Raw genomic sequence first — 115,343 nt, 5'->3', positions numbered from 1 at the left:
GTGTAACGGTGGCGACGGCTGAAATCGCGATGCTGCTGTTGCTCGGTTCCGCGCGCCGCGCTTCTGAAGGCGAGCATATGATCCGCACGAAGTCGTGGCCGGGCTGGGCGCCGCTGCAACTTGTCGGTCGCCGCCTCGACAACAAGAAACTGGGCATTTTCGGTTTCGGCAAGATCGGTCGCGCACTGGCGCAGCGTGCTCGTGGTTTCGATATGGAAATCCACTATCACGATATCGTTCGCGTCAGCCCCGAGCTTGAGCAAGGTGCGATCTATCATGACACTCTGGACAGCCTGTTGGCCGTGTCGGAGTTCTTCTCGATCAACGCGCCATCGACGCCCGAGACGCGCTATTTCTTCAACAAAGATGCCATCGAAAAGATGCCGCAGGGTGCGATCGTTGTGAATACGGCGCGCGGCGATCTTGTGAAGGACGAAGATGTGATCGCGGCGCTCAAATCGGGCCGTCTCGGCTATGCTGGTCTCGATGTGTTCGCGGGTGAGCCGAAGATCAATGAGGCTTACTACGGACTGGAGAACACGTTCCTTCTTCCGCACCTTGGCTCTGCTGCTATCGAAGCCAGAAATCAGATGGGTTTCGAGGCTCTCGATAATATCGATGCCGCGTTTGCCGGTAAGGAAATGCCGTTCGCGCTTACTTAAGCAGCTGACAGACGTTAGGTGTTTTGAATCCAATTGGCCCGGATCATCTCCGGGCCAATTTGTTTTTGACTGTTTGGTGGGGTAGCTGGCTAGTGGCCTTTGCTACCATTCTTGATTTTACTGAATGCCTCCCGCCAGAAATCGTATGTCACCATCAGGCCGGTGATAATCAGAACGATTTTGATATCCCAGCCCTCGACTGCGTATCCGAGGATCGCAATGAATGCGAGGTAGAGAGCGAGGGAGAATATTGCGAGCAGCTTGTCATACATGAAAGAGCCTCACGCGGTGGCGGGTTGTTGAGCCAGATGCTCGACTAGCCATTTGGCGGTGCGGAGAAGGCGGCCGTCGTCGCGACGCGGTCCTACGAGTTGGACACCGACGGGGAGGCCGTTGACTTCCATAATCGGGACTGAGACGGCGGGCATGCCGAGATAGGTCCACAGGCCATTGAAAATCGGGCTGCCTGTAATGCCTTCGTCGAGATGCGGTGCTGGGCCGGGCGCCGCAGGAGTGAGAATAACGGAGTAGTGCTCGAAGATTTCGGCAATGGCTTCGTACGCCCTTTCCCGTGACGCGATCGCTTCGATATAGGCGCGCACGGGAACTTTGACACCTTCATCAAGCCGAACGTTCAGTTCGTCGGACAACAGGTTGCGTGCTCGGTCTTGCAGCGGTCCGTAATACGAGGCGTTCTCCGCGAGCTGTACCAAGCGCTGCCATTCGATGACGCGAGCGAGGCCGTTGAGTTCGATCTCGTCGCATTGAGCGCCGAGTTCGCTGGCCAGTTCGGTGAACGCCTCTCGCATTTCAGGATCTGCCTGATCCCAGGCTGGCGTTTTCACAAACGCGAAGCTTGGCGTGAGGGGTGGCTTGCTGGCAGCTAGCTCAACGACGTTTGGGCCACTTGCAAAATAACTTGCGGGATCGGTAGCGTCGTACCCGGCCATGCAATCGGTTAAGAGCGCTAGGTCTTCAATCGAACGGCCAAAATAGCCGACCGTATCCAGTGTGTGGGACTGCTGCAGGACGCCTGTGCGCGAGACGAGGCCGGATGTGGGCTTGAACCCGTAGATGCCGACGTAGGATGCGGGCCGCAATACCGAGCCGGCGGTTTGCGTGCCAACTGCTCCGGGCACCATTAGGTCTGCAACGGCGGCTGCCGATCCCGCGGATGATCCCCCCGGTGTATGGGATGTGTTGAGTGGGTTCTTTGTTGTCGAGGGTGTAAGCAGGGCAAGTTCCGTCGTTACCGTTTTTCCGATAATTATGGCGCCTGCTGAGCGTAACGCGGCCACGCAGGTGGCATCGCGCTGGGGTCGGTTGCCCGAAAATATCGGGCAACCGTTCTCATTGGGATAACCGGCGACATCGATGATGTCCTTCACAGCAATTGGGACACCGTGAAGGGGGCCTATGCCGTTTCCGGTGCCGCGGATTTGGTCGGCAACTGTGGCTTGTTTGAGCGCATACTCGTGATCGATGTGCGCGAAGGCGCCAATGGCGTCGTCACGTTCGTCGATCCGTGCGAGGCAGGCTTCTGTGAGTTTTTCGGACGTGACGGTGCCGTCGCGGATCGCTCTTGCCGCTTCGGTCACCGTCAGCTCATTCAGTCCACCGGCGTTTTCCGCCATGTTACCTCATCGATCAATGGCCGTAGAAATATTCGGGCATCCAAAGGGCGATGCCTGGGAACGTATACAACAGCACCATCGCCAACAGAACCATGCCCAGATAGGGCATACACCCCGCGAAGATCTGCGTCAGACGTATGTGCGGCGGCGCTATCCCCTTTAGATAGTAGGCCGCCATGGCCATGGGTGGTGTCAGGAACGATGTCTGCAAGTTCAAGGCGATGAGAATGCCGAAGAACAGCGGATCAATCCCGAAGTGCGTCACCAGTGGTAGGAAGATCGGCACGAAGATGATGATGATTTCCGACCATTCGAGCGGCCAACCGAGCAGGAAGATAATGATCTGCGTCAGGATCAGGAACATGATTGGCGAGAGGTCGAGAGAGATCACGAACTCTTTGACGAGGTTTTCTCCACCCAAGTAGGAGAAGACGGACGCGAAGGTCCAGGAACCGACGAACAGCCAGCACACCATGGCTGAAGTCCTGACGGTCAGATAAACGGATTCTTTGAGCCGTTCCCACGTCAAGGATCCGTAGGCGGCGGCCAAAACAAGTCCTCCGAGCGATCCGACGGCAGCGGCCTCGGAAGGTGTGGCGAGACCGAAGAGAATTGCGCCAAGCACGGATAGGATTAGTAACGCAAGAGGGACGAACGACGTCAGCATCAGCCAGTAGAGGGCCCAGCCCGAGATATCGGCTGTATCATCTTCGGAAGGTGGCGGCGCAATTTTGGGGTTCAGTACGGCGCGGGTGACAACATAGATCATGTAGAGTCCCGCCAGCATGAAACCGGGTAGGAACGCTCCGGCATATAGCTTTACGACTGAGACGTTGGTGGTTGCAGAATAAACGATCAACATGATCGACGGCGGGATCAGGATGCCAAGGCACCCGCCGGCGCAGATCACACCTGATGCGTAGCTGGGCTCGTATTTGGCTTTCAGCATCTGCGGATAGGCGAGAAGCCCCATGAGCGTGACCACGGCACCGACGATGCCCGTCGCGGTCGCAAATAGTGCGCATGTTAGAAGAGATGCGAGTGCCATCGACCCCGGAACGTTTTTGGCGGCGATCCGCAAGCTTGTGAACAATCGGTCGACGATGTTCGCGCGTTCGACGATGTAACCCATGAACAGGAAGAGGGGGACGGCGGTCAGCACGTCGCTGGACATCACCGAGTACGTCTGGTTGACGAACAAATCGAATATTCGGTTGTCGAATATCGACGTCATCCGTTCAGGATCATAGTAGGCGTAGTAGCCAAAGATCACGCCCATCGCCATCAACGTAAAGGCGATGGGAAAGCCGAGCATGACAACGAAGATGAAGAGTGCCAGCATCATGATGGCAACTTGCGGGTCGGTCATTTAGGCGCGTCCTTGTTGCCGGAGAGCTGCTGAGATAATTTTGCGTGGTCTTCGGCCTGATGGAGCAAGGCCGTTTCTGTTTCTTCCACGTCTGCCAGTTTGTCCGGCCAGGAGCCTGTCTGCAGGCATATGATGCAGCGACAGACTTGTGCGAAACCTTGAATGAGAAGCAGTATCCCTGCAGCAGGTATGATGAACTTGAATTGCCAGATGGGGATGTTGGCTGGGCTCATGGAGCTGACTTCGAGCCAACGGAAGGATTTGCTGGCATATTTCCAACCGGCGATGATCAATGCCAAAACGCCTGGAAAGAAGAAGATCACATACAGCACCAACTCGATGGTGGCCTGGACCCTATTCGGCCAGAGGCGATAGAAGACATCACCTCGTACGTGGGCGTCACGGGCGAGCGTATAAGCGCCGCCCATCATGAACAGGGCGCCATACATCATGTAGCTGAGGTCGAAGGCCCATGTGGTCGGGGCTCTTAGTATGTAGCGAACAAAGACTTCGTAGCTGACCCCGAAGGTCATTGCGATGATGCACCACGCAAACGCGTGGCCCACCCAAGTCGACAATTTGTCAACGGCTCGGATAAACGAAAGCACCGTTTAGCGTCCCCAAAAAATTGGACCGATACGTATAGGTCGGAAGCCACATCTGTAGCTTCCGACTTCCGGTTTAAGTCAGTCCGAGACGGGTCAGCCCATCTTCAATTTGTTTGGGAAATAGTGCTCGTAGGCCAAACGATAGTCAGCGGCATTCATCAGGTAGTAGAACGCCACACGTTCCGACCACTTGCGCTGGCTGTCGACAACTTTCTTGAAGAAGGCATCCTGTTCCAGCTTTTCGAGCACTTTGTCCCAGCTCTTAAGCTGTGCTTCCATCACCGCCTTTGGCGTACGCGCGACGGTAACTCCGTCTTCGTTCATCAGGCCCTGCAGGTCGGCAGAATAGCGATCGAGTGCGAGCGCGTAGTTTGCCGTGTTGGCAGCTTCGGCGCCGTATTCGAGGATCGCTTTGATTTCCTGCGGCAAGCCGTCGAACTTCTTCTTCGAGAAAATGATCTCAAAGAATTCAGCGGCCTGGTGATAGGAGCCCAGCATGTAGTGCTTGGAAACGTTCTGGGCACCAAACTGGCGGTCGGACGTCGGATTGTTGAACTCGAACGCGTCGATAACGCCGCGTTCAAGAGCTGGAACAATTTCGCCGCCGGGAAGCTGCGTTACAGCTAGGCCCATGCCTTGCATAATGTCGGTTGCCAAGCCGACGGTACGGTATTTCACACCGTTCATGTCTTCGGCGGTTTTGATTTCCTTCTTGAACCAGCCAAGTGGCTGTGTGGGCATCGGCATAGCGAAGAAGCCGACAACGTCGAGGCCTAGGATATCTTGGGTCAGCTCTCGATACAGTTCGCGGCCATCCTTGGACTGGATCCAGGCCAGCATCTGTGTCGCGTCGCAACCGAGGACCGGGCCGGTCCCGAAGAGCGAAGCAGCTTTGTTTTTACCGTACCAGTATGCGGAAACCGTGTGAGCCGCGTCGATGACGCCATCAGAGCAGGCATCCTGAACCTGGAACGCTTTAACAACGGCGCCGGCGGGCAGAAGGTCAAATTTGAGACGGTTGCCGGACATCGCTTCGCAGCGATCCGTGTACTGTTTTGCCATCTCCTGGAAGATGTCGGATGCACCCCAAGAGGATTGCATCTTCAGCGTGATGGTTTCTGCCCGGGAAACGTTGGGCATTGCTACTGTGCCAACCGCGGCCGTACCAGCAGCAATGGCGCTGCCTTTCAGAAAGCGACGACGGGAGACGGACTTTGTATCGGTCTTGGACGTCATAGGATTTTTTTCCTCCCATAAGGAAAAAGTGACAACAGTGCCCACGCCAAAGGTGGGGTGTTATGCGACCGGCCGTTTTCGGCTCTGGTTGCGGCTCAGCTAACCTGCCGCGCGCTTTGTATGAGTCAATTGCGCACATGTGACAATTCGTAGAGTAGCTATTTGGCAGGCATGGAGCCTTTCGCAGCCTAGCCTTCGTCGCCAAACCCGTAAACGGCTTTTTCACTGCGGGTGCGGGGAGCTTGGTGGGTATCTTACGTGTGCCTGGTTTTTGTGCCGCATGGCGCCAACTTGACTGGCAGTTGCCGGAAATCCTATAGCTCTGGGCCTTAGCATGCATTTTGCCGCATCGGATTTTGCGGCTTGCGCTGTGCCTAGGAGGGACCTGCGCTGCCGTTGCGGCTTGTCATGGGCGCCGCACTATTAAACTTTAGGATGATATCATGTCGAATACGACGCGCCAGCCGGGACGTCACTTCCTTCAGATTCCAGGTCCTACCCCCGTGCCTGAGCGTATTATTCAAGCGATGGCGCGTACGATCATCGATCATCGCAGCCAAGCTTTTGCCGATCTATCGCTGCGCGTCATCAATGGCATAAAGACGATCTTCAAGACGAAGCAGCCCGTGATTCTTTATCCCTCATCCGGGACCGGCGCGTGGGAAGCGGCGCTCGTTAACACATTGTCGCCCGGCGATAAGGTGCTGATGGTCGAGACGGGCCAGTTCGCAACGCTGTGGAAGGACATGGCGGCGAAGATCGGTCTGGTGCCCGAATTCCTGCCGACCGATTGGCGTACCGGCGCTGAAGCCGATGCGATTGAGAGCGCCCTGAAGCGTGATACCGCGCATGAAATTAAAGCCGTTTGCGTCGTGCACAACGAGACGGCAACGGGCTGCCGTTCGTGGATTCAGGATATCCGTAAGGCGTTGGATGCCGCCGGCCATCCTGCGCTCCTCATGGTCGATACGATTTCTTCGCTCGGCTGCTTGGACTATCGCCATGACGAATGGGGCGTCGACGTCTCCATCTCCGGGTCGCAGAAGGGCTTGATGTTGCCGCCGGGTCTTTCGTTCACGGCTGTGAGCGAGAAGGCATTGGAAGCGGCAAAGTCTGCGTCGCTGCAGCGGTCCTACTGGTCCTGGCAGGACATGATTGTTTCTAACGCCAGTGGCTTCTTCCCGTTCACGCCCGCTACCGGTCTGCTTTATGGCCTCGAAACAGCGATCACGATGCTGCACGAGGAAGGGCTCGACAATGTGTTCGCGCGTCATGAACGGCATGGCCGGGCGACCCGGGCTGCGGTTGAGACTTGGGGGCTGGAAGTCCTTTGTCGCGATCCGAAATATTACTCGCCAGCTGTGACGAGTGTGCTCATGCCTGAAGGTCATAACGCCGATACGTTCCGGGCCTTGGTCCTGGAGAATTTCAATATGTCCTTGGGCACGGGATTGAACCGTCTTTCCGGGAAGGTCTTCCGCATTGGTCATCTCGGCGACACTAACGATCTGACGATTATGGGTGCTCTGTCGGGCGTTGAGATGGGTCTTGAACTCGCCGGCGTTCCTCACGCCAAGGGCGGTGTGACGGCTGCTATGGCGGAGATCACGCGCGCGACCAACCAGGTGCGCGCCGCGGCGTAACGAGTGCGGGAAAACGAACTAAAAAAGGACCGCCGGTTCACAACAGTCGGCGGTCTTTTTGTTTTCAGGATACCTCGTGCGTCGAGGATGCTCAGAGTGGCCAGACGAGCAATATCATCGGTACGCCGACGGCCAGGATTATGATTTCCAGAGGTAGTCCCAGGCGCCAGTAGTCACCGAAGCGATAGCCGCCCGGTCCCATGATCAGCGTATTGTTCTTGTGGCCTATGGGGGTCAGGAATGCGCAACTCGCGGAAACCGCGACCGCCATCAAGAACGGATCTGGGTTCACTTCCAATGATCTGGCAACATCGACAGCGATGGGAGCCGCGACGAGGGCAGTAGCCGTATTGTTCAAGACGTCGGACAACGCCATCGTCAGGGCCATGATGATTGTGAGGATCGCCCACGGTGGAAGATCTCTTGCGGCGTTGACGAGGCCACTTGCGAGGACGTTCGTCGCGCCTGAAGTTTCGAGCGCCAATCCGATGGGTATGAGCGAGCCGATCAGGATGACGACAGGCCATTCAATCGTGTCATAGAGCTGCTTGATCGGGACTATGCTTGTAAGTACGTAGAGCGTGCTTACCAGAGCGAGTGCGACAGACAAGTCGACCCAGCCAACGCTCGATGCTGCGATGGCCGTTGCAAATATTCCCGTCGCTAGGGCGGCTTTGCCGGATGCGTTTACCTCAAGGCCGCGTTCAGCGAGGGGCAGAAGGCCCATCGCATCCAGAAAGGCATGGATGCGTTGCTGAGGGCCGAGCAATAGCAGGACATCGCCAGCGGACAGCGGCGTCCGGCGCACGCGCGAGGCAATCCTGCGGCCGTTTCGTTGAATGCCGATGAGCCAGATGCCGTAATTGTCAACGAGACTGAGGTTGGCGCTGGTGCGTCCTTCGATGCGTGCGCCGGGGCGGACAACGGCTTCCACGAGTTCCAGTCCGGTGCCTTCGATTTTTTCGCGTTGGTGGTCGGCTTCGACGTATGAGAGCTTGTGTTCGGACACGAACTTATCGAGCGCTTCAGCAGCCGTTTCGACCAGCAGGACATCGCCATCCTGAATCTGTATCCAGCCGGATGCGCTCGGTAAGCGATTTTTGCCACGGATCACGTTGAGCAATGTCAAGTCTCCGTCCTGACAGGCCTTCTCAAGATCGAGGAGTGGCATTCCTACGATGCTTGAATCCTGATTGACGGTGAGTTCAGCAATGTAGTCATCGAGCTTAAAGGTGCTCAACGACGCGCTGCTATCGTCGGACGGCGTGGGGATGAGACGCCAGCCAACCAGCGCGATGAAGGCAATGCCGACCACGGCAAGGACGATGCCGACCGGTGCGAAGTCGAACATCTGAAACGGTGCATCGACGGTGCGTTCGCGGAATGTCGAAATGATGATGTTGGGTGGTGTTCCGATAAGTGTAACCAACCCACCGAGCAATGTTGCGAACGAGAGCGGCATCAGCGTCAGTCCCGGTGACCGCTTCGCCTTACGAGCAGCTTCGATATCGACGGGCATCAGCAAGGCCAATGCGCCGACGTTGTTCATAATGCTCGAGAGAAGGCCCCCCACACTGGCCATGACAGCTATGTGAGTGGAGATCGAGCGTCCGGCGTTCGTAATGTGGCGTGCTAGCAGCTCGACAGCGCCGGACGCCGCCAAGCCATGGCTAACGACGAGGACAAGCGCGATGATGACGGTGGCCGGATGGCCGAAGCCTTCGAATGCTTTTCCGGCCGGGACGACGTTGAGAAGTACGGCGACGATCAAAGCGCCGAACGCGACGATATCGTAGCGCCAGCGACCCCATACCAAAAGGACGAATACGCCGGCAAGCAGGACCAGGATAGTGATCTGATCCGGTGTGAACTGCATGCTAGCCCCCCGCGTTTTTCTAGGTTTATCTACCCACCTCGACCGTGTGGGGCCGTGTCATTGACACGGCCATGCAACTTCTCGAACGGATTATTTCATGGTCGGAATGGAGAACTCCGAACCGCTGCGGATACCGGAAGGCCAGCGCGATGTGACCGTTTTGGTCTTTGTGTAAAAGCGGATTGAATCGGGACCGTGCTGATTGAGATCGCCAAATCCAGACCGCTTCCAGCCGCCGAAGGTGTGGTAGGCCAGCGGGACAGGGATCGGAACATTGACGCCGACCATGCCTATGTTGACCTTGGAGACAAAATCCCTCGCCGTATCACCATCGCGCGTGAATATAGCTACCCCGTTTCCGTACTCATGTTCTGATGGCAAACGCAGGGCTTCGTCATAGGTTCCTGCACGGACGATTGAGAGGACGGGGCCGAAGATTTCTTCGCGATAGATACGCATCTCCGGCGTGACTCGGTCGAACAGACAACCGCCCATATAGAAGCCGTTCTCGTAACCCTGCATTTTGAAATCGCGGCCATCGACGAGGAGGTCGGCGCCTTCTTTGATACCGAGGTCTACATAGGCTCTGACCTTTGTCAGGTGAGCACTGGAGATAAGCGGACCGAAGTCTGCGTCGGCACTTGTTGATGGGCCGACTTTAAGTGTTTCGACTTTTGGAACGAGGCGTTCGAGCAGAGCGGATGCGGCTTGTTCGCCTACGGGTACGGCGACAGAAACGGCCATGCAGCGTTCCCCGGCCGAACCATAACCGGCGCCGATCAGTGCATCAGCGGCCTGATCCATGTCGGCGTCAGGCATGATGATCATGTGGTTCTTCGCGCCGCCGAATGCTTGTACGCGTTTTCCGGTGCCGGCCGCGCGCGCATAGACATATTGGGCAATGTCAGAGGAGCCGACGAAACCGACTGCAGAGATGTCGGGATCATCAAGGATGGCGTCGACGGCTTCTTTGTCGCCGTTGATGACATTGAGAATACCTGGCGGAAGGCCGGCTTCGATGAACAGTTCCGCTAGCATCATCGGTACGCTTGGATCGCGTTCTGACGGCTTGAGGATAAAGGCATTGCCGCAAGCGATAGCTGGGGCGGCCTTCCAGAGCGGGATCATTGCGGGAAAATTGAATGGTGTGATGCCAGCGACGACGCCGAGCGGTTGGCGCATGGAATACATGTCGATGGCAGGTCCGGCGCCATCGGTATACTCACCCTTCAAGAGATGTGGGATGCCGATAGCGAATTCAGCGACTTCGAGGCCGCGTTGAATGTCGCCCTTAGCGTCGGGAATTGTCTTGCCGTGCTCACGCGCGAGGACGTCAGCGAGCTTGTCCATATCCCGGTTGAGGAGATCAACGAAACGCATCATGACGCGTGCGCGCCTCTGGGGATTAGTTGCGGCCCAACCCTCTTGGGCTTCTTTTGCATTCTCAACGGCTTGGCGAACTTCTTTGGTGGTTGCCAGTGGCACCCGTGCTGCGATTTCGCCGGTCATTGGCCAATAGACATCGCCGAAGCGGCCTGAAGTTCCGGGCACATGGTTGCCGCCGATGAAGTGGCTGAGTTCACGGGTCATGATAAACGCCTGTAGTTTTATGGGCTTGGTGGAGCTTGGACAGGTGGGAGAAAACATTCATTTCTTTCTCTACCACGGTGTCGCAATAGGCGGAAATCTGGATGCCACCGAGATTTGGCTAACGCAAATGATAACAAAAAAGGGCGGCCTATAGGCCGCCCTGATCTGATCCGTAGTCTAAAGGGGACTATTCTCCGGGTGCCTGCTCAGGAGAGCCGCGGCGGAACCGACGCAGCAACATCTGGAACAGAGGCAACAGGAATAGCAGGATCGCAACGATTGCGATTGGCGTTGACACCGGACGCTCCAGGAAGATCCACGGAGACCCGTCGCTCATGATCAGGCTCTGGCGCAAAGCATCTTCGGTTGGCGCACCGAGAACCAAGGCGACGACAAGCGGGGCCAGTGGGTATTCAAGCCGCCGCAGGATGAAGCCGAGGATGCCGAAGATAACGACGAGCCAAACGTCGAGCATTGAGTTTTGGATCGCATAAGCGCCAACCAGGCAAAGCACGACAATGATCGGCGTCATGATGGCGTAAGGGGTGCGCAGCATCATTGCCAGGAGTGGCGTAGCGACGAGGCAGATCACGACCGCAGCTACGTTTGCCAGATAGAGGCTTGCGATAAAGGACCAGACGAACTCTGGCTGATCAGTGAACAGCCGTGGTCCCGGCACGAAGCCCCACATGAAGACGCCGGCCATGAGGATGGCGGCCGTAGGTGAACCTGGGATACCGAGGACAAGCATCGGCAGGATCGAGCCCGTACCGGCAGCATTGTTGGCGGCTTCTGGCGCGAGCACACCTTCAGGAGCGCCGTGGCCGAACTTCTCGGGATGCTTCGAAGTCTTCTGTGCGATGCCATAGGCCATGAACGAGGCTGGGGTGGCACCGGCACCGGGTAGGATCCCTGTGATAAAGCCAAGGAGGGCTGACGAGAGGGCAAGCACCCAGTGCTTCATAATCAGACGGATGGACTCGGTGATATCGTGGAGCCCAAGCTTGGCCGCTTTGGTCAAGTCCTCAATCTGTACTTTGTAGCGCTCAGCAGCGTTGTTCAATACTTCGCCAAGGCCAAACAGACCAATCGTTATCGGTACGAAGTGGAAGCCTTGCAGCATATCAATGCTACCAAAGGTCATCCGTGGCTGGCCGGTGACGACGTCAAGGCCGACAGTCGACAGGAGGAAGCCGGCTGCGATCATGATGAGTGCCTTGGCTGGTGCTCCTCCCATACCGATGAAGGTGCCGAAAGCGATCATCAAAACGGCGAACATTTCTGGCGGGCCGAACTTCAGCGCCATTTCGGCGAAGGGGACCGCGAAGAACGTGAACAAGATCGATGCGATCATTGCACCGACGAATGACACGGTGAACCCGATGGACATGGCAAGCTGTGCTTTGCCTTGTTTTGCCATGGGTCTTCCGTCGAACATCACTGCAACAGACCAAGGGTTCCCTGGCACGGCAAAGAGGATCGAGGTGATCAGACCGCCATACATCGAGCCCCAATAGATGCCTGCCAGCATAACAAGGGCTGAAATTGGCTCCAGGAACACGGTGACAGGTAGAAGGATCGCGACACCGGTCGTGCCACCGACTCCGGGCAGTACGCCCACGAGAAGGCCCAGGATAACGCCCAGCATCATGAACCCAAGGCGTGCGGGATCAGCCAGTGCGCCGAATCCTACGGCGAGTAGTTCGAAGGCTTCCATGACGTATCGTCCCTATAAATCCGTTCTTGTTGCTTGAACGCAGGGTGTTCTTAGCTTTTGAGCTGCGGATCAGGTTTTGTCTGTCAGAAGGGTAGGAGTCCGGTTTCGTAGAAGATGCTGTGAGGCATGGGGATGTTGAAACCCTTGGCAAGGGTCAGCCAAAGAGCAACCGGAAAGATTACCCCGCCCGCAAGTGCCCAATAGCTCTTGAAGCGGCCATACCAAGCCATGAAGAAAGCCATGTAGAGACCAGCCGTGATGTAAAGACCGAGCCATTTCAGCGCGAGTACTGCGAAGAAGATGGGTAACCCGACTTTGAGGAGGTCTACTACCTCTTCGCGTGCTTCAAAGAATGGGCGTAAGTCCGGCTGTCTCACCACACCAATCAACACGACGAAAACGCCGAATAACATTGCTATGGTCAAGACGAAGGGAAAGAACCCGGGCTCAGGGCCGATATCCCCTAGGCCCGGGTTCAGTCGAAGTGACTCGAAAAAGACCAAGATACCCAAGGCAACCAAGATAATTGCAACGCCGATCTCGAATGATCTGTGACTAATCTTTAGAAGGCTGGGCATCATGTTGAGGCCTCTTTCGACTTATTCTAGCTCGTGGTTTGTACGACGTGTGTGTGTCAGTTACTTACCGTTGCGGTCACGCAGATCCGAGCGCAGCGGCCATTTGAAAACGTCACGCATCATCTTCACGTGATTGTTTTCGAACGTCGTAAGCCACTTCTTATATTCGTCAGCACCTTTGAAGATCGGCTGCTGGGCATTGTTCTTCATGAACTCTTGCCACTCAGCGGTCTCGAAGACCTTTTTCCAAAGGTTCTCGTACCATTCGACAGCTTCCTTCGGCATATCGGGCGGGCCGATGATACCGCGCATCTGGTGGAGGCCGTTTTCCAGATCCATCAGCTCGGCATACTCACCGTCGGTTCCGACTTTGAGTTCCCAGTGCGTCGGGGTGTCGGGGAAGGCCGTTGAGCGTTCTTTGCTGAAGCCCAAGATCGGGATGAGGCGATCGGGGTAGTGAGGCATAGCCTCAGCCGGCTGGTTGACGTTGAAGTCCTGGTGGCCACCGGCGACGTTGGATGCCACCTCACCACCGCCTTTGGCCGGAATGTAGCGGAAATCCTTACAACCGGCTGCGTGCTGCAGGAGGCTGATGTGAACCTGATCTTCAGCGCGGGCACCGGTTCCCGTTGAGGAGAGACGATCAGCCTTACATTTTTCTTGGAACTCTGCCCAGGTTTTGATCTTGCTGGGATTTGTCCAGAGATAGAAAGGATCGATCGACATCAGAGCGATCGGCGTTAGATCCTCGGAGGGATACATGACCGGGATTTCCTGCTGCAGCGGCGTGGTCACGACGCTGTTCAGGGTTGGTGTCATGTAGTGTGGATCGCCTGCCTTGCTCTTCAAATGGGTGAGCGCTACGGCACCACCGCCACCGGGCATGTTGACCGGCGTAATGGGCACTGGTGAGAGGTTGTATTTCTGGATGATGCCAATCCACAGACGCGCATATACGTCGGATCCACCACCCGGAGATGTTTGGATGACAAATTCGATTGGGCGCTTGGGTTCCCACGCCTGAGCGGGGCTCATCGCGGAAGTTCCAATGAGTACAGCACCGGCCATGGCGGCACTGTAACCGAGAGTTACAGATAGACTTGGTTTCACTTTAGTTTCCTCCCGTGGGGCCTGAATAAAATAGCCGACTAGGGTATATTGAGCGGCTCTCTTCTTCGGGAGAGCGCGAGGGTCAGTCTATGGTATACCACGGCTCGAACGCAAGTGAGGATGTGGTATACCACATGAAAAATCAGCACGTCGTGTGCTGAAAAATCAATCAGGTGCTCAATGCTGCGGTGCGGAATCTAGCTCTAGAGAATCTGCCGGAGTCGGGGGTTCAGGCCCGCTGACATCGAGGGCCTCTTCGGGCTCGACGCGTGGATCGAGGGCAAAGGCGGCGGGTGTCGTCCGGGCAATGGGAACGAACACTTCCTGATGTTCTTCCGGCAATTCCGGGCGAACTTGAACCCGCAGCAGAATGACAACAGCAGTTAGTGCGTAAACAGCGGCCATAAATGGAAAGAGTGCGTGTGGGCCAAACACGTACATAGCGGCGGAGGCGAACAGGGGCCCGCTGATGGCCGCGATCGAATAGATCAGAAGAAGCCCGCCGGATACGGCAACGGCATCGCTCTTATCCACCAGATCGTTGGCGTGGGCGACGCCAAGCGGATAGCTGGCGAAGGCGAACATGCCGAAGATGGCCGCAGCTGGCCACACCAAGTCCCGGCCGTTGGTCGATAGAGAAAAAACAGCAAAGCAAGTGAGAGCTGCGGCAAACGAGACGGCGACGAGCGTCTGCCGTCGCCCCACGCGATCCGACAGCCAACCGATCGGTAACTGTCCAATGGCGCCCGCGAGCACGACTAGGGTCATGAGCGCACCGCCTTCCACGGGGGTGAAGCCCGTTTCAAGCGCATAGAGCGGGGTCATGGCCCAAAAAGCGCCTCCGGTGACGCCCGTGCAAAAACAGCCCACGACAGATGCCGGGGAAATCTGCATCAACCACCGCAGATGAAGCTTTACGCTCTTGGGCGTTGACGGCGCCATCGACGATGACAGTGCGATGGGGACGGCGGCGAGAGAGAACAGGATTGCGACGAGAATGAGCAGCTGAAAATCCAAGGGGGGCGCCAGGATGATCAATTGCATCCCGATCGTGGTGACGGTCAGGTTTAAAAACGTATAGATCCCGAAAATGCGGCCCCGCGTCGTATCGGTCGAAGCGGCTGCGAGCCAGCTTTCAATCACCATCTGAATGCCGGCAAAGCAGATGCCGTTGACGAGGCGTAGTCCCGACCAGACCATCGGATCAGAGATCAATGACATGACTAAGGGTGTGATCGTGACGGTCGCGGTGAAAGCGACAAATGCGCGAATATGGCCGACGCGGAAGATGGCGAAAGGAGAAATGAAGCATCCCAGAGTCAGGCCGATCCAATAGAACGAGCCGAGGATACCAATCTCAATATTGGAAAAGTTCGCCAAGGTGGCGCGCATGGGCACGAGCACGCCCATGAGGCCTGAACCCATGATGGCGATTGCCGCCGCGCAGAGAAGAGCCGTTATGGGACGTATTAAACCGGTCATTGATGCTAACCCTAGGTGCCATAATTCGCTGCGTTCCACCCTCAAAGTGTCGTTTCTGTGAAATGAGGGGCAGGCCAAAAGCGCGCAGTTATGACGTCAGATTAGTTGGCGTGGCTTTTGTCTATGAGTGATTTGAATTTTTATTGCGCGGGGATGCGATCCAAATTTGCGGACCGTGAGCGATCTCGTAGCTGTTGCCTGAGTTCTTTGGCGCGATGTTCGGCTTTGTCTAAAGCCGCCATTTTGACATGGCCAAAGCCGCGCACAGTTTGCGGCAGACCGGCGAGTTCGATGGCGGCTGCATAATTGCCGTGGTTTAGACGTTGGGCGATAAGATCGAGATCCTCCTCATACTGCGTTATCCAGGCGCGTTCCCGGCGACGGTCGACAGTGTAGGCAAATGGGTCAGCCCATGTGCCTCGCAAACGTTTTGCCTTGGCTAGTCCCTTCAGTATCGGCATTAGCCAGCGGCCAGAAATTGCGAGTTTCCGAGGATGGCCAGTTGCACGATCCCTGCGGGGAAGGAGGGGCGGAGCCATACGGAACGTCATTGCGCGGATATTGTCGAAGTTTTGCCCAATGAGGTTTTGGAAGCTGCCCTGCGTGAATAGGCGCGCGACTTCGTATTCGTCCTTAATGGCGAGGACGTTGAAATAAGCGTGTGCCACAGCTTTTGTAAGTGTCTGGGAGCCTGGAATTCTATGCTGTTCGAGATTGGCGATAGCGTCGACGCGTTCGAGATAGCGCTCGGCGAGGGTGACATTCTGGTAGGCTTCAAGGTGCGCTGCGCGGTGCGCAATGGCTTCGCGAAGCGTTAGCGCTTTGTGTGCGGGATTGGGATCCTCATGTTCCGTTTGAAGTTCATCTCTCGTGGCCGTGGTGCGTCCAAACCGGAACGCGGCAATGTTTGTTTCAGCCTTGGCGCCGTTGAGCCGGATCGCAGCTTCGATGCAGTTTGATGGCACGGGGATGAAGCCATGTTGGTAGGCAATGCCGAGCAGCATCATGTTGGCGTAGATGCTGTCGCCGAAGTTGCGAACGGCGAGGTCGTACACATCAACGCTGATCAGTGGCGCTCCATTCAAGCGGCGGCGAATGCGGTCCATCAAGCGGTGGCTGGGGATGGCCAAATCCGGTCGGCGTGTGAAGGCACCGGTTAGAACTTCATGGCTCGATACAGCGACGGCCGTGTGGTTGGGATAAATACAATCGAGAACCTTGTTTGACGCCGTTACGACGAGGTCTCCACCCAGGATCAGGTCCGCGTCCGCTGTTCCCACCCGGATGGCGTTGATTGCCTCCGGTTCAGCGGCGAACCTCATGTGGCAAACGACGGCGCCACCTTTCTGAGCTAGGCCGGTAGCGTCGATGGCTCCGAAGCCAAGGCCTGCAAGATGCGCAGCTTGGCCAAGAACAGCAGATATCGTGACGACGCCCGTGCCGCCGATTCCAGTCGCGAGAATGGCGTAGGGCTCGGCGAGGCTCGGCCGCTGCGGTTCTGGTAAAGCGACCGGATTTAGTGTCGGCGTCGCGGTTTGTTTTGTTTCTGACGACGACCGGGATTTGGGCTTTGCCCCGTGCAGTGTCACGAAGCTGGGGCAGAAGCCTTCAAGACACGTAAAGTCGTTGTTGCAGGCTGATTGGTCTATGGCCCGCTTTCGTCCAAGTTCGGTCTCGAGAGGAACGATCGCGACGCAGTTTGATTTCACGCCGCAATCCCCGCAGCCTTCGCAGACAAGCGGGTTTATAAAGACGCGCCGGTCTGGGTCTTGCAACGTTCCGCGTTTCCGGCGGCGGCGTTTTTCGGCGGCGCACGTCTGATCATAGATGAGGACTGAGACCCCGCGCGTTTCGGCCAGCGCGCGCTGCGTCGCGTCGAGCTTGCTGCGTTGAAGGAGCTCGACGCCTGGCGGCAAGTTAATGGACCTGTAGCGGGCCGGATCGTCTGTCACGACATCGACGCGTGCTACACCTTCGGCAAGAGCGAGAGCCGCCATCTGGCTGACGGTCATGCCGCCTTCGAGGGGTTGTCCGCCCGTCATCGCGACGGCATCGTTATAGAGCACCTTGAAAGTGATATTTGTGCCTGAGACAACGGCTGCACGGATTGCAAGAGAACCTGAGTGTACGAAGGTGCCGTCGCCTATGTTCTGGAAGACGTGGTCTCTCGCTGAGAAGGGCGCTTCGCCGATCCAGTTGGCTCCTTCGGCACCCATTTGGGTAAAGCCGTCGGTCGCACGGTCCATCCACTGGGCCATGTAGTGGCAGCCGATACCTGCATAAGCGCGCGCGCCGTCAGGGACTTGTGTCGAAGTATTGTGCGGGCAGCCGGCACAGAAGTAGGCCGTGCGCTCAAAAGCTTCGGGTTCTGTCGCGCGGTTGGTGGCAAATCGATGGAGCTCAGCGACGCGGTTCCAGATCTGGCGGTCGCCTGTGCGTTCTGACAAACGTTCGCCGATGGCCAGCGCGATTTGCAGTGTTTCCAGGGCGCCGGATGACTTGAACAGGGGGGCGCCATCTTCATCCCGCTTGCCGATTATGACGGGGCGTGCGTCGCGCCCATAAAGCAACTCCTTTATTTGAGGTTCTATGAGCGCGCGCTTTTCTTCGACGACGATGATGAGATCGAGATCGGCGGCAAATCTCAGCATGGCTTTGGGTTCGAGGGGCCATGTCATGGCGACCTTATATAGAGCCACGCCCAGCTCTTCAGCGCGCGTTTCATCTATATCGAGATCGTGGAGAGCCTGACGGACTTCAGGATAGCTTTTGCCTGCCGTGACGATACCAATTCGTGGAGCTGGTCCCCCTTCAAAAATGATTCGATCTAGTCCGTTCGTTCGGACGAACGCACGCACCGCATCGAGTTTCAATTCGTGAAGACGTGCCTCCTTCGCCAACGGACTATCGCCCAGCCTGATGTTTAAGCCATCAGGCGGCATATCAAATTCGGTTGGAGCTGGATGGCGTATGACAACGCGATTGGGTCGCCCGTCGACGCATGCGGTGCTCTCGGCGTTATCCTTTACGCATTTCAGGCCGACCCAGACGCCTGCGTAGCGAGACAGTGCAAATCCAAACAGGCCGAAATCAAGAATCTCCTGAACGTTTGCCGGTGCCAGGATCGGAATCATCGCGTCGACGAAAGCGAATTCGGACTGGTGCGCCGAGGTGGAACTTTCACACGTATGGTCGTCGCCCATAAGTGCGATCACGCCGCCGTTGGCGGAGGTCCCTGCGTGATTGGCGTGACGGAGTGCGTCCCCAGAGCGGTCGACGCCGGGGCCTTTTCCGTACCATATGGAGAACACGCCATCGAAGAGGCCTTCGCCGCGCAACTCGGCCTGCTGCGAGCCCCAGATTGCCGTCGCGGCAAGATCTTCATTAATGCTCGGCTGAAAGACGATGTCGTTTGCGGGAACGATCTGCCCTGCTGCCGCAAATGCTTGTTCGATTGTTGCGATGGGAGAGCCGCGATAGCCCGTCACATAACCAGCTGTGTTCAGGCCGTTTTCCTGATCTCTAGCCTTTTGCATAAGCGCGAGGCGAACGATGGCCTGAGTACCGGTGAGGAGCACATGCGTCTCGGCCAGATCGAATTTTTCGCTCAGGGTCGGCTTATTCTTTGGCATCTCCGCGTATTCCGATCGGCAGCCAAGGGATAGTATTGCATAAAACAAATTAAGGGGCAGGAAGCTACTCCATACCCCTTACTTCAAAATCGGTCGCGGCAATTAAAACGCAAGGCCTGCGGTCAGCAAAACGCGATCACGCAAGGTATGTGCGCTCAGACAAGAGCATCGAGCTTGTTGTACTTCTCAGCGAGCAGGTAATAGAAGGTCACGCGCTGTTTCTGCGAGTCGCCTTTCATGGTCGTGCAGATCTCATTGATTGCCGCGTCGAGCGCCTTGTCGTCGTCCGTCAATCCGAGCTTCTTTTTCAGCCATCCATCACGAACCCGCGCGAGTTCGTCTTTGCTTGAGCACGACACTAGTGCCGCATCTCTGCCGCGTAGAGCAATGCCTAAATGTTTGACAATGCCGGCAACGGCTTGTTCGTTGACGTTTTTGGCGTAACGCGCCACATCGTTTGTATAGTCGGTGCTCATTTTTCAATGACTCCTTTCGGGCCTTTGATTTGGGTTCGCCATTGGACCGGCAGTTTACGCCCCTTTCCGACAAAAGCGATGAAAAATTCCGGTTTTTGCAGCGCGTTAACTTCAAACAAGAGGGATCTCAGTTGAAGGCGTCGCCAGATCCGATGGGCTTACCATTCGGCGGAAGGCCATGTAGCTCGCATTAACGCGCTGGGCACGCGGAGTCGTAGAAGCGAGAGTTGCGACAACCGCCTCAGTAACCGAGCGTAGGGCGGCACGGGCGTCCGCCGTCAGGCTCGCGGTCGTGACCCCATGCAGATCGGTTAGGGTCTTCATAATAACCTTCTCATGGGCTTCGTTTTCAGAGACCGCCAGCCGGTAAGCTTCTCCGGCGCATGCCGTAAAGATCGTCCGGTCGGATTGGCTCATGCCGTCCCACAAGCGTGTGCTGATGCCCAGTGTAATGGCCGTGCCGGCGCCATTGGAAACGGTTTCCAGAGCAATGTTCCCGGCCGGCGCTACGCCTGCTGCCATTGCCTGCAATGCGCCACCGAATTCGGCTGCATCAATGTCCCGGTCACGAAGGGCGGCCGCGAGCCGGTACGACGGCATCGCGACCGTTTCGGCACCGATGGCACGCATGACGTCGGCCGTTGGACCGTAAGCCGAGATGCGCAGGCCCTTGAAGTCACCCAAGGTCCCAATAGGTCGGTTCGACCAGAGACGTGGTGACTGTCCGGTGTGTCCGGCCAGCAGCGGTTTGAAGCCGTGCTCGGCGGCAAGTTCATCCCAAAGTTCCTGACCACCTCCGATGGCGAGCCAGCTTGCTAGGTCGCCCGGTGCCAAGCCTGCCGAAAACGGCAGTCCGGCGAAATACGAAAAAGCAGCGTCGAGGTCAGCATTGTCATGCTCACTGGCATGGTAAAGGTCGGCCTCGCCCTTTGCGAGAGTGACTGCTGCATTCGAATTTTCGGCAGTGATACGAATGCGGTAACGACGGTCCGTTGCTTCTTCGATGCGACTGGCAAGGCGATGCGCGCAGTCTGCCTGGCCAGATACGGCATCCGGCCACGCCATTGCCATGTGCAGTTCACGGGTGTTCGGGAGGATCGCGGGTGCGGAGACCGGCGCAGACGTCGAGGAGGCCGCAGCAGTTGTTGTTGTCGTGGCAGCTGCCGTAGCGGCGAGACCGGTTGTCTTCAAAAATTCGCGTCGATCCATAGGGTTGCGTCTCCGGAACTACCGCACCGTAACAAAAACTGCCGGCATGAAAGCCGATCGTCTGTGGCTTGGCAACGGATATGGAAGGACAGAAAAGCGAAGTTATGGCGCAGACAGCATATGGGTCACAGCCCGGAGGAACTCGCTTCTGCCGACGTAGCCCGGTAATCGGCCAACTTCCCTGTTGTCTTTTATCATTACAAAAGTCGGGACGATGGTGACAGGTTCATTCAGCGGGAGATCTGCGGCGGTTTGGGTATTGTAGTCAACAAAGCGAATAGGGGCTTCCTTGCTGCGCTGGGACGCCAGATAGCCCGGAAGCACGTCACGGCGGAAGACTTTGCAGTATAAGCACCCTTCGACCTCAATCACGATTAATTCGGCGTCCGCGGATGACGGTGCGCTGATCAGATCTCGGGCCGCATTGGATGTGCTGAGCGCTGTAATCAGCGCAGCGGCGGCAAACAGAACTGGCAGCATCAGGCGCATATAAAACTCAAACTGACCTTTAGGTCGTTGGGAGCTGGGCGGCTCACGTTGCCGACGTGGATCGGTGCTCAGTTCAGAGACTAGCTCGTGCGTGTGCTACTGCGGTGAGTGTCTTTAGATAAGAGTTAACCCGCGCGTCAAAATAGGACGCGGTGACCGCAAAAGTCCGTACGGCTCCTACGGGCAAATGTGCCGAGATCAGATTCGGTTCAGACGGTGCAGTGTTATGTGTTTAGGAACTGGAGCACTTGACCGAGACAGTTTTGGCGAGGCCAATACCGATGTCGCCGCCAAACTGTTGGAAAAAGGCCTCGCCGAGCTTTTCCGCTTCAGCCGTATCTGCTTTTGGAACGCCGATATCGATATGGCATTCTGGTGGTGCCCCTGCGGCGAGTTTGATCGGATCTTTCTCCGCGAGGTCGAACGCGATGAAATAGGTCGGGTCAAATACCTGGAAGGTGAAACCCGGCGTCGCGGCAAGGACTGGTTCAGCCAGCGGCAGGAAGAAATGAAGGGTGAGAATCCCGTCTTTGTGCTCTAGCCAGTAGTCCCGAGGAGCACCGAGAGCCAGAGCTTCGTCGTTGAGTTTGGGGTAAGTGAAGTAGTCAAATTCCTTTAGCCCGTCGATGTTGACTTGAGCGAGCTCGGTCAACTCGTCGCGGGAGTACTTGCCATCGCCGTTGGCGTCTAGCCCCTCGATTGCCATGGAGGTGTAGGCATCGTCGAACGTCCAGCTATTTTGAAACCCGGAGATGCGGCCGTTGTCGTAGACAAGCGTCGTTTCCACGCTTACCCAGACGTGCGGGTGTGCTGCAAGCGGTGTCGAAATCACCAGAGCCAATACCGCGAGGTGCGCAGCAATTATCCGGGATAAGGTCAACAGCATGGATCTCAACCTTGATCTAACGAGCTTCGTGCGTCTGACGGCTTCAACGTTTGCGACTAATATGGGTGCGACTTTGGCATCGCGTGCTAATCGGCGCAAAGTAAGGCGGATTAGAATCGTTACAACTCAAATTGTGCCGAGGCCGGTGAAATGGAAGCGCCGGCGCCTTGGAAGGTGCGCGGGTGTGCGCCATAGCGTGGCCGATCACGTGTTTTGTGCGTTGTTAGCGTGGGTTGCGTACGTCGGCATTATTGTACCGGTTGTTGCCCAGGATGCGTCGAACGTCGTCATCACCAGCAAGCCTATACACTCGATTGCCTCAGCGGTAATGCAGGGCATAGCAACGCCGACACTTTTGATCTCCGGCAACGCTTCGCCTCATGTTTACGCTTTGAAACCCTCGGACGCGCGCGAACTCAATAAGGCGAACGTTTTTGTACGCGTTTCCGAGCAGGTCGAACCGTTTACGGCGCGTATTGTGCGGGCCCTTCCTGAGGCGGTTGAAGTGGTGACGCTCGCTGAAACGAAGGGGATGCACCTTCTGAAGCTACGGTTTGGCGGTCACTTCGATACGCACGGTGACGACCACACGCATGCGCACGAATTGGGGGACAATGCTTCTTTTGTCGCAAACAATGTGGATGGGCACGTCTGGCTCGATCCGGAAAACGCCAAGGTAATGGCTTTTCATTTAGCTGAGGTGTTCTCGCGCCGCTGGCCGCAGCATGCAAAAGCGTTCGCGCTCAATGCGCGCAAGTTTGCCGAGAAGGTGGATCAGACCTCTGCCGTGATCGCGGCTGAACTGGTCCCAGTTCGTAATATCCCTTTTGTCGTATTTCATGATGCCTACCACTATTTTGAAGCGCGGTTCGGCCTGCGGGCGGCCGGCGCGGTGACCGTTAATCCGGAAGTCCCGCCCGGGGCTCGGCGATTGTCTGTGTTGCGTGAGCGGATTGGGAGCTTGGGCGGGGTTTGCATCTTTGCCGAGCCGCAATTCAATTCGCGGGTGCTCCAGGCCGTCAGCGAGGGGACCGGTGCTCGAACTGGAGTTCTCGATCCGATTGGGATCGACGTTGAACCCGGCCCCGAGCTTTACACGACCATGCTTGAAAATCTTGCGCGTGGGTTTGTGGCATGTCTTGGACGGGGCGATAAACGTGCGGGCCCTTAAGGTCTAAGGTCGGAATGCAATGGGTTCTCGTTTCTCAGCAAACAAAAAAGGACGGTGCGATAAAGCACCGTCCTTTTTTCATAACTTTCGACTTCGGCTTTTGGGATTAACGGAAAAAGCCGTCGTAGTAGCCTGTGCGGCCCTGCTGATCGCTGTAGCTCGCGCTGTTGTACTCTTTGTTGGTCTTAAAGCGATCCCAGGTCACTGTGACCTTCGCGCCAATTTTTGTACGCGGGTAGAGGTCAAGCACGTCCTCATTGTACATTCGGATGCAACCTGCGGAGGCTGCTGTACCGATCGTCCAGGGTGCATCCGTGCCGTGGATACGATATGTGCTTGAGCCAAGATAGAGTGCGCGAACGCCTAGCGGGTTCATCGGGTGACCACCGGGAACCCAGCTTGGCAGGCGCGGATTTTTGGCCAGCATGCTTGGCGTGGGGCGCCAATCCGGGTTTTCGCGTTTCATGGAAACACTGGTCGTGCCCTGCCAGCGTGCGTCTTCGCGCGGAATTGCGATTGGGTAACTGATGGCTTGGCCACGTTTCGTGATGAGGTACAGGCGGCGATCGCCAAAGCTGACGATGATCTGGCCTGGCGTATACTGTTCGTTGAACGTTACGGTTTGACGGCCCCCGCCCCATTCATTATCGCCACCCCACAACGTCTGCGCTGAGGCGCTTGGCGCCGCGGCGGCAGTGGCGAGGATGGCGCTCAGTACAACTATACTACGGCTCATGAACTTCAGTGCGGACATCCCAAATTGCTCCGTCCATCTCTCTCAAAAACTGCGGCTTGCGCTTAACGATTTGTCCCGGCGCGCGGTTGCTATCTGTCGTCAGAAAAATTTACGACAGACAATCCTGTCCGGCCGATCTTGGATCGTCCCGAGTAAAGAGAACGTATAGTTGCGTTTGGGTTTCGACGGCAGAGCAGCCAAGCCACACTCTTGCCATGATCGTATTCCGGCGGATCACGAAAGTGTCAGGGGGGAATTTGTCCCTGCATTAAACTTCCAGAAAGGGAATTTTAGGCATGGGTGGTCCGTAAGAGTGCATCAGCTTTTACCCACTGAACCAGAATGAATTGAGCAATGGATACCGTTTTGCTCAGAAGCTGCTTTACCATCGCAATAATCTCTGGGTTTTTCTCCCTGCGGGCACTCGAATTTTGTGTGCGTTTTCCAATTCGAGAGCCACGGTCAACCAAATCAGACCGTTTTGTTTGGATCGCTTAGGTCGCTTCATTCGGCCGTAGCGTCACCTCGATGTTCCAGGGATCACGCAGGGTCAGTCCGCTATTGCTTTCCGCTGTCAGGGCGCCAGCGCTTTGGGCACGCTCTCGGATGGGTGCTATGAGAGATTTGTCAGCAAGGATCTCAAAGGCCACGAGTCCGGCAGCTCCGTCCGGGCGAGGGCCTGCGCCTCGGCTCGCCCACGCGTTGGTGGCTAGCTGATGATGATAGCCGCCTGAGCCGAAGAAGTTGGCGCCGGAATAGCGGCAAGAAATATCGAAACCTAGGATAGTTCCGTAGAAAGACTCAGCAGTATCGAGTGCGCCAATTTGGAGGTGTACGTGACCGATGACGCCGTCATCGGGCAGGCCGCTCCACGTTCCTGAGGCCGATGCCAACAGACGCTCGACGTCAAGTGGTTCGGTAACCATTTTCACTTGGCTCTCGGCATAGCGCCATTCTTCCCGCGGGCGATCGGAGTAAATCTCGATACCATTACCTTCGGGATCGGACAGGTAGATCGCTTCGCTGACGGCGTGGTCGGAGGCGCCTGTAATGAGGAAACGGTTATCGACTGCGTGCTTCGTCCAGAGTGCCAGTTGACCGTGGTTGGGCAGCAAAAACGCTGTGTGAAAGAGGCCTGCGCCGCCAGGAGGCCGCGGTTCCGCGCCTGGATCGCCGATTAGCTTAAGCAGTGTCGAGTCGCGGGTTCCGAGATGGGCCGTGTGGCCATCCGAGCTTAGTATGCGCAACCCAACGAGGTGTTCGTAGTACCGGCTGATGGATTGTAGGTCTCGGACCCGGAGCGTGACCGTGCCGATTCGGAGTGGAGCGGCATACGGGATGCGGTTGGTTGCTTGCGTGGCGAGAGATGTGGACATTGGATGCCTCCTGAGCGCATCGCCTCTTCCGTATCCTAGAGCAGCCAGCAAGATTGATCTGGATACTCTTCTCATCGTTCACGAAAACGTCAGTAAGGGTCCCTTGCCCTTCAGATGCGTGTTTCGCGTTGGCGGCTGGTTTTATTTCTCGTTCCCATTTTGTTCTGTTTTACCTTGACGGCATGGGGGGATCTGGGATAAGAACGTTTGAAGAACAAATGCGACATGCGTCTCAGCTCAAGCTAAGCAAATTCAAAAGGTTGTCGCGAGAGCGTTGCCAGATGCCAACGGGTCTTCCCCAAGCCCCTCACCGTTGGTGTCTTTGGTACTCGCCACCAGGGGCGGTGTCTCCTGCGTACCCCCGCCGGAGTGAAGATCGCGCCTTGTCAGAGCCGGAACGGCATTCTTGCCCTCTCGCCGTTCCGGCTTTTCGCACGTTTTGTGCGAAGCATGACGCATCCAATGCGGTCAGATTTTCATTGAGTCGGAAGGCGCCGCAAGATAGGGCGGACGTCGTGAAAAGCCTCAGTGAGATATGCACTTAAGGATTCGATATAGCTTCTGCGTTGAACGAGCGGGCTCGGGATTGCCGTTCCGGTTTCGCCGGGTTCGTTTATGGAACCTCGTTGCTTCATTGCTGACGGGGCTTGCTGTCTGGGCGCTTGTTTGGTCCGGCAGCGGCGCATTGGCACAAACGCGAAGCGCGCCGGAAGCACATTCCGGCTATGTCGAAAAGCGTTTGGCTACCGCCTCGAAGTATATGGTAGCGGCGGCAAACCCCTACGCAAGTAAGGCAGGTCTGGAGATATTGCGTGCCGGAGGCAGTGCTGCGGATGCAGTTATTGCGACGCAGCTCGTGCTCAATCTTGTGGAGCCTCAGTCCTCGGGAATTGGCGGGGGTGCCTTCGTTCTCCATTGGAACGAAAACGGGCAGAAATTGACGACGTACGACGGGCGTGAAACTGCTCCGGCCGCGGCTCGTCCAGACCGTTTCCTCGTAAACGGATCCCGTATGCCGTTCGGCAAAGCAGTCAATTCCGGTTTGAGTGTCGGCGTTCCCGGAACTGTGGCTGTGATGGCGCTTTTGCACGAACGTCATGGCAAGTTGCCGTGGGCACGTCTTTTTGAGCCGGCGATCCAATTGGCTGAGAACGGCTTCACCGTTTCGCGGCGGCTCAATCTGCTACTCACGTGGTTTGGAGCTGAACGTTTTACACCTCCCGCGCGCCGCTATTTCTTTTCCGAAGATGGGTGGCCGCGACCTGTCGGGTATACGCTGAAAAACCCGGAGTTCGCGGCAACACTCCGTGTGCTCGCAAACGATGGCGCACAGGCCTTTTACGAAGATGGGCCCATTGCGCAGTCGATTGTGGACGCAGTTGCCTCAGCGCCCAATGCAGGGGGTGATATGACCCTGACGGATATTGGGACCTACGCCCCTATTGAGCGCGCGCCTATTTGCTTTACGTACCGGCGTAAGCGGATATGCAGCATGGGGCCGCCATCGTCGGGCGGTTACACTATCGCTCAGACCTTGATGTTGCTTGAGGCGTATGATCTCGGCGGGGATGCTCAAGAGAGGATGCAGCCTCTTGCTATGCATCTCATTGCCGAGGCTGAGAAGCTCGCCTATGCGGATCGCGACCGCTATATTTCTGATCCCGCCTTTGTCCGTATTCCCGATGGTCTTCTCGCCAAAAGTTATATCAGCAAGCGTCGCCGGCTGATTGATCCAGATGAAGCGATGGAGCAGCCTGACGCGGGACGACTCCTGGACTTCGAGCAGCCCCTACCCGGTGTCGACGCAACAGAAGAGCGCTCGGGTACCAGCCATATCTCGATTGTTGATGGGGATGGCAATGCGATTTCGATGACAACGACGATCGAGGGCGGCTTCGGGTCCGGTTTGTGGGCTTCCGGTTTCTTGCTGAACAATGAGCTGACCGATTTTTCATTTCTTCCAGCCGACGAGTCGGGGCGCTTGATCGCTAATCGTGTACAAGGGGGCAAGCGTCCGCGGAGCTCCATGTCGCCCACGATGGTCTTCGATGAGACGGGGCGCTTAGAGTCGGTACTCGGATCTGTCGGTGGATCGCGGATAATCCTTTACGTATTGAAAACGCTGGTGGCGCTGATCGATTGGAAGATGAACGCGCAGGACGCGGCTGATCTCATCAACTTTGGAAGCCGTGGCGGGTCATTTGAAATCGAGTTGGCACCAAGTGCCGTCTGGGAAGGTCTCAAGGTCAAACCGTTTGGTCATGAGGTCGTGCCCGATCTGATGACGTCAGGCACCCAGATCGTCAGGGTGTTGGAGAAGGGCAAGCTGGAGGGCGCTGCGGACCCGCGGCGTGAGGGTATTGCAATCGGGGATTGAGGGCCGAGAGGTCACCGTTCTAGGTGCTGGTGTGTTGGGGCTATGGCAAGCATTGCTGTTGGCTCGAGCAGGTGCGCGCGTACGGCTTTTTGATCGCAATGCCGATCCGCTATCGGAGTCGGCGAGTTCTTACGCGGGGGCCATGCTTGCGCCGGATTGTGAATCGGAAGCAGCGCCGCCCATTGTTCGAGATCTGGGTCGGCAGGGCTTCGAGTTGTGGCGCGACGTTTATCCCGGTGTAAAGTTTTCAGGTAGCTTGGTCGTTGCGAGTCCTAGAGACACTTCGGAGCTGATGCGTTTCGCGCGTATGACGGAGCGCTATGAGAAGCTCGATGAAGCGCAAGTTGGTGAACTTGAGCCGGATTTGGCCGGACGCTTTTCGTCTGCACTTTATTTCGCTGAGGAAGGACACGTCGAAACGCCAGCAGCGCTTGCTTTCCTGCTCGATGAGGTTCGACGGCTGGACGTTGAGATCGTGTTCGGGGCGGCAGGTGCGGCGCGGCCAGAAGATATTACTGCTGATCAAACGATTGTCGACTGCCGAGGTCTCGCTGCGCGGGATGCACTTCCTACTCTGCGCGGTGTTCGTGGAGAGCGTCTCATAATCCGTTGCACCGACGTCCGTCTGAGCCGGCCGGTCCGGTTGCTTCACCCCCGGCATCCTCTTTACGTTGTGCCGTGGTCGGATCATCGCTTCATGGTTGGGGCGACGGTGCTTGAAAGCGAAGATAGTGGTCCGGTTACAGTTCGCTCCACTCTTGAGTTACTCGGAGCGGCTTATAGCCTCAGCCCTTCGTTTGGGGAGGCGGAGATTCTCGATATCGGAGCCGGCGTGCGTCCTGCGTTTCCAGACAATGTTCCGGGGATTAATGTGTCGCCGGATCTGCGTGTCGTGCACGTTAACGGCGCTTATCGGCACGGTTTCCTGCTGGCTCCGGTGCTGGCGGAGGCCGTCCTATCGCTTCTTTCGGAAAGCGGTTGTGTTCACCCTCTGGTGCACAGGAATGAAAGAGCCTGAGCCACATGGCTTTGCGCAATCCCTGGCAAGTGGTATAGCGCTGGCGATCAAGTGTTCGCTCGGCGCTCAGATTTGCCGAGCGCGCAGCTATCATGATCAACCCCGGAGGTCCCTATGGCCTTGAGCCCGATCAATTCAGATTCAGGGCTAGCGCTCACCTTTGACGATGTTCTCCTGGTCCCGGCAGGGTCGGAAATCATGCCTGGCGCGGTTAACGTGTCGTCGAAGGTCACGAAGTCGATTTCACTCAATATCCCCATCCTGTCGTCGGCGATGGACACGGTCACCGAAGCGCGTCTCGCAATTGCAGTGGCGCAAGCCGGTGGTATCGGCGTGATTCATCGCAACTTGGAGCCTGAGGATCAGGCGCGGCAGGTGGCGATGGTCAAAAAATACGAGTCCGGCATCGTGCTGAACCCGGTGACGATTACGCCGGACGCAACATTGGCCGATGCACTTAAGATGATGGCTGAACGACAGATCTCCGGTATTCCTGTCGTCTCTCCGTCACCAGGCCGGTCAGCCGGAAAATTGGTCGGCATTTTGACGAACCGTGACGTGCGGTTCGCGAGCAATCCGGGGCAGCCCGTTTCGGAGCTGATGACCAAGGACAAGCTCATTACGGTTAAGCGTTCTGTGACGCAGGATGAAGCCAAGACGCTTCTGCATCAGCACCGTATCGAAAAACTCATTGTCGTTGATGATGATTACAATTGCATCGGGCTCATCACGGTCAAAGATATCGAGAAGGCCCAGAAACATCCGAACGCGTGCAAGGATGGCGAAGGCCGTCTGCGGGTCGCTGCTGCAACCACGGTTGGCGAAGACGGTTTCCGGCGGACCGAGCTGCTGGTTGATGCTGGCTGCGATTTGATCGTCGTCGATACGGCTCACGGTCATTCGAGCCGGGTGATTGAAGCGGTGGCGCGGATCAAGAAGCAATCCAATGCTGTTCAAGTGATTGCCGGTAACGTGGCGACGGCTGAAGCGACGGCTGCGCTCATTGATGCTGGTGCCGACGCCATCAAGGTCGGCATCGGCCCGGGTTCAATCTGCACAACGCGGATCGTGGCCGGTGTCGGGGTGCCACAGCTCACTGCGATTTCGAATTGCGCGAGCGAAGCCAGTAAGCATGGTGTGCCGATCATTGCTGATGGTGGCATCAAGTTTTCCGGCGACGTCGCCAAGGCGATCGCGGCTGGCGCCCAATGCGTCATGCTTGGCTCTCTGCTTGCGGGCACGGACGAGGCACCCGGCGAGACCTATCTCTATCAAGGACGAACCTACAAGTCGTATCGTGGTATGGGATCGGTCGGTGCGATGGCGCGCGGTTCCGCCGATCGTTATTTCCAGGCCGAGGTTCGCGATACGCTGAAGCTGGTGCCCGAGGGGATCGAGGGGCAGGTTCCCTACAAGGGGCCGGTGGATGGCGTGCTGCATCAGATCGTTGGTGGTTTGCGTGCGGCAATGGGATACGTCGGTGCGGCAACGGTGGCTGAACTTCAGCAAAAGGCGAAGTTCGTTCGGATTTCGCCTGCTGCTATGTCCGAGAGCCATACCCATGGCGTCACCATAACGCGGGAAAGTCCTAACTATCCCGGCGTTAGCTGAGGTTTCGAAACGTGAATTTGGTATGGCCGATCCTGGCGCAAGTTACCCTGACACTTGTGCTTGGCCTTGTGACCGGCTGGGTGCGGTATCAGTCCGTTAAGCGCGGTGAGGTGCGTGTCCGAGAGGTTGCGTTGGACAACCATGCGTGGCCGGACTCTGTGCGTCAGTTCGGCAACAACTTCTCCAATCAGTTCGAAACGCCCGTCCTGTTCTATGTGCTGAGTGGTTTGGCCATTTATCTGGGGCAGGTGCATTTTGCGATGGTTGTCGCGGCGTGGGGGTTTGTTATTTCGCGTTTGATACATGCGACCATACATGTTGGTCGCAATGACTTGAGCCAGCGATTCTGGGCGTTTGGGCTGGGGGTTGTTTTCCTGGTTGCGATGTTCGTGATGATTGTCGCGGCGTTGCTCACGGCTCCGCTGTGAGACCGGGCGCGCGGATACAAGCCGCTATTGAAGTCATGACCGATGTCATTGAGCGTCACAGGCCGGCGTCGGTAGCGCTTGCCGATTGGGGCCGCTCGCATCGTTTCGCCGGTTCTGGGGACAGGGCTGCGATCGGCAATCTCGTATACGATGCCTTGCGACGCCGAAATTCCATCGCCTGGAAGATGGGGAGCGATAGTGCGCGTGCGCTGATCGTGGGAGCCGCGCCTGAGGCGATGGGCGTAACGGCGGCCGATGTGATTGCGTTGGCTGACGGCTCGACTCACAGCATCTCGCCTCTAAGTGAGCTGGAACAAGCAGGTCTTGATCGGCCTCTTTCGGACGATTTACCAGCTCATATAAAGGGTGATTTTCCCGAATGGCTGAGCGGGGAATTCGATAGGGCATTTGGGGCTTGCGCCGTAGCGGAAGGCGAAGCCTTAGCCCGACGGGCGCCTCTTGACCTTAGGGTCAACACGCTTAAAGCAACGCGGGAGAAGGTCCTCAAGGCTTTAGAAAAATACGGCGCGGAGGCAACATTGCTTTCCCCCGTTGGGATTCGTATCCCGGCGCCGCAAGGCGGTAAGCGGGCGCCGAATGTGGAAGCCGAAACGGCTCATGGCAAAGGATGGTTTGAGGTTCAGGACGAAGGCAGTCAATTGGCTGCGCTTCTGGCCGGAGCGCGACCGCGTTTGCAGGTGTTGGATTTGTGTGCCGGTGCGGGTGGTAAATCGCTCGCGTTTGCAGCCTCGATGCAGAACACGGGGCAGGTCTATGCTTACGATAGTGAGAAGACGCAGCTTCGACCAATTTTCGAGCGGTTGAAACGTGCGGGCGCGCGCAATGTTCAGGTTATGGACGCGGGCGATGCGGCCGGGTTGGATGCTCTCAGTGACCGCTTCGACCTTGTTTTTGTCGATGCACCATGCAGTGGTTCGGGAACATGGCGGCGGCGTCCGGATGCGAAGTGGCGGCTTTCCCCCGAAAACGTAGCAGCGCGTCTCGAAGATCAGAAAAGCGTTCTCCAAATGGCTGCCAAAATGGTCAAACCGGGCGGTCGCATGGTCTATGTGACCTGTTCAATCCTGCCGCAAGAGAATAGCGAGCAAGTACGCTGGTTTTGCGCTGAGCATGAAGGCTTTACGCCAATCAACTACCTAGACGAATGGCAACAACAACTCGGGTCTGATGCGCCGGTGTCCTCGACGGGGGATAACGTTGGACTGCAACTCACTCCGGCGCGACATGGCACGGACGGTTTTTACATATCTATATTGTCGAGAAATACTTAGTGTAATCTTCGTGTTTCGTAACAATGTCTGTTTTCACAAATATATTCCGTTCGCGACAAAGAAGTGACTTGATTGATTTCAATATTCCCCTATGTGTCGGCTGCCTTTAGGTTCGCGGGGTCGCGACTCCTTAGGTCGTAGCCGGCGTGATGCCGGTCATCGAGAGGCATGGAACAGCTTTTTAGCCAAATCTTTCAGGAGGTTCGGCAGTATACGATGGCGCCTACAGCGAAACCCAAAAAGGTAAAACGGCCCACTCCCCGCACCAGTTTCGGTCCAGTAGCAGATCTCGAACAGCACTTGCCGTCCGAGTGGTGGCGTAAACTGTTCAACGCTTTGTACGTGAAGACAGACGGGGACGTCGTCGAGAACAGTGAAAACACATCGCGCGACATCGACTTCCTTATTGCGGCGTCCGGCCTAGAGAAAGCCGAGGACGTGCTCGACCTTTGCTGCGGCCAAGGTCGACATAGCCTTGAACTGGCGCGGCGCGGATATCGGAAGGTCACCGGTGTTGATCGCTCACGGTATTTGATCCGGCTTGCCAAGAAGCGTGCGCAGGCCGAGGGGCTGAGCGTGCTGTTTAAGGAAGGCGATGCGCGGAACCCGCGGTTGCCGGAGAACAGTTTTGATCTCGTCTGCATCATGGGTAACTCGTTCGGCTATTTCTCGAACCAGACCGATGATGAGAAAGTGCTCGCTGCCGTCGCCAAAATGCTGCGGCCATCGGGGCAGATCTTCCTCGACATCACCGACGGCGGGTATATGGCGGAGCACTTCGAGCGTCGCTCCTGGGAATGGATTGATGCGCATCAGTTCGTGTGCCGTGAGCGTTCTCTCTCCTCAGATCGGGATCGGCTAATTTCTCGTGAGGTGATCGTACACGACGAGCTTGGTGTCATCGCGGATCAGTTCTATGCGGAACGGCTCTACACCCGCGAGAGCATCGCGGCGCTTCTCGAGAAGGTCGGCTTCCGCAATTTCCGAGATCACGGCTCCGCCGAGAGTGTGTCGGACCGGGAGCAGGATTTGGGGATGATGGCGCGGCGCATTCTGCTGACTGCGGATGCGCCGGTTAAGGCTGCCCGCAAGGCAAAAGGTGTGACGCACCGCCTCGACGTGACGGTGCTCCTCGGCGATCCCCGCCTGCCGGATCAAGTCAAGCGTGATGGCGTCTTCAACGCCGAAGATCTGGATACGGTACGGCGACTTAAAGAAGGTCTTTCTGAATTGCCGGGATACGAGTTCCGTTTTCTCGACAACCATAAAACCTTGGCGCGCGATCTCAGTGAGCTATCGACCGATCTCGTGTTCAATCTCTGCGATGAGGGTTTCAATAACGACCCCTTCAAAGAGCTACACGTGCCAGCAATGCTTGAGATGCTGGATTTGCCTTACACGGGCGGTGCACCAGCTGCGTTAGCGGCTTGCTACGACAAGGGGCTCGTACGCGCGGCAGCGATGACGCTCGATGTGCCGGTGCCGCTTGAAACGTATGTGCGTCCCGGGGATCAAGGCGCGACGCTACCGTCGGTTTTTCCTGCGATTTTGAAGCCGAACGTGGGGGATAGTTCGGAGGGTATTACAAAAGATGCCGTCGTTACCGACGAAACGGCGCTTATGGATTACCTGGAAAAGCTGCGGACGTCGTTTCCGAAGCGCTCCGTCCTCGTGCAGGAGTATTTGACGGGATCGGAATATTCTGTCGGCATGATCGGCAATCCAGGACAGGGGCTCAGAGCGTTCCCGATCCTGGAAGTTGATTACTCCAGGCTCGATCCGTCATTGCCGAAAATTCTGGGCTACGAATCAAAATGGGAACCAGAGAGCCCATATTGGACGCAGATCCGCTATGTCGAAGCCAATCTCAATGACCTTGCTCAACAGCAGCTGATTGAGCATTCCTCGCGCTTGTTCGAGCGGCTAGGCTGCCGAGACTATGCCCGGTTTGATTTTCGGGCGGATGCTCGCGGCGAAATCAAGCTTCTGGAAGTGAACCCCAACCCCGGCTGGTGCTGGGATGGCAAGTTCAACTTGATGGCGGGCTTCGCGGGCGTTCGCTACAGCGAAATGCTGGGGCAGGTACTTGGCGCGGCTGTTGAACGGCTCGGTATTGTCGAGCGTCCGGTTGTCCGGGCTGCCAAGTCGTCCAAGACGACGAATAAGACGACACAGAAAAAAGCGACGCAACGAGCCAAGCAAGTAGCTTGATCATAAGTCGGCGGTGGATACGGCATAGGTTTGTGTCCGCCGCCGCTGCGCATTATCCATATCCCTTGTGGTTTGGCCCTGGGGCCAATGCCGTCATTTGTATTTGGGCGGAGGGGTTGTGGAGCGGTTACGTGAGCCAGAGGATCTCAATCCGCAGCGGCTGCAATTGGATGACGGGCGCGTTTTTGGACTGACGCGCTATGGCGATCCTTCCGGGATCCCTGTGCTTGCGATCCACGGCGCACCTGCTTCGCGTTTGATGTTCGAGGTTGCTGGCCCGGCTGCCCGCGCGCGGGGGCTTCAACTTATTTGCCCCGATCGGCCGGGATACGGCCTCTCGCCGGTAGATCATCGGCCGACGCTGGCGCAGCGGGCCGAGCAGCTTGAAGCGATCGCTCATCACCTAGGGCTTGATCGAATGGCCGTTTGCGCGGTTTCGGGGGGGGCGCCTTATGCGGTGGCTCTCGCTGCCCGTTTGGCGCATCGGATAACAGCATTGGCTCTTGTCAGTCCGATGGGGCCGATTGCTGATATGTACGCGGCGCTGGGTGAGGAGGAGGGCGACGCCGGTGTGCATGCCTCCCGCGCTAAGCGTAGGTTTTTCATGGAGCTGCCGAAACGGCGGAGAGCGCTTCGCGCCGTTGCGGCTGTCGCTGCGCGTGGTTTCAATATTTCGCCCAAGCTTTCCGCACGTCTCTTCGCCCGTCTGCTCAACCCAACGGATACGGCGACGTTGAGCCAACCCCATGTCGAGGCGAGTCTTATCAAGATGACGCGCGAAGCCTTGCGGCAAGGCGTTGCCGGCGGATTGGCAGACTTAGATATTTTTGCGCGGCCCTGGGGTGTGGATTTCGGCGCGATTCATGCACCCACCTTCATCTGGCAGGGCACGGATGATCGGATCGTGCCGGTGGAAGCTGCATTATGGCTCGGTGCACAACTCCCCGATTGCTCGGTTGAGCGGATTGAAGGGGCCGGTCATTTCTGGATATACGACCATATCGATACGGTCTTGACCCAGCTGGCGCGTACCGCCGGGAAAACGGGTAAATGCTCGGAGTGAGCTCGCGCGAGATGGCTGGGATTTCGCTTGGGGGGAACAGCAGTGCGACGCCGGAGTTCATTGTTCGTTTTTCTCGCCATCACTGCGGTTGTCGCGCTTGGCTTTAATACGACGTTTGTAACCGGACTATATTCCGGAACCTGGCCGACGGATTGGTATGGTCAACTCGTGAAGCCGGATTGGGCACCTTCTCTCGATGTCTTGGCGGCAATCTGGCTCGTCTGGTATGTGGTCATCGCGGTGGCTGGGTGGATCGTGTGGCGCGCGCAGGGGCTTGGCCTTGCGCTGCTTCTCTGGCTCGTGCAGTTGGGCCTCAATGTGGCGTGGCCTTACGTTCTTTTTGAGCGACACCGCATCGATAGCGCCATGGATGTCATCTTTGCGCTTTTGTTCGCCGTTGCGGCCTTCATCTTTGTGTCCTGGGGGTTGCGGAAGTCTGCTTCCGTCCTGTTTGGACTGTATGCTGGATGGATTGTCTACGTGGCTGCGTTCAATCTCGCGCTTCTGCAGTCCAATACCTGAGCTGTGGCGGGATCGCGCAGGTTGCGAAAGCATTGCTTGACGCTTCTTGAGTGCAATGGTCTATCGAGCGCTAAAGCAGGCGGTTTCGCCGTTTTGCGCCTCCGTTTTTCCCGACACTTCTTGCTTACATAGTGCTCCATGACAAATACCGTTCTCATCATCGATTTCGGCAGCCAGGTCACTCAGCTTATCGCACGACGTGTGCGTGAAGCGGGTGTTTATTCGGAGATCGTACCGTTCAATCGGGCGGAGGACGCTCTGGAGCGGCTTACGCCGAAGGCGATCATTCTTTCAGGCGGACCTTCGAGTGTCACGGAAACCGGAACGCCTCGGGCGCCAGATTGGGTTTGGACGTGCGGTCTTCCTGTGCTCGGCATCTGCTATGGTGAGCAGACGATGGTGGCGCAACTCGGTGGCGGCGTTGAAGGGGGACACACCCGCGAGTTCGGTCGTGCCGAGATCGAGGTCACTGACGCGTGCGCGTTGTTCGAGGGCGTCTGGGCGAAGGGTGACACAGATCAAGTTTGGATGAGCCACGGTGATCGCGTCACACGTTTGCCTGATGGCTTCAAGGTAACCGCTGTATCTCATGGAGCGCCGTTTGCGGCGATCGCGGACGAAGCGCGCAAGTTCTACGCGGTGCAATTTCACCCCGAAGTGGTGCACACGCCGCGTGGTGCCGAACTGATCTCCAATTTCGTGCACAGGATTGCCGGTTTAGCCGGTGACTGGACGATGGCGCACTTCAGGTCGAGCGAGATCGAAAAGATCCGCGCGCAGGTCGGTTCCGCGCGAGTGATCTCGGGACTTTCAGGCGGTGTCGACTCCGCCGTGGCTTCTGTGTTGATCCATGAGGCGATCGGCGACCAGCTCACCTGCATTTTCGTCGATCACGGGCTTTTGCGGTCCGGAGAGGCGGACGAAGTCGTGAGCCTGTTCCGAGGCACGTACAATATCCCACTCGTTCACGTGGACGCGCGCGAGACGTTCCTTTCCGCACTCGATGGTGTTTCAGATCCGGAACAAAAGCGCAAAACCATCGGCCGTTTGTTCATCGATGTATTCGAAGAGGAAGCCCGCAAGCTCGGCGGTGCGGATTTTCTGGCGCAGGGTACGCTTTATCCCGACGTTATCGAAAGCGTGTCGTTCACCGGCGGGCCATCGGTAACAATCAAGTCTCACCACAACGTGGGTGGGCTTCCAGAGCGAATGAATTTGAAACTGGTCGAGCCGCTCCGCGAACTCTTCAAGGATGAGGTGCGCGTGCTTGGGCGCGAGCTGGGGTTGCCGGAAGCGTTCATTGGCCGACATCCGTTCCCCGGTCCGGGCTTGGCGATCCGAATTCCAGGTGAGGTGACGTCGGAGAAGCTCGACATTCTACGTCATGCCGACAGCATCTATTTGGAAGAGATTCGCAAGGCTGGTTTGTATGACCGCATCTGGCAGGCGTTTGCTGTTCTGCTGCCCGTGCGAACGGTGGGTGTTATGGGGGATGCGCGCACCTACGATCACGTCTGTGCGTTGCGTGCCGTCACATCAACGGATGGCATGACGGCTGATTATTTCGATTTCAGCCATGATTTTCTTGGACGTACAGCGACCCGCATCATCAACGAGGTCAACGGCATCAACCGCGTCGTCTACGACATCACCTCAAAGCCACCGGGCACGATTGAGTGGGAGTGATCTGCCAGCGGATATGGTCAGGCTGGAGTGAGTGACGGCGTCGAGGTAATGGGGCATTGATTTCCGACCCGCAGGAACGATTGGAACGTAAGCGGATTTCCCGACCGGGAGTCGATGAAACCAGGAGGCGTTGATGATCCGGGGCTTTTTGAATGAGGGCGGCCGCTTGAGAGCGGTTGAGGAGGTGTCAACGCTTCCGAGAAATTTGGTCTGGGTTGATCTCATTAGTCCTACGCATGAGGAGGAAAAAGAACTCGAAAAGAGCCTTGGCATCGATCTGCCCACCAAGGAAGAGATGGAGGAGATCGAAATTTCTTCGCGCCTCTATCATGAGAATGGCGCGGCGTTCATGACAGCAATTCTCCCTGCACGCGCGGATGGCGATGATCCGGATATGCAGCCTGTGACGTTCGTTCTGACGGAGACCCGGCTGGTGACCATTCGGTATCACGAGCCGCGAGCCTTTACGACATTCCCCATGCGCGCCGAAAAGGTTCCGATGGGATGTGAAACGGGCGAGGGCGTACTGATCGCTCTTCTCGAAGCAATCGTCGATCGCCTCGCTGACATTTTAGAGCGGGATGGTCGCGATATCGATGCCATTTCGCGTGATATCTTCCAGCGCAAAGGCGCCAGGCCGACCAAGAGCAAAGATTTTCAGAAGACGCTTGAGACCATCGGTCAAAAGGGGGACTTAACCTCGAAGATACGTGACAGTCTTGTTACGCTTGAACGCCTGTTCGGCTTTCTCGGGCACTGCACGATTCAGCGAAAAAGCGGCAAGGAGACACGCGAGCGGGTGAAGACCCTCGCGCGTGATTTACGTTCGCTCGCAGACCATGCGAGTTTTCTTTCGCAGAAGATCACGTTCCTGCTCGATGCCACGCTCGGCATGATCAACATCGAGCAGAATGCCATCATCAAGATTTTCTCGGTCGCTGCGGTCGTGTTTCTGCCGCCAACGCTCATCGCTTCTATTTATGGTATGAATTTCAAATTCATGCCCGAGCTTGATGAGGCTTACGGATATCCGACGGCACTCGCATTGATGGTGTTCTCAGCGATCCTGCCCTACGTCTATTTCAAGTATCGTCGCTGGCTTTAGGCCAAGACCTGATCGCTCAGGTCTGGCCACAAGAAACGTGGAAATTTACGATGTCGGTCTGCGGAATATCGAGAGCTGGTTCATAGCTGAGGACTGCAAGTTCTCGTGAGTTGGTTTCAGGGCTGAGGGAAAACCAGACACGATGACAACGGATAAACAGCGAACCCCTTACCATGCAATTTCCGTCGCCGATGCTCTGGCCGCTATGGGGGTGTCGGCTGAAGGCCTGAGTGCACAAGAGGCTGAGCGCCGCCTGGAGCAATACGGGTACAACCGCTTGCCGGAGCCGCCGAAGCGTAGCGCCTTGGTGCGCTTCCTAAGCCAGTTCAACAACATTCTGATTTATGTGTTGGTTGCGTCGGCTGTCGTTACCGCGGCCTTGCAGCATTGGGTGGATACAGGCGTCATCCTGGCGGTGGTGCTGGTGAATGCGGTGATCGGCTTCATTCAGGAGGGACGCGCCGAGCAGGCAATGGAGGCGATCCGGGGAATGCTGGCGCCGCGATCGGCCGTGTTGAGGGACGGTCGGCGATGCAGTGAGGACGCCGATCAACTGGTGCCAGGCGACATTGTTCTGGTCGAAGCGGGCGATCGCGTGCCGGCGGATCTACGGCTGATCGAAGCCCGTGGGCTTAATGTGGACGAGGCTATTCTTACCGGTGAATCTGTTCCCGTAGAAAAGACAACGGAGCCGGTTTTGCCTGAGGCCGCGTTGGGTGACCGCAGTTCAATGCTTTTTAGCGGTACGCTCGTGACCGCTGGTACTGCGCGCGGGCTTGTCGTTGCGACAGGGGGATCAACGCAGATCGGTCGGATAAGTGGGATGCTCTCTACCGTGGAGATGCTGACCACACCGCTCGTGCATCAGATGGATATTTTCGCCCGCTGGCTCACGATCTTCATCCTGCTGATTGCTTCCACCCTTTTGGTTTATGGCTATTTTGTCGGCCACCTCCCATTTTCAGAGCTTTTCATGGCTGTGGTGGGATTATCGGTTGCGGCAATTCCCGAAGGGCTGCCTGCTGTGCTGACCGTCACCCTATCGGTTGGTGTGCAGGCTATGGCGCGCCGGAACGCGATTGTTCGCCGCTTGCCAGCCATCGAGACGTTGGGGTCGGTATCGGTGATTTGCTCGGACAAGACCGGTACGCTCACCCGCAACGAAATGATGGTTGCCGCGCTTGCTGCGTCCGGACACGTCTATTCGGTTGCCGGCGAGGGATACGCGCCTAAGGGCGCGGTGCGCTTGCGTGAGGCCGAGGTCCATCCTCCGGAACATGTGGTCTTGATGGAATTCGCGCGCGCCGCCGCGCTGTGCAACGACGCGATGCTCCACAATGTGCAGGACGGATGGCGGGTCGAGGGTGATCCGATGGAAGGTGCCCTGTTGGTGCTCGCGGGGAAGATTACCGGTGATGGTGCCGAACCCTTTCGCGGCTGGATACGTACGGATGCTATTCCCTTCGATGCGGCGCATCGCTACATGGCCGTGCTCCATCACGATCACGAAGGCCATGCCAGCATTTACGTTAAGGGAGCCCCTGAGGCTGTGTTGGCGATGTGTACGAACCAACGGGCTCTTGATAACGGTATCGCCCCGCTTACCCCGGGCTACTGGCATGACATGGTGGAAAGGCTCGCCGCAGAAGGTCAGCGCGTGATCGCGGTCGCTGTGCGCGAGGTGGCTCAGGACCACACGGTTCTCAACACATCGGATCTCGACGGTCAGATGACGTTGATCGGTCTGATCGGGCTGATTGATCCGCCCCGTGCCGAGGCCGTCGAGGCTGTGGCCGCGTGCCATGGCGCAGGTATTCGCGTGAAAATGATCACAGGCGACCATGCCGCCACCGCGCGTGCGATCGCAGCCCAGATCGGGCTCAAGAACGCCGAGAACGTCTTGACCGGTTCGGACATTGAGACAATGGACGATGCCGTTCTTGCTGAAGTGGCTGTCTCAACCGATGTCTTTGCCCGCACATCTCCGAGGCACAAGCTGCGACTGGTGACCGCGCTGCAATCGCGTGGGCTGACAGTCGCCATGACCGGTGATGGGGTGAACGATGCTCCGGCGCTCAAGCGCGCGGATGCGGGCATCGCGATGGGGCGCAAGGGTAGCGAAGCCGCAAAAGAGGCCGCCGAACTGGTTTTGGCTGACGACAATTTTGCTTCAATCGTAGCGGCGGTGCGTGAAGGCCGGACGGTCTACGACAACATTAAAAAGGTCATCAGCTGGACGCTCCCCACCAGTGGGGGTGAGGCGATGACGATCATCGTGGCGTTATTTGCCGGGTTGGCGCTTCCCATTACGGCGGTGCAGATACTCTGGATCAACCTTATCACGGCCGTCACTTTGGGATTGGCGCTTGCCTTCGAGCCGAGTGAGTCCGGTACCATGCGCCGTCCACCTCGACCGCGCGATGAGCCGCTTCTCACGGGCGGGCTGATTTGGCATATCATATTGATTTCGATGCTTTTCCTGGTCGCGGTCTTCGGTATCTATGCTTACGCGACCAGTCGGTCCTATCCTCCGGCGCTGGCGCAGACGATGGCGATGAATACGCTTGTCGTGCTGGAGATTTTCCATCTGTTCTTTATCAGGAATATCTATAGCACGTCACTTACGTGGGCCGCCGTACGCGGCACGCCGATTGTCTGGGGTTGCGTCATTACCGTAACGGTCGCGCAGTTTGCGATCACCTACTTACCTGTGTTCCAAGCGGCTTTCGGTACGCAGTCGGTATCATTGCAAGATGGCATGCTGACCGTCGCTGTCGGCGTTGTGTTCTTCATGCTCATCGAAACCGAAAAGCAGATGCGGCTCGCCTTCCGGAGGCCAGCGCCAGATGAGGGATCGCAGGCGAGGGACTGATAGCGAGATGATCCCTCTAGGGCCGGTGGGCCTGCAATAGAGGTTACAGCGAGATTTTTTCCAGGCGATGACGAAGCTGCCGTCCGGCGAAATCAAGAAAGCTGCGCATTTTAACGGGCAGGGCACCTTGGCCTTGATGGAGTAGGTAGACGGGCAGAGGTTCGGATTCGAACGCGGCCAAGGCTACGCGTAATTTGCCTTCCTTCACCGCATGTTCAGCCTGATATGACAGGACGCGAGTGACGCCAACGCCGGCGATGGCAGCGTCTAGCGCTGCCTCCGCCGTATTGACCGAAAGACGAGACTGAACACGAATACTACGCTGGCGGCCCTTTGCGCGACCGCCGAACGTCCATGCATCTGAGGCTCTGAGCGTATCGAAGGTGACGCAGGGTATGTCGGTGAGATCGGCGGGGGTTCTTGGCCGCCCATATGTCTCGAAATAGGCGGGGCTGCCGCAAACGACATAGCGGACAGCTCCAACGCGTTTGGCGATCATCGAACTGTCAGCAAGCGTGCCGATGCGCACAGCCAAGTCGATATCGTTCTCAAGCAAATGAACGTTTCGATCTGACAGCCACATGCGGATGTTGATGTCGGGATAGGTTGCGAGAAACGCATTCACTACCGGCAAGACATGAAGGCGACCGAATACGATTGGTGCGGTGAGGACGAGTTCCCCCCGCGGTGCAGTTTGTTCGCCTGATGCTTTCCTTTCCGCATCGTTGACCTCGTCCAGGATTTGTTTGCAGGACTGGTAGTAGTCGGTACCGGAGTCCGTCAGCGTCAGTTTGCGTGTCGTGCGGGTCAGGAGACGAACCCCAAGGTGATCTTCCAACTCGGCGAGCTTCCGGCTGACGGTCGGCAGCGGCATATTCAATTTGCGGCCGGTGCCCGTGAGGCTTCCAGTTTCGACAGTCGTCACGAAGATAGACATCGCTTCGAAGCGATCCATTTTTTCTCTCAATATTTGAAATAGTATATCTCAAATATAACGTATTCTCTCATATTTGAGAAGCTCTCATCATGTCGTTGCCGGTCTTCAGAGCCCAGTCACGAGCAAGAGAGGCAGCCGCTATGGTCTACGGATTTCTCGACATTGCTATTACGCCGAGCGTTCGTGCTGCCCAGGCTGAGATGGGAAGCGACCACCTTTGGCAGGATTTTCGCGGGCACCGTACATTCGACCGGTTCACTCCGAACGAAGTTGCTTTCATCGCGCAGCGCGACAGCTTCTACATGGCTACGGTATCGGAAACCGGCTGGCCCTACGTCCAGCATCGTGGCGGGGCGGCGGGGTTCCTGAAGGTCATCGACGAAAAGACGCTGGCGTTCGCGGATTACCGGGGGAACCGGCAGTACATCAGTCTCGGCAACCTCAAGGCGGATGATCGCGCTGCGCTGATCCTTGTGGACTATGCGCGCCGGGCGCGTCTCAAAATTTACGCACGCACTGAGGTGCTCGGTCTCGCAGACGATCTCGCCCTTACCGAAGAGGTTCTCGATCCGGCTTATCGGGCGAAGCCTGAACGACTCTTTCGACTTCACCTTGAAGCTTTCGACTGGAACTGCGCGCAGCACATCACCCCACGTTTCACCGAAGCCGAGATCACGACGGCGATCGAGCCTCTGCGTGAGCGTCTCATGATGCTCGAAACGGAGAACGCCGAACTGAAGGCGCGGCTTGGTGAGTGAATTATGCCCGTGAGGGGCAGTGACCTAGGAGAACGACAAATGAGCAGTATTCATTATCGCAGCACCGACGTTGACGGTGTGAAGGTTTTTTATCGGGAAGCTGGCTCGGCTGGAGCGGAGAAACTCTTGCTGTTGCACGGCTTTCCGAGCTCAAGCCACATGTTCCGAGACCTGATCCCGCTGCTGGCCGACCGCTATCACATCATTGCTCCGGATCTGCCCGGCTTTGGGCAGTCAGACAATCCAAAGGTGAATAGCTTTGATTCCATCGCGGATACGATCGAGCGCTTCACTGAAATCGTCGGGTTCGATCGCTTCGCTGTCTACGTGTTCGATTACGGCGCTCCCACTGGTTTCCGCCTTGCGGTTCGCCATCCCGAACGGATCACTGCCATCATCTCCCAGAATGGCAATGCGTATGTCGAGGGACTGAGTGAGGGATGGAATCCCATACGCGCCTATTGGGAGGATGCGTCGCAGGCTAATCGCGACGCGCTTCGGGCACTGCTGACGCTGGAAACGACGCGCTGGCAATATGTTCACGGGGTCCCGGATGAGACGGAGGTTTCCCCGGATGGCTACACGCTCGACGACTATTATATCAGCCGCCCCGGAGCCGGTACGGTACAGCTTGACCTGTTCGGTGATTACAAGAACAACGTCGCGCTTTACCCGATGTTTCAGGAGTATTTTCGTACCCACAAGCCGCGCTTTCTCGCGGTGTGGGGGCGAAAGGATCCTTTCTTCCTTCCGCCTGGGGCTGAAGCTTTTAAGCGGGATATCCCAGATGCGCGGGTGACCTTTTTCGAGACCGGTCACTTCGCATTGGAAACGCATGCAATAGAAATCGCGGCGGAAATCGGTGAGTTTCTTGGGTGAGTGCGGGGTGCGGAGGGGCCATCCAAAGGGATGGCCCGCTCTTTATTCGTCTCGCAGCTTGACGATGTCGTTCATCAAACCGCCGGTGCCGTTGTGGATCGTCAGGCGTTCGACCCTGTCGGCAATTGCCTCCAGAGCCTCCAGCTCCTTCAAGCGCAGCATGACCGGGTTTTCGGCCATGACCTTTGCGGTGTTCAGAAGCGAGCGGGTTGCGTTCGTTTCTTCACGCCGACGGATCACGTTGGCTTCGGCCTGCTTTTCAGCCGCGACGACCTGGTTCAGGATCTCGCGCATTTCGCCCGGCAATACGACGTCCTTCAGCGCGATATCCAAGACCTCAACGCCGATTGCAGCCATGTCTGCCTTCACCTTGCCGGCGGCCTCCTCGTCGATGGTTACCTTCTTCTCAAGGATTTGGTCGAGGCTCAGTGCGCCAAGGGTCTTGCGGAAGGCGAACTGCAAGGCGCGGTAGAGGCTGTCCGAAAAGTCCTTTACCGCTGAGACAGCGAGAACCGGATCGGTCACACGGTATTCCGCCGCGAGGTTGATGCGGATCGTCACGCGATCCTTCGTCAGTACCTCTTGGCCGGTGACGTCGACCGACTGCCGCTTCAGGTCGATTTGCTTCACCGTTGCTGTCCGTCCTGCCTTCCAGAAGCCGTAGACGCCAGGTTCCAACGTCTCGACGTAGACGCCGTCGATGAAGAGCAATCCGGCATGACCTTCGGCCACCGTGGCGCCGGTGATGATGTTCATCTTGCCGGCAAGCACTAGTCGCCGCAGGAGGTCGGGATCGATGCGCAAGTCCGTGGAGATGTCGATGTGCGTCGCGCTCCACGGACCGGCGTCGGCCCATACGGTCAATTTGCTATCTGGCGGAAGAACGTCGAAGGGACGACCGTCGCGTTCGATGACAGCAACTTCGGTACAGCCCGTGCGAAAGACGCTCAGGTGCTTAGCTGCCACGTCCGGGAGCTTGTCGAACAAGGGCTTCTCGTACGGAGATTTGAACACCGCACCAGTGATGATGTCGTAAGGTACGACCTCCAGGCTCTTGCGCCAGTTCGGTAGGACATGCTCGCCCGGTCCGGCAATGCTCAACAGCTTGCCGTTCTGGAAGACGATGGCACGTTGGTTTTCCTGCACCCGAAAGCGCATGCGGCCCATAAGTTCGTCGAGAATCTTCATCAGCATGTTCGTTACTCCTGTCGGGCATGGCATGGCTATGGCATGCGTCGATCGTCCTTTCGTTGTTTGAGCCTTTGTCCCGCATGGCGCGGGACAGGTATTTTCGATGCCGGTCATGAAGCCGGGGACCGCTGGCATCTACGCGCAGCGGATCGCAGGGAGCGGGCATCGCGGCGGTTGCACGGACCTACGGACCAAAGCCCGCGTGCTGGCGCAAACGCGTCTTAGCCGTCACCTGAAATCAGGCGGCGCATAAACGGCATGGGACCTTCCGCTTCGTTCGTGCCCGAAGGTACGAGCGTTGTTTTCAGTCCTTCCGCATTCCGGTCCCCGGCCCCGTTTGGACAACACCTTGGAAGGGTGGAGCTGGTTTTTGAGGCCAGCAGTGGAGAAGGATTCGAACCTTCGACGGTCAGATTATCAGTCTGATGCTCTACCCATCTGAGCTATCCAGTGGTGAAGTTTGCGGGAGTCGAACCCACGACCTCCGGACAAATGTCCGGTGCTCTACCGCTGAGCTAAAACCCCAACCGATCTCCCCGTCGTGGCTCCGTACACAGGGCTGGCAAGGCCGCCTGCGCGGGCGGAGTTCAGGAACTCCAACCGTTGTGCTCACGCCGGTTTTGTTGACCGGGGAGCGCGCGTATAGGTCTCGAATACGCCTTTCACAAGGCAGAATGTCAGATAGCTGCGTAAGCCGCGCGAGACTTGGAAAGTTAGAGCTGTTTCGGTTCCGATTACACTCCACCGCCAACGCGGAGGACGGTTGCCGTCACATACGAGGCTTCGTCTGAGAGAAGCCAGAGCACGGTTTTTGCGATTTCTTCGGGTTGGGCGATGCGCCCGATAGGGACGCGCGTAACAATGCGCTTTGGACGATCAGGGTCGCCGCCTGCGCCATGAATATCCGTGTAAGCTGTCCCTGGTGCAACCGCATTCACGCGGATGCCTGATGCGGCGACTTCCTTGCCGAGGCCGATGGTCAGCGTGTCCACGGCGCCCTTCGTGGCTGCGTAGTGGACGTACTCTCCGGGAGAACCGAGGGTTGCCGCGACCGAAGATATGTTTACGAGGCGTCCGGGAATGGATGCAGCTTGCCATCTGCGGATGGCTTCTTGGGCCATGAACATCGTCCCAAGCAGGTTCACGTCTATCGTGCGACGCAGGATGTCGACAGGGACCTCGCTAAAGGCCCCAATCCGCCCGGTCATTCCGGCGTTGTTTACAACGGCGGTCACAGGGCCGAATTGGGCTGACGCTTCATCGAAAAAAGAAGAGGTAAAGCTCGCGTCGGCGACATCGCCCTGAATGGCTTGGAGGCGCCCGCCTTCGGCGGCAAGTTCGCCGACCAACGATCGCGCTGATGCTATATCCGACTGGTAGCTGAAGCCTACAGCGTAGCCCCGCGCGACTGCTTCACGCACGATCGCGGCGCCGATGCCACGGCTTCCGCCCGTAACCAACAGAACATCGCTGTCGTGAGTTTGAGCACTTTGCACCGCCGGCAAATGTTTTCTCCCTCATTTTTTGGGGAGTTTGCCAATATTATTGTGCCGCTCCAACATATTTATTGTGTGGGTTGACCAGAGAGCTATTCGCCTGATGTTTCATTTGGATCGACATCAGGTGTCGTTTCTCCGGTGGCAATAACCTTTCGGGAAGGTGACGCTGTCTCGACGGAGAATTTTCCAGCTGCGGCTGCCGCTTGTTGATATGCGGCCCCGGGTAACGTGGACATCCCGCTCCCAACTTTTACTTGCTCGTTTGTCTCAGTATTTCTGCTTGTCATCCGCTCAGGCTGAGTGGATTTAAAAAGCGACAACGCTGCGTTGTTAAGTGAAGAGATTGTCGTCATTTTTCCCGGCTCCTGGAACGACGAGTTATTTTTGGCTCGTGCGAATCAGATCAATCTTTTGCCGGGCGTGATTAGATCAGTTCCCTGATAGAACGCATACATCTCCGCGCATATGCCTGTGGAAGAATCACTCGGTGTGCGGTGGCGTTTTGTACGAGACGCGATGAGCTATTTGGTGGTCTTTGCCAATCGCATTGCGATGCGCCGCTAATTTCTCAAGCGTTTTCATAAACGACCGCAAGACGTGCGCATCGTTTGCTGAGCTTATTTCCGCACACAGGTTCGGAAGAGGCGGGATATCTCAAAAAAATCGCCGGCTCATGTCACACCGAGGTCTCCGACCTCGTCTTTGAGGTTGAAGCGCAGCGATTTACCCATCGGTGAGTGAGAGAAGTAGCTATGAATCGATTTTTGTTTGCTTTGGTTCTTGCGGTGGTTTTCGTGGCTCCGGCCAAAGCTCACGGCGAAAAAGCCAACGTTACGGTTGTCTACGAGCACGTTCTGCCCAATGTTCCAGGCAAGAGCATCAAGGCGGTTCTTGTCGAATATGGCCCGGGTGGTTCCAGCCCTGGTCATACGCATGCAAGTTCGGCCTTTATTTATGCAACCGTCCTTGAAGGCGCAATCAACAGTGCCGTCAATGGCGGGCCTGTTGTGACCTATCGTGCTGGCGAGAGCTTCTCGGAGAATCCCGGAGATCGGCACGATGTTAGCTCCAATGCCAGCGCCACTGAACCTGCAAAGCTGTTGGCCGTCTTCATCGTGGACACCGATGAAAAAGAGCTCACGACACCTTATCGCGACTGACTCTTTCAAAAAAGGCGATGCATCATGTCACTTCCGTTGGTGCTGCGTCGTCAACTGGGCAGAACCCTCGTCCAAGATTGGAGATGATCATGACACCGCGTTTGAACGACCCACATAAAGCCGCTCCCGCTGTAATCAAGGCGATGGTGGGCGTCGAGACTGCACTGAGAGAGTGTGGGCTTGAACACAGTCTGCTTGAACTTGTGAAATTGCGCGCTTCGCAGATCAATGGCTGTGCTTTTTGTATCCACATGCACACCACCGATATGCGTAAGCATGGCGAACCGGAGATGCGCCTGTATATGCTTGATGCGTGGCGTGAGTCTTCTCTTTACACGCCGCGCGAGCGGGCGGCGCTTGCCTGGACTGAAGCACTCACGCGGTTGTCGGATACACATGCACCCGATGCTGACTATGAGCTGGTGAAGGCGGCATTTACCGAAGCTGAACAAGTGAACCTGACTCTTGCCATTGGTGCCATTAATGTCTGGAACCGGCTTCAAGTTGGATTCCGAGTCGCTCACCCCGTGGATAATGCGCGTGACGCAGCCTGATAAGAGTACAGATCTTTTTGAAGCGCAGCGGCCGCGGCTGCTGCGCATCGCTTATCGCATGCTTGGGTCGATGACAGAGGCCGAAGACATCGTGCAAGAAGCTTGGCTTCGTTGGGCGGGTGTGGATGGAACGAATGTGCGCGAACCTGCGGCCTATCTCAACCGGACGGTTACGCGGCTTTGTCTCGATGTCATGAAATCAGCTCGGGCTCGGCGGGAAACTTATTTCGGTTCATGGCTTCCTGACCCTATCGTCGAGCCGGAGAATGACGATATGCGGTTTGACGAGTTGACGTTGACGCTCATGTTGGCGTTGGAGCGGCTGTCTCCGCTGGAGCGCGCGGCGTTTCTATTGCACGACGTGTTTGGGGTTCCGCTTGACGAGATCGCGGAGACCCTGAACCGCGAGCCTTCCGCAATACGCCAGCTTGCGGTACGGGCGCGGCGTCACGTTCAGGAGGACCGGCCACGCTTTAAAGTGGCGCGGGAGGATGGCGACCGTATTGCACGGGCCTTCTTTCATGCTTCAACGAACGGCGACCTTGAGGGACTTCGTGCCTTACTGACACACGATGTCGTCATCAGGTCCGATGGTGGGGGTAAGGTGTTGGCATTCCGCAATCCAATCGTTGGGATCGACCGTGTTCTGCGCATGTTTGCTGGGCTATATCGGAAACATGTATCGCAGTCGGCGATTTTGATCCGGCCTGTCTGGATTGACGGATTACCCGGTTACATTAGTCGGGAGCATGGTAAGTTTCTGCAGACCACAGCATTCGAGATCGCGGATGGACGGATCGCTGCGATCTATATCACTCGCAATCCCGACAAGTTGGCTCATATCGCTGAATTGACGTGAAAAGATTCTGGAGTTTGAGATTCGAGCTCCGGTTCTTGAAAGCGCAGCCAGCTTTGGGGGCTTAGCCTTCAGTTGGAATGCCGAAAATTGCAGCGGCGAGTGAGATAGCCGCAAGAATTCCGAACCAAACCAAGCGTGCTGGGCGACGCGTTACATCTGGCGCCGCAAAGGTCACGAATCCCGCAACGACGCACTGCAGAAAGTAATAAAACGCGAAAGCGCGCGAGGCGTGCGCAATTATTTCGAAAACGCTTCCGCTCCAGACAAGGGCAATCGCCACGGTTGCGATCGCGGGATAGTAATAACTGAGCGGGAAACGTTCGGGGAGAGTTGCGTGAAGGAGACCGGCAGCTCCGATCGCGTCGGCGATGGATGCCGAAAACTGCGATGCGACCGCGGCCCCTGTCAGCATGATCGGTAGCACGAACGCCAGTTTGCCGACAATGTCGATGATGGCTGCAACCTCGCCCTTCGCAAAGTGGTTTTGAAACATGACGGTCGCAAGCGCGAAGAATGCGAGATAGATCGCGCCGGAAATCAATTGCGCGTTTCGCATCGTGCGAACACGGAGGGCCGGGGGGTACTGGCCCGCTAAAAATCGGGATGTTTCAAATCCCTGCACGACGATGACAAAGCCGCAGAGTATGCGGATCGCTTCACTATCCAGGTGCGTTGTCAGATCTCGGAGGTGCCAGGTGCCCGTCGTGCTAAGGTGAATGTTGTGAAGGGCGAGGGCGGCGAGGATGGCTGCGATGACCGCGAGCTTGAACCCCACCGCATATTCTTCCAGACCTTCAAGTCCCCGGAGGCCGCGGATAAATCCAAAGCCGCCAATGAAGGCGAGGAAGAGTGTCGTCATGCTGCGCGCCATCAACGGGTCGTCGATCCCCACACCTTTCAATAGGAAAATCGAGAGGAGGGAGAGGTAGTAGGCGACGGAGACAAAGTAGGCTCCTGCGAGCACGACGTGGGAGATACGTTCGGAGAGATAGGCAAGTGATCCGGCTCCGTTGCGTGGACCTGTCCTGAAAAGTGGTTCACCGTGGAGAATATTGAAGCGGATTGCGCCTCCTACGCAGTATGCGAAAACGATCAGCGCGGTCATGCCGAACAGCGCATAGTTGCCCAACACGCTGGCCAGCAGAGGAACGGAGACGAGAAATCCCGAGCCAATAATGGAAGCAAGCGGGGTGACGGTGGCCCGGTAGGTGGGACTGTCTACCAATCGCTTGGAAAAGAGGATGGTGATTGCTACGGCGGTCGTCAGGATCAATGCCACGTTGAGGGCGATCGTCAAAAGTCAAATCCTTTCGTCAAGCGTAGCGGTTGCTGGCTGCCGCGATGTCCTTGGTAATCACCGATACGTGGCCGCGTGTCAAAGGTCGGACACGTTGTTGGGGTAGGGCGGAAATGGATGTGGAATGAACGCGTGATGTGTATCGGGACGAGGGTTTCTGCGGCATCACTGACGTGATGAATTTGGTGCAATCGCGCGAGGAGGGCGTTGATGGCGAAGTCTGTCACGATATACGGGATCAAGAACTGCGACACGATGAAGAAAGCGCGGGCCTGGCTTGATGCGCATGACGTTGCATTCTCTTTTCATGACTACAAGACGCAGGGCATTGAAAAGAGCATGCTGGAAAAATGGGTCGGCAAAGTTGGGTGGGAAATCCTCTTAAACCGGTCTGGGACGACATTTCGTAAGCTGCCGGAGGCCGACAAAACCAGTCTCGATGAAGCGAAGGCTGTCGCGTTGATGCTTGCTCAGCCGTCGATGATAAAACGACCCGTTCTGGATGTGGGCGGAGGCGCCTTGATCGTTGGGTTCAAGCCGGAGACGTACGCAGCGCAGTTTCGCTAAGTCTCATCCAATTTTTTGAGCCTTTCGATCATGGCCATTGCCGCTGCTGGGTTTCGTTCTTTGTAGCCGCTGATGAAGTAGACGAAGACGTCGTGAGCTTTCGTTCGGCCAGTCTTTCCGGATTGGGATGTGACCGTGCTCAGGCCGTCAGGCACTTGGCCTGTGGCCCAGGTGCGTGCCCGTTCCGTCCAGGCATTAATGGCCTTCTTGGAATAGCCGGTCGCTTCCTTTTCGCTCGATCCCATGAGCCGCGCGTAGACAAACGGTGCGGTGTTGTCGGCGATCTGAGGGTACTTGGAATCGGCTGCAGTGATGATGGCGACGGCATATTTCTTGGCGAGGGCTACGAACTCTGGTGTTTTGAAGCTATCGTGGCGCACTTCGACGGCGTGACGGATCGGATGCCCGCCGATGTCTTTCGGCAAAAGCTGCAGGAAGGCTTCGAAGTCATCCGGGTCGAATTTCTTCGTGCCCATGAATTGCCAGTTGATGGGACCGAGCTTCTCCTTCAATTCCATGACACCGCTGGTGAAGAACCGCTCAATGGATTCGCCAGCTTCGGCTAGCACGCGCCTATTGGTGGTGAAGCGCGGGCCTTTCAGCGCGAAGACGAAGTCATCCGGTGTTTCGTCATACCATTTGGCGAAGGTCGGCGGTTTCAGCGAGCCATAGTAGGTGCCGTTGACCTCGATCGACGTCAGGTGACGGCTCGCATATTCGAGTTCGCGCTTCTGTGCCAGGCCGTCGGGATAGAAAACACCACGCCAAGGTTCATACGTCCAACCACCGATACCGACGCGGATGTCTGACTTTGCTCTTTTTGCCATGTGCCGTTTCCGTTGGTTAGGTTCTCGATCGCGTTTCGGAGAATGTGAGTCTTTTTTCAGATGCCAGATGTCGCTGTGTCTGCCCTGTGAGATTTCAGATTTTTGGGACCTTTCCGCGGAGATCAGACGATCGTGGCTGAATTGCATCTTGTTCCCAGTTGTGGCGTTTGGACCCGTTATTTGCCCCCTGCTCGTGGTGAACCAACCCGATGTGTGGCCGAGGCTCAACTGCAACATATCCACATCTGACGTGTTGCACGGCTCTATGATGCAGCTTGCTATGTGATCAAGGGTTCTGGCATGTTCGCGCGTATCTGTATGGGCACAATTTTTCCGCTCTCGAGGGAACTGTAATGTTAAAAATGGCAGGAAGATTTATTGCGTGCGGCGGGCTTTTGGCAGCGGTTACCTTGGGTGCGCAAGCCGCCCATGCAGCGCCCGACCTTGTAATTCAGAAGTCGGATTCAGAGGTTAAATTTGTAGGTTGTGAAGAAGGCCAACCGCTCGCGACGGGGCGTTTGGTAATCCGCAACGAAGGCGACAGTGACGCCAACCTGCGTGGTGCAAACGAACTCTTCCGCAGTTTTGTAGCGGTCTATGTTCCTGAAAACATCGACCTCATCGAGAAGGACACCAAGCGCACGAAGATGGAGCCGCGAGAGCAGCGGGCTATCGAGTTCACGCTTGGTGCTGGGAAGGTCAAGAAGGGGCGTAATTACAACGCCTTGCCGAACGGTGACAGCAGTTCGGCGGCCGATCCGGCAAAGGATGCAAAGCTCGCACGAGACATTCAGGCGTTCCTCAAGTCACGCGGCTATGTTGTTTCGGTGGACGGCGATTGGGGTGCCGGGTCAAAGCGTGCGCTGAAATCATTCCAAGAAAACCAGAAGCTTAAGGCCACGGGTGAGTGGAACGCTGAAACGCAGGCGGCGATCGAGAAACTCACCGGCGTTGCTGCCGGCATGACGGTTGATAACGTGAAGGACGCCCAAGGGCGTACTCGAATCACCATTTTCGCTGTTGTTGATCCCTACAACCTCATTGATGAGAGCAACGAGCGCAATAACATCGTTACCTATACGGGTTATCTCGCCTGCGACTGACGCTCAGCCAGTAGCTCCCGATTGTGGTGACCAGATTGGTAAGGCCGGAGTCCTCGTGAGGGACTTCGGCCTTAGCGTTTGCTTGCTTAGCGCCGCCAGTTCGTGAGCCGTTTTACGGCTTCTTCCATGTCGCTGGTTGCGCCTGCGTAGGAGAAGCGCAGATATTGCGCACCCCTTTCGGTATCAAAATCCAGTCCGGGCGTGGCCGCTACTCCGATATCGTTCAACATTCGGGCTGCGAAGGAAGGGCTATCGTCCGTCAGATGACTGACGTCACAGTACAGGTAGAACGCGCCGTCAGCCGGAACGATGCGATCAAAACCAACTTTGGGAAGGCCGGCCAGCAAAAGTTCGCGGTTCTCCGCATAGACGCGTTTGTTGGCTTCGAGTTCCTCCATACCGTCGAAGGCGCCTAAAGCGGCGATTTGGGAGGCGGCAGGGGCGGAGATGTAAAGGTTCTGCGCTAAGCGTTCGATTGTGCGGACAAGGCGGTCCGGGACGACCATCCATCCCACGCGCCAGCCGGTCATTGAGAAGTATTTTGAGAAGCTATTGATGACGATGGCATCGTCATTGTGTGCCAGGGCCGTTGCGGCGGGCGCTTCATAGGTGAGCCCATGGTAGATCTCGTCGGAGATGAACCAGAGGCCGAGGCGTTGGCAGGTCGCGCAGATCTCAGAGAGGCGCTCCGGCTCAAGCATCGTGCCGGTGGGATTGGCTGGTGAAGCGATAAGCAGACCGCGTATCCCTTTTTCGGAATGTGCGGCTTCAACGGCTTCGGGCGTCGGCATCCAACGCGTATTCGGCCCGGTTTCGATCATGACCGGCTGTTGACCCAAGGCCCGCAGGATCTGGCGGTAGCAGGGGTAGCCTGGTGACGGCAACGCGACCGTGTCGCCATGATCGAAAAGGGCTAGGAAGGCTAAGATAAAGCCGGCCGAGGAGCCTGTTGTCACGATGATCCGTTCTGCGGGGACGTCGACGCCGTATGTGTCCTGATAGTGCTGCGCAATGCGTGCGCGCAAGGGCTCCATTCCGAGTGCCAGCGTATAGCCGAGACTGTTGTCATCGAGGGCCTGACGCAACGCTTCACGCGCTGCTTTGGGGGCTGGGGTTGCGGGCTGCCCGACCTCCATGTGAATGACGCGCTCGCCGGCGGCCTCTTTTGCAGCCGCAGCGCGCATAACGTCCATGACGATGAAACTATCGATCTCACTACGCCTCGCAGCCGCCAGCCGTCCAGGGATGGCGTCGCGAACGGTACTCGCGGGCATGGGCCGCACGTTAGAGGCCGATTTCAGGTCGTCACCGCTCATTGGTCTTTCCAGAAAAACTTGCAGGAAGGCTTATGCTCACTACCTTGTTGATTGATTGCCGTGCCTTGATCATGCCCCATTATCGCGTGCTGATCGGTCTATGTGGTTTGGGTCCTCGGGGAATAACCATTCAACCTCGTCTATCGAACGATCATAATCCTCTCGAAGCTGGTGAATTCGGTCAGTGTCGCCAGCAGGGACCGGGCGCAGCTATAATCGGTGTGACGAACGCATGCCAGCCCAATCTATCATGGTATAAGCCGTCGCAACGACGTTCGAATCCGGGTCAAGGGGGACGAGTTTATGGGCCTTAGAGCAGCTTCGGACCTTGCTTTCAAAACGTTGGCAGGGACGGTCTTGGGGCGCGGAGCAGCGGGTAGGATTGCGCGCGTTGTGAGCTTGGCTGCAGTCGTGCTTGGCGCCAACGTTGCGCCGACGATGGCGCAGGGCTTGCCGCTCATTCGCGATACCGAAATTGAAGATCTTCTCAATGACTACGCACGCCCAATCTTCAAGGCTGCAGGCCTGGGAACCGGGCGGGTGCAAATGCGCATCGTCAAAAGCGATTCGTTCAACGCGTTTGTTATCGATGGCCGTAACGTGTTCATCCATACTGGCACGCTTATGCAGGCGGATACGCCCAACCAGGTTATCGGTGTTATCGCACACGAAGCGGGTCATATTGCTGGTGGCCATATGGCGGCTCTCCGCGCTCGTATCGCTAAGGATCAGACGCGGGCTTTGCTTATGCAGATCCTTGGCATCGGCATCATGGTGGCCGGCGGTGTTTCCGGAGACAGTAACGTAACCGGTGCTGGTACGGGGGTTCTCTACGGCGGCAGTGATATGGTCATGCGCTCGCTCTTGTCAGAGCGCCGATCGCAGGAGTCGGCTGCAGACCAAGCCGGGTTGTCGTACCTCAATGCTACGCAGCAATCCGGTCGCGGCATGTTGGAGACGTTCGAGCGCTTTGCTCAGCAGGAATACATTTCCGACACGCACAAGGACCCCTTCGTTCGGAGCCACCCCGTGGCGACGGATCGTCTCAATCAGCTGCGGCGTTTGGTAACTGGTAGCAAGTATTACAGCCAGTCGGATACGGCGGAGCTCCAACTTCGCCACGACCTCATGCGCGCCAAGTTGGCGGGCTATCTCGATCCTCCAGCCGCAGTGTTTAACCGCTATCCGGTGACGGACAAAAGTCTGCCGGCGCGCTATGCGCGGGGCTTGGCCCGCTTTTTCCGCGGCGGTCCAGGAGGTCTCGAGGGCGCTCTTACGGAAATCGATGGACTTGTTCGCGAGCGGCCAAACAATCCCTATTTCCACGAGGTAAAGGGCGATCTGCTGATGCGGTCGGGTAAGTCTCGCGAGGCGATCCCGCACCTGCGTAAAGCGCTGCAGTTGACGAATGGTTCAAGTCTTATCCGGGTCCAGTTAGCGGCGGCAATCCAGAATGCCGGAGACAAGAGTGGCCTCGCGGAATCTGTGAGCCTGCTGCGCAAATCCCTCGTAGAGGACAAGAATCCCCGCGCCTATCGCTTGCTTGCGACGGCGTATTACAATCAAGGTAGGCGGCCGCAGGCGGATGCGATGACGGCGCAGGCATATTTCCTTGAAGGAAACCTGCAGCAAGCTCAAATCTTCGCGAAGCGGGCGCAAAGCCAGTTGAAGCCGGGCTCGCCAGAATGGATACAGAACGACGACATTCTGACGTACAAGCCGCCAGCTTAAACCCAGACCGCTGCGGTGCCGTTGGTCTAGATCCACTTCACCCCTGTGCCGTGACATTATCGGTCCTCGATCAAGGAACTCACATGACCACCAACTTCGTGGATAAAGCGCTGAACGGATTGCTCAGCATTAAAAGCCTGACCTTAGCGCTTCCCCTTGCTGCTGCAGGCGGCTTGGCGTTAGCCGTGATGACGGGTGAGCCGGCAGCGACTGCCCAGACAAAAGATGCGGGCGCGGCTGAAGCTAAGGCTGGCGCTCAGTCTGAGGCGGCGAAGGTCTTTTCTTCGGAGCAGCGCGCTGGCATCGAGGCTATCGTCAAAGAATATCTGCTTGCTCATCCGGAGTTGTTCCTGGAAATCCAGTCGGCTCTTGAGACGAAGCTTGAAGCCATGCAGGCGGAGCAGTTTACGGCTGCGATCGCGGACAATGCTGAGGCTCTCTTCCGGCGGGCAAATGCGCCGGCTATCGGTGATCCAAAGGCTGACGTTACTGTGGTCGAATTCTTCGACTACAACTGCGGCTTTTGCAAACGGGGTTTTCCGCAGCTGGCGAAGCTGATCGAGAACGACAAGAACGTTCGGGTTGTTTTCAAGGAGCTTCCAATCCTGTCTGAGGGATCTCTGGAAGCCTCACGGGTTGCCCTGGCGGCAAAAGCCCAAGGCAAGTATTGGGAAATGCATCGCGCTCTTATGGCCGCGAAGGGTACCATGAACGGCGAACATGCGCTGAAGATCGCTGAGAAGCATGGTCTTGATGTTGCGAAACTGAAAGAAGACATGAAGTCTCCTGAAGTGACCAAAGAAATCGAGAATGTTCGCGATCTTGCTCAGAAGATGGGCATAAATGGAACGCCTCACTATCTCGTTGCCGACAAGTCAATCGCAGGTGCGCCAGAGAATCTGTATGAACAACTTGTTGAATTGGTAAAGGAAACGCGTGACAACGGCGGCTGCAAAGTTTGCTGATCTGCGTTTTTGTGACGGTATGCTTGTGTTCCCCCTAAGATGGCCTTTCTTCTAGGGGGGACGATTCACAGTTGGAGCCGCGGCAATAACTCCATCGGGAGCGTTGCTGCGGTTCTTTCTTTGGGCTTTTCCCCGACGCAGTCTTGCCGTTGCAGGGCCAGACTTTCGTTTGCCGGTGAAAACTGTTAGACCCCTTCGCAGTATTCATAGAAAGGACCTTCCGGGGGCAGGTGCACTACCGATCCGGAGCCATCGGTCTTATCTTCTCGCGCACATAGGATATGGCCAAGCCAATCTACGTCCTTAATGGACCTAACCTCAATTTGCTCGGGCGGCGTGAGCCCTCCGTTTATGGCACCGATACGTTGGATGACGTGCGGGACTTAGCGTCTGCACGCGCCAAACAGTTGGGCGCAGAAATTGTTTTCCGCCAGTCCAACCACGAAGGCGAACTGATTGACTGGATTCAAGAAGCACGTGAGGCCGCTCGCGGGATTATTCTCAATGCAGGCGCTTTCACACATACCTCGATTGGCATTCTCGATGCGCTTCAGGCTGCTGAACTGCCGGTCATCGAGGTTCATCTTTCTAACATCTTCAAACGTGAAACCTATCGCCATCATTCGTATGTATCGCTCGGTTCAACCGGTGTGATCTGCGGCTTGGGCGCCAAAGGTTACGAATTGGCGCTTGAGGCGATGGTTCAGCTCACAAGCAAACCACAAAAGCGATGAAACGAAAGGGACGGCCCGAAAAGCGGCCGCAGAGCAAGGGACAGATTGGCATGAGCGCCAAGGACGCAAAGGGTACGACGAGCGCGGAGAGCCAGCTCATTCGCGAGCTCGCTGAATTGCTCAACGAAACGGGCCTTAGCGAGATCGAGATCGAAAAGAGCGGCCTGCGTGTGCGCGTGGCGCGGCAGATTAACGTAACGTCGGGTCTCGTAGCTGCTGCGGCCCCTGCAATGGCAAGCGTTCCGACAGCTGCTCCAGCTGAAGCTGCAGATAGCCCGGGGCTTGATGCCAGCAAGCATCCTGGCGCGGTTAAGTCACCGATGGTGGGCACGGCTTATCGTGCATCTGAGCCCGGTGCGCCGTCATTCATCGAAGTGGGTACGCGTGTTGCCCAGGGTGATACGTTGCTCATTATCGAGGCGATGAAGACGATGAACCAGATTCCGGCACCGAAAGCTGGAACCGTTGCTGCAATCCTCTTTGAAAACGGTCAGCCCGTCGAATTCGGCGAGCCACTCGTCATCATCGAATAGCTGCCGGAGCAGCCTTCAGCGAGTGCATAGCCATGTTCGATAAAGTATTAATCGCCAATCGCGGTGAGATCGCCCTGCGGATCCAGAGAGCCTGCAAGGAACTCGGGATCGCGACTGTCGCCGTCCATTCGACTGCCGATGCTGACGCCATGCACGTGAAGCTGGCGGACGAAAGTGTGTGTATTGGACCGCCTCCGGCATCCGATAGCTATTTGAATATACCCCGCCTGCTCGCCGCGTGTGAGATTACCGGGGCAGATGCTGTGCATCCCGGCTATGGGTTCTTGTCCGAGAACGCGCGTTTCGCTGAAATTCTCGAAGAACACAACATCACATTCATCGGACCCACGTCTGAGCATATCAGGATCATGGGCGATAAGATCGCTGCCAAGGAGACCGCGAAGCGGCTTGGAATTCCGGTGGTTCCGGGGTCGGATGGCGGTGTCTCCAGTGAAGCGGAAGCCATGAAGGTCGCTGAGGCGATGGGTTTCCCGGTGCTGGTGAAGGCTGCCGCCGGCGGTGGTGGACGCGGTATGAAGGTTGCGATGACCGCGGCTGAGCTTCCGCTGTCCCTGTCAACAGCTCGGACAGAGGCTAAGGCGGCCTTTGGCGATGATGCTGTCTACATCGAGAAGTATCTGACAAAGCCCCGTCATATCGAGATCCAGGTCTTCGGTGACGGACAAGGCAACGCTATCCACTTGGGTGAGCGCGATTGCTCGCTTCAACGGCGCCACCAGAAAGTCTGGGAGGAGGCGCCTTCTCCCGCGCTCAACGAAGCGGCGCGCGCGCGGATCGGCGATGTCGTGGCGAATGCCATGCGGGAGCTTAAATATCGTGGCGCCGGGACCGTAGAATTCCTCTACGAGGATGGTGAGTTCTATTTTATCGAGATGAATACGCGGCTTCAGGTCGAGCATCCGGTTACCGAAGCGATCACCGGGATTGATCTCGTTCTGGAGCAGATCCGCGTGGCCTCCGGGTCTCAGCTCAGCCTGACGCAGGATGACATCACATTCGCCGGGCATGCCATCGAATGCCGGATCAACGCGGAAAATCCGCGTACTTTCCGGCCCTCGCCAGGTCAGATCACCTACTGGCATCCGCCAGGAGGTCTGGGCGTGCGCGTCGATTCCGGTGTTTATCAAGGCTACCGAATTCCACCCTACTACGACAGCTTGATTGGGAAGCTGATCGTGCATGGTAAGACGCGTAACGAGTGCCTGATGCGCCTCAAACGCGCCTTGTCGGAATTCGTGATTGATGGCATCGAAACCACGATCCCGCTATTTAACGAGTTGATTCGACAGCCAGATATCGCAAATGGGCTTTATGACATTCACTGGCTCGAAAAATTCCTCGGAAAGCCCTAATCTTTTGGTTTGATTGAAAGCGATGACGTTGTTCTGTTGTCGCTGAGAACCAAAGGAGGTCGCCCAACGGTGACTTCACACGACGACATAATGATTGAGATTACGCCGCAGGTTTTGCTGAAGGCCTACAGCTGCGGCATCTTTCCGATGGCCGAAAGTGCGGCCGATCCGGCGTTGTATTGGATTGAGCCCCAACAGCGTGGGATTTTGCCCCTGGATGAGGTGCATGTTCCGAAGCGGTTGGCCCGGACGGTGCGGGGCACGCCGTTTGTCGTTAGAATCGACGACAATTTCGAAGCCATTATTTCGGGGTGTGCAGCGTCCAAGCCTGGGCGGCGCTCTACGTGGATCAATGCGCGTATCCGCACGCTTTATCGCGAACTCTTTGAACTGGGGTACTGCCACACAGTCGGTGTTTGGCGCGATGATGAGCTGGTTGGCGGGCTATACGGTTTGGCGCTGGGGAGTGCCTTCTTCGGCGAAAGCATGTTTTCGACGGAGCGCGACGCCTCGAAGATTGCGCTCATACATCTTGTCGCGCGATTGATTGCGGGTGATTTCACGTTGCTGGACACGCAGTTTGTGACGGATCATTTGCGCCAGTTCGGTACCATCGAGGTTGACCGGGGCACATTCCAGGAAACGTTGGAAGAGGCGCTCAGTAAGCAAGGCAATTTCAATGCCTTGCCGCGTCAGGTTGACGGGGCGACGGCGCTTTCAATTATCAACGACGCGACGGCCCGCGGATGAACATTGCCGAGCTGTTTCCTAGGTAACAGCGCTGGTGTCGCGTTCGCGCGAGTTTCGGCCGAGCGGAGTTCGGCGGGTCCCTGGTCGTTTTCCTGCGAAGCTAAGGTGCCTCCCCCCGTGCGGGCCAATCCCCAGTCCCTTAGGCCTCCGGTCCTGAGGCTATTGGCTCGTGGCACCCGCGAAGCGGCCCTTTGGCATTTCCCACCGATGCCAAGGGTCGTTTTGCCTTGCGTCTTTAATGGTGGGTCAAACAAAATCGGGCTGATCTGAGATCAGCCCGATTGCTCTCGCGATTTAGAGGCGGGACAGCTTAGCTGTCGCTTCCCAGAAGTTTACGTTGCCACCAGCCTTTGCGCGCGGGCTTATCTTCGGATGGCTCCAAGGTCGCATCGAGGCCTGTTTCTACGGAACGGTCTGGCCCCATAATTACACGCTGCAGACGCAGCCCTCCATTCGGAGCCGGTGTTGATTCAGGGGCTCTAGGTTCTTCAGCAGCGACGACGGGAACCGGTTTATCCTTCGTGGCAACCGGAGCTTCGGCCTCGACTGGCGGCGTGGTTTCGGGGGCCTGGACTGACGCGGCAGGTTCGTTTTGCGTTTCGGTGGTGACTTCTTCCGTAACGGATTGCTGTAGTTCAGCCGGTGGTATTACGGCTTCAACAGTTTCCGATGCGGGCTCCGTCACCCTCATGACGGTTTCTGATGATGGCTCGGCCTTCTCACGCACCGGTGTGGGTTCAGCCTCTGCACGCGGTTCGGTCGAGATTTCGATAATCGAGGGTTGGGGGCCGAGGCCGGGAATTTCGCTGGCGGCATCTTGTGTACCGTCTGCGTGTTCGCCTTCGCCTTCTGCCGTTGTCCGGTTGCGTTCACGGTTGCGGCGGCCACCGCGGCGCCCGCGACGACGACGACGTGAGGGGCGTTCCGAGGACCCGTCAGCAGACTCTATTGTGGTGTCATCGCTGGCTTCGCCATCGTCTGATGTGGACGTATCCTGCTCGTCTTCATCCATATCGTCTGATGCTTCGACGAGGTTCTCGCTGGCGCTTGTGTCGGCTGCGTTGGCCAAACGTTCGCTGCCACCGCGGCGCGTCCGGCGCCGACGCCGCCGTTTGCGCCGGCCGTTGTCCTCTTCGCCCGAACCGGTCGCTTCGTCGTTCCCATCTTCATTGTCGAAATTGTCAGAAGCTTCCGTGACGACCTCGGCCTCGTCGAAGTTCCAATCCATCTTGACCGCGCTGCGATCCGCGCGCCGTGGGGTCGGGGCCTGCGCGGGGGCGGAGCCTTTCTCGACCGTGAAGTTGGCGCCGGCCATTTTTTCCGAAGCCTGAACGAGGATTGGGAAGCCGTGGCGCGCTTCCATGTCGATGATGAAGTCGCGCTTGTTGTTGAGAATGTACAAGGCGACTTCGGCCGTGGTGTTCGCGATCAACGATCCGCGTGATTTGTTCATCACAGCGTCTTCGAGGGCGCGCAGAACAGCGAGTGCAATCGATTCAGTCGAGCGGATGATGCCGGTGCCTTGGCAGTGCGGGCATTGCGACGTGGAACCTTCGAGAACACCTGTGCGCAGGCGCTGACGGGACATTTCCAGCAAGCCGAACGGGCTGATACGGCCGACCTGAATGCGGGCGCGGTCCAGCCTCAACGCCTCTTTGAGCCGACGTTCCACGGCCCGGTTGTTGCGCTTCTCCTCCATGTCGATGAAGTCGATAACGATCAATCCGGCCAAGTCCCGCAGCTTAAGGTGGCGGGCGATTTCATCGGCTGCTTCCAAGTTGGTATGGAGCGCCGTTTCTTCAATCGAGAACTCGCGGGTGGAGCGGCCCGAGTTCACGTCGACAGCAACCAACGCTTCGGTCTGGTTGATGACGAGATAACCGCCGGAACGCAATGTGACGAACGGGCTGAACATGGCGTTCAACTGACGTTCGATAGCATAGCGTGTGAAGAGAGGCTCGGCGTCCTTATAGAGCGTAACGTTCTTGGCGTGGCTCGGCATCAGCATGCGCATGAAGCTTTTCGCTTCACGGTGCGCATCTTCACCTGCCACGACGACCTCGTCGATCTCCTTATTGTAGAGATCGCGGATCGAACGTTTGATCAGGTCGCCTTCTTCGTAAACGAGGCTTGGAGCTGTTGATTGCAGTGTGAGTTCGCGCACGCTTTCCCACAGACGCAGCAGGTATTCGAAGTCACGCCGGATTTCCTGCTTCGTACGTGCGGCACCGGCCGTGCGGATGATCAGGCCCATTCCTTCCGGAACTTCGAGCTCCGTAGCGATGGCCTTCAGCCGCTTGCGGTCCTGGGGATTGGTGATCTTGCGTGAGATACCGCCGCCCCGTGCGGTATTCGGCATCAACACGGTGTAGCGGCCGGCAAGTGACAAGTAGGTCGTCAGGGCGGCGCCCTTGTTGCCGCGTTCTTCCTTCACAACCTGGATCAGCAGGACCTGACGACGCTTAATAACTTCCTGGATTTTGTAGCTACGGCGCGAGCGCCGCGGCCTGGAGGGCAGTTCCTCCAAGGCATCTTCGCTGTCGCCGACGTTTTCGATTGCGTCCGTGTCTGCGGATGCGGTTGTCGTATCTCCGTCGGTGTCGTCGTCCGCAGGTGCCGTTTCTTCGGCTTCTTCCGGAGCAGCAGGGCTTGCGTCTACCTCTGTGTTCGGACGCGCCTCTGAGACGGTGGCGGTGAGAGCCTCTGCAACATCAGTGTCCACCAGAACTTCCGTTCTGTCGGAGCTTTCGCTGTCGCCTTCTGTGGACAACTCTTCCGAGAGGCTTTCGTCGCGCGCCATGTTAATGGCGATCGTTTTCGGACCATTTTGTTGCCCGGAGTCTTCGTCCGAAGGCGGGTCTACCGGGTCGTCTTTGCTTCCGACACTCTCTGCTTGGACGGCCTCTTCCGAGGTTTCATCCGCAGTGACAGCGTCAGCATCATCGGCGACGGAAGCTTCGTTGTCGCCGTCCTCGCCGTCGTTGTCCCAATCATGGTCGTCCGACGACGCGGCATGGACGTCTTCCGCTTCGTCGGACTCGTCGTTCGTATTGTTGTCGTCGTCGTTATCCGAGTCCTTTGAGGGCGTCGCATTCTGGCGGCGGGCGCGGCGTGCTGCCATGCGTTCGGCGCGCGCGTCTGCTTCAGCTTCTTCTTCCGCTTCTATTGCTGCTTCCTCTTCCAGGAGAGCAATGCGGTCAGCAATCGGAATTTGATAGTAGTCCGGATGGATTTCGTTAAAGGCAAGGAAGCCGTGGCGATTGCCGCCATAGTCAACGAATGCAGCCTGCAGCGCCGGCTCAACGCGCGTTACCTTGGCGAGGTAAATGTTGCCGCGCAGTTGTTTGCGAGCCGCTGATTCGTAGTCGAATTCCTCTACGCGACCTCCGCGAAGAACCACGACCCGGGTCTCTTCCGGGTGCGCGGCATCAATAAGCATCTTGTTTTCTGACATTGAAGATTTTCCTGGGCTTGCCCGCTTGGCGGATCGGCCGTCATGGATGAATGGCCAGCGCGGTTCGATCGCACGGGGGCGATGCGCGCTGTGGCGATTAAGTGGTTGGGGTTAGAGGTGGAACGATTGTCGCGCGTCCGACCCGGGCCGAAATCATTCCGGCAGCAGCTGCTGAGCGCCGAGCGGCGCTCTTGAGCATTCAGGTTGGTCGTGCGTGCATTAGGCATTGCGTAGCTTACTTAGCTTTATGAACCGGCTGCCGCGCCACGAATTGCGACGCCGGGCTGAAACGAGTCCCCTTTTGAAAAAGGGGGAGGAAAGGGCGGTAATGCTCGGGCATGCCCACCAGAAGACAGGATCTGCGAAGCCAATGGTCCTGGCACGCGGCAGACCTTCGCAAAAAAAGCACCATCTTCGCCTGGGGCGCTGAGCGATCGTCCCTGAGAAACGTTGCAGGCCTAAATAACGGCGCAAAAACGGCACCGGCCCAAATTAAACGGTCACACGGGTCGATACGGGAGCGCACCACGGAGGATGCCACCACCGGTTGTTGGAAATGCGCGGCTACTCGCTAAGGTCAGCGCCAATCCGCTATAAAGGGTGGGCTGCAAGCGCCGTAATTGCCGTAGTTGCGACCCGAGTCACATCCCGTCTGTCGCATTCCGAACGACCATTACAATTCTTTATGACGAACAGGCGAATCGCGCAAGGCCTTCAACTTGACCTTGGGCCCGCCTGAGCCATGAAGTTATAGGCTCTAGCTTGTAGTCTGCGGGCAAATAATCCGTTAATGCATGTCGTGTTGTTACATATGGGAAGATACTGCGGTGGCTTGCACGAATCACCGCAGGCGGTGATTCGATCGCGGATTTGCGAAAGACAGTGGGCTCGGGGGAGCCGATTGTTTTTTAAGGTTAAAGGTCAGCCGGGGGGCTAACTATTGCGCATCGCGAGGCGCAGCGGACTTAGTATGATGTGGGCGCTGGTGGCCATTGTGCTGGCGATAGTTGTCAGCGCGTTGCCAGCGGCGGCGAGTGTTGTTGCGACCGACGCTAAAGTCGAGGGTGATCGCGACGAGACCGTTTTCAGCCTGACACTGTCAGCTGGGGTTCCTGCCGAAGTGTTCACTTTGGCCAATCCTTATCGGGTCATCATCGATATGCCGGACGTTTCGTTTCGGCTGACCGCTGATGCAGGCCATTCCGGGGTAGGGCTGGTAAAGGCCTTTCGGTATGGGCTCTTCGCACCGCGTAAATCCCGCATCGTGATGGACACCGAACTCCCGGTTGTTATCGCCCGGGCCGAGATGATCAATGTTCCGGAAGGTGAGGGGGTACAGCTCAATTTGCTTTTGCGCGCAACGGACGCAGCGACGTTTGGCACTGGTACCGGCGGAGCGCGCAAACGGGAGATGAGCCGTTCTAGGCCTGTGGATGACGCCGAAGCGGTTCACCCGCGCAACGCCCAGCCGGTCATCGTTATCGATCCTGGGCATGGTGGTGTCGATCCTGGCGCTCTCGGGGGAAGCGAGATCTACGAGAAATCCGTCGTTCTTGAAGTTGCCAAGCAGCTGCATCGAGAGTTGACGAAGCGCGGCGGCTATCAAACTTTTATGACGCGAACTGACGATGTTTTTGTATCCCTCGATGATCGTTTGATGTTTTCGTCAGAGAAAAAGGCGGACCTGTTTATTTCTCTGCATGCTGATGCTCTCGCCGATACCGATTCAGCCAAGTACGTAAGAGGGGCGACCGTCTACACTCTTTCAGAGCGAGCTTCGGATGCTATGGCGCGGCGAATGGCGGAGAAGGAAAACAGCGCTGATGCGGTTGCGGGCCTGAACCCGGACGAGTCGGAGGGCGCCTTCGAGGTTCGCAGTATTCTGGCGGATTTGCTGAAACGCGAGACGGCCAATTTTTCAGCGGATTTTTCTTCGACGCTTGTAGGAGAGATGCGACAGAAACTGCGGTTGGCGCGGTCTCCGCAAAGGTCGGCTGCGTTCAAGGTGCTCAAGCAGACCCGCACGCCTTCTGTTCTTATCGAGCTTGGATACCTCAGCAATACAGAAGACAAGAAAATGATGCAGTCTCAAAAATGGCGTGAATCTGTTTCGGTATCCATTGCTGACGCGGTTGACGCTTTCTTTGAGCGCCGTTCCCACTGAAGCTTGTACCCAGCATTTACCAATCCGTGATCTATACTGCATGGGACATGGCGCGGGCTTGCGATCAGGCAGGTTTTTTGTCACACGACAATGATTGATAACGTGGCGTTCATTGCGTGTACGTATCTCAAATTCTAAGGCGGCGACGACGTGATGCCACAATGCATGTTAAATTCGTCTCCAGCCAATGAAATGTCGGCGGTTGCGTTGAGCAGGGCCGACGCGAGCAATTTATGCAGGTCTAGGAGCTGATGAGAGCGCCGACCATACCCCCACCCGCGCCGCGCCGAAAGACCAAGAAGCGCCGCGGGCGGAGCCTTTTATTGAGCGTGCTGGGCTTTGGCTTCGCGGCGTTTGTGGTCGTTTTTCTCGTTGCTTCGGCGGGTGCGGGGTACGTCTTGATGCGTATCTCGGATGATCTGCCCAACTACCAAAAGCTTGCTGAGTACGAGCCGCCCGTGATGACGCGGATTCATGCGCATGACGGCTCTCTAATCGCGGAGTATGCGCGAGAGCGGCGGATCTTTGTGCCAATCAACACAATACCGAAGCTCGTGATTGCCGCGTTTTTGTCCGCGGAAGACAGCCGATTCTACGAACACGGCGGCATTGACTTCCAGGGTGTGGCCCGTGCTGTCTTCAAGGTGGTGGAGGCTAAAGCACTCGGTAAGTCGGTCCGCGTGCAGGGTGCTTCGACGATTACCCAGCAGGTCGCCAAGAACTTCCTGTTGACGAGCGATCGTACGATGGAGCGCAAGCTCAAAGAGGCCATTCTGGCCATACGTATCGAGCGCACGTTTTCGAAAGACAAGATTCTCGAACTCTATCTTAATGAGATCTATCTCGGCATCGGCTCCTATGGTGTTGCGGCTGCAGGCCTCAATTACTTCTCTAAGGAGCTCAAGGATCTGACCATTGAGGAAGCGGCTTATCTGGCTGCGCTGCCAAAGGCACCGAACAACTACCATCCGTTCCGTCATACCGAGCGCGCTGTTGAGCGGCGGAACTGGATTATCGGTCAGATGCTGGAGAATGGTTATATCTCTCAAGAACAGGCGGATGAGGCCAAAGCGAAATCGCTAAAGGTCAATATTCGCTCGTTTGGCGCTCACATCTTCGCCGCCGATTTCTTCGCCGAGGAAGTTCGTCGCGCGCTTCTCTCGCAATACGGAGAGGACAAGCTTTACGGTGGGGGGCTATCGGTGCGCACGACGCTCGACCCCGTGCTTCAGAAATACGCGCGCCGGTCTCTCATGAGCGGCCTTGTTACTGTAGATCGACGCAAGGGTTGGCGCGGTCCGCACGCTAAAATTGATGTCGCGGGTGATTGGGGTGCGGCGCTTAATAAGGTCGATGCACCTGGGGATCTTGCGCCCTGGCGGATCGGCGTTGTGCTCGATACGCAGTCCTCAAAGGCGATCGTGGGCTTGAAGCCAGAGAAGCACCAGGATGGGTCGCTTGTCGATAAACGTGAGGCGGTTGAACTCAAGTTCGATGAAGTCAAATGGGCGAAATCGAATGGTTCGGCGCCGAAGTCGGTAACCGACGTCTTATCTGTTGGCGATGTCGTTTTTGTCGCTCCCAAGGACCCGGATGACATCACCGGCGTATGGTCGCTGATGCAGATTCCGGAGGTGGGTGGTGGCATTGTCGCGATGGATCCACACACTGGTCGTGTGCTCGCAGTTGTTGGTGGATTTTCGTTTGATATCAGTCAGTTTGACCGGGCGATACAAGCTAAGCGGCAGCCGGGTTCCGCCTTCAAGCCGTTTGTTTATGCGGCCGCGATTGACAACGGTTACAAGCCGACAAGCATCGTCCTGGACGCTCCAATCGAAATCGAGCAGGGGCCTGGGCAGGATATCTGGCGGCCTGAAAACTACGACAAGGACAAGTCCTACGGACCGTCGACGCTGCGTATCGGTATTGAGAAGTCGCGAAACCAGATGACCGTGCGGCTGGCTCAGGACATGGGCATGCCGTTGATCACGGAGTATGCGCAGCGTTTCGGCATTTACGACTCTCTGCTGCCGGTACTCTCGATGTCCCTTGGTGCGGGTGAGACGACGCTTCTGCGTATGGCGACGGCCTACAGCATCCTGGCTAACGGCGGCAAGAAAGTTTATCCCACGCTTATCGACCGCATTCAGGATCGTTGGGGTAAGACCGTATGGCGGCATGATGCGCGCCAGTGCCCGGATTGCACGGCGCGGGCTTGGATGGGGCAAGAAGAGCCGGAAATCCCTGATGATCGGCGTCAAATCATAGATCCGCATACGGCGTATCAGATGACGTCAATTCTTGAAGGTGTCGTTCAGCGCGGTACGGCAACGCGGTTGAAGAAGCTCAATCGTCCTCTCGCGGGCAAGACCGGTACCACGAACGAGGAGAAGGATGCCTGGTTCGTAGGTTATTCGCCGGACCTCGTCGTGGGTGTGTTTATTGGCTACGACACGCCACGGCCGATGGGTAAAGGCATGACTGGCGGCCAAGTGGCGGCCCCTGTGTTCAGTGACTTCATGGAGTATGCGTTGCAAGATAAGCCGGCGACGCCGTTCCGTATTCCGCCCGGCATCAAGCTTGTGCTCGTTAACAGAACTACGGGACTTCGGGCAGAACCGGGTGACGATCAAGCCATTATGGAGGCTTTCAAGCCGAACGAAGAGCCTGACGACGCCTATTCCATTATTGGATTTTCCGATCCCGATGGTGGGGGCGCCTATATGGGCGACAGCCAGAGCAGCGGCTATAGTAGCCGTCCTGCACCGAGCAGTTTCGGCTCCGGACGCGGCGGGTTCTGGTAACCCGGGCAATATTCCCGTGAATGGGTCGCGTTTACAGGCACGGTGGGCGTGACTATATCCACCGCCAGATTCAGAACAATTCAACTCACTTGAGGCCGCAATGCGCGCTGAACCGCAAAAGCACGTTGATTCCATCCAAGAGGCGCTTTCCCTCCTACGGAGGCATCTTTGACTGGGATACAGCCAAAGACCGTCTCGATGAAATGAATCGCCGGGCTGAGGATCCCAACCTCTGGGAAGATCCGAAGCGTGCGCAAAAAGTGATGCGCGAGCGTCAGACGCTGGAGCGGGCGATCAATTCGTACGAGAGCCTGGAGCGCGATCTCGACGACTGCGTGACGCTGATCGAACTTGGCGAGATGGAAGACGACGCGGGGACCGTTGCCGAGGGAGAGGCGGCGCTCAAGAAGCTTGATGAGGAAGCGCAGCGGCGCAGCGTTTCCGCGCTGCTTTCGGGCGAAGCCGATGGCAACGATACCTTTGTCGAGATCCATGCCGGTGCTGGCGGCACGGAAAGCCAGGATTGGGCAGAGATGCTCACGCGCATGTACATGCGTTGGGCGGAGCGCGCCGGCTATCGCGTTTCGTTGATCGAGGAGAGCCCGGGCGAAGAAGCAGGCATCAAGTCGGCGACCTTAGAGATCAAGGGCGAGGATGCTTACGGCTGGCTCAAGACGGAGTCAGGCGTGCACCGGCTCGTGCGCATTTCACCGTATGACTCCAACGCGCGCCGGCACACCAGTTTTGCGTCCGTGTGGGTTTATCCGGTGGTCGATGACGATATCGATATCGATATCAACGAGAGTGATTGCCGGATCGATACCTATCGCTCGTCGGGCGCGGGCGGGCAGCACGTCAACACAACCGACTCGGCTGTGCGCATCACGCACATCCCAACCGGCATCGCCGTGGCCAGCCAGCAAGAGCGTTCGCAGATCAAAAACCGTGCGATTGCCTGGGCTATGTTGAAATCGCGATTGTATGAGCTTGAACTCAAGAAACGCGAGGAAAAGGCCAACGCGGAAGCTGCTTCCAAAACGGAGATCGGTTGGGGGCATCAGATCCGCTCGTACGTTTTGCAGCCCTATCAGATGGTCAAAGATCTGCGGACGGGTGTGCAGAGCGGCAATCCGAGTGCGGTTTTGGACGGGGAGATCGACCTCTTCCTTGAAGCGGCTCTCGCGCAGCGGATCAAGGGTGGCGGGCCTGTAGAGGTCGAAGACGTCGAATAATCTGTGAACCATCCGGATTGGCCCGCGGCGTCAACCAACTGGCCAGTTCCGCGGGCTATCTCGCTTGTCGATCCTACGACTGAGGGATAGGCTTCGCACTCGAACCTGTGATGTCGAGGCGGAAGATGAGCGAGCCGATGATTGATATCGGTGTTCTTGAGCGGGTGGGCGCAGCGGCTGCGCAGTTTGCGCCTGGTGAGCGGATTTTCGTGCAGGACGACGGTGGCGACTGCATGTATGTCGTCCGTTCAGGCCGCGTCAGCATCAAAGCCGGTGGCATGGTGTTGGAAAACATCGAAGCTAACGGCGTGTTCGGTGAAATGAGTTTGATCGATGGCTCTCCGCGTAGCGCAACTGCCGTTGCAGAGGAGCCAACCGAGGTTCTCCCAATTGACCGCGCCGCGTTTCATGAACTCGTGCGGCATGATCCGGAATTCGCTTTGAGGCTTATGCGTCTATTAGCGGGCCGTATCCGTCGCACGAACGAGAGTTTGTAGCGGTGCTACAACCGCTAAACTGAAAGAGCGTGTGTTCGGACGGATTTGGCGGGAGGCGCCAACTTGGCGTATCCATCGGTCTGTCTTTGGAAGAGACGTCTTTTCGTTTTGTGTCATCCCGCAGCTTACCCACGTTCTTTATGGCAACTTCTCCTGACCGCAATTCGCTCGAACTGATCGTCACACCGGGGTGCGAAGGCTATGAGCTTTTGGACTCCGGCGGTGGGCGTAAGCTTGAGCGGTTTGGAAGCGTGATCGTTGATCGCCCCGAGCGGCAGGCGCTGTGGAAGCCCGCGCTTGGGGCGGACCGTTGGGGGCGCGCTCATGCGGTCTTTTCCGCGTCGGATGAGGATGAGGAAAAGGGACGATGGCGCATCGACAAAGCTGTGCCGGATGGTTGGCCCGTCGATGTGCTTCAAGCGCGCATGATCTGCCGCCTGCAGGGCTTGTGGCACATCGGTTTGTTCCCCGAGCAGTTACCGCATTGGCAATGGATGGGCGAACGAATCGCGCGTGTCACCGCGCGCGGTAAAGAGCGACCGCGTGTCCTCAATCTATTTGGTTACACCGGCGCGGCATCGCTGATTGCGGCTGCGCAGGGAGCTGAGGTTACTCACGTCGATGCCTCGAAAAAGGCGATCGGGTGGGCGAAGGAAAATCAGTCGGCTTCCAAGCTTGAAAATGCGCCTATTCGTTGGATGCTCGATGACGCGGCCAAGTTCGTTGCGCGTGAGGTCCGGCGCGGCAACACCTATCATGTCATTCTTATCGATCCACCCAAGTTCGGGCGTGGCCCGAAGAACGAGACGTGGGATTTGTTTCAGAGCCTTCCGGGCTTTCTTGAAGACTGCAGCCGCTTGTTGGCACCAGAGAATTCCGCATTCATATTGACGGTGTATGCCATCCGCGCGTCTGCGTTGGCGTTCGGTCAACTTGCAGAACAGGTCGTGGAAGGATCTGAGGGGCGGTTTTCCATCGGTGAGTTGGCTATCTCTCCCGTACATGGAGGTAACGCCGTGCCGACTTCGCTCTTTGTGAGATGGTGGCGGGATGACTGATCGCGCGTACGGCCGTGAGGCCTCTCGTCCCCGACCAATCACCAGCCTACAGAACGACCGCATCAAGGCTGTGCGAGCTCTCGATATGCGCAAAGCGCGGCGCGAGACGGGACTGTTCGTTGCGGAGGGTGCGTCGATCCTTGTGACCGCCCGACAGGCGGGTTTCAAAGTGCGGACCTTGATCTACGAACCGCAGGAGGCGAGCGGTTCGGTTGCGCGCGATCTCATTAAGTCGGCCCTGGCGGATCATGCCGAGGTTCTGGAAGTTTCCTCAGCGGTGCTTGCGAAGGTTTCGTCGAAGGACAATCCTCAGGCCATGCTCGGCGTTTTCGACCAGCGCTGGGGTGTCGCGCCTGACGCCAACACACAAAATGCGGATGATCTTTGGCTTGTGCTCGAGGAGGTTCGTGATCCTGGAAATCTCGGGACCATGATCCGGACCGTGGATGCTGTTGGTGGGCGCGGCATTATCCTGGTCGGCAATTGTTGTGATCCTTATTCGCGAGAATGCGTACGCGCCACGATGGGCTCCATTTTCTCCACGCCGCTTGTGAAGATGCAGCGCGAGGAATTTTTGGCGTGGCGCGTGCAGTGGCCAGGAGACGTTGTCGGCCTGCATCTGCGTGCGAGCGATGATTTCCGCAACGTTGCTTATCGCGGGCCGGTCATGGTTGTCATGGGAAGCGAGGGGCCAGGGCTCTCAGCAGAACTGACGGAAGCCTGTTCCCGGCGCGTGAAAATTCCGATGGCGGGGAAGCTCGATTCACTCAACCTGGCTATTGCTACGGCGCTGACCCTTTATCAGATCCGTGGCCCTCATCTGAGCATTTGACCTGATGCGCATCGAATATCACCGTACATTGATCGCCGATACCGTTCGCAACGTCGCCTTTCATCGCGCGTTGAAAGCTCTGATCGAACCGGGGGAAACGGTTGTTGCCGACATAGGAGCGGGGACCGGGTTGTTAGGTGTGATGGCGGCGCAGCTTGGTGCGAAGGAGATCTTTCTCTATGAAGTCGGCGAGGTGGCCAGCGTCGCCGAGCGAACGATTGCGCGTAGCGGTTTTGACAACTGTCACTTGATGCCGTGCCATTCGACAGAGATGTACGATCCGCCCAAGGTAGATCTGATCGTCAGCGAAACGCTCGGCAACTACGCCTTTGAAGAAGACATTATCGCGACCTTGAATGATGCGCGGCGGCGGTTCCTCAAGAAGGGGGGCAAGATCATACCGCGCGCGATCTCGCAATTTGTGCAGCCCGTGATTGGTGCTCGTTTGCATCGGGAGCTGACGGTTTGGGGCGAAACGGGAAAACGCTTTGGGCTGGATTTGACGGACGCTCAGCTAATGAGCCTCAACAATGTCTATGTGCGGCGATTGCGCGAGAGCGAGTTGCTTGAGGGCGGACAGCGGCAATGGGATCACGTTGATCTCAGCAAGCACAATTCGGCAAACCGCAGCGGTGAAGCTTCTTGGAGCGTGAGTAAGGAGAGTACTGTTTACGGGTTTGCTGTCTGGTGGCAGGCAGAATTGATTGAGGGTGTGAGCATCTCAACGGGACCAGGGGCTGCAAAGACCCATTGGGAGCAGCTTTATTTTCCACTGGAGCGGCCACTTGAGGTGCCCGCGAAAGCACAGCTGAAGTTTGCTATCGGTTCGAAGACTTCGCCGCAAGCCGGGACTCACTTGAAATGGCAGGCCGACGTTTTGTCCGGTACTGGCTCACGCCTTGATCGCGTCACGATGGATCTCGACAGGGGCTATCTGCCCTAACCGGTTTCAGTCTAGTCGCCACCGTGGTTTGGTCAGCGCAGTTCGGGTGGGTTCGCTAACGGCCGGAGCTTCCAAAGCGGCGTTTTTCCGGAAGGCAAATTTTTCGTTGCCTGGAATTCCAAACAGGATCGCGGCTGCGATCGAGATAATAAAACCGCCTACGATGATTGTGATAAGCCAGGACGCGATACGGCGAAGGCCACGATTGCGCCGCGCGCGTCGCGCGGTGAGCAGCCAGTTCGTATTCTCAAGATCCGATGATCTAGCGCCCGCATTTTTTGTGTTGGGCCAAACCTCTTCCTCTGCGTACTTGTCTACGAAAAAGAGGCTGTCTGTCTCTCCCGTTTCCTCGATCGTCTGATTCAAGGTTGAAGGATGCGGCCCGACGAAGGGCAATGTACGCGCTGGAGGTTCGGGGGCTTCGATGTCTGCGTAGGCGTGCGAACGTTCTGTCTGATCGTCGAAGTGACGATGTCTCATCGGTCGACGGGACAAAACAGCAGATAATTCCTGCTCAAGGCGCCATTCGACGTCAGAAGGTACTGTTGGCGTCGGGGGGTGTTCGGCCTGTCGCTGTAATGGATTGAGGCGGCGACGCATGCGAGGCGGGGCGGTCGCCCGTGCCTTGGTTTCCTCGTCGGATCGGGCTGAGCCGCGGAACAGGGACATCATAGCCCCTCCTCCGACCGGCGATCGGTGAGGAGTCGGCAGACCACGGCGCATCCCGTGGCTTCGGGTGAGCGAGTACGCACGAACACCGTTCCCGGCCCATCGCCGCCGCAGCCCGGGCCCTAGCTTACTGCCACATAAACCACGATTGGGTCCCTCAACCCTCCCGTGAGGTGAAATTATACTGCATGTCGCATTTCGGCAATACGTGTAGATTTCCACAGCTTATCCGATTGCCGTGAAGAAAAGGTGGAGGCAGCTTTTGCGGCAGAATTCAGGTATTCAGCCAAGGAATTACCTGGAGCTTAATGACGGTGGACATGCATCGCCGCGTCTGATGTGCGTTTCTACACCGTGTCTCGATCGAGGGGAGAACACTGACGATGATGCTGCTCATAGCCGGGCTTGCGCTTTTTTTTGCGATCCATCTGGTGCCAACGAACCGCCCATTGCGCGATGGTCTCGCAGTGAGATTTGGCGAGATGGGCTACAAGGGAGTGTTCTCCATTGTGGCCCTTATCGGTTTTGTGATGATCGTTCTCGGCTTCGCAAAAATGCAGGCCATGTTGGGATCAAAGAACCCGATACTCTGGTATCCGCCCACATGGACGCGGCACGTGGCATTCACCCTCATGCTGCCAGCGATGATCCTCCTCGTGGCCGCCTATATTCCCTCACGCATTCGGGCGGCGGTGAAGCATCCCATGCTGGTGGCGATCAAGATTTGGGCTCTGGCGCACCTGTTGGCCAATGGGGATGTCGCTTCGATCGTCCTATTCGGCAGCTTCCTGGCGTATGCCGTTTACGACCGGATTAGCCTCAAACACCGTGGAAACATGGGGGCAGGTGGCGCTAATGCGCCGGTGATCAACGATGTTCTCGTGGTTGTGTTGGGCCTTGGGCTTTATGCGGCGATGCTGTTTTGGGGACATGCGTGGCTAATCGGCGTGCCGCTGGTTGGTGGGGCAGGCGGAACCTGAGCGGAAGCGGGTTCTGGGTGGCCGCTCACGTGGCGGCCACTGAGCTCTTAACGGAACTCTACGATCAAGTCCGTGTACTTGCCGGTTTCGTAACTTCTGCCTTCATCAGTAATGATGATGGAGGAGCCGGGCTTTAAATGTTCGGCGAGTTGATCACGGATTTCCTGGGGAATGTTGACCCGTTCGATTGCGTTCCCTGGTGTCTGCTTTGGAAGGTTGGCCGTCTGGATTACTTCGCCTTTCGTCTTTGACGATTTCCTAGAGACGCTGCGTGTCGTTGCCGTCACCGCATGCCACTCCAAATCCGCACCGTCTTCCGTATAAGTCAGCGCCGTAAAGACGTGCGTGCCGACCGGCGCATCCGGATGCTGAAATTCAATGGCAGCTTCGAAAATGTCGTCGTAGCCCTGACGCACATACATCTTGCTGGCTTTCCGGCTCAGTAGGATTGAGATCGGCTTATCACGACGCGCATCAGCTTTCTTGGCCTTGTCCAGCGCGGCTGATGCTGCGACTGCCGCTTTGCGGGCAGCGATGTGCCGTCTCAGAATGCCGTCACGATGATCTTTGGCTTGACCGGCAGCCAACCGCCGGTCACCGATCAGGCGTCGCAAGCTTTTTTCATCACTTAGAGCAAGCTCGTAAGTGGCAATCTGTTCCAACATTTTTGTTTCGAGGGTGTCTTCCTCAGCCATCGCTTTTGCGATGGCCTCCTCACCTTCGACCTGAGCGTTCTTTGTCATGAACGCGAGCATTTCATCGGCCGTTTTGCTTTTTGCTGATGCGGTCGCATCGATGAGACCATGGACGTTGCCCAGTTCCACTTCCGCGGTTTTTACAGCCTCGATGGCGGAGCGCAATGCGAGATTGGCTGACGTCAATTCGGCTCCGATCTCCTGTTCTTCGTTGCGGCACCGGGTGAGAGTTGCTTCAAGATCAATCAACTCCTGTGCACGGGCTGCGGCGACGGATGCGCGGGTGCGTTTTTCACTGCCAAGCGTTTCGGCTGCATTTGCCGCCGTTACACCAAGGAGAAGATCTGTGCTGTGGGGCGTCGCGCCAGGGCTAGCAGTTTGAACCAAGCTAGCTGTTTGTACGGTGGCTGGCGGGTTGCCTGGCGGTAAGGGTTTCAAAAGCGCTGGATGGGCGATCCGGACCGGGGCCACCGGCTCATCCGTCACGATAACGCGACCACCGAGATTCGTTAGGCTGAAGAGATATCTGGAGAAACTGCTCGGAAGTCGAATGCAGCCGTGTGACGCTGGGTATCCGGGTAACGGGCCGGCGTGTAGAGCGATGCCCGACCACGTCAGACGCTGCATGTTGGGCATGGGCGCGCCACCATACAGGTTCGAATAGTGACGGCGACGCTTTTGCAGGATCGTGAAGATGCCTTTTGGGGTGCGGTAGCCTGCGCGGCCTGAAGAGATAGGCGCAGAGGAAACGAGTCCGTTTGCGTCGAAGATGTGTAGCCGTTGTCGGCGTAACGAGACCACGATCGTTAATGGCCCGGAGACTTCTTCAGCCGAACTTTGCGGCGTGTTCGAGCGCTTTTTCGCAGTAGCATCAGTTATCGGAGCAATGCCAGCTAGGAGTGCCAGCGTTAACCCTAACAGGAGCCCACGAGGCTTCCAGTTGCGCCGTGTCGGCGACCCCATCCCCGTCATAAGCAAATCAACCCATCTCAAAAAAAGCGAACGCAAAATATTACTGGCAGTATAGGAATCCGATGGCTAACCGTCGGTTACTGCTCGCACCTTTTTTGGTTATCAGGCGGCTTGGCGATCATGCAACTTGATCCTCATTCTGAATGTCAGGTCGCTGGCAACATGTTGCCGAAGTTCAACGTGCCGGCTCCGGACTGCTCAATTTTCAGGCGTACGCGTCAAAGTCTGGTATACCAGGGGGCGACCTGATTGACGGTAAGGCGTATGTAACGTCTCGCCTCGACGGGTTAGAGTGAATGGGGTTTGAAGAGGAATGCGTTAGCGGCGACCGTGATCGCCATGCTTTCCAGAGCCCAGTCACCATCAAAGCGCAATCACGATGATCCGACACCGGAGTAGCTAATTTATGTCTTCGCAATCTTTTCCCGGGCAGGGCTCGGTTAAACGGCTGATGGCGCCAGATATCGCGAACCTGAAGGGACAACGGCCGATCGTATCGCTGACGTCCTATCATGCGCACACGGCCGCAATTGCCGACAAATATTGCGAGTTCCTTCTGGTGGGGGACAGCCTTGGCATGGTTATGCACGGCTTCGAGACAACGGTACCGGTGACGCTGGATCTGATGATCATGCACGGTAAGGCGGTGGTGCGCGGATCTAAGCGGGCGCTGGTTGTCGTAGATATGCCTTTCGGTAGTTATGAAGAAAGTCCGCAGATCGCATTCCGGAACGCGGCGCGGGTGATGAAGGAAACAAACTGCGGAGCAGTGAAGCTGGAAGGCGGGCGCCGGATGGCGGAGACGATCCGTTATCTGGTTGACCGCGGTGTGCCGGTGCTCGCGCACATCGGCCTCACGCCCCAATCAATCAATGTTATCGGCGGCTTCAAGGCGCAGGGGTGCCAGCGGGAGCAGTGGGAGGTCCTGGAAGACGACGCCCGCGCGGTTGCTGAGGCCGGGGCTTTCGCCGTGGTCCTAGAAGCCCTTGCGGAGCCGCTGGCCCGGCGGATTACGGATGCCATTCCCATACCGACCATTGGTATCGGCGCTTCCGCCGATTGCGACGGTCAAATTCTCGTTATGGAGGATATGTTGGGGCTGTCGCCGCGTGTTCCTAAATTCGTTAAGGAATTCGGCAGGGTCGGGGAAGCGATCGAAGGAGCGATTGCGGCTTATGCCGATGAGGTCCGGGCCCGCAGTTTCCCGTCTACAAAACACACCTACGAGATGAAGTCCGGTGCGACGGGCGGTTCTCCGGAGGTTGTTGGGGGAGAAGGCTCGAACAATGCCAAGCGGGGCTAACCCAAAGAGCCACGAAAAAGCCCAAAAACCCAACCACCTAATGGTGAATGTGCTCGGGCTGACTTAGGATTGCGGTATGCCTGAGCCTTGTGGTCCTTGAGTGGGATCAAACGGATCTTTGGTGCGACAAACCCCAGCGTTGTCACGACGGTTGGTTGTGTTGTTGCCACGGTGCGGTATTTATGCCCAAGTCGGGTGTATGTATCGGATGCGCAAAGTTTGATCGCGCGTTCGGCAGAAGCAGTGATCTCAACCCCAAGGGCATAAGCGATAATGGTCGACAGTAACGACTCCTTTTTGCGCGAAATCAAACAGGAGCTCGAGCGAGAAAAGTTCGAGCGGATCTGGCAACGCTACGGCATCTTTATAATTGCCGGTGTGGTTTTGGTTCTGGCCTCTGTCGGTGGGTACCAGTGGTGGCGCGCTCATACGCTGTCGATCGCCCAGGAGGCCGGGGCACAGTACGAGGTCGCATTGGAACAGGCGACTTCCAATAAGCTTGATGAAGCTGCGAAAGACTTCGAAAAGGTCGTCGAGACTGCGCCCAAGGGCTATGCCACGCTCGCTGAATTGCAGCTCGCTGCAACGCATCTAGAAGCGGGTAAAGAGACGGAAGCTCTCGCGACTTTTGAGAAAGTGGCTAACGACGCCGGCGCTGATACGCTCCTTCGGGATTTCGCTCGTTTGCAGGTTGCCGCAATTCAATTGGGGAAAGCGGACTGGACCGAGATGGAGAATCGGCTCACCGACTTGACCGGTGCTGGCAACGCTTGGCGCCATAGCGCACGCGAATTGCTTGGTCTGGCCGCGCTCGGTGCCGGGAAGTCAAAGGAAGCGCGCGAATATTTTGAGTCTGTCCTCGGGGATCCCGAGGCGCCGCCTAGCATTCAGGAGCGCGCCCGTATCCGTATGGAGAGTATCGTTGCTGAGGACATGAAAGCGTCAAAGCAATCGGATCCTGTTACGGAGGGTCAGGGTAAGGCAGCTGGCGACGACAAAAAGGCCGAGGAGGCCAAGTCGGTTTCTGACGGCCAGGCGAAAAGCCAGCCGGAGGAAGCAGGCAAGTAGGGGACTACGGAATGATCGGTCGTGCACTTGCGCTCATTATTGCAGGCGGCTTCGGGCTTGGCTTGGCCGGGTGCGCGGATAGTATGCCGAGCTTACCGAAAATCTCGGAACTCAATCCCTTCTCTGAGAAGCAGCAGCCTCTGCCCGGTCGACGTTTGCCTGTCTTGAACGCTCAGGAGAAGGTTGTCGGTGAGCTTGCGTCCGCTGATACCCCTGTCGCCTTGCCGCCGCCGCGCGTCAATGAGGACTGGGGACAACCTGGCGGAGACCCTAATAACTCGCCTGGCCATCTTGTTCTTAATACCAGCGTCAAGCAGATCTGGACGGCGGATACGGGTGACGGATCGAGCTCCAAGGGGCGCGTCACGGCGAGCCCTGTCGTTTATCAGGGGCGCGTCTATGCGTTAGACGCTAGTGGGAACGTCAGCGCGTTTGCTGCGACGGGTGGCTCTGCGATCTGGCGCTATTCCCTGGTTCCAGAAGCCGAAGCCAATGCAGGCAGCGGTTTCATGTCGGCGTTTGCGATGTCTTCAAGTGCGCAGGGCGGCTACGGTGGCGGTATCGCGGCTGAGAATGGCCGCCTATATGCCGTCAGCGGTTTTGGAAAGATCGCCGCACTCGATCCGGCATCAGGTAAAGTGATCTGGGAAAAAACGCTCGGTACGCCGGTTCGTGCGGCGCCTACGGCATCCGGGGATCGGCTGTTCATCATCAGTATGGATGGTCGCTTTTATTGCCTGTCGGGTGCCGATGGCAGTGAATTTTGGGCTGTTCGTGGTTTGCCGCAACAGGCAAGTCTCGTCATGAACGTTAGTCCGGCGGTAGATGGCGAGATTGTTTCCGTTCCCTATCCATCCGGTGACTTGATGACGTTGAAGATTGCCGATGGGTCGTTGTTGTGGACCGAGAACTTGGCGCGTACCCGCGGGACATCGCAACTCGCATCGTTGAGCGATACCGCGACACCGGCAATTGATACGGGGACAGTATATGCCATCGGGCATGCCGGGCGTATGGTTGCCACCAGTGCGACGACGGGGGAGCGGTTTTGGTCGCTTAACATCCCGGGCACGCAACGTCCCTGGGTCGCGGGTGACAGTGTTTTCGTTGTGAACACGTCGGGACAGCTCATGGCCATCACGCGGACCGATGGCAGTGTGCGTTGGACTACGAAGCTACCTGGTGCCAAAACGTGGTCTGGCCCGACACTTGCCGGCGGCCAGCTGTGGCTAGCATCCGATAAGGGATTGCTTGTTAGCGTTGATGCCAAGACCGGCAAGGTCAATACTCAGCAGAGCGTTGGTGGCCCCGTATTCATTGCGCCGGTCGTGGCTCAGGGACGCATGTTTATTCTCCGCGACGATGCGCATCTGGTGGCGCTGAATTGATTTCTCGTAGTGATCGAAGTTTTTTGGTATTTGAGCATTACTCGACCGTGTCCGGGGTGTTAATCCATCGGTGCGGCCTTAATCTTGTGGCGTGTGTACCAAAAGCCGGGTCCGTACATAGTAGGCCGGTGCAGGAACGTTGATGGCGGACCAAATATCTACCAATGCGCCGGCTATCGCTATCGTTGGCCGTCCGAACGTCGGTAAGTCGACATTGTTCAATCGGCTTACGGGGCGAAGAACTGCGCTTGTTTCAGACATGCCTGGCCTGACGCGGGACCGCCGAGATGGTGTTGCGGACTTTGGCTCCCATACCGTCCGGATAATCGATACCGCGGGATTGGAAGAGGCCGGCGCCGGTTCCATTGAATCACGCATGCGCGAGCAGTCCCAGCGTGCGATTGAACTGGCGGATGTCGTGCTGTTTGTGATCGACGCACGCGATGGTGTGACGGAAGCGGATAAGGCATTCGCGCAGATTGTTCGCCGGTCTGGGCGCCCCACGATTTTGGTTGCCAACAAATGCGAGGGACGTGCGGGGCAAGATGGCTTCTTCGAGGGCTTCGAACTTGGCTTGGGTGCGCCGGTACCGATTTCGGCCGAGCATGGCGAAGGGATCGCTGACCTTGTCGATGACGTGATGTCGGCGCTCGGCCTCGAAGCGAATTTTAAGACCCGAAAGGGTGAGCGTGGTTCTGAGCCGGAGGTGGCAGACCTGGAGCGACCGCTAAGGGTTGCTATTGTCGGCCGGCCAAACGCTGGAAAATCGACTCTGGTCAATGCGCTGCTCGGTGAAGACCGCATGATCACGGGCCCTGAACCGGGGCTTACACGAGATACCATCTCAAGCGATGTCACCATTAATGGCCGGAGCATTCGCCTATTCGATACGGCGGGTTTGCGACGCAAAGCAAAGATCAATGAGTTGGCCGAAAAGCTGTCGGCCAGTGATACGATTCGGGCGATACGTTTTGCAGAAGTCGTTGTTTTGATGATCGATGCGGAGCGTCCGTTCGAGCATCAAGATCTGACGATTGGGGATATGGTCACGCAGGAAGGCCGGGCGCTCGTCATCGCGGTCAATAAGTGGGATCTCGTTACGGACAAACAGGCCCAGCTCAAAGCGCTACGTGAAACGGTCAATGAACGTCTGTCGCAGGTTCCAGGCGTTAAATTGGTCATGATATCAGCGTTGGCGGAACGCGGGCTCGACAAGCTGACACATGCGATTTTTGAGACTTATGCGACCTGGAACCGGCGAATTGGTACGCCCGATTTGAACCGTTGGCTGCAAGAAGCGTTAGCTCGTCATGCGCCGCCGGCAGCCGCCGGACGTCGCATCAAAATTCGATTCATAACGCAACCGTCGGCGCGACCACCGACGTTTATTGCATTTTGTTCACGGCCAGATGAGTTGCCGCGCAGTTATCTGCGTTACCTAACCAACAGTCTACGTAGTGCGTTCGACTTGCCCGGAGTACCTATCCGCCTCAATCTCAGAAAAGGTGAGAATCCGTATGCGCCGTCCAAGAAGCGTTAGAGGCGCGGGAGTTGTTTACTGTGGGCGTTGCGTCGAAGAGCTGAGTTTGTGAGTTCTACGCCAGGGGAAGATCAATCACGTGATCTTCGCATTGTGCCGGCGATGCGAAGTCAGAACAGGTGCAGGTAAAGGATCGACACCATATGAAGATATTTGCAGTTCTATCGAAGATGCAGTTTGCCCGATCGGCGGGTTTGGCGATTGCTGGACTAGCCGTTGCAAGTGCGGTCTTCGTAGGCAGTGCGGAGGCGCGAAAAGTTTCGGACGCCGTGAAAGTGGCGTGCAGCGGTGATTACAGTCGCTTGTGCAATGGCTACGAAGTCGGATCGCAGAAGCTGGACAGCTGCATGCGTACGAATGGCAAGCGTTTATCGCGGGTGTGTGCAGATGCATTGCACCGTGAAGGTCATATGACGCGCGGCGAATATTCGAAGTGGCGGAAGTCCAACAATCAGTGAGTTGATGCCGGCGGATCAAATCGTCGGATTCTAGTTGGAACGAGGGTTTAGCGGAACGCAGTGGGCGGGAGCCCCGGGAGCGCAAGCGCTTCTCCGAAGGCTCGCCGCCCACACGGACGTCAGCCGAGTGTCTGGCGCCGTTCCGGACATGGTTAAATAGTTTATACTCCGGTCCCGTTCAAGAGCTGTCTAGCCAGCTCCACGGCGTCGTTCGTTGTTTTCAGTGGCTGTTTGAATGGCGTCGCGTAAGACCGGGTGGAGCTCATTTTGATCGGTAAACGGCGGGGCGGGCGCGGCTAAAATCGGAACTGAAGTTCTATTTTATCATCTGGAGCGTCAGCCTCTTGAGCGGGTGTTGCCGAGCTTGCTTGAGAAGACGATCGAGCGTGGCTGGCGCGCTGTGGTCCAATCGGGTTCAGAAGAACGGCTCGAAGCCTTGGATCTGGCGCTTTGGACTTATCGCGATGACAGTTTTCTGCCGCATGGGCGCAGGGCAGATGGGCACAGCGAATTACAGCCGATATATCTGACGACGGATGATGATACGCCAAACGGCGCTGGGGTTCGTTTTCTTGTCGATGGGGCGAGCGCGAGCACATTTGATGGTTTTGTTCGCATCGTCTTTATGTTCGATGGTCGGGACCCCGAAGCCTTGGACCACGCGCGCGGACAGTGGAAAGCTGCAAAATCAGCGGGGTGTACAGTGACCTACTGGCAGCAGAACGGCGATGGCCGTTGGGAAAAGAAAGCCTGATACTTGGCCATGGTCGTATGGTTTGGGGAGCTTCTGTTGCGGAAGAATGCGGCGGGTTGGTTGTCGTCCTCCCATGAGATTCTTGCCGGTATAGAACGATGAATTACCGTCACGTTTATCATGCGGGGAATTTCGCCGACGTCATCAAGCACGTGACGCTCAGTCTCGTCATTGAATACCTGAAACGAAAGGCTTCTCCGTTTCGCGTTATTGATACCCATGCGGGGATTGGGCAATACGATCTCAATTCTGAGGCTGCCGGCAAAACCGGTGAATGGCGCGAGGGTATCGGACGGTTATGGGGGCAAGATCTTCCCGACGGCATCAAAGAACTTCTTGCGCCCTATTTCACAAGCATACGGTCCGTGAATGGAGACGGAGAGTTGCGTTGTTATCCCGGCAGTCCATTGGTGGCGCGGGGGTTGATGCGCGCGCAGGACTCTCTGGTCGTCAACGAGTTGCATCCTGAGGATTACGCGGCACTCGTTAGAATTCTGCGTGGCGACGTGCGCGTGAAAATCTTGAACATTGATGGTTGGATTGCGCTGCGATCCCTGTTGCCGCCGAAGGAGCGACGGGGCGTCATCCTGATCGATCCACCGTTCGAAGTGGCGGGAGAGCTTGATCGGCTCGTGAGCGGGTTGAAGGATGGACTCAGGCGCTTTGCGACAGGCACTTATCTGCTGTGGTATCCTATCAAAGGGCTGCCGGCCGTTGAAACTATGAAGCAGCGGGTTGCTCAGCTGGGTATCGACAAGCTTTTGTGCGCGGAGCTTTTCGTGCATCGGCCCGGTGACGAGCAGCGCTTAAATGGTAGTGGACTGCTCATCATCAATCCTCCCTATTTTCTTGATGCACATCTCGGGAAGATATTGCCTTTTCTGGCCGAGAGGCTTGCGCAGTCTCGTGAAGCGCGTTCTCACCTCACTTGGCTGGCTGGCTCTAGCAATTAAATAGCCCCCATTTGCGCTAAAGTAATTAATCTAAATAATCCATTTTTGATTATTATTTAATCTTGCGTCCCTTGTGGCGAGGGCGGATACTCAAAAAGTTTTGGACTAACCCCAAGAAACACACGAATTGAGCGTCGGGAGGGTCTTGTGCCTGCTGCCCAATTTTCAGTTTCTTATTCTGTAATTGTTTGGGATCCATCCGCTCCGTTGTTCTGTAGTAATGCGATGGGCCAATTAGAGTTGATTTGTTTCCCGCGTGTTTTGGTCGGGAATTTCATTCGGGCTCACCTGCTACATGCGACGATAATCGCGTTCGGTTCCGAATAGGTGGTTCGATATGCGGCAGACTGGGACAGTGAAGTTCTTCAACGGCCGAAAAGGGTTCGGTTTCATTATTCCGGATGAGGGGCAGGCTGACGTGTTTGTTCACGTTACCGCGGTGGAGCGCTCTGGTATTGGCCAACTCGGCGAAGGCATGAGGGTGTCGTTCGAGGTGGAGCCGGACCGTCGCGGCAAAGGCCCCAAAGCGATTAATCTGCAAATGGCTCAGTGAGCCGGGTCCACTCGATGTGGTCCCTGGTTCGACGTTGTCTCAGACGCTCCAGACGGCGCCTGAAAGAGCGGCTCTTGTTACTCTTGCGAGCCTAATGGGGCGCGGCAGCGCTTGTCGCATGTGCGCAACGCGCGTGATGAAAAGAGTACTCCAACCACCGAAACGTGTGGGCATGCGATGTGCAACCGACCGCACTTCATGCAATGTGACTGGTTGTGCGGACGTGTTTCGCAAACATCAGGAGAGACGAGTTATGACAAAGCTCAGGCAGTTCGCGATGGCGTTCTCTGCCGGCGTCGGATTGATGGTGGGGATGAGCCTATTGTCGGCTGACGTGGAAGCGCGTGAGTGCTTCAAGAAGGCCGGACAAGGTACCGCCGGATCCCTAGATGGCGCCAAGTTCCAAGTTGATGAAGTGCTGCTTCAGGCAACGGATTGGGGCGCGTGGGCCGAGTGGATGGCAACCGGCAAGACGAGTGGCTATGATTTTGGCCCCCGTAAATACAAATGCAAGCAAGGCGGTCTTGGGTACGAGTGTTACGGCACCTCGACCATTTGTAAAAAGTAAGATCTCTAAAACGATACGATCAATACATCCCATATGAGGTGGGCTATGCGGATTCACATTCTGACAGCTGCATTCGTTTCAATAGTTTGCTGTGTGAGCACCGGTGCTCAGGCGGGAAATTGCGTCCGCGCCGGTGGTGAGGCGACCATGATCACAGAGGATCTGGCGAAGTTCATGGCCAACGCCGCGCTAAAAAACCAGATCAGCGCCAATAGCTGGAAACCGGCGGGGCAGGTGAACATGACTTGCACAGGGGCTACGTTCGGTACGCATTGTGTTGCGCACCAAAAAGCCTGCAAATAGTCGGTGAAATTGATTTCACAAGAGAGCGGGCGTTTCTCTTTCCGAGAAGCGCCCGCTCTCTTTTTTCTGCCTATGCGCTACGTGATGTTGCGTTGCGGATCGCCGCGATAATTCCCGAAATGATGGCGCCGCTACCGGCACCCATGCCCAATTGGCTCAAGATCTGCTGCCAGTCAACGGAGCCGGCAAGATCAATGGCCTGTGCGGGAATGCCAAGTTTGGGGAGGACATAAGCGCCAATCGCGCCGCCGATAGCTCCCAGAACGGTGTTGCCGAGCGTGCCTGTTGAGAGCGCGCGTGAGAGCTGACCGACGATGTTTCCACCGATAGCCCCACCTAGTGCTTGAACGAGCAGAGAAACGATATCCATAATTCATGCAACTCCCGAAAGAGCTTGAGGGTGACGATGTTGGTTCGGATGAAGATTCGTCTGAACCAGCAATCGTCGAGTAAACGCATTATGCGACAGACAGATAACGCATTAATGAATTATAATTCCTATGGCAAATATGCTCGATTCGGGCCAGCCCCATATATGCATGGAGACTGTACAACCTGGAACCGTAGACATTGTTTCCGGTTCTTTACAGAGTGCTGACGAGTTCCGGTTTAGTGTGGCGGCTAAACGTCAATGTGAGTGAGGTCGAGTTATGATGCGTTTGTGTGTGTTGGCGGCATTGCTGTGTAGTTTTGCCGTTTTCTCAGTGTCCGCAGAGGCCGGTTCGCGGTCTCGCTGGTCTAGCGCTGAAGGCGCTCACCCAAAATCGAGCTACTATCGTGGCGGTGGTGTAAAGGTTAAGGGGTATGTGAAGCGCCGTGGCGGCTACTCATACAACTATAGCGACACTGTAAATACCTACGGCAATGCCCGTTCGATTTTCGGTAGCGTTAACAGCTATCGTGATCCTTCCGTTGATCAGCAGAGCGTGATGGGGCCGTTCGATCACGGGTTTTTCTTTGATAGCCCGGCTGCCTTTCATGGTGGCGACTCGCCGTATATGAACTGATCTGCCGGTTTCAGACCTACAAAGCGCCGCTATCCTGGTATTGGGGAGCGGCGCTTTTGCTTTCCCGCTAGGATTGAGCTGTTGTCCTGCTGCAATTGCCATGGGGAAACCCGTTTGGGCCTCTAGGCACGCCAAACGCTGGCGTCTATAGGAGATGAACAGGGTTAATTTTTCCAGGGTACAGCCATGTCCACGCGTGCATCGATGTTGTCGGCCGTCCTGGCGACGATCGCACTTTCCTTCATTGTCGTCGCTCCCGCGCAGGCCAAGTGCACGCGCCTTGCGTTCTCGGTCAATGATTATGGCAAAGACGGGCCGACCAAAGACGCTAAGGATCTCCTCGACAAGTACATCAAGGAATGGACGAGTGAACGGGGCATCTCAAAATATCGCACGGGCAAAAAGGACGTGTCGTGCGAGCTGTTCCTGGACTTGATTATCTTTGATGAATACACGTGCCGTGCCGAAGCCGACGTTTGCTGGGACGGCTGATCTGCGGGCTTAGGCTTCTTTCTCAAGACGGTCGAGGCGCAAACGGTGTCGATTGTCTGAGAGGAGAAGCGCGGCTGCATAACCGGCTATGACAACGCCGAGGGCCGTCGCGCCGGCAATAATGAACATGATCATGATTTGATACTTCGCCGCCTCGATGGGGTCGAGGCCGGCGAGGATTTGTCCCGTCATCATGCCTGGTAGGCTGACGACGCCAGATGCCGCCATTGCATTGAGGATTGGCATCGTTCCGGTTCGCAGGGCCTGTCGTAGCGTTTCGCTCAGAGCTGTGAAGCGGCTGTGACCCAAGGACAATCTGGCTTCTATTGCTGCGCGGTCGCGGGCGGCCGATTCTGTCAGCGTGTTTAGTGTCAGGGCAATGCCGGTCATGGTGTTGCCAAGCACCATTCCCAAGATTGGTAGAATGTAGCGCGGGTCGTACCATGGATTTGGACCAATAATGGCCGCGACCGCGTAGATCGTGGTGAGTGTGCCAACGAATAAGAGCGTGCCCGAGCCGAGCAGGTAGCTCGTAAACCCCGTAAAGCGCCGGGACTGGCGTGCACGGATTTCGTATCCAGCGACAGCGATCATGATCGCGGCGATGAGTGCAGTCCACAGCGGGTTGGATTGGGCGAAAATCCAGCCAAGCACGTAGCCGATCAACGCGAGCTGCAGCACCATTCGCAAAGTGTTGAAGGCCAGCGTGCGCCCCAGTCCCAAATGGAAGCCCCATGAGATGGCGGCGTTCAGCAATATAAGCGCGGCGGCGAGTGCTAGGTCCCAGACGCTAAGATCGATGTAGGTCATTGCGGACCCCTCAAGGCTCGTGCCTTCGTATTGTTCGTAGGTCCGAGTTGAAGGCGCGCATCGGCGAGACGTGCGATCTGAGCGTCGTCATGGCTTACGATGATCACCGCACGATTGCTGATGAGCTGGTAGCGTATCAGTTCCTCAACGAGTGCTGCATGTCTGGCATCAAGAGCCGATGTCGGTTCGTCCAGGAGCAGAACTCTCGGTTCATCGACGAGTGCGCGCAACAAGGCCAAACGCTGCCGTTCGCCTGTTGAGAGTTGAGAGATGGGGCGGTCGATGAGTTCCGGGCCCAGGCCCAGGCTGGTCATCGCGCGTTCAACTTTTTCCAATGCGCCTTCGTCAGCGGGGAAGGCCTGACGCGGCGTTGGTGTCCACCAGGCCGGTTCTGCCGCGACGTAGCGCACCATCGAACGCCACCTTGGTGCCGGCATCTCACCGCGTTCGGCTCCGTCCAGGAAGATCTGCCCAGGCGTCGGGTCAAGATCGGCTATGGCGCGCAGCAGTCGTGTTTTGCCTGAACCGGACGGGCCTTCAACCGCGAGGCAATGCCCCTCCGCGACGATGAACGTCAGGGGCGGCAAATCCGGGATCTTTAAGTGCTCGACGCGTAGCACGGCCAGGCAAACCTCGGGTGAAATGCTGAGGTCGTGAATTAGCAGTCGTGGAACGACAGGGCTAGGCCGATTTCCTCTACGGATAGGGATAGCGACGAGGATTTGTCCCTGGTCGGAGTGTCGTACTTCAAGTGGATGCAAGTCTGGCTTGGGCAAACTGATCGAGCTTTGCGGTCAGTGTCTGCCGATCAAAGGGCTTGAGCAGGAAATCTGTGATGCCGGCGGCATGGGCGCGTGTCAGATCTTTGATGTCGAATTCGGTCATCATGTAGAGGATCTGCGGGCCGCCTGCAGGGCAGAGCCCACGCAGCCCTTCAAGGAATTCATGCGCGCTCATTCCTGGAAGCTGCCAGTCCAAGAGGATAAGGTCAGGCATCCGAGCGGTGCAGGTCTGAAGAGCTTGTTGAGCGTCTTCAGCTTCGATCACCATATAACCCGCACGCTCGAGGAACTGACTCGCGACTCTGCGAACGAGTTCGGCGTCATCGATGACCAGACAGCACTGCATGGATGAAATCTCAGCATCAAGGGGAACGCCACGCCTAGCGGCAGTATCGAAGGCGCGGCAATGCTCTCGGCAAATGGTTAAGTTTAGGTTTTGTTACGAACAACCTGCGCCCTGGTTCGCCTATGCCTACGGTACCGCCGAAATGATGATGTCGTCGCCGTCCTTGATAATCTCTAGTCGCATCATGGTGGCTTCAGACAAGCGCCACGTGTAGTACGCCTGGATATTGAGAGCGTTGAATTCGGTGGGCTCTTCTCCGGCGACGAACTCGGTCAGGTATTGCGGCGGGCGTGCGCCGGTACCTGTGCAGCGCAGTGCGAATGCTGGTTGCTCCAACTCTCCTTCGATCGAAACGCGGATCTCTCCACCGCGCGGCAGAACGGTGATTGCCGAGGAGATCATATTAAGGAGCAGTTTGACTTTGTCCTTGGCCATATGGCCGGGCGGTCCGACCCAATTCAGGACGTGCTTGCGTTGACCGACATAGGCGCGTGAAATCTGCTCGGCCGTCCGCAGATCAATCTGTGCTCCGGCTGACCCCGCAGCACCAAATGCGAAACGTGCAAATTGCAGGCGCGCAGAAGCCTGTTCGGTCACATTGCGAATGACATCGAGCGCGTAGGACTGGGCTTCGGCATCATCGTCTTCGTCGAGTATTTCGAGGCCGTTATAGATTGCGCCAACCGGACCGATGATGTCATGACAGATCTTGCTGGAGATCAAGGCGGCAAGCTCAAGATCGGTTGGTGTCTGAATTTCACCCATTCGGTGCCCCCTCGTCGGCCCGTTTACCGCGGGCATCGGTGATCAGTTCTGGAGTAAAGCGGCGGCTCGCCAGCGTATCAGAAGCGTGGCGACGCGAGCCAAACGGGGGCCGCTCGTAAATCCTATAGAACCGCAGAAATACACGGCGTTGCGCGCCGATGCAAAGGCTCCGCAGGGTGCGAATTGTCCGTTCCTGCGGTTTCAGGGTAGCTCGGGGGCGAAACCCAGGCTGGTGTGGCCCCCCGGCATCGCGCTCGGCCACACTTTGGTAACAACTTCCGAGCAAAGATTCATTAACGCTATTGGCTGCGTCGTTCACTATAAGTCGGCGCGCGTTCAATTGCTCATTGACCCAGATCTATCGGATTAAAAAGATGCTTGGATATTGGACGGCGCGGTTCGCGACGTTAGCATTGGGTTTCGCGCTTGCGTTCGCTTATGCGGGCGCCGCCGATGCGCAGGATAGTTATTCGGGTTCCCAGTACGACGTCTATCGAGAGGCACCCGATCCTGATGCCGTCGCGGCTGATTCGCGGTATGGCACGCCGACTCAGGGACCGTCGAACCGAAGTTATTCAAACGGGGGCGGGTATTCCGGAGATGGCGGCGGCCAGTCGTATGGATCCGGCGAGGCGTACCGCCCTAACAACACATACGGCTCGAACGATACTTACCGATCGAACGATGCATATCAGTCTCCACAATCGGGTGGCGGGTATGGTTCGGGGAGTGCGTATAACAATGGTCCGGACTATGGCAGCCGGACAAGCCGTTACGATAGCGGCGGCCGTGATTATCGCGACAATGGTCGCTACGATAGCGGGCCTGGCCAGTATGCCGACGAGCCTTATGATGACCGTGCTCCCCGTAACTATCCACAAGACGACGGTGGTGGAACCTACAGCCAGAATGAAATTCTTGGTGCGGGGCATCAGTTTTTTGGTTCTGTGAGCAAGGGGCTGGCCAACGTCATAGAATATGCATTCAAGCAATCGGGCCGCCCTAACGGCTATATTCTTGGGGAAGACGCAGGCGGCGCATTCGTTGCTGGTTTGCGCTACGGCGAGGGGCGTCTACACACGCGACGTTGGGGAACTCACAAAGTCTACTGGCAAGGGCCATCCGTCGGTTACGATTTCGGTGGTGACGGTTCCAAGACAATGGTGCTCGTATACAACATGAGAGACCCGTCGGATATTTATCATCGTTTCGGTGGCGTACAGGGGTCGGCTTATGTGGTTGGCGGCGTCGGTATTCAGTTCCAGACTTATGAGCATGTCACGATGGCGCCTATTCGCGCGGGAGTGGGGCTTCGGCTGGGTGCGAATATTGGGTATCTGAAGTACACTCGGTCGCCGACTTGGAATCCATTCTAAGGGTGTGACCGTCGCGATTTCCTCTTTCCACATGAGGCTGTATGGTCGTACTGGAACACGGTCCCATTTGGACCAGTAGCCGGTGGGTTGCGGGGAAACACGTGGAGTGCCTTCGCTCATGATGCCGAGGCGTTACGAAGTTGATGTTGAGAAAAAGCCGAGGATGAGCGGGTGATATCGATCCAGTCGTTCATGCTGATCGCGCTCGGCTTTCTGATCGCTGCCCTTATCGGATTGCTGATCGTGCCGGCTTATCGGCGCCGTACCGAGCGGCTGGCGGTTGATCGTCTCAAGCGCGCTATGCCGCTAACCGAAGCAGAAATTCGCGCCGATAAGGACCGGTTGCGTGCGGACTATGCCCTGACCATTCATGAGCTCGAGTACAAGCTTGAAAAGGCGACGCTGGCCTCGGCACGGCAGCGTGTTGAGATCAACCGTAGGGATGCCGTTATTAGCGGGCTTGAGGGCGAAGTTGAACGCTTCCATACTTCGCAGGAAGAGTACGAGAATGCACGGCGTGTACTTGAGCAGACAATCATGGATCGCTTGCCCAAGGTCGAGCAGCGTCTCGCAGAGGCGCGTAAGCTACTGATGCAACGTGATCGAGAGATTGGCGCGCTTGCGCAGACAACCCAGAAGCAAGCTCGCTCACTTGAGGACGCAACGCATCTCAATTCGCAAACACGAGATGAGGTGCATCGGCTGACAGCAGCGTTGAACGTGCGCTCTCTGCGTGGTCGCATGGGCCTGGGGATGCGCAAGTCGTCGGATGTCGAGGACGAGGTTGCACTGCGGACCGAGCTAGAGGCGCTTAAGGCCAAGACGCGTGATCAGGCCGCTCAGATCACACGTCTTGAAGGACTGCTTGCGCGCGCAGGTAATGCGATGGGTGCAGGATCGGACGAAGGTGCCGATATGACCCCGGTCAAGGTCCGCCGCGCGGAGGAGGAGATCAGCCGTCTTCGCAACGAGCTGGAGGAAGCGGAGACGGCGCTGCGGTCGTCGAAAAGTTCTGCCGAGGCCGGGAAACAGGAGCGTGCACGGTTTGAAGATGAGATCCGTGCGCTGAAGGCTAAATCAGAAGATCAAGCTGCTGAGGTTGGCCGTTTAAGGGCCGGGCTGGCCGTCTATCAGGAAGCGGAGAGGGAACACAAGTCTCTGGCTCAAAGTAAGGTTGCTATGCAGGCGCGCATTGCCACGCTTGAAGCGCAAACGGTGGATCAAGAACAGAAGATCCAGGGACTCAAGTCGGAGATTGCGGCGGCCAATGAACGCACAGCGTTGCAGGCTGCGCACTATACGGAGGAGATGCGGCGTCTCGGCGCCGCGCGTGGTGCATCGGCGGGCGGAGAAACGCGTCGTGCGGCTAGTTCTTCTTCACCCTCGACGTCTGAGGCTGCTGCTCGTCGGTCGTTGAGTGACCGTATAGGCAGCCTGAGTGTCAGTCCTGATCGTAGTAGCGAGGCAAGCGGCGAAGGGTCATCCAGGAGCTCTGGTGACATGTCGCGCGCTTCGGGATTTTTGAAAGCATTGGGTGGTAACATACCTCGTCAACCGGCTGAGGTTTCGATTACGAGGAACAATGGTTCGGCGGAGGATCATCATCAGGGTGACGAGGGCGCGAAGACAAATGCTGCCTCTGCCGGAGCGTCCGATATCTCAACGCAGGATGAAGGTACAGAAGGAGACCGTCCAAGGGGCGGTCTTTTGGAGCGTATTACCCGACTCGACCGCGCAGACTGACCGAGCAAACAGCTTCACTCATGCCGCAATTTAAGGAAGCCCACCTTGGAACAAGGTGGGCTTTATTCATCAACGTTTATGCCTTCAGTGGTAGCCTTCTCCAGGCCGGACCTTTCCGCGAAATGTCCAGTAATTGAAGATCGTGTAGCCGAGGATCAACGGCAGCATGATCATAACACCGACCAAAGTGAAGATTTGTGACTCAGGTGGTGCAGCCGCCTGCCAGAAGGTTATTGACGGTGGTACTAGGTAAGGGATGTTGGAGATCCCCAACCCGATAAGCCCGAGCATGAACAGGGCAATCGTCGCTATAAACGGCGTGAGCTCGTCGCCCGTTACGAGGCTACGCCAGCAGATCCATGCTGCGAATGCTGTCAGGATGGGAACAGGCGATAAGTAGAGGATGTTGGGCCAGGAGAACCATACCTCGGCAACGTGTTCGGTTGCCAAAGGAGTCCACAAGCTCACGATCCCCATCGCTACGAGTACGATCGGTAGCAGAGCCTTGGCTTGCTCGCGTGCGCGGCTCGCGACTTCCCCCTCGGTGCGCATTAAGAGCCAGGTGGCTCCCAGCAACGCGTATCCTGCTATCAGGGCAAGGCCGATAAAGATCGGGAAGGGACGCAGCCAGTCTAAAGCGCCGCCCGCAAAAGCATTGTTCTCGACGGTGATGCCCTGGAGGATCCCGCCCAAGACAACGCCCTGAGCAAAGGTGGCGACGATCGAGCCGCCGGCGAAAGCGACGTCCCATACAGAATGATGATCGGGTTTGGCGACCCAGCGGAATTCAAACGCGACGCCCCGGAAGATCAGGGCGAGCAGCATGATGATGATCGGCAAGTATACCGCAGGCATAATAATGGCGTAGGCCATCGGGAATGCGACGAGCACTCCTACACCGCCGAGAACCAGCCATGTTTCGTTTCCATCCCAGAAGGGTGCGACGGTGTTCATCATCACGTCGCGATGCTCTTCTGTCTTATAAAATGGAAAGAGGATTCCGAGGCCGAGGTCAAAACCGTCGAGGATGACGTAGGCCGCGACGGCAACGACGAGAATGGCGGCCCACACCACGGGTAGCCAATATGTCATGTCACCCATAGCTATTGCCCCGATTCAGTTGTTGCTTCGCGCGCTGCGCCCGTGGCGCCTGAGAGTGGCCGCGAGGGAACGCCGGGAGCAGTTTCATCTCCCGAGATAATGGAAGGTTGCGGACCTTTCGCGATCAGGCGGTTGATGTAGTAGATGCCTACGGAGAATACGCTCGAATAAACCAGCACGAACAGGATAAGGCTCGTCAGGACCGTTGTTAGTCCGATGGGCGAGACGCCGTCCGCGGTGCGCAGAATGCCTTGTACGAGCCAGGGTTGACGGCCGGTTTCGGTGACCCACCAGCCAGCCAAAATGGCGATGAAGCCCAGGGGCCAGCAATGTTGTACGAAGCCGAGATACCAGCGCGATTCAAACAATCGGCCCCTGTACCAGAGCCAAGCACCTACAAATCCAATTGCGATCATCAGCAAGCCGATGCCCACCATGGCGCGGAATGCGAAAAAGACGGGTGTGACGGGGGGGCGATCCTCAGGTTTGAAATCCTTCAGACCCGGAAACAAGCCATCCGGGTCGTGGCGAAGAACCCAGCTTGCGCCTCGTGGGATCGAAATTTCGTAATCGTTGCGCTCCTCGGCCTGATTTGGCAACGCGAACAGGACCAAGGCGCCGGGTTTCGAACCATCCCAGTGAGCTTCCATGGCGGCGATTTTTGCCGGCTGATGTTCCAGCGTGTTCAGGCCGTGCATGTCGCCGATAATGAGCTGTAGCGGAGCAAGGATCGCGACCATGCCAAGCCCCATGCGGATCATGGTCTTTGCTTCTTCTATGTAGACGCGTGCCATCAGGTAGCGCGCGCCGACCGCGAGCACGACGAGCGATGTGGTGAGGAAGGCCGCGGTGAACATATGTGAGAAGCGATAGGGAAAGCTTGGATTGAATATGATCGCCCACCAGTCGACGGGTGAGGCGATCCCGTCCTTCATGACGTGGCCGGTGGGCGTATGCATCCAGCTGTTGGCTGCCAGAATCCAGAAGGCAGAGAGTGATGTCCCCACTGCGACCAATATTGCAGCTGTGATGTGAAGTTTCGGCGGAAAGCGATTCCAGCCAAACAGCAAGATTCCGAGGAAGGTTGCTTCAAGGAAAAATGCTGTCAGGACTTCGTAGCCGAGCAGGGGGCCAATAATATTGCCGGCCCGGTGCGAGAATTCGCTCCAGTTTGTACCGAATTGGTAGGATAGCACGATGCCGGAGACGACGCCCATCGCGAAGGACACGGCGAAGATTTTCGTCCAGAAGCGCGCGAGTTGGTAAAGATAGTCGCGCTTCGTCCAATGCCAACGGATCATCAGCGTCGCGATAAATGCCGCGAGCCCGATCGTGAAGGTGGGAAAGATGATGTGGAAGGCTACGGTGAACGCGAACTGGAGCCTTGCGAGGAAAAGAGCGTCGAGTTCCATGAGAGCTTCCCATCTGTCTGCCGCAGACGAATTCTCTGTCCTAGGCTACGCCAAATTCGTCACGGATCAATGACTAATAGTGAGGTGGTTAGGATGGGCGGGTTTCATTGTTAATCCTGTGTTTGAAATTCTTTATGGCGTCCCGATTGGATTGGAAATCGGATGCAACTAGAGGGAGACCGGATGTCGATCATCGTGAGAGAAATGGCATTGGCAGAAGTCGATTTGGTCATTGAGTATTTTCACGGATCGACGCCGGAATATCTGGATCTTCTTGGTGTCGATCCGACGCGCCTCCCCAGTCCGGACGTGTGGCGCGAGCGATTTCAAACCGATCTCCTGCTGCCCTTGGATGAGCGTGCCCGGTACTTTTTGATATGGTTGCAGAATGGTAGGCCGATTGGCTTTTCAAGTTGCGACAAAATCGTTTTTGGGCAGCGTGCGAACATGCATCTGCATATCACGGAGGCGGACCTCAGGCAGCGGGGTGTGGGCTCAGGGTGCGTTCGTCTTAGCGTCGATACCTATTTCGAGAAGCTCAAGCTCAAGAGCCTCTTCTGCGAGCCAAACGCGTTTAATGTTGGTCCGAACCGAACGTTGCAGAACGCTGGATTCAAGTATCTCAAGACGCATAAGACAGTACCGGGAATGCTGAACTATCATCAGGCGGTTACTCAATGGGTTATCGAGCGCTAATCTCGCAAAGTGTTTGGCCGTGTGAGGTGTAACACTCACGTGCGTTTTGTTCGAAACGCGCGTCATGATGCTTCGTCAGATAGGTATGGCTTCATGTCATTGGGCGTGAGGTGTCAGCTTGTCTAACATCCAACTTCCTGCCTTTCCGCCGTCCGAGGCACGCCAGTTTGACAAGTGATCGTTCCAGGCAAGACCGAACGTAGTCGGTTTTGTCGGTTGGACATTTCTCTAGCGGCAACCCAGGGCGTGCTCACAACGGGGAAAGCTTCATCAGCATGTCAGAAAATTCCGCGAGTTCTCCGCAAGAGGTTGCGAGGACTACTCTTAGCCGTTCGGATTGGTTTGCGACGATTGCCGGTTTGTCGGCGAATTTCGTTTCAATCGGTCTTGCCCGGTTTGGATATACGCCACTTATTCCTGCACTCATCGATGCTAACTGGTTTTCCTCTGCTACAACCGTTGCGCTTGGCGCTGCGAATTTGGCCGGGTACCTGATCGGAGCTTTCGCCGGCAAAGGTATGGGCACGATGCTGTCCAACCGGCTCGCGCTGCGGGCGTCCATGATATTGGCTACGGCCGCATTTTTTGGGTGTGCCTATCCGCTCTCGGTGTCATGGTTTTTCGCATGGCGCTTTCTTTCAGGTTTTGCCGGTGGCGCCATCATGGTGCTGGTGGCGACGACGGTGCTGCCGCACATTCCAGTGCTCAGACGCGGTTTTGCCGGTGGCATGATCTTTTTGGGCATAGGTCTTGGCATCGCGTCGTCCGGCACTCTCATCCCCGCACTGCTTCAGTTTGGAGTCCGCGAGACCTGGATCGGATTGGGCATTTTATCGATCATTCTGACCGCGATCAGTTGGTTTGGGTGGCCTGCATTTACTCCCCCTTCCACCACGGAGGTCGCAACGGGGGCTGAGAAGGCGAAGGAGCGCATCGCCCTGCGTGTTCTTTATGCGCAATATGCGTTGAATGCCCTCGGCATTGTGCCGGCGATGATCCTGCTCGTTGACTATGTTGCGCGCGGACTTGGCCGTGGAGCGGAAATCGGATCGGTATATTGGGTCGCTTATGGGCTGGCCGCGACAGCAGGACCAATAGTCTGTGGCTACCTCGCGGATGAAATCGGATTTCGGCAAGCTTACCGTGTGGTCTTAGCACTACAGGCCATAGCTGCGGCGTTCCTTGCCTTTAGCCAGCATTGGCTGGTGATCGGTGTAACGGCTGTCATTCTGGGTGCCTTCACGCCTGGCATTGTGCCGATCGTGTTCGGTCGGGTCTGTGAGATCTTCCCCCATAATTATGCTGCGCAACGCACCGCATGGGGGCGTACGGCTATGGCATACGCTTTGTTTCAGGCTCTTGGTGCTTACGGATACGCATTTCTGTTCAGTCATACCGATGAGAACTACAGCCTGATCTTTCTCTGTGGCGCCGTCGCACTTGTCATGGCGTTGCTGGCTGACTTTGCTTTGAACGTTCTAATGAAACGATTTCGTTAAAACGGTTGTGGCTGCATTGGGCAGCTTAATGTCTGCTTTTCCATAAAAAGGGTATGTAAGCTTCACAAAATGGGGTTCGTGATAAACCGCTTCCCACGTTGTGATGCCAAGTCCGACGAGGCTTTAGAAAACTCCAGCTGTCGTTAGCGTGTGACCACGCTTTTAAGGGAAACCCCTATGGTTCGATTGTTCACGATTTTTATGTTGTCTGCTTTGTCGATGATGACGGCTTTTTCTGCGATGGCTGACGAAGGCCATGGCCCCTCTGTAGGCGCCAAGGGTATGGCGGGTGCCTTGGGTGTTTTCAGTTTCAAGCCTGATGATTGGAAGCAGGGCGAGATGACTTACTGGTCCGATACTGACGGAGTAAATCCTGGTGCCGCAGGCTGTCACGTTGGAACGGATAAGGACGGGAAGCCAAACGGCAGGATGTTCGGCGAAGCTTGCCTCTCGGATACCCTGCTTGTTGAATCCAATCCTGGGGTTGATGTCGTTCATGCGCACAGCGATGATGTTGGCCACCCCGACAAGTTCGACTGTGATGTTTGGTGTAAGGGACAGGGCTCGGCTAAAGGCATCTGTGTTGCCGCTCCGGCCCCTCCATGCGCAGCTTCAGCAAAGTGCTCTTGTGAGTGAACGGCTCGTATTTTTGGAATAGCATCTCGCTTATCCAAGGGCTGGAAACGAGGCTTAGAGTATTGCATTGTGGAAGCGGTGTGAGACGGGGCTGAGAGCGCTAACGAACTCGATTGAAGGGTGGCGCCTAGCATCGCCGCCCTTTTTCCGTGTGAGGCAGTCTGGGCTGCAGATCGCGCTGGCTGTTTCTCAGGTTGCGAATTCAAAGTTGAGACGTTGGTCAGCAGCGCGCATTCGCTGAGACAGAATTCTCGGGTAGCATGCAGATTCCAGCATTTCCGGCCGTAACGTGCGGTATAATCGTCTTTTTTGTCGGTGCGTTCTTGACGCGTCGCGTCCCTTTTCTGCGCGACTACAACATTCCCGAACCCGTGGCGGGCGGCTTGATGGCTGCCCTTGTCACGTGGGTGTACTTCTTGGTCTCCGGCACGCAGATTACGTTCGATCTCATCGTGCGTGACCAGTTGCTCGTGATTTTCTTCGCTACTCTCGGTCTCAATGCGCGTTTCTCGGATCTGCTGGCCGGCGGTCGCCTTCTCGGGATTTTGCTCGCGCTTACCGTGATATTCATCCTGATCCAGAATGCAGTTGGTCTCCTGGGCACGAACCTTTTTGGTCTGCCCGCGAGCGTCAGCGTGCTTGTCGGTTCGGCTTCGCTTATCGGGGGACACGGCACCGCTATCGCGTGGGGGCCAACAATCACCTCTGTGTCTGGTTTCGCTGCGGCCGAGGAAATCGGTATCGCTGCGGCTACGCTCGGACTTGTGGCTGCGGCGCTTATCGGAGGACCGCTTGCAAAGCACTTGATTGAGCGGGACAAGCTTGAGGCGAGTGACAACGATACTCTTATTGTTGGGCTTCCTGACGAAGATCCGGGGCCAGGGGAGCCGGATATCGACCACATCGAGCTTATGCGCGCTATCCTGGCTGCGCACGTTGCCGTGCTGCTCGGCTACCTAGCAAATCAGTGGATCTCTGACCTTGGTTTGACGCTTCCTCTCTTTGTGCCGTGCATGCTTGTCGCCATCGTAATGGCCAACACTATTCCGTATCTCTTTCCGACGTTGCCATGGCCAGGAGGCACACGTGCGCTTGCAGTCGTCTCTGACTACTGTCTTTCCGTATTCCTGGCGATGTCGCTTATGAGCATGCAGCTTTGGACGCTCGCAGGTCTGGGTGGGCCTTTGGTCGGGATTTTGATCCTACAGGTCGTGGCCGCGATGGTGTTTATTTTGTTCGTCGTGTACCGGTTCACCGGAGCCGATTATACCGCTGCGGTTTTGAGTGCGGGCTTCGCCGGGTTTTCCCTTGGCGCAACGCCCACTGCGATCGCAAACATGTCGTCGGTGACGAAGCATCATGGACCGGCGCCGCTCGCGCTCATCATCTTACCGCTGGTGTCGGCCTTCTTCGTGGATCTGGTCAACGCGATGGTGATTCAGTTTTTTGCAGGTCTCTAGCGCTTCATGGACCTCGTCGCGACGTGCTAAAGACGTTTACGTCAGGCGCGTCAGTTCCTCGGCCAGGATGTCATAGACGACCCGGATCCGCCGGCTTGTGCGCAGCTCGCGGTGGGTTACTAGCCAGACGGGAACCTTTGCGGCTTCGGTTTCGGGAAATAGTTCGACGATGCCCGTGGTGCGTTCGGCGATCTCGCGCATCATGGCGCTAATTCCCAATCCGCGTTTGACCATTTCCCAGACGACGACCGAGTTTTCCGATACGAGCCGAAATCCGTCTTCCGTCGCAGGAATGCCGATGCCGCGCATGAATTGGGCGAAGCGTTCGGTATCTTCGAACCCGATGAGGTACTGAGCTATGTCCGCCATGGATTTGGGGCGTTCATTGCGTGAAAGCCAAGATTGAGATGCGTAAAAGTTCGCTGTGCTCTCGCGAACAAGTTTGCCGACAAGACCGTCTTCGTCGGGCCGTACGTGGCGGATGGCTATATCCGCTTCGCGCCGGCGCAAGTCGCTCAATGAGTTGCGGGATATGATGACGAGCGTGATCTGCGGGGCTTCCTCGCGAATACGTTCTGCGATGTCTGGAAGGATATAAGCGGCGTACGCGTCACTGGCGGAAATGCTGACGCGGCCTTCGATCGCTTGAGTGTGCCCGGAGGCAGCGAGGGTCAAGGCGTTTGCGGCTTCACCCATGGTGCGTGCATGCTCCAGAAGGCTCATGCCGGTTTCGGTCAGAACGAGTTTCTTGCCGACCCTTTCGAACAACGTTGCATCGAGTTCAGCTTCGAGGGCGGCAACCTGGCGGGACAGGGTCGGCTGGGTCAGTCCGAGCTGTCGTGCGGCAGCCGAGAGCGATCCAGCTTCTGCGGTCGCGAGGAAAGCCTGAGCTCGGTTCCAATCCATCGTCTTCATGCATTTTTGTATATGTGACTTGCAATTTTCCGCAATTTCAAAATTTCACGCATATGCTAGTGAGCGGCGGCTCACAGGAGGCTGCTCATGTTCCGTACCCTTAACAATGCCCGCTTCTGGGATCGTGCTGCGCGCAAATATGCCGCCGGTTCGATTTCCGATATGGCAGGCTACGACCGGACGCTCGAGCGTACCCGCGACTACCTGAAAGATACCGATGTCGCTTTTGAATTCGGATGCGGAACCGGGACGACGGCGCTCAGGCTTGCTCCTTCCGTGGCGCAGATCGCCGCGACCGATATCTCGAGTGAAATGATCGCGATTGCGCGCGAGAAAGTTGCGGTCGAGGGCGTCTCGAATGTGTCATTCGATGTGGCGACACCTGATGATCTGCCGTGGCCGGATGAGACCTACAACGCGGCTTTGGGCTTCAATGTTTTGCACCTTCTCGATGAGCGCGAAGCCGCGTTGAAGAGCGTGCATCGTATTCTGAAGCCAGGAGGGCTCTTTATCTCGAAGACGCCGTGCCTCAATGAAATGAGTTCGATTGTTCGTTTCGGAGTCCCTGTCATGCAGCTCTTCGGGAAAGCACCCTACGTCGCGTTTTTCTCAGCGGAGGAGTTGGAGCGCGAGGTTGCTGCGGCGGGATTTGAAATCATCGAGCGTGGCCGTCACGGATCGGGGCGGAAGGATCCTCGATTGTTTCTCGTGGCGCGGAAGCGTTAGCGTGTGGTCTGAGTCTGCCAGCGCTTAATGATTTGATCGGCGAGGTCGCTCAGATCTGGCGCAATCAGATCAGGGATCGGCACTCGTGCCGCCGGCAGAACGGCATTGTGAGGGCGTGTAATGAGGGCGCCACGACAGCCAGCAGCCTGCGCACCAATCGTATCCCAGACATGGCACGCGATGAGGCAAATGTCAGATAGCTCGACGTGCAATTTTTCAGCGACCAGTCGGTAGACTTCGGGGGCTGGTTTGAATTTTTGAACCGCGTCGACGCTGAAGGAGCGTTCAAAGAATTCGGCGATACCTGCACATTCAAGTGGTGTTGGCGAAGCTGCGCTCGCTGAATTTGTCAGTGTCACAAGCCGAAATCCTGCATCGCGTAGCCGTGCTAGCGCCGGCACGACATCGGCATGCGCCGGCATCGCGTTCATCCGCTCCTTCAGTTCATCGATGTCGCTGTCGACGAGCGTCTTTCCGTGAATTGACGCGAGCATGCGGAGCGCTCCCGCGCCCAATTCGCCAAATGGCGTGTACAGGCCCGACAGGGTCATGGTCTGGGAGTAGAGGACAAGCTGCGCGAACCATTCTCTCAAAATCGCCGGGTCGTCGAAGACGCGATCAAACAGAGGTTCGAGCGTCGTGATATCGAGCAGGGTTTCATTCACGTCAAATACGAGAATGGAGGAAGGTCCATTGTGGGACATGGGCTATCTTTCGCAGCCGGACGACAAGCAGGAGAAGGTCTCCGATTAGAATGTCTTGTGAATTTCCGAATTGCTCTCAGGGCTATAGATCCTGCACTGGCGCATCGGTGACATCAAATCCAACTGTGGTGAGAAAAGCCAGCACGGGAACTTACCCAGTTCTTCCATGTCTCCCGCTCACAATCGAAGCGCGATGGCTTTCTCGGCTCAGTAAATCGTAGAGCCGAGTCGGGTATGGACTAGGTTCTTCTGGCTCAGATCGGCGGAAAATAAATAAAAACAAATATAGTGGCGCCCCGTACGGGACTCGAACCCGTGTTTCCAACGTGAGAGGCTGGCGTCCTAGGCCACTAGACGAACGGGACGTGTGCACTGTTGGCAGACGGCTCGTATAGTTTAGGCTGCTTCGCTGATCAAGGAAATAGAATCGACACGTCGCGTTCTGTTTTGGCGCATGATTGAAAAAACGTCCGGCTCACGTGGCGTGCGCGTTACGTGTATCCGCAGGTGAAAGAGAAATTCGTGAAGGTGGATGAAGACAAGACGGCGGAGAGCGACGCGCGCGAGTTTTTCGCTTCAGCCGAAGACGTCGGTGAGCGGATCGATAAGTGGCTTGTGGGGAAGCTTCCAAACTTCAGCCGCTCGCGTATCCAGGCGCTCGTGCGGGAGGGAGCGGTTTGGTCCGGTGGACGGATTCTCAGCAATCCCGGTGAGCGTATCAAAGCCGACGAGGCATATAGAATTATAGTGCCTGACGCTGTGCCGGAACCCCCGCGTGCTCAGCCCATTGCGCTGAATATCGTCTATGAAGACGCGCATCTCATTGTCGTAGACAAACCGGCCGGACTCGTTGTGCATCCTGGAGCCGGGCATTCCTCCGGGACGCTGGTTAATGCGCTTATCGCGCATTGCGGCGAGAGTCTCTCTGCTGTTGGCGGGCCAGAACGGCAAGGGATCGTGCATCGGCTCGACAAAGATACTTCAGGGCTTTTAGTGGTCGCAAAAGACGATGCAACTCACCAAGGTCTGGCTGAGCAGTTCGTGTCTCATGGACTTGATGGGCGGTTACGCCGTTCCTATATCGCGTTGTCCTGGGGAGAGCCCGATCGCAATCGGGGGCAAATCGAGGCGAATCTGGGCCGCAGTCCGCAAAACCGCACAAAAATGGCTGTTGTCGCACCTGAGGAAGGTCGGCACGCGGTGACCCATTATGAGGTTCTGCGGACGTTCGATGCTCCTTCTGCGCCGAAACTCGTTTCGCTGATGCGTTTGGTGCTCGAAACAGGCCGCACACATCAAATTCGCGTGCATTTGGCGCATATCAGGCATCCAGTTCTGGGGGATCCGGTTTATGGTAGTGGCTTCAAAGCGAGCGCGCGTCGGCTAGGGCCAGCAGCGCGAACGGCACTCGAGAGGTTGGGGCGACAAGCTCTACACGCCGCAGAATTGGCGTTTGAACACCCGGTTACCGGCGAACAGCTCTCATTTGAGAGCCCTTTGCCCGACGATATGGTCCGGCTTGTTGAATGCCTGGAAGCCGGAAACTGAACCTGGAACATGGCTTAAAACAATATTGGGGCTAAGCGACCGTGCGTGCACGGACGCTGAAGTTCGTGCTAGAATGAATTCCGCTGAAATGGGATTTGGCGAATAGCCATTCCCGGCCGCTACTCGACCGGCAAATGGCAATTCTCGCAGATGTCGTCAGCTACAGATTAGCTTATCGGTCCGATCACTTCTTGAGAGGGAACCGAATGCGAAGAACTGCGTATCACTTCAAGGAGTTGTGACGGCTTGTTACGTCAATAACACGGCAATGTTCATTGCTGGGCGCGCGTTGTTTGGATAAGCACTTAAATACATTCCAGGCCATTGCAACGGACTGGGCGCCTTCGAAACGTTTGCTAGAGCCGACAATGGTGGTCGGCGGGCATTGGAAAGTGGGGTTACGCGATGGCCAGTAAAACTCTTCCGACAGTCAGCGGCGGATCGGTTGGACTGTCCCGGTACATGGAAGAAATCCGCAAATTCCCGATGCTCGAGCCGGACGAGGAGTTCATGCTCGCCAAGCGGTGGCAGGAACATGAAGATTCCGAAGCGGCTCACAAGCTCGTCACGTCGCACCTTCGCTTAGTTGCCCGGATTGCGATGGGCTATCGCGGCTACGGTTTGCCGATCGGTGAGGTGATCTCCGAGGGCAACGTCGGCTTGATGCAAGCGGTGAAGCGTTTCGATCCGGATCGCGGGTTCCGCCTCGCGACCTACGCGATGTGGTGGATCCGTGCTTCGATCCAGGAGTACATCCTGCGTTCGTGGAGCCTTGTGAAGATGGGCACCACAGCGGCGCAGAAGAAGCTCTTCTTCAACCTGCGCCGGGCCAAGAGCCAGTTGCAGGCTCTGGAGGACGGGGACCTGCGCCCTGACCAGGTGAAGGCGATCGCAACGAAGCTCGGCGTTACCGAAGAAGACGTGATTTCGATGAATCGGCGTCTGGGTGGTGATGCTTCGCTCAATGCTCCGCTCCGTGCTGAACCGGATTCGGGTGAATGGCAGGATTGGCTCGTTGATGATGCTCCGGATCAGGAAGAGCAGCTTGCGGAACAGGAAGAGCTCGGCATGCGCCGCAGCTATCTGTCCGAGGCGCTTTCGACTCTCAATGAGCGGGAGCGGAGGATTTTCGAGGCCCGGAGATTGGCTGAAGATCCTTCGACGCTTGAAGATCTGTCTGGTGAGTTTGGCGTGAGCCGCGAGCGTATTCGACAGATCGAGGTGCGTGCCTTCGAGAAGGTTCAGAAGGCGGTTCAGAAAGCAGCCCTAGAGGCTGAGCGCGAAGAGGCTTAAATGCCTGCCGCGGCCCTATAAAAAAGGGCTGCGGCCTTTACGCGCCTGCGGTGTTGATCAGCGTGCGCCGCACAATGCCCATGAAAATACGGGGCGAATCATTTAAGTTGTTGACTCGTGAGGAGTTAGTCCTTGCCACCGCTGTGTGGTGGCGCCTGCGAGAGTGCGCGTTAAGGACAAAAGGGGGGCAATTGCCCTTGTTGTTGCCGTTAACAGGCCGGCACAAGTCCGGCTGGCACTTGCCGAGCGCGTGGTGGGTACGGATGACCCCACCCGAGGGAGCGTTCGGCAGCCTTACAGGCACTGCCTTCTCACAATCGCATCCTGGATCGCCTCGACAGCCGAATTTCAGACATTGTAGTCGTCTCCATGCCAGCCGTCCCCGGCTGAGCGGGGTGGAGCGTGCGCTGCGATGCTGCCGTTTGGTCGCCCTTGGTTGGGCCTCGGTCGCGGCACCTTCACGAAGATGGAGTGGCCCATGCTGACGCGCCTTCATCCACGTCTGGTTCCGCTGAGATTTGTTTCACGAGTTTTCCAGATCCACCCGCGTCATCTCGAATTCGACTGGTTGTTACTCCTCTGGCGTCTCAAACCGCATTACCCTCCAAGTCCCGCCTAACTGAGCCTTGCCGGTAAGCCAGTGCGAGGGTAGGCCGGCCAGATAAATTCAAAGGGCTGATCGATGGACGATCAGCCCTTTTGTTTGTTCGGTATGTCTGTAAATCGACTGCGCGTTACATCGGGATCTTTGCGATGCTCAAGGCGAAGTAGTTGTCGACGGCCTCAGCGATGGAGTCAGATACCTTCCGGCGCCAGCTTTCAGACATGAGCAGCTTTGCGTCACTCTTGTTGGTGACGTAGGCCAGCTCGATCAGAACTGAAGGTACAAGCGCAGATTTCAGAACCTTGAAGGCAGCTGTCTTGTGAGGGTTGCTGCGCAGGTTGGTCGAGTCCCCCATATATTCGACGACGGAGCGCGAGAAGAGGTCTGTACGGTGGTGCGTGACCTCGACGGCGGCGGTTGCACGGTCGGCAAGCATGCGTTTGACGATGTCAGAATCCCGCGCGTCGATTGCTGCGAATTTGCTTTCGGGGATGTCGATGTCGGAGGCTCGCGCACGTGCGCTCGATTTCAGCCGCTCGGCGACAGACGGACGAAGCGAGTAGATCGTTGCCCCGCGCGCCGATGAACGCGCGTAATCCGCGTGAACCGCGATAAAGAGGCTCGCATTGTGCTGTTCGGCAAAGGCTGTGCGGTCTCCGAGCGGGATAAACTCATCGGTTTCGCGAGTCATCAGTACGCGGTAGCGGCCCGATTCTTCGAGCTTCTTGCGTAGGGTATGGCTGAACGCGAGGACCACATCTTTCTCAACGACACCGTTTTTCTGGGCGCCGGAGTCATGTCCACCGTGTCCCGGATCTATGACGATGAGCTGCTTTGCGGTGCGCTTTTCGATGGCATCCGGTCGCTGTGCAGGTTGCGGCGGGCGCGGCAAGAGGTCGGAGGCGCCCAATCCGAATGGTTTATCAAAATCGGGTTCGGGTTTTGGAGCCGGAGCTGCGCTCGCGGTGTGCACTGGTGTGACGGGCGCCGAGGCGAGCGAGACGATATCGAGAACGAGCTGGGGCTCCTTGCCGTCTTTCATCTCCAGCTTCGCCGTTTCGACGAAGACCGGCTCTGTGACGCGGATGATAACCTTTGACTTCTTGGGGCCGGAGCGGCCTCCCCGAAAGCCGCTTACCAGACCTACCGGACCGTTTTTCGGAAGCGGTGGTAGGCGAAGGCCGACGGCGGGCAGCTCCACGACCACGCGATTAGGATTGGCCAGCGAGAACACCTGATAGGTGCTGCGGCGTTCCAGCGCGATGATGAAGCGCGTGCGTTTTTGGTCGGGGTGTGGAGCGGATTGCGCAGGCGCAGCCTGGTTTGCAGGCGCGGCTTGTGGCGCCGCTGAAGCCGCCGCGCTTAAGAATATTGAAGCTACACCAAGAACGAGCGCACCCGCAATGGAGCGCTCAAACCGTAAACCCATTTCGGCTGGACCCCCGTCTAACGCGATACGGTTCATTTGGAATCGAGACCGGTAATATTCCCGCTGAAGATGGCTATTTCCGGGTCTTCATCGGGTTTTTACTTGTCTTAACGTATGCGGGTTAACGAAGGCTTAACGTTAATGGCTGTGCCAAAGCCAAACGGATTCGCTGACTCCTTAAGCCACTGATTTCGTTCTTGTTTTTAGTTAATGTTAGGTAATTACTTTGCTGGGTGTCTGCCAGCGAGCTGCAGCCTTGTCATCGGATTCGCGCGCATCAACCCATTCACCGCGCCCCTCATCATCGGTCTCTTTTTTCCAGAAAGGTGCGCGGGACTTCAGGTAGTCCATCAGGAATTCGGCGGCCTGGAAGGCTGCCTGCCGGTGGGCGGACGCGGTGATGACGAGTACGATGTTGTCGCCCGGCTTCAACGTGCCGTAGCGGTGAATGATAAGACTGGCAGCTAGTGGCCAACGGGCTGCCGCTTCCGCTTCAACACGCTCGAGTTCGGTTTCCGTCATGCCGGGGTAATGTTCCAACGTCATCGACGAAATCGGGGTATCGGGTGTGTTTCCGCGCACTGTACCCGTGAATGTCACGACGGCGCCGATGTCGGTGCGCCCTTTGGTCAACACCTTCGTTTCGGCACCGACGTCGAAATCGTCAGTCTGGACGCGGACGGCCATTAGGTCAGCCCCCTGTCACGGGCGGAAAAAACGCGATTTCGCGGGCACTGGCGATGGGCGCGTCGGAGCGGGCGTGCGTGTGGTCGATTGCCGCGCGGATTACATCGGCGCGTTCGAAAGCGGCGGCATACTCGGGACCGCGGCCCTTGAGCCAGCCCATGAGATCGCCGACCGTTGCGATATCTTCGGGTGGTTCGATGTGTTCTTCGGCGCGGCCCACCTTTTCGCGCACCCAGGCGAAATACATGAGTTTGATGGGTTTTGAATTTTCAGTCATTTCGTTCACTCGTTGCATGCCGGATTGCGGCACTTAGGTAATCACTGCCTGTCCAGAGGGTAAGTATAGCCGCCAGCCATAGCAAGACGAGCCCCGCCTGCATGGTGAGCGACGTCGGGCCGCCCATGGCCGGACCGGCAAGCAACAAGGCCAATGCCACCATCTGCAGGACCGTCTTAAGCTTGGCTAATTGCGTTACGAGTACCCTTACCTGAAGACCGGCGAGAAACTCGCGAAGCCCGGAAACAAGTATTTCACGGCACAAGATGATCACGGCGGCGAATACGGCCGTTCCGGAAAGCGTGCCATCCGCGATGAGCATCATGAGGGTGGCGCCCACCAGCAACTTATCCGCGATCGGATCGAACATTGCGCCGATGAGCGATTGTTGGCTCCAGATGCGGGCCAGATATCCATCCAGCCAGTCCGTAATTGAGGCCAGCACGAAAATTGCGAATGCCGTCCAATGAGCTGTAACTGGATCAAGATAGTAGAGGGCCAGCACCAGCGCAGGCACCGCAAGGATGCGGGCGAAAGTCAGACAGTTGGGAATGTTCAGCACAGTGGCGCGCGACGCAGAGTGAAGCATGAAGCTGGAAAGAGCATCACCTGAAGGCGACGTCAATGGTGAGGCGCTCTCTTCGTCAGTTCTCTCCAGCTGGGAGGTCGTTCTGAGCGGCCTGAATATCTGTAGGTGCGTCTGAGATAGTGGTGCATAATTTGGAACGGGGAGGTGGCGAAACGGCTTTAGAACCTGAGCAGTTGCAAGCGAGGTTTGGCTATGAGCTCTTTCATGTCCCGAATTCATTCATTGTATGTTGCCGCGATCTACGCCGTGGTTGCGTTATTTGCAATTACCGCGGCGGCGCCAGCGCAAAGCCGCAAGTCTGATCTGGGTGGATCCTGGAACGGTGTGGGGACGGTCATGCTGCCCTCGGGGGACTCCCAACAGGTCCGGTGCCGCGTACGTTTCAACCGCTATTCCAGTGAGAGCTATAATATGCATGCCGTGTGTGCGACGCCGTCAGGGCGTGCTGTGCAGACGGCCGTTATCCGGCGGGTCGGATCGAACAAGTATTCCGGTAGCTTCCACAATGCCGAATACAACTATTCGGGTTCCATCTTCATTACCTTGCGCGGCAGCCGGCTGAGTGCGTCGCTGGATGGTGGCGGGGCGTCCGGCTATATGCGCCTTAGCCGCTAGCAGAGCGCGAAGACCCTACCTAGAAAGTCGGTCAGCTGCGGCGCTCGTGAAAGAAGTCATAGATCTTTTGGGCCATCTCAGCTGAGATGCCTTGAACCTCTTTGAGGTCTTCGACACCCGCGCGGCTGACAGCTTTGGCCGATCCGAAGTGCGTTAGCAGGGCGCGTCGCCGCGTTGGTCCGATGCCGTCGATTTCATCGAGCGGGTTGGCGCTGAGGGCCTTCGCGCGTTTGGCGCGGTGGGTGCCGATGGCGAAGCGGTGGGCCTCGTCACGCAGTCGCTGAACGAAGTAAAGTACAGGGTCCCGCGGTTCGAGCATGACCGGTGGGCCTCCCGCAGGCTTATGGAAGTGCTCGCGGCCGGCATCGCGGTCTGGACCTTTGGCCACGCCGAGCAGTGCTATGTCGTGGAGGCCCAATTCCGCCAAGACTTCGCGGGCGACGGCGAGCTGGCCTGCCCCGCCGTCGATGAGAACGAGGTCGGGTATCTTTTTTTCGGCGGCGGTCCGTTCGTCATTCTCCTCTAACGTGGCTTGAGGTTCTTCGGCGTGCTCTGGCTCTCCGTTTTGCGTGCGCAAGGCGGCGAATGCCAGAGAGTTGGAACCGCGTTCTGCAAGCGGCATGGGATCGGGCGCGCGTATGCGTGTACCGGGCTCTTCGACAACGGAATCTTTTGTTAGCTCTGTGGTTTTCTCGGCTTCAGCGGTTGTCCCAGCCGGGTCAACGAGCCTTTTGAAGCGTCGGGTCAGCACCTCGCGCATCATGGCGTAGTCGTCACCAGGTGTGAGCGTGTCCGACTTGATGTTGAACTTCCGGTACTGGGATTTCGAGAATCCCTCAGGTCCCGCGACGATCATGGCGCCGACGGCGTTGGTGCCGGCGATGTGGGAGTTGTCAAAAACTTCAATTCTGGTCGGCATGGAATCGAGATCAAAACGTTCGGCTAGTCCCTTCAGTAACTCGCGCTGGGATGCCGTTTCGGCGACTTTGCGGCCGAGAGCTTCCTTCGCGTTCGCCTGGGCGTGGGCCACGAGTTCAACCTTGGGGCCGCGCTTCGGCGTCAGGATCTCGATTTTCCGTTCGGCCTTGGTCGAGAGGGCTTCTGTGAGCAGGTCGCGTTCGGGCAGATCGTGCGAAACCAGAATCATGCGGGGGATCGGCTTGTCATCGTAAAACTGAGCGATGAAGGCACCTAGCACCTCATCGGCCTCGAGCGATCGGTCTGCTTTGGGATAGTAAGCGCGGTTTCCCCAGTTCTGACCAGCACGGAAGAAGAAGACCTGAATGCAGGTCTGTCCTCCCTCCTGATGCGCGGCGAAAATGTCGGCTTCTTCGATCCCGGCAGCGTTGATGGACTGATCAGCAGTTACGTGTGCCAAAGCCCATAGTCTGTTGCGGTAGGTCGCTGCGCGCTCAAACTCGAGCTTGTCGGATGCTTCCTGCATCAACGCCTGATACATCTGACGGACGGTTTGGCTTTCACCGCGCAAGAAGCGCACCGCCTCATCAACCAGCTTTTCGTAGTCTTCGAGGCTGATTTCTCCGGTGCACGGCGCGGAGCAGCGTTTGATCTGCCAGAGCAGGCATGGCCGTGTGCGACTCTCGTAGACGCTGTCGGTACATGAGCGCAGCAGGAACGCGCGTTGGAGCATGTTGATGGTGCGGTTGACCGCGCCAGCGGAAGCGAAGGGGCCAAAGTAGTCGCCCTTACGATTTCGCGCTCCGCGATGTTTGAGAATTTGAGGAGCTCGGTGGTCGCGGGCGAGCAGGATGAACGGAAATGATTTGTCATCGCGCATAAGCACGTTGAAGCGGGGCCGGAAGCGTTTAATCAGGTTGGCTTCCAGGAGCAGAGCTTCTGCTTCCGTGCGTACCGTGACGAATTCCATCGCAGCTGTGGCGGCGATCATGCGCGCGATGCGATTCGTGTGGCCGCCGAGACGCGTATAATTGGAAACGCGTGACTTTAGAGAACGCGCCTTGCCGACATAAATAACCTCCCCGTGTCGGTCCAGCATGCGGTAGACGCCAGGTGCCGCGGGGAGCGTTTTAAGATATTCAGCGATGACTTCCGGGCCGGAGCGGTGCGTCGGCTCGCTGCCGGCCGCTCCGCCTCCGCCCTGGGATGCGTTCTGATTGGGCATGCAGGCAACATTGGCTGTCGCGACGCCGGCGTCAAGCGCGTGTGATGATCGATAAATTCGTCGGTATTCTCTGCCGGGTGGCGAGCAAATTTCATTATTTGAATTACATCAGCAACACTAAGTCTCTTGTGTCCCTTTTTGATTCTGAAGTTCGCCTATTAGGCTCGCCTTAAACTCCGGTGAACTTCGGACCTGGGCCAGTAAGCCAGAAGTCTGATGATGCCGGTGGGTGCAAGTCTTGCCGATCCGCGAGATACCTGCGATTGGGAGGGATGCGTCGGCCTAACAGAAACGCGGAGATGGCACGGATATGAGCGACAATTCCAATAACAATGACGGCCAAGTTACGTTGGAGGTTCGTGATGGCATTGGTTGGGTGACGCTGTCGCGGCCGCAGGCGCGCAACGCCATGACTTTCACGATGTATGCTCAGCTCCAAGCCATTTTCGAAGGGATTGTCCCAGGCGGCGACGTCCGGGCGCTGGTTGTGACCGGCGCGGGGGAAAAGGCGTTTGCAGCTGGAACCGATATTTCCAAGTTTCGCGATTTTACGACGCCGCAGCATGCGCTCGATTACGAACGGACGATGGATGTCGTGTTGGGGTCGATCGAGCGCTGCCCGGTTCCAACGGTTGCGGCTATTGCCGGGGCTTGCACCGGGGGCGGTGCCGCTATTGCTGCCTGTTGCGATCTGCGCATTGCCTCGCGGGATATCCGGTTCGGCTTTCCGATTTCGCGGACGCTCGGCAACTGCCTTTCCGTGGCCAATCTTGCGCGCCTCTCAGATCTCATCGGGGTAGCCCGGACCAAAGAGATTATTTTTACTTCGCGTTTGATTGAGGCTGATGAGGCTTTGGCGTCCGGGCTCGTTTCTGAGCTATTGGATGATCACGCGAGCCTGATGTCGCGCGCGGCTGCGCTAGCGAATGTTGTCGCAAGTCACGCCCCCTTGACGCTTCGTGCAACCAAAGAAGGTTTGCGGAGGTTACGGACGGCCTCCCAGGTTCAGGACGATGATCTCATCGTGAGCTGCTATATGTCCGAGGACTTCCGCGAGGGTTTGGAGGCGTTTCTCGGTAAACGTCCGGCCAATTTCAAAGGCCGCTAACGTGATCTCGCGGCAAAGAGCCACAAAACCGCCATTGGTGCATGTGCAGTGAAAGGCCTTGCCGATATCGGCAAATCCTGCTGTCCATAATCGCCGGGGGCTTTCGTTGCAGGTTCTCAACGCGGTTCGCGCAGTGCGTTTATCTGCGATCAGGCCGTCAGAAAAACAGAATCCAGTGTCGCGCCGATTGCTGCGACCCGTAAGGGGTATACGGCAATCGTGGGTGCGCAGAGCGGTCCTATTGCTATTTGCGGGGCTTGCCGGATTGTCAGCTGCTGCTGGACCTGTGTCGAGCGAGGGCATGCGCGGCACGCAACGTTCGCTCGCGTCCGATCCCTTTGCGACGTCTGAAGGCGTTCTCAAATTCATCAATGACTATCGCGAGAACAAGCAGCCATCGAAGGTTCCAGCCGCGGTCCATGCGATGGTCCGGCACGGGCTTTTACGCGATCCGGAAAAGGCGGGAATCTATACGGGGTTTATTGCAGGCGTTATCGGCAGCAACCGGGTAAAGGCGACCGACCTGATCGCCGAGATGTTCCCCATGCCGCCGGTGGAACAGGTCGTTCTGGTTAAGGCCATCGCCTATTCGGGCTTACCGGACTGGCAAGCCTTTCTCGTCCAGTTCATAGAGCGTATGCCGGCTCGGAAGGTGCTCATCAAGAAGTACCTCTATGGAGGTGGCAAGACTCTCGACAAGCTGGAGCTAGATGATCCCTATGTGATTGATGTTTTATGGGGTTTTTACTTCGCCACGGGAGAGTGGGACCCTGTGATCCGCATTGTGTCGGTTCTTAAATGGGCGGAAGAGAAGAATGACGTTGAAAAGCTGACCATCGGCGCGATGGCCAAGTGGACGTTCGCCAGCAATGCGGCACGCGATAAGAACTTGCTCGATCTGGCCAAATCCCAGATGGACCATGAAGACGAAGCTGTGCGCCGGCAACTTCAGGAAGTGATCGAGGCAGCAGAGCTTTATGAATTGAGCAGTCTGCGCGAAGCCGCTTTGAAGCAAATTGATGAGATTAAGACGAAGGGCCCCAAGTGGAACCGGGATTGGGGGACGTGGGGCCAAGCTGGAACAACCGCCTTGGCGCTGGGCTGTGTCGCGGCAAGCGTACTTGGCCAACTCCAGTTCGGAATCCCTTGCGTGCTTGGCGGCGCACTCTCAACTGCCGCGGTCAATTATATGTCCAAACCGGCGCAATAATTCAGGCGCAAAAGCGCGAGCTGCTACTTTTCCGTCTGGGGTTCGCTCGCCTCTTTCGCGGCGCCTGCTCGACGTCCACGCGCTTGCGTCAGCTTGGAGTAGCTTAGGGGCGTCTTGAAGAGAATGAACGTCAGATCGCCGATCTTTGAGCCCCACAGGTTCGTAAAGAATTCTTTATGTATCCGTTTGGCTGCTGTGATGCGGTGACCGCCGTCGATGACCACCCAGTTTCCGAGGGCTCCGACCCGGCAGATGATGGGATCGAGGCTGCTGTAGCCCTCACGGCGAATGGCTTGAAGAACCGCGTTAAGGCGTGGGCTGTCGAGGCGTTCATAGTTCTTAATGGGCATCTGATCGAGCAATTCGATAGGCACTTCGACCTCGGCGACACCATCGACGAATTCAATGCCGTCAATGTCGCGCGGAGATTTGATCCGCGTGAGCTTGGGAATGCGTCCGACTGTATAGCCGCTGTAGTCCATTCGCTCAGTTTCCTAGAACCAGAATTGCGGGTCTCCCTTGCAGGGCCCCGTGCATCAGGAACTTGTTACGCACCGACGTGTCAGAAAGATCTAAAGAGCCTGCGCGGGGTGTGATTGCCCTGCTTCGCGGCTCAGTTTGACTATGAAAGTGACATGCGAAGGCGCAATGTCAACACGCTGCCGGTGACCCTGGCGATCACGGTACTCGGGGTAGGGAAAGACCCTGCCGGTCTATCCTTTAGCCTTCAGGGCAAAGTTGGAAGGCCTTATCGAGAGCGGCGGAAGCGCTGGAGAACTCTTCGAGGGTTTCGCCTCCCTTGGCGTAGGCCGCGATGTAAGCCTCGGCTTCGCGTTTCTCTTTGCCGGCATTGACGTCCAGAACCGTGTAGTTGACGACGTCGTTATTGACGGCCTTGATGATGATGGCCTTCGCACCACCGTAGCTCGCAGTCCATACGCGGCATTTGTCTGGCTCGGACTTTGCGGGCGCTGCTTTCTTTGCTTCGTTCGCGACCATTGCGGTCTTGGTCGGGGCGTTCTCTTTCGCGCCCGGAGAATTGAGCACTGTTACAGATTTCGCGTCCGCTGCGGGTGCGTCGGGACTTAGAGTTGCTGCTGGTGCGGGCTTGTTTGATGATCCGCCAGCGGGAGGTGCGCCCAGTCCTGAGGGGTCAGCAGCTTGAGCGCGGTTACGGTTGATAACAGATGCTACTAAGTCGGCGCTGCTGGCCGTCGCGGGCTTCTGAGTGGCAGGCGGTGTTTTGGCTGCGGCCGTGGTCATCTTGCCACCACGCGCAAGGGCGACGAGCTGAGGTTCGGGATCCGGTCTATTGCACTCTCCCTGATAGAACAGGTCGGCAATTGATTTGATGTCGTCGGAATAGCCGCGATCGCTCGGCGCCCACTTGGTGGTCAGGTGAGAGAACGTCATGGGGCCGCGAATGCTGCGCTGCCAGGATGTCAGGACATTCCATTCCTGAACCTTCCGAGTGCGCTCCGCGA

Annotated in this window: 102 protein-coding genes and 3 tRNA genes (2 of these 105 cut by a window edge); 58 read left to right on the top strand and 47 right to left on the bottom strand. The window is 57.0% G+C overall.

Annotation, left to right across the window (positions count from 1 at the left end; all coding sequences use genetic code 11):
* Positions 1-662 carry the 3' portion of a 2-hydroxyacid dehydrogenase gene (locus tag BLS30_RS08120; RefSeq protein WP_046479637.1) on the top strand. Its footprint begins 298 nt before the window's first position, so 662 of the gene's 960 nt are visible here — the last part of the coding sequence; its start codon lies off the left edge, out of view; it ends in the stop codon at positions 660-662.
* A gap of 89 nt (positions 663-751) precedes the next feature.
* Here the strand turns inward: BLS30_RS08120 and BLS30_RS08115 are convergent, their stop codons facing one another.
* The 5 genes from BLS30_RS08115 to BLS30_RS08095 all read right to left on the bottom strand — a co-directional run bounded on the left by BLS30_RS08115 (position 752) and on the right by BLS30_RS08095 (position 5,509).
* Positions 752-934: a hypothetical protein gene (locus tag BLS30_RS08115; RefSeq protein ID WP_046479640.1), complete on the bottom strand. Its 183-nt coding sequence runs from the start codon at positions 932-934 to the stop codon at positions 752-754.
* A gap of 9 nt (positions 935-943) precedes the next feature.
* Positions 944-2,296, bottom strand: coding sequence for an amidase (locus tag BLS30_RS08110; RefSeq protein WP_090227962.1), 1,353 nt, complete (start codon positions 2,294-2,296; stop codon positions 944-946).
* Positions 2,297-2,309: 13 nt separating this feature from the next.
* Complete coding sequence (locus BLS30_RS08105; protein WP_046479645.1) at positions 2,310-3,665, bottom strand: TRAP transporter large permease; 1,356 nt, start codon at positions 3,663-3,665, stop codon at positions 2,310-2,312.
* On the bottom strand, positions 3,662-4,198 hold the full coding sequence (locus BLS30_RS08100; protein WP_425284155.1) for a TRAP transporter small permease subunit: 537 nt from the start codon (positions 4,196-4,198) through the stop codon (positions 3,662-3,664). Before BLS30_RS08100 ends, BLS30_RS08105 begins: the two co-directional genes overlap by 4 nt.
* Before the next feature lie 168 nt (positions 4,199-4,366).
* Positions 4,367-5,509 (bottom strand): TRAP transporter substrate-binding protein, encoded by a 1,143-nt coding sequence (locus tag BLS30_RS08095; protein WP_046479651.1) that lies wholly within the window; start codon positions 5,507-5,509, stop codon positions 4,367-4,369.
* Between the two features lie 443 nt (positions 5,510-5,952).
* Between BLS30_RS08095 and BLS30_RS08090 the strand changes: the two genes are divergently transcribed.
* On the top strand, positions 5,953-7,152 hold the full coding sequence (locus tag BLS30_RS08090; protein ID WP_090227959.1) for a pyridoxal-phosphate-dependent aminotransferase family protein: 1,200 nt from the start codon (positions 5,953-5,955) through the stop codon (positions 7,150-7,152).
* Positions 7,153-7,243: 91 nt separating this feature from the next.
* Here BLS30_RS08090 and BLS30_RS08085 read toward each other — a convergent pair whose 3' ends face one another.
* The 11 genes from BLS30_RS08085 to BLS30_RS08035 all read right to left on the bottom strand — a co-directional run bounded on the left by BLS30_RS08085 (position 7,244) and on the right by BLS30_RS08035 (position 22,197).
* The gene (locus BLS30_RS08085; RefSeq protein ID WP_090227957.1) at positions 7,244-9,028 is read right to left on the bottom strand and encodes an SLC13 family permease; all 1,785 of its coding nucleotides are present in this window, start codon (positions 9,026-9,028) and stop codon (positions 7,244-7,246) included.
* A gap of 90 nt (positions 9,029-9,118) precedes the next feature.
* Positions 9,119-10,618 carry a CoA-acylating methylmalonate-semialdehyde dehydrogenase gene (locus tag BLS30_RS08080; protein ID WP_046479660.1) on the bottom strand — a complete coding sequence of 500 codons (1,500 nt, stop codon included), beginning with the start codon at positions 10,616-10,618 and terminating at the stop codon, positions 9,119-9,121.
* Between the two features lie 187 nt (positions 10,619-10,805).
* Positions 10,806-12,335 (bottom strand): tripartite tricarboxylate transporter permease, encoded by a 1,530-nt coding sequence (locus BLS30_RS08075; RefSeq protein ID WP_046479663.1) that lies wholly within the window; start codon positions 12,333-12,335, stop codon positions 10,806-10,808.
* An 83-nt stretch (positions 12,336-12,418) separates the two neighbouring features.
* Positions 12,419-12,916 carry a tripartite tricarboxylate transporter TctB family protein gene (locus BLS30_RS08070; RefSeq protein ID WP_046479666.1) on the bottom strand — a complete coding sequence of 166 codons (498 nt, stop codon included), beginning with the start codon at positions 12,914-12,916 and terminating at the stop codon, positions 12,419-12,421.
* 57 nt (positions 12,917-12,973) lie between these two features.
* Positions 12,974-14,023: a Bug family tripartite tricarboxylate transporter substrate binding protein gene (locus BLS30_RS08065; protein ID WP_139165307.1), complete on the bottom strand. Its 1,050-nt coding sequence runs from the start codon at positions 14,021-14,023 to the stop codon at positions 12,974-12,976.
* 177 nt (positions 14,024-14,200) lie between these two features.
* A complete protein-coding gene (locus BLS30_RS08060; RefSeq protein ID WP_090227952.1) occupies positions 14,201-15,505 on the bottom strand; it encodes an MFS transporter in 1,305 nt (434 codons plus the stop codon).
* Between the two features lie 140 nt (positions 15,506-15,645).
* Complete coding sequence (locus BLS30_RS08055) at positions 15,646-19,137, bottom strand: indolepyruvate ferredoxin oxidoreductase family protein (RefSeq protein ID WP_090227950.1); 3,492 nt, start codon at positions 19,135-19,137, stop codon at positions 15,646-15,648.
* Between the two features lie 155 nt (positions 19,138-19,292).
* The gene (locus BLS30_RS08050) at positions 19,293-19,613 is read right to left on the bottom strand and encodes a DUF2853 family protein (RefSeq protein WP_046479672.1); all 321 of its coding nucleotides are present in this window, start codon (positions 19,611-19,613) and stop codon (positions 19,293-19,295) included.
* A gap of 111 nt (positions 19,614-19,724) precedes the next feature.
* Positions 19,725-20,822: a twin-arginine translocation signal domain-containing protein gene (locus BLS30_RS08045; protein ID WP_090227948.1), complete on the bottom strand. Its 1,098-nt coding sequence runs from the start codon at positions 20,820-20,822 to the stop codon at positions 19,725-19,727.
* A gap of 102 nt (positions 20,823-20,924) precedes the next feature.
* Positions 20,925-21,311, bottom strand: a complete 387-nt coding sequence (locus BLS30_RS08040; protein WP_090227945.1) for a thioredoxin domain-containing protein — start codon at positions 21,309-21,311, stop codon at positions 20,925-20,927.
* A 232-nt stretch (positions 21,312-21,543) separates the two neighbouring features.
* Entirely contained in the window at positions 21,544-22,197 is a 654-nt protein-coding gene (locus tag BLS30_RS08035) for a DUF1007 family protein (RefSeq protein WP_090227943.1), read from the bottom strand.
* Positions 22,198-22,381: 184 nt separating this feature from the next.
* Here BLS30_RS08035 and BLS30_RS08030 point away from each other — a divergent pair, with 184 nt between their 5' ends.
* The gene (locus BLS30_RS08030) at positions 22,382-23,368 is read left to right on the top strand and encodes a zinc ABC transporter substrate-binding protein (RefSeq protein ID WP_210184020.1); all 987 of its coding nucleotides are present in this window, start codon (positions 22,382-22,384) and stop codon (positions 23,366-23,368) included.
* A 106-nt stretch (positions 23,369-23,474) separates the two neighbouring features.
* Here BLS30_RS08030 and BLS30_RS08025 read toward each other — a convergent pair whose 3' ends face one another.
* Positions 23,475-24,122, bottom strand: coding sequence for a L,D-transpeptidase (locus tag BLS30_RS08025; RefSeq protein ID WP_076605361.1), 648 nt, complete (start codon positions 24,120-24,122; stop codon positions 23,475-23,477).
* Positions 24,123-24,598: 476 nt separating this feature from the next.
* Entirely contained in the window at positions 24,599-25,480 is an 882-nt protein-coding gene (locus BLS30_RS08020) for a VOC family protein (RefSeq protein ID WP_090227935.1), read from the bottom strand.
* A gap of 586 nt (positions 25,481-26,066) precedes the next feature.
* On the opposite strand from BLS30_RS08020, the gene ggt reads away from it, so the two are divergent.
* From ggt to BLS30_RS07960, 11 genes are all read left to right on the top strand, one after another.
* The gene (ggt, locus tag BLS30_RS08010) at positions 26,067-27,857 is read left to right on the top strand and encodes a gamma-glutamyltransferase (RefSeq protein ID WP_046479691.1); all 1,791 of its coding nucleotides are present in this window, start codon (positions 26,067-26,069) and stop codon (positions 27,855-27,857) included.
* Entirely contained in the window at positions 27,832-28,875 is a 1,044-nt protein-coding gene (locus BLS30_RS08005; RefSeq protein ID WP_244512392.1) for an FAD-dependent oxidoreductase, read from the top strand. Before ggt ends, BLS30_RS08005 begins: the two co-directional genes overlap by 26 nt.
* A 114-nt stretch (positions 28,876-28,989) precedes the next feature.
* On the top strand, positions 28,990-30,486 hold the full coding sequence (gene guaB / locus BLS30_RS08000; RefSeq protein ID WP_090227931.1) for an IMP dehydrogenase: 1,497 nt from the start codon (positions 28,990-28,992) through the stop codon (positions 30,484-30,486).
* A gap of 11 nt (positions 30,487-30,497) precedes the next feature.
* A complete protein-coding gene (locus BLS30_RS07995; RefSeq protein WP_170832435.1) occupies positions 30,498-30,914 on the top strand; it encodes an MAPEG family protein in 417 nt (138 codons plus the stop codon).
* Positions 30,911-32,206 carry an RsmB/NOP family class I SAM-dependent RNA methyltransferase gene (locus BLS30_RS07990; RefSeq protein WP_090227924.1) on the top strand — a complete coding sequence of 432 codons (1,296 nt, stop codon included), beginning with the start codon at positions 30,911-30,913 and terminating at the stop codon, positions 32,204-32,206. Before BLS30_RS07995 ends, BLS30_RS07990 begins: the two co-directional genes overlap by 4 nt.
* A gap of 216 nt (positions 32,207-32,422) precedes the next feature.
* The gene (locus BLS30_RS07985; RefSeq protein ID WP_046480877.1) at positions 32,423-34,417 is read left to right on the top strand and encodes a methyltransferase domain-containing protein; all 1,995 of its coding nucleotides are present in this window, start codon (positions 32,423-32,425) and stop codon (positions 34,415-34,417) included.
* A 118-nt stretch (positions 34,418-34,535) separates the two neighbouring features.
* Complete coding sequence (locus tag BLS30_RS07980; RefSeq protein WP_090227921.1) at positions 34,536-35,480, top strand: alpha/beta fold hydrolase; 945 nt, start codon at positions 34,536-34,538, stop codon at positions 35,478-35,480.
* A 42-nt stretch (positions 35,481-35,522) separates the two neighbouring features.
* Positions 35,523-36,002 (top strand): TspO/MBR family protein, encoded by a 480-nt coding sequence (locus BLS30_RS07975; protein ID WP_170832434.1) that lies wholly within the window; start codon positions 35,523-35,525, stop codon positions 36,000-36,002.
* A gap of 138 nt (positions 36,003-36,140) precedes the next feature.
* Positions 36,141-37,688, top strand: a complete 1,548-nt coding sequence (gene guaA, locus BLS30_RS07970; RefSeq protein ID WP_046479706.1) for a glutamine-hydrolyzing GMP synthase — start codon at positions 36,141-36,143, stop codon at positions 37,686-37,688.
* A 133-nt stretch (positions 37,689-37,821) separates the two neighbouring features.
* Entirely contained in the window at positions 37,822-38,793 is a 972-nt protein-coding gene (corA, locus tag BLS30_RS07965; protein ID WP_090227916.1) for a magnesium/cobalt transporter CorA, read from the top strand.
* Between the two features lie 142 nt (positions 38,794-38,935).
* Positions 38,936-41,665: a cation-transporting P-type ATPase gene (locus BLS30_RS07960; protein WP_090227914.1), complete on the top strand. Its 2,730-nt coding sequence runs from the start codon at positions 38,936-38,938 to the stop codon at positions 41,663-41,665.
* Positions 41,666-41,708: 43 nt separating this feature from the next.
* Here BLS30_RS07960 and BLS30_RS07955 read toward each other — a convergent pair whose 3' ends face one another.
* On the bottom strand, positions 41,709-42,620 hold the full coding sequence (locus BLS30_RS07955; RefSeq protein WP_090227911.1) for a LysR family transcriptional regulator: 912 nt from the start codon (positions 42,618-42,620) through the stop codon (positions 41,709-41,711).
* Between the two features lie 122 nt (positions 42,621-42,742).
* Here BLS30_RS07955 and BLS30_RS07950 point away from each other — a divergent pair, with 122 nt between their 5' ends.
* On the top strand, positions 42,743-43,360 hold the full coding sequence (locus BLS30_RS07950) for a pyridoxamine 5'-phosphate oxidase family protein (RefSeq protein ID WP_090227908.1): 618 nt from the start codon (positions 42,743-42,745) through the stop codon (positions 43,358-43,360).
* 39 nt (positions 43,361-43,399) lie between these two features.
* Positions 43,400-44,239 (top strand): alpha/beta fold hydrolase, encoded by an 840-nt coding sequence (locus BLS30_RS07945; protein ID WP_090227904.1) that lies wholly within the window; start codon positions 43,400-43,402, stop codon positions 44,237-44,239.
* A 42-nt stretch (positions 44,240-44,281) separates the two neighbouring features.
* Here the strand turns inward: BLS30_RS07945 and BLS30_RS07940 are convergent, their stop codons facing one another.
* The 5 genes from BLS30_RS07940 to BLS30_RS17975 all read right to left on the bottom strand — a co-directional run bounded on the left by BLS30_RS07940 (position 44,282) and on the right by BLS30_RS17975 (position 47,282).
* Positions 44,282-45,427: a slipin family protein gene (locus BLS30_RS07940; RefSeq protein ID WP_090227901.1), complete on the bottom strand. Its 1,146-nt coding sequence runs from the start codon at positions 45,425-45,427 to the stop codon at positions 44,282-44,284.
* Positions 45,428-45,808: 381 nt separating this feature from the next.
* Positions 45,809-45,883: transfer RNA gene (locus tag BLS30_RS07935), tRNA-Ile, on the bottom strand.
* Positions 45,882-45,955: transfer RNA gene (locus BLS30_RS07930), tRNA-OTHER, on the bottom strand. Before BLS30_RS07930 ends, BLS30_RS07935 begins: the two co-directional genes overlap by 2 nt.
* A gap of 209 nt (positions 45,956-46,164) precedes the next feature.
* Complete coding sequence (locus tag BLS30_RS07925; RefSeq protein WP_090228545.1) at positions 46,165-46,926, bottom strand: SDR family oxidoreductase; 762 nt, start codon at positions 46,924-46,926, stop codon at positions 46,165-46,167.
* A gap of 92 nt (positions 46,927-47,018) precedes the next feature.
* A complete protein-coding gene (locus BLS30_RS17975) occupies positions 47,019-47,282 on the bottom strand; it encodes a hypothetical protein (protein WP_139165306.1) in 264 nt (87 codons plus the stop codon).
* A 399-nt stretch (positions 47,283-47,681) separates the two neighbouring features.
* Between BLS30_RS17975 and BLS30_RS07920 the strand changes: the two genes are divergently transcribed.
* The 3 genes from BLS30_RS07920 (at position 47,682) to BLS30_RS07910 (ending at position 49,502) form a co-directional block, all read left to right on the top strand.
* Positions 47,682-48,089: a cupin domain-containing protein gene (locus tag BLS30_RS07920; protein WP_046475169.1), complete on the top strand. Its 408-nt coding sequence runs from the start codon at positions 47,682-47,684 to the stop codon at positions 48,087-48,089.
* Between the two features lie 89 nt (positions 48,090-48,178).
* On the top strand, positions 48,179-48,643 hold the full coding sequence (locus tag BLS30_RS07915; RefSeq protein WP_090227898.1) for a carboxymuconolactone decarboxylase family protein: 465 nt from the start codon (positions 48,179-48,181) through the stop codon (positions 48,641-48,643).
* Entirely contained in the window at positions 48,624-49,502 is an 879-nt protein-coding gene (locus BLS30_RS07910) for a sigma-70 family RNA polymerase sigma factor (RefSeq protein WP_046475174.1), read from the top strand. The genes BLS30_RS07915 and BLS30_RS07910 overlap by 20 nt, the downstream gene beginning before the upstream one ends.
* Before the next feature lie 61 nt (positions 49,503-49,563).
* On the opposite strand, the gene BLS30_RS07905 is transcribed toward BLS30_RS07910, so the two are convergent.
* On the bottom strand, positions 49,564-50,799 hold the full coding sequence (locus BLS30_RS07905; protein WP_090227895.1) for a hypothetical protein: 1,236 nt from the start codon (positions 50,797-50,799) through the stop codon (positions 49,564-49,566).
* A 210-nt stretch (positions 50,800-51,009) separates the two neighbouring features.
* Here BLS30_RS07905 and BLS30_RS07900 point away from each other — a divergent pair, with 210 nt between their 5' ends.
* On the top strand, positions 51,010-51,366 hold the full coding sequence (locus BLS30_RS07900) for an ArsC family reductase (RefSeq protein WP_090227892.1): 357 nt from the start codon (positions 51,010-51,012) through the stop codon (positions 51,364-51,366).
* On the opposite strand, the gene BLS30_RS07895 is transcribed toward BLS30_RS07900, so the two are convergent.
* Positions 51,363-52,193, bottom strand: a complete 831-nt coding sequence (locus tag BLS30_RS07895) for a DUF72 domain-containing protein (protein WP_090227889.1) — start codon at positions 52,191-52,193, stop codon at positions 51,363-51,365. The two genes, BLS30_RS07900 and BLS30_RS07895, sit on opposite strands and share 4 nt — an antisense overlap.
* Before the next feature lie 362 nt (positions 52,194-52,555).
* Between BLS30_RS07895 and BLS30_RS07890 the strand changes: the two genes are divergently transcribed.
* On the top strand, positions 52,556-53,296 hold the full coding sequence (locus BLS30_RS07890) for a peptidoglycan-binding domain-containing protein (RefSeq protein WP_160298671.1): 741 nt from the start codon (positions 52,556-52,558) through the stop codon (positions 53,294-53,296).
* Between the two features lie 86 nt (positions 53,297-53,382).
* On the opposite strand, the gene BLS30_RS07885 is transcribed toward BLS30_RS07890, so the two are convergent.
* Positions 53,383-54,570, bottom strand: coding sequence for a pyridoxal phosphate-dependent aminotransferase (locus tag BLS30_RS07885; RefSeq protein ID WP_046479719.1), 1,188 nt, complete (start codon positions 54,568-54,570; stop codon positions 53,383-53,385).
* Positions 54,571-54,915: 345 nt separating this feature from the next.
* On the opposite strand from BLS30_RS07885, the gene BLS30_RS07880 reads away from it, so the two are divergent.
* The 6 genes from BLS30_RS07880 to aat all read left to right on the top strand — a co-directional run bounded on the left by BLS30_RS07880 (position 54,916) and on the right by aat (position 60,698).
* Positions 54,916-56,343 carry a M48 family metalloprotease gene (locus BLS30_RS07880; RefSeq protein ID WP_082100896.1) on the top strand — a complete coding sequence of 476 codons (1,428 nt, stop codon included), beginning with the start codon at positions 54,916-54,918 and terminating at the stop codon, positions 56,341-56,343.
* Between the two features lie 83 nt (positions 56,344-56,426).
* Positions 56,427-57,308 (top strand): DsbA family protein, encoded by an 882-nt coding sequence (locus BLS30_RS07875; RefSeq protein ID WP_170832433.1) that lies wholly within the window; start codon positions 56,427-56,429, stop codon positions 57,306-57,308.
* A gap of 281 nt (positions 57,309-57,589) precedes the next feature.
* Positions 57,590-58,042 (top strand): type II 3-dehydroquinate dehydratase, encoded by a 453-nt coding sequence (gene aroQ, locus BLS30_RS07870; protein WP_046475182.1) that lies wholly within the window; start codon positions 57,590-57,592, stop codon positions 58,040-58,042.
* A 50-nt stretch (positions 58,043-58,092) separates the two neighbouring features.
* Positions 58,093-58,575: an acetyl-CoA carboxylase biotin carboxyl carrier protein gene (gene accB / locus BLS30_RS07865; protein WP_046479726.1), complete on the top strand. Its 483-nt coding sequence runs from the start codon at positions 58,093-58,095 to the stop codon at positions 58,573-58,575.
* Positions 58,576-58,607: 32 nt separating this feature from the next.
* The gene (gene accC, locus BLS30_RS07860) at positions 58,608-59,948 is read left to right on the top strand and encodes an acetyl-CoA carboxylase biotin carboxylase subunit (protein ID WP_046475184.1); all 1,341 of its coding nucleotides are present in this window, start codon (positions 58,608-58,610) and stop codon (positions 59,946-59,948) included.
* A 69-nt stretch (positions 59,949-60,017) separates the two neighbouring features.
* Positions 60,018-60,698, top strand: a complete 681-nt coding sequence (aat, locus tag BLS30_RS07855) for a leucyl/phenylalanyl-tRNA--protein transferase (RefSeq protein ID WP_046479727.1) — start codon at positions 60,018-60,020, stop codon at positions 60,696-60,698.
* 310 nt (positions 60,699-61,008) lie between these two features.
* On the opposite strand, the gene BLS30_RS07850 is transcribed toward aat, so the two are convergent.
* Entirely contained in the window at positions 61,009-64,152 is a 3,144-nt protein-coding gene (locus tag BLS30_RS07850; RefSeq protein ID WP_090227883.1) for an Rne/Rng family ribonuclease, read from the bottom strand.
* Positions 64,153-65,122: 970 nt separating this feature from the next.
* Here BLS30_RS07850 and BLS30_RS07845 point away from each other — a divergent pair.
* The 7 genes from BLS30_RS07845 (at position 65,123) to BLS30_RS07815 (ending at position 73,682) form a co-directional block, all read left to right on the top strand.
* Positions 65,123-66,316 carry an N-acetylmuramoyl-L-alanine amidase gene (locus BLS30_RS07845; protein WP_244512391.1) on the top strand — a complete coding sequence of 398 codons (1,194 nt, stop codon included), beginning with the start codon at positions 65,123-65,125 and terminating at the stop codon, positions 66,314-66,316.
* 251 nt (positions 66,317-66,567) lie between these two features.
* A complete protein-coding gene (locus BLS30_RS07840) occupies positions 66,568-69,120 on the top strand; it encodes a penicillin-binding protein 1A (protein ID WP_082100901.1) in 2,553 nt (850 codons plus the stop codon).
* Between the two features lie 100 nt (positions 69,121-69,220).
* Positions 69,221-70,352, top strand: a protein-coding gene (gene prfB / locus BLS30_RS07835) for a peptide chain release factor 2 (protein WP_139165305.1) whose coding sequence is annotated in 2 segments (ribosomal slippage) — positions 69,221-69,289 and positions 69,291-70,352 — 1,131 coding nt in all. Because the reading frame shifts where the segments join, the coding sequence is not laid out codon by codon here.
* A 125-nt stretch (positions 70,353-70,477) separates the two neighbouring features.
* A complete protein-coding gene (locus BLS30_RS07830; protein ID WP_090227881.1) occupies positions 70,478-70,849 on the top strand; it encodes a Crp/Fnr family transcriptional regulator in 372 nt (123 codons plus the stop codon).
* Between the two features lie 140 nt (positions 70,850-70,989).
* Positions 70,990-71,907, top strand: a complete 918-nt coding sequence (locus BLS30_RS07825) for an RsmD family RNA methyltransferase (RefSeq protein WP_046475191.1) — start codon at positions 70,990-70,992, stop codon at positions 71,905-71,907.
* The gene (locus BLS30_RS07820) at positions 71,900-72,739 is read left to right on the top strand and encodes a TrmH family RNA methyltransferase (RefSeq protein ID WP_046475193.1); all 840 of its coding nucleotides are present in this window, start codon (positions 71,900-71,902) and stop codon (positions 72,737-72,739) included. The genes BLS30_RS07825 and BLS30_RS07820 overlap by 8 nt, the downstream gene beginning before the upstream one ends.
* A gap of 4 nt (positions 72,740-72,743) precedes the next feature.
* Positions 72,744-73,682: a class I SAM-dependent methyltransferase gene (locus tag BLS30_RS07815; protein WP_046475195.1), complete on the top strand. Its 939-nt coding sequence runs from the start codon at positions 72,744-72,746 to the stop codon at positions 73,680-73,682.
* Positions 73,683-73,688: 6 nt separating this feature from the next.
* Here BLS30_RS07815 and BLS30_RS07810 read toward each other — a convergent pair whose 3' ends face one another.
* Positions 73,689-74,354 (bottom strand): hypothetical protein, encoded by a 666-nt coding sequence (locus tag BLS30_RS07810; RefSeq protein WP_090227878.1) that lies wholly within the window; start codon positions 74,352-74,354, stop codon positions 73,689-73,691.
* A 380-nt stretch (positions 74,355-74,734) separates the two neighbouring features.
* Here BLS30_RS07810 and BLS30_RS07805 point away from each other — a divergent pair, with 380 nt between their 5' ends.
* Entirely contained in the window at positions 74,735-75,331 is a 597-nt protein-coding gene (locus BLS30_RS07805; protein WP_046475199.1) for an NnrU family protein, read from the top strand.
* Positions 75,332-75,378: 47 nt separating this feature from the next.
* Here BLS30_RS07805 and BLS30_RS07800 read toward each other — a convergent pair whose 3' ends face one another.
* Positions 75,379-76,998, bottom strand: a complete 1,620-nt coding sequence (locus BLS30_RS07800; RefSeq protein WP_090227875.1) for a L,D-transpeptidase family protein — start codon at positions 76,996-76,998, stop codon at positions 75,379-75,381.
* Positions 76,999-77,404: 406 nt separating this feature from the next.
* On the opposite strand from BLS30_RS07800, the gene panB reads away from it, so the two are divergent.
* From panB to BLS30_RS07755, 9 genes are all read left to right on the top strand, one after another.
* Positions 77,405-78,301 carry a 3-methyl-2-oxobutanoate hydroxymethyltransferase gene (gene panB / locus BLS30_RS07795; protein WP_090227873.1) on the top strand — a complete coding sequence of 299 codons (897 nt, stop codon included), beginning with the start codon at positions 77,405-77,407 and terminating at the stop codon, positions 78,299-78,301.
* 273 nt (positions 78,302-78,574) lie between these two features.
* The gene (locus BLS30_RS07790; protein ID WP_090227870.1) at positions 78,575-79,369 is read left to right on the top strand and encodes a tetratricopeptide repeat protein; all 795 of its coding nucleotides are present in this window, start codon (positions 78,575-78,577) and stop codon (positions 79,367-79,369) included.
* An 11-nt stretch (positions 79,370-79,380) separates the two neighbouring features.
* Positions 79,381-80,757, top strand: a complete 1,377-nt coding sequence (locus BLS30_RS07785; RefSeq protein ID WP_046475207.1) for an outer membrane protein assembly factor BamB family protein — start codon at positions 79,381-79,383, stop codon at positions 80,755-80,757.
* A gap of 142 nt (positions 80,758-80,899) precedes the next feature.
* The gene (gene der, locus BLS30_RS07780; protein WP_046475211.1) at positions 80,900-82,297 is read left to right on the top strand and encodes a ribosome biogenesis GTPase Der; all 1,398 of its coding nucleotides are present in this window, start codon (positions 80,900-80,902) and stop codon (positions 82,295-82,297) included.
* Between the two features lie 143 nt (positions 82,298-82,440).
* Entirely contained in the window at positions 82,441-82,755 is a 315-nt protein-coding gene (locus tag BLS30_RS07775; RefSeq protein ID WP_052743571.1) for a hypothetical protein, read from the top strand.
* 301 nt (positions 82,756-83,056) lie between these two features.
* Entirely contained in the window at positions 83,057-83,509 is a 453-nt protein-coding gene (locus BLS30_RS07770; protein ID WP_046475217.1) for a DNA polymerase III subunit chi, read from the top strand.
* 98 nt (positions 83,510-83,607) lie between these two features.
* Positions 83,608-84,462, top strand: a complete 855-nt coding sequence (locus tag BLS30_RS07765) for a 23S rRNA (adenine(2030)-N(6))-methyltransferase RlmJ (RefSeq protein WP_090227868.1) — start codon at positions 83,608-83,610, stop codon at positions 84,460-84,462.
* 337 nt (positions 84,463-84,799) lie between these two features.
* Positions 84,800-85,015, top strand: coding sequence for a cold-shock protein (locus BLS30_RS07760; RefSeq protein ID WP_046475222.1), 216 nt, complete (start codon positions 84,800-84,802; stop codon positions 85,013-85,015).
* Between the two features lie 253 nt (positions 85,016-85,268).
* Positions 85,269-85,583, top strand: coding sequence for a hypothetical protein (locus tag BLS30_RS07755; RefSeq protein WP_076605258.1), 315 nt, complete (start codon positions 85,269-85,271; stop codon positions 85,581-85,583).
* A 373-nt stretch (positions 85,584-85,956) separates the two neighbouring features.
* On the opposite strand, the gene BLS30_RS07745 is transcribed toward BLS30_RS07755, so the two are convergent.
* A complete protein-coding gene (locus tag BLS30_RS07745) occupies positions 85,957-86,256 on the bottom strand; it encodes a hypothetical protein (protein WP_046475228.1) in 300 nt (99 codons plus the stop codon).
* Positions 86,257-86,536: 280 nt separating this feature from the next.
* On the opposite strand from BLS30_RS07745, the gene BLS30_RS07740 reads away from it, so the two are divergent.
* Both BLS30_RS07740 and BLS30_RS07735 read left to right on the top strand, forming a co-directional pair.
* On the top strand, positions 86,537-86,893 hold the full coding sequence (locus tag BLS30_RS07740; RefSeq protein WP_052743572.1) for a hypothetical protein: 357 nt from the start codon (positions 86,537-86,539) through the stop codon (positions 86,891-86,893).
* Between the two features lie 186 nt (positions 86,894-87,079).
* Positions 87,080-87,385 (top strand): hypothetical protein, encoded by a 306-nt coding sequence (locus BLS30_RS07735; protein ID WP_046479734.1) that lies wholly within the window; start codon positions 87,080-87,082, stop codon positions 87,383-87,385.
* A 9-nt stretch (positions 87,386-87,394) separates the two neighbouring features.
* On the opposite strand, the gene BLS30_RS07730 is transcribed toward BLS30_RS07735, so the two are convergent.
* The 4 genes from BLS30_RS07730 to chpT form a co-directional block, all read right to left on the bottom strand.
* A complete protein-coding gene (locus BLS30_RS07730; protein WP_046475231.1) occupies positions 87,395-88,195 on the bottom strand; it encodes an ABC transporter permease in 801 nt (266 codons plus the stop codon).
* The gene (locus BLS30_RS07725; RefSeq protein ID WP_082100906.1) at positions 88,192-88,815 is read right to left on the bottom strand and encodes an ABC transporter ATP-binding protein; all 624 of its coding nucleotides are present in this window, start codon (positions 88,813-88,815) and stop codon (positions 88,192-88,194) included. The genes BLS30_RS07730 and BLS30_RS07725 overlap by 4 nt, the downstream gene beginning before the upstream one ends.
* 127 nt (positions 88,816-88,942) lie before the next feature.
* Positions 88,943-89,323: a response regulator gene (locus tag BLS30_RS07720; protein WP_090227863.1), complete on the bottom strand. Its 381-nt coding sequence runs from the start codon at positions 89,321-89,323 to the stop codon at positions 88,943-88,945.
* A gap of 126 nt (positions 89,324-89,449) precedes the next feature.
* Complete coding sequence (chpT, locus tag BLS30_RS07715) at positions 89,450-90,088, bottom strand: histidine phosphotransferase ChpT (RefSeq protein WP_046475237.1); 639 nt, start codon at positions 90,086-90,088, stop codon at positions 89,450-89,452.
* 374 nt (positions 90,089-90,462) lie between these two features.
* Between chpT and BLS30_RS18465 the strand changes: the two genes are divergently transcribed.
* Together BLS30_RS18465 and BLS30_RS07705 are read left to right on the top strand one after the other, a co-directional pair.
* Positions 90,463-91,464, top strand: coding sequence for a DUF1134 domain-containing protein (locus tag BLS30_RS18465; RefSeq protein WP_052743573.1), 1,002 nt, complete (start codon positions 90,463-90,465; stop codon positions 91,462-91,464).
* A 171-nt stretch (positions 91,465-91,635) separates the two neighbouring features.
* Positions 91,636-93,207 carry a coiled-coil domain-containing protein gene (locus BLS30_RS07705; RefSeq protein WP_052743574.1) on the top strand — a complete coding sequence of 524 codons (1,572 nt, stop codon included), beginning with the start codon at positions 91,636-91,638 and terminating at the stop codon, positions 93,205-93,207.
* 84 nt (positions 93,208-93,291) lie between these two features.
* Here the strand turns inward: BLS30_RS07705 and cydB are convergent, their stop codons facing one another.
* Together cydB and BLS30_RS07695 are read right to left on the bottom strand one after the other, a co-directional pair.
* Positions 93,292-94,308, bottom strand: a complete 1,017-nt coding sequence (gene cydB / locus BLS30_RS07700; RefSeq protein ID WP_046475241.1) for a cytochrome d ubiquinol oxidase subunit II — start codon at positions 94,306-94,308, stop codon at positions 93,292-93,294.
* Positions 94,309-94,310: 2 nt separating this feature from the next.
* Positions 94,311-95,720, bottom strand: a complete 1,410-nt coding sequence (locus BLS30_RS07695; RefSeq protein WP_046475246.1) for a cytochrome ubiquinol oxidase subunit I — start codon at positions 95,718-95,720, stop codon at positions 94,311-94,313.
* Positions 95,721-95,903: 183 nt separating this feature from the next.
* Between BLS30_RS07695 and BLS30_RS07690 the strand changes: the two genes are divergently transcribed.
* The 4 genes from BLS30_RS07690 to gltS all read left to right on the top strand — a co-directional run bounded on the left by BLS30_RS07690 (position 95,904) and on the right by gltS (position 100,011).
* Positions 95,904-96,416: a GNAT family N-acetyltransferase gene (locus tag BLS30_RS07690; RefSeq protein WP_046475250.1), complete on the top strand. Its 513-nt coding sequence runs from the start codon at positions 95,904-95,906 to the stop codon at positions 96,414-96,416.
* A gap of 275 nt (positions 96,417-96,691) precedes the next feature.
* Positions 96,692-97,915, top strand: coding sequence for a YbfB/YjiJ family MFS transporter (locus BLS30_RS07685; RefSeq protein ID WP_090227860.1), 1,224 nt, complete (start codon positions 96,692-96,694; stop codon positions 97,913-97,915).
* A 177-nt stretch (positions 97,916-98,092) separates the two neighbouring features.
* Positions 98,093-98,551, top strand: a complete 459-nt coding sequence (locus tag BLS30_RS07680) for a hypothetical protein (RefSeq protein WP_090227857.1) — start codon at positions 98,093-98,095, stop codon at positions 98,549-98,551.
* Between the two features lie 260 nt (positions 98,552-98,811).
* Positions 98,812-100,011 carry a sodium/glutamate symporter gene (gene gltS / locus BLS30_RS07675; RefSeq protein ID WP_046475258.1) on the top strand — a complete coding sequence of 400 codons (1,200 nt, stop codon included), beginning with the start codon at positions 98,812-98,814 and terminating at the stop codon, positions 100,009-100,011.
* Between the two features lie 36 nt (positions 100,012-100,047).
* Here the strand turns inward: gltS and BLS30_RS07670 are convergent, their stop codons facing one another.
* Positions 100,048-100,926: a LysR family transcriptional regulator gene (locus BLS30_RS07670; RefSeq protein WP_090227855.1), complete on the bottom strand. Its 879-nt coding sequence runs from the start codon at positions 100,924-100,926 to the stop codon at positions 100,048-100,050.
* Between the two features lie 87 nt (positions 100,927-101,013).
* Here BLS30_RS07670 and BLS30_RS07665 point away from each other — a divergent pair, with 87 nt between their 5' ends.
* Complete coding sequence (locus BLS30_RS07665; RefSeq protein WP_046475263.1) at positions 101,014-101,652, top strand: class I SAM-dependent methyltransferase; 639 nt, start codon at positions 101,014-101,016, stop codon at positions 101,650-101,652.
* Here BLS30_RS07665 and BLS30_RS07660 read toward each other — a convergent pair.
* Positions 101,649-102,356: a haloacid dehalogenase type II gene (locus BLS30_RS07660; protein WP_090227852.1), complete on the bottom strand. Its 708-nt coding sequence runs from the start codon at positions 102,354-102,356 to the stop codon at positions 101,649-101,651. The genes BLS30_RS07665 and BLS30_RS07660 overlap by 4 nt on opposite strands.
* Positions 102,357-102,645: 289 nt before the next feature.
* A tRNA-Glu gene (locus BLS30_RS07655) sits at positions 102,646-102,721 on the bottom strand.
* Positions 102,722-102,878: 157 nt separating this feature from the next.
* Here BLS30_RS07655 and BLS30_RS07650 point away from each other — a divergent pair.
* Together BLS30_RS07650 and rpoH are read left to right on the top strand one after the other, a co-directional pair.
* A complete protein-coding gene (locus tag BLS30_RS07650) occupies positions 102,879-103,904 on the top strand; it encodes an RluA family pseudouridine synthase (protein WP_244512390.1) in 1,026 nt (341 codons plus the stop codon).
* A 405-nt stretch (positions 103,905-104,309) separates the two neighbouring features.
* Complete coding sequence (gene rpoH / locus BLS30_RS07645) at positions 104,310-105,197, top strand: RNA polymerase sigma factor RpoH (protein ID WP_090227849.1); 888 nt, start codon at positions 104,310-104,312, stop codon at positions 105,195-105,197.
* A gap of 734 nt (positions 105,198-105,931) precedes the next feature.
* Here rpoH and BLS30_RS07635 read toward each other — a convergent pair.
* From BLS30_RS07635 to pgsA, 4 genes are all read right to left on the bottom strand, one after another.
* Positions 105,932-107,230, bottom strand: coding sequence for an N-acetylmuramoyl-L-alanine amidase (locus tag BLS30_RS07635; RefSeq protein WP_170832432.1), 1,299 nt, complete (start codon positions 107,228-107,230; stop codon positions 105,932-105,934).
* A gap of 213 nt (positions 107,231-107,443) precedes the next feature.
* Complete coding sequence (locus BLS30_RS07630) at positions 107,444-107,917, bottom strand: molybdenum cofactor biosynthesis protein MoaE (RefSeq protein ID WP_046475276.1); 474 nt, start codon at positions 107,915-107,917, stop codon at positions 107,444-107,446.
* 4 nt (positions 107,918-107,921) lie between these two features.
* Positions 107,922-108,173, bottom strand: coding sequence for a molybdopterin converting factor subunit 1 (moaD, locus tag BLS30_RS07625; protein WP_046479740.1), 252 nt, complete (start codon positions 108,171-108,173; stop codon positions 107,922-107,924).
* Between the two features lie 13 nt (positions 108,174-108,186).
* Positions 108,187-108,819 (bottom strand): CDP-diacylglycerol--glycerol-3-phosphate 3-phosphatidyltransferase, encoded by a 633-nt coding sequence (gene pgsA, locus BLS30_RS07620; protein ID WP_425284153.1) that lies wholly within the window; start codon positions 108,817-108,819, stop codon positions 108,187-108,189.
* A gap of 168 nt (positions 108,820-108,987) precedes the next feature.
* On the opposite strand from pgsA, the gene BLS30_RS07615 reads away from it, so the two are divergent.
* Complete coding sequence (locus BLS30_RS07615) at positions 108,988-109,398, top strand: hypothetical protein (protein WP_052743576.1); 411 nt, start codon at positions 108,988-108,990, stop codon at positions 109,396-109,398.
* Positions 109,399-109,429: 31 nt separating this feature from the next.
* Here the strand turns inward: BLS30_RS07615 and uvrC are convergent, their stop codons facing one another.
* Positions 109,430-111,541, bottom strand: coding sequence for an excinuclease ABC subunit UvrC (uvrC, locus tag BLS30_RS07610; RefSeq protein WP_090227841.1), 2,112 nt, complete (start codon positions 111,539-111,541; stop codon positions 109,430-109,432).
* Positions 111,542-111,851: 310 nt separating this feature from the next.
* Here uvrC and BLS30_RS07605 point away from each other — a divergent pair, with 310 nt between their 5' ends.
* Both BLS30_RS07605 and BLS30_RS07600 read left to right on the top strand, forming a co-directional pair.
* A complete protein-coding gene (locus BLS30_RS07605; RefSeq protein WP_046475282.1) occupies positions 111,852-112,649 on the top strand; it encodes an enoyl-CoA hydratase/isomerase family protein in 798 nt (265 codons plus the stop codon).
* Between the two features lie 223 nt (positions 112,650-112,872).
* On the top strand, positions 112,873-113,859 hold the full coding sequence (locus BLS30_RS07600; protein ID WP_052743577.1) for a hypothetical protein: 987 nt from the start codon (positions 112,873-112,875) through the stop codon (positions 113,857-113,859).
* A 23-nt stretch (positions 113,860-113,882) separates the two neighbouring features.
* On the opposite strand, the gene BLS30_RS07595 is transcribed toward BLS30_RS07600, so the two are convergent.
* Both BLS30_RS07595 and BLS30_RS07590 read right to left on the bottom strand, forming a co-directional pair.
* Positions 113,883-114,341, bottom strand: a complete 459-nt coding sequence (locus tag BLS30_RS07595; protein WP_046475290.1) for a ParB N-terminal domain-containing protein — start codon at positions 114,339-114,341, stop codon at positions 113,883-113,885.
* Positions 114,342-114,579: 238 nt separating this feature from the next.
* Positions 114,580-115,343 carry the 3' portion of a glucosaminidase domain-containing protein gene (locus tag BLS30_RS07590; protein WP_046475292.1) on the bottom strand. The gene runs 442 nt beyond the window's last position, so the window shows 764 of its 1,206 coding nt (coding positions 443-1,206); its start codon lies off the right edge, out of view — the gene reads right to left on this strand; the stop codon is at positions 114,580-114,582.

The organism is Filomicrobium insigne, assembly GCF_900104305.1.
GTDB classification, from domain to species: Bacteria; Pseudomonadota; Alphaproteobacteria; order Rhizobiales; family Hyphomicrobiaceae; genus Filomicrobium; species Filomicrobium insigne.
Note: the sequence above shows the minus strand (reverse complement) of the source record. Positions and strands in the feature narration are given on the sequence as shown.

Bases quoted from the DNA above. Each gene is read 5' to 3' on its own strand.
- BLS30_RS07740 (WP_052743572.1), top strand. From the start codon at position 86,537: ATGATGCGTTTGTGTGTGTTGGCGGCATTGCTGTGTAGTTTTGCCGTT.
- BLS30_RS07605 (WP_046475282.1), top strand. From the start codon at position 111,852: ATGAGCGACAATTCCAATAACAATGACGGCCAAGTTACGTTGGAGGTT.
- BLS30_RS08050 (WP_046479672.1), bottom strand. From the start codon at position 19,613: ATGAGCACCGACTATACAAACGATGTGGCGCGTTACGCCAAAAACGTC.
- BLS30_RS07815 (WP_046475195.1), top strand. From the start codon at position 72,744: ATGCGCATCGAATATCACCGTACATTGATCGCCGATACCGTTCGCAAC.
- BLS30_RS07910 (WP_046475174.1), top strand. From the start codon at position 48,624: ATGCGCGTGACGCAGCCTGATAAGAGTACAGATCTTTTTGAAGCGCAG.
- BLS30_RS07745 (WP_046475228.1), bottom strand. From the start codon at position 86,256: ATGGATATCGTTTCTCTGCTCGTTCAAGCACTAGGTGGGGCTATCGGT.
- accC (WP_046475184.1), top strand. From the start codon at position 58,608: ATGTTCGATAAAGTATTAATCGCCAATCGCGGTGAGATCGCCCTGCGG.
- BLS30_RS07615 (WP_052743576.1), top strand. From the start codon at position 108,988: ATGTCCCGAATTCATTCATTGTATGTTGCCGCGATCTACGCCGTGGTT.
- BLS30_RS07765 (WP_090227868.1), top strand. From the start codon at position 83,608: ATGAATTACCGTCACGTTTATCATGCGGGGAATTTCGCCGACGTCATC.
- BLS30_RS08100 (WP_425284155.1), bottom strand. From the start codon at position 4,198: ATGACCTTCGGGGTCAGCTACGAAGTCTTTGTTCGCTACATACTAAGA.
- corA (WP_090227916.1), top strand. From the start codon at position 37,822: ATGATCCGGGGCTTTTTGAATGAGGGCGGCCGCTTGAGAGCGGTTGAG.
- BLS30_RS07955 (WP_090227911.1), bottom strand. From the start codon at position 42,620: ATGGATCGCTTCGAAGCGATGTCTATCTTCGTGACGACTGTCGAAACT.
- BLS30_RS07755 (WP_076605258.1), top strand. From the start codon at position 85,269: ATGACAAAGCTCAGGCAGTTCGCGATGGCGTTCTCTGCCGGCGTCGGA.
- BLS30_RS07630 (WP_046475276.1), bottom strand. From the start codon at position 107,917: ATGGCCGTCCGCGTCCAGACTGACGATTTCGACGTCGGTGCCGAAACG.
- BLS30_RS07635 (WP_170832432.1), bottom strand. From the start codon at position 107,230: ATGGGTTTACGGTTTGAGCGCTCCATTGCGGGTGCGCTCGTTCTTGGT.
- BLS30_RS18465 (WP_052743573.1), top strand. From the start codon at position 90,463: ATGCTTGGATATTGGACGGCGCGGTTCGCGACGTTAGCATTGGGTTTC.
- BLS30_RS07880 (WP_082100896.1), top strand. From the start codon at position 54,916: ATGGGCCTTAGAGCAGCTTCGGACCTTGCTTTCAAAACGTTGGCAGGG.
- BLS30_RS07790 (WP_090227870.1), top strand. From the start codon at position 78,575: ATGGTCGACAGTAACGACTCCTTTTTGCGCGAAATCAAACAGGAGCTC.
- BLS30_RS07895 (WP_090227889.1), bottom strand. From the start codon at position 52,193: ATGGCAAAAAGAGCAAAGTCAGACATCCGCGTCGGTATCGGTGGTTGG.
- BLS30_RS07785 (WP_046475207.1), top strand. From the start codon at position 79,381: ATGATCGGTCGTGCACTTGCGCTCATTATTGCAGGCGGCTTCGGGCTT.
- BLS30_RS08105 (WP_046479645.1), bottom strand. From the start codon at position 3,665: ATGACCGACCCGCAAGTTGCCATCATGATGCTGGCACTCTTCATCTTC.
- BLS30_RS07690 (WP_046475250.1), top strand. From the start codon at position 95,904: ATGTCGATCATCGTGAGAGAAATGGCATTGGCAGAAGTCGATTTGGTC.
- BLS30_RS07825 (WP_046475191.1), top strand. From the start codon at position 70,990: ATGGCAACTTCTCCTGACCGCAATTCGCTCGAACTGATCGTCACACCG.
- BLS30_RS07885 (WP_046479719.1), bottom strand. From the start codon at position 54,570: ATGCCCGCGAGTACCGTTCGCGACGCCATCCCTGGACGGCTGGCGGCT.
- BLS30_RS07915 (WP_090227898.1), top strand. From the start codon at position 48,179: ATGACACCGCGTTTGAACGACCCACATAAAGCCGCTCCCGCTGTAATC.
- BLS30_RS07695 (WP_046475246.1), bottom strand. From the start codon at position 95,720: ATGGAACTCGACGCTCTTTTCCTCGCAAGGCTCCAGTTCGCGTTCACC.
- BLS30_RS08085 (WP_090227957.1), bottom strand. From the start codon at position 9,028: ATGCAGTTCACACCGGATCAGATCACTATCCTGGTCCTGCTTGCCGGC.
- BLS30_RS07985 (WP_046480877.1), top strand. From the start codon at position 32,423: ATGGCGCCTACAGCGAAACCCAAAAAGGTAAAACGGCCCACTCCCCGC.
- BLS30_RS07900 (WP_090227892.1), top strand. From the start codon at position 51,010: ATGGCGAAGTCTGTCACGATATACGGGATCAAGAACTGCGACACGATG.
- BLS30_RS08045 (WP_090227948.1), bottom strand. From the start codon at position 20,822: ATGGATCGACGCGAATTTTTGAAGACAACCGGTCTCGCCGCTACGGCA.
- BLS30_RS07940 (WP_090227901.1), bottom strand. From the start codon at position 45,427: ATGAAGATTCTCGACGAACTTATGGGCCGCATGCGCTTTCGGGTGCAG.
- BLS30_RS08080 (WP_046479660.1), bottom strand. From the start codon at position 10,618: ATGACCCGTGAACTCAGCCACTTCATCGGCGGCAACCATGTGCCCGGA.
- BLS30_RS07730 (WP_046475231.1), bottom strand. From the start codon at position 88,195: ATGACCTACATCGATCTTAGCGTCTGGGACCTAGCACTCGCCGCCGCG.
- der (WP_046475211.1), top strand. From the start codon at position 80,900: ATGGCGGACCAAATATCTACCAATGCGCCGGCTATCGCTATCGTTGGC.
- BLS30_RS07950 (WP_090227908.1), top strand. From the start codon at position 42,743: ATGGTCTACGGATTTCTCGACATTGCTATTACGCCGAGCGTTCGTGCT.
- BLS30_RS08095 (WP_046479651.1), bottom strand. From the start codon at position 5,509: ATGACGTCCAAGACCGATACAAAGTCCGTCTCCCGTCGTCGCTTTCTG.
- BLS30_RS07920 (WP_046475169.1), top strand. From the start codon at position 47,682: ATGAATCGATTTTTGTTTGCTTTGGTTCTTGCGGTGGTTTTCGTGGCT.
- BLS30_RS07735 (WP_046479734.1), top strand. From the start codon at position 87,080: ATGTCCACGCGTGCATCGATGTTGTCGGCCGTCCTGGCGACGATCGCA.
- BLS30_RS07890 (WP_160298671.1), top strand. From the start codon at position 52,556: ATGGCAGGAAGATTTATTGCGTGCGGCGGGCTTTTGGCAGCGGTTACC.
- BLS30_RS08110 (WP_090227962.1), bottom strand. From the start codon at position 2,296: ATGGCGGAAAACGCCGGTGGACTGAATGAGCTGACGGTGACCGAAGCG.
- BLS30_RS08060 (WP_090227952.1), bottom strand. From the start codon at position 15,505: ATGACCGGTTTAATACGTCCCATAACGGCTCTTCTCTGCGCGGCGGCA.
- BLS30_RS08035 (WP_090227943.1), bottom strand. From the start codon at position 22,197: ATGCTGTTGACCTTATCCCGGATAATTGCTGCGCACCTCGCGGTATTG.
- BLS30_RS07670 (WP_090227855.1), bottom strand. From the start codon at position 100,926: ATGAAGACGATGGATTGGAACCGAGCTCAGGCTTTCCTCGCGACCGCA.
- BLS30_RS07665 (WP_046475263.1), top strand. From the start codon at position 101,014: ATGTTCCGTACCCTTAACAATGCCCGCTTCTGGGATCGTGCTGCGCGC.
- BLS30_RS07820 (WP_046475193.1), top strand. From the start codon at position 71,900: ATGACTGATCGCGCGTACGGCCGTGAGGCCTCTCGTCCCCGACCAATC.
- BLS30_RS07810 (WP_090227878.1), bottom strand. From the start codon at position 74,354: ATGATGTCCCTGTTCCGCGGCTCAGCCCGATCCGACGAGGAAACCAAG.
- BLS30_RS08090 (WP_090227959.1), top strand. From the start codon at position 5,953: ATGTCGAATACGACGCGCCAGCCGGGACGTCACTTCCTTCAGATTCCA.
- BLS30_RS07850 (WP_090227883.1), bottom strand. From the start codon at position 64,152: ATGTCAGAAAACAAGATGCTTATTGATGCCGCGCACCCGGAAGAGACC.
- aroQ (WP_046475182.1), top strand. From the start codon at position 57,590: ATGGCCAAGCCAATCTACGTCCTTAATGGACCTAACCTCAATTTGCTC.
- BLS30_RS08040 (WP_090227945.1), bottom strand. From the start codon at position 21,311: ATGCGCCTGATGCTGCCAGTTCTGTTTGCCGCCGCTGCGCTGATTACA.
- BLS30_RS07720 (WP_090227863.1), bottom strand. From the start codon at position 89,323: ATGCAGTGCTGTCTGGTCATCGATGACGCCGAACTCGTTCGCAGAGTC.
- gltS (WP_046475258.1), top strand. From the start codon at position 98,812: ATGCAGATTCCAGCATTTCCGGCCGTAACGTGCGGTATAATCGTCTTT.
- BLS30_RS08055 (WP_090227950.1), bottom strand. From the start codon at position 19,137: ATGCCAAAGAATAAGCCGACCCTGAGCGAAAAATTCGATCTGGCCGAG.
- BLS30_RS07960 (WP_090227914.1), top strand. From the start codon at position 38,936: ATGACAACGGATAAACAGCGAACCCCTTACCATGCAATTTCCGTCGCC.
- BLS30_RS08115 (WP_046479640.1), bottom strand. From the start codon at position 934: ATGTATGACAAGCTGCTCGCAATATTCTCCCTCGCTCTCTACCTCGCA.
- BLS30_RS07660 (WP_090227852.1), bottom strand. From the start codon at position 102,356: ATGTCCCACAATGGACCTTCCTCCATTCTCGTATTTGACGTGAATGAA.
- BLS30_RS07800 (WP_090227875.1), bottom strand. From the start codon at position 76,998: ATGACGGGGATGGGGTCGCCGACACGGCGCAACTGGAAGCCTCGTGGG.
- panB (WP_090227873.1), top strand. From the start codon at position 77,405: ATGTCTTCGCAATCTTTTCCCGGGCAGGGCTCGGTTAAACGGCTGATG.
- accB (WP_046479726.1), top strand. From the start codon at position 58,093: ATGAGCGCCAAGGACGCAAAGGGTACGACGAGCGCGGAGAGCCAGCTC.
- BLS30_RS07830 (WP_090227881.1), top strand. From the start codon at position 70,478: ATGAGCGAGCCGATGATTGATATCGGTGTTCTTGAGCGGGTGGGCGCA.
- BLS30_RS07875 (WP_170832433.1), top strand. From the start codon at position 56,427: ATGACCACCAACTTCGTGGATAAAGCGCTGAACGGATTGCTCAGCATT.
- BLS30_RS08070 (WP_046479666.1), bottom strand. From the start codon at position 12,916: ATGATGCCCAGCCTTCTAAAGATTAGTCACAGATCATTCGAGATCGGC.
- BLS30_RS07685 (WP_090227860.1), top strand. From the start codon at position 96,692: ATGTCAGAAAATTCCGCGAGTTCTCCGCAAGAGGTTGCGAGGACTACT.
- BLS30_RS07760 (WP_046475222.1), top strand. From the start codon at position 84,800: ATGCGGCAGACTGGGACAGTGAAGTTCTTCAACGGCCGAAAAGGGTTC.
- BLS30_RS07680 (WP_090227857.1), top strand. From the start codon at position 98,093: ATGGTTCGATTGTTCACGATTTTTATGTTGTCTGCTTTGTCGATGATG.
- BLS30_RS07805 (WP_046475199.1), top strand. From the start codon at position 74,735: ATGATGCTGCTCATAGCCGGGCTTGCGCTTTTTTTTGCGATCCATCTG.
- uvrC (WP_090227841.1), bottom strand. From the start codon at position 111,541: ATGCCCAATCAGAACGCATCCCAGGGCGGAGGCGGAGCGGCCGGCAGC.
- BLS30_RS08020 (WP_090227935.1), bottom strand. From the start codon at position 25,480: ATGTCCACATCTCTCGCCACGCAAGCAACCAACCGCATCCCGTATGCC.
- cydB (WP_046475241.1), bottom strand. From the start codon at position 94,308: ATGGGTGACATGACATATTGGCTACCCGTGGTGTGGGCCGCCATTCTC.
- rpoH (WP_090227849.1), top strand. From the start codon at position 104,310: ATGGCCAGTAAAACTCTTCCGACAGTCAGCGGCGGATCGGTTGGACTG.
- chpT (WP_046475237.1), bottom strand. From the start codon at position 90,088: ATGGGTGAAATTCAGACACCAACCGATCTTGAGCTTGCCGCCTTGATC.
- BLS30_RS07775 (WP_052743571.1), top strand. From the start codon at position 82,441: ATGAAGATATTTGCAGTTCTATCGAAGATGCAGTTTGCCCGATCGGCG.
- BLS30_RS08075 (WP_046479663.1), bottom strand. From the start codon at position 12,335: ATGGAAGCCTTCGAACTACTCGCCGTAGGATTCGGCGCACTGGCTGAT.
- BLS30_RS08025 (WP_076605361.1), bottom strand. From the start codon at position 24,122: ATGTCCGCACTGAAGTTCATGAGCCGTAGTATAGTTGTACTGAGCGCC.
- BLS30_RS07595 (WP_046475290.1), bottom strand. From the start codon at position 114,341: ATGGACTACAGCGGCTATACAGTCGGACGCATTCCCAAGCTCACGCGG.
- BLS30_RS07945 (WP_090227904.1), top strand. From the start codon at position 43,400: ATGAGCAGTATTCATTATCGCAGCACCGACGTTGACGGTGTGAAGGTT.
- guaA (WP_046479706.1), top strand. From the start codon at position 36,141: ATGACAAATACCGTTCTCATCATCGATTTCGGCAGCCAGGTCACTCAG.
- BLS30_RS17975 (WP_139165306.1), bottom strand. From the start codon at position 47,282: ATGACGACAATCTCTTCACTTAACAACGCAGCGTTGTCGCTTTTTAAA.
- BLS30_RS07845 (WP_244512391.1), top strand. From the start codon at position 65,123: ATGATGTGGGCGCTGGTGGCCATTGTGCTGGCGATAGTTGTCAGCGCG.
- guaB (WP_090227931.1), top strand. From the start codon at position 28,990: ATGGCCTTGAGCCCGATCAATTCAGATTCAGGGCTAGCGCTCACCTTT.
- BLS30_RS07840 (WP_082100901.1), top strand. From the start codon at position 66,568: ATGAGAGCGCCGACCATACCCCCACCCGCGCCGCGCCGAAAGACCAAG.